The sequence below is a fragment of the Thalassococcus profundi genome, assembly GCF_003344785.1.
In the GTDB taxonomy this organism is placed as follows: domain Bacteria; phylum Pseudomonadota; class Alphaproteobacteria; order Rhodobacterales; family Rhodobacteraceae; genus Puniceibacterium; species Puniceibacterium profundi.
This window is the reverse complement of record NZ_QPMK01000010.1, coordinates 1-115,343: the sequence shown is the minus strand read 5'-3', so window position 1 is coordinate 115,343 and position 115,343 is coordinate 1. Positions and strand designations below refer to the sequence as shown.

Sequence of the window (115,343 nt, the reverse complement as noted above, 5' to 3'; positions counted from 1 at the left end):
CGGCGAGGTTTTCGTAGGCGGCGGCGATCACCGACCGGTGCGTGTCTTCCAGCCGGTCGAGCCGCGCCTCGAGCCGGTCCATCGCGATGCCGCGCAGGTCGACGATATTGCCGCCCATGGAGCGTTCGTTCGCCGCGATGAGCGCGCGCATGAGGTCCTGGTCTTCGAGGATCACATCGGGACGCGAGATGATGGTCTCGCGCAGGTCGTCGTCGATTCTGGGATTGCCGGTCATGCGGGCCTCTGGCTGGTTTTACGGACCCTAGCAAAGCCCGCGCCTCTTTTCGCCCTCGAATTGGGGCGTGCGACGCTCTCTTTGGCGGGGTGTGGCGAATGTGTCAATCGAGGATCGGCGCTCAAAGCCGGTACCGAAAGGCGAGGGATTCGCACGGGTTGCATGTGGTTCTTCACCTCATGCATGAAGAGTGCGGCGCCAACGGCGCCGCACCGGGGGATGTCTTACACGATCTTGATGCCGGCCTGGGCCGCGTCCTTGACGAACTGGTCGAGGCCCTTGTCGGTCAGGACGTGGCTGGCCATGGCCTTGATCACGGCGGGCGGAGCGGTGGCCACGTCGGCGCCGATCTTGGCCGCTTCGCTCATGTGATTGGCCGTGCGGATCGACGCGGCGAGGATCTGCGTCTCGAACCCGTAGTTGTCATAGATCTGGCGGATGTCGGCGATCAGCTCCATGCCGTCGACGTTCAGATCGTCCAGCCGCCCGATGAAGGGCGAGATGAAGGTCGCGCCCGCCTTGGCCGCCAGCAGCGCCTGGTTGGCGGAAAAGCACAGGGTCACGTTGACCATGCGGCCCTCGCTCGACAGCACCTTGCAGGCTTTGAGCCCGTCCCAGGTCAGCGGCACCTTGACCGCGATGTTTTCGGCGATCTCGGCGAGCTTGCGGCCCTCGGCGATCATGTCGTCGGCGTCGAGCGCGATGACTTCGGCCGAGACCGGGCCCGACACCATGTCGCAGATCTCTTTCGTGACCTCGAGGATGTCGCGGCCGGATTTCAGGATCAGCGACGGATTCGTGGTCACCCCGTCGACCATCCCGAGGGCGTTGAGTTCGGCAATCGCGTCGATATCGGCGGTGTCTACGAAGAATTTCATCAGCCTGTCCTTTGCGTCGCTTGGCAATTTGTCGCGGCTGTCATACCCCAGATGCACAGCCGCGGGAAGTGGGTTCCCGTTGGCGCTAACATCACCCATGGCAAAACGGGCAGGCATGGCCGCAGAGTTTTATCCCGAGGGCGCCCTGATCGCGGTCCTCACCACCCAGCCGCTGGACCGCACGCTGGATTACCGCGCGCCCGAAGGCGGTTGCTCCCTCGGTGCGTATGTAGAGGTGCCGCTGGGCCCCCGCAAGGTGCTGGGCGTGGTCTGGGGGCCGGGATCCGGCGACTTCGACATCTCCAAGGTGCGCCCGGCGTTCCGGGTGCTGGAGGCGGCGCCGATGCGGGACGAGTTGCGGACCTTCCTGGAAAAGGCCGCGGATTACACGCTGACCCCGCGCCCGGCGATGCTGCGGCTCTGCACCCGCGCGCCGGGGCTGGGCGATCCGCCGTCGATGCGCAAGATCTACCGGCTGGGAGAGGCGGAGCCGGAGCGGATGACCGACGCCCGCGCCCGCGTGCTCGAGGTGCTGCGGGACATCGGCGGGCTGTCGCTGACGCTGGGCGAACTGGCCGAGGCGGCGGGTGTCACCCCCAGCGTCGTCAAGGGGCTGGTCAAGCAGGGCGCCGTGCGCGAGGAGGAAAGCCCGCGCGACACCGCCTTTCCGCATCTCGATCCCGGCTTGGCCGGCAAGGCGCTGGCCCATGACCAGGCCGCGGGCGCGGACCGGCTCCGCGCCGGGCTGCGGGCGGGCGGCTACGGTACCACGCTGCTCCGCGGGGTCACCGGGTCGGGCAAGACCGAGGTCTACCTCGAAGCGGTGGCGGAATGCCTGGCGCAGGGGCGGCAGGCGCTGGTGCTGCTGCCGGAAATCGCGCTGACGGCGGAATTCCTGACGCGGGTCGAGGCACGTTTCGGCGCGCGTCCCGCCGAATGGCATTCCGGCGTGACCATGACCGAACGGCGCCGGGTCTGGCGGATGGTGGGCGAGGGGCGCGCGCAGCTGGTCGTGGGCGCGCGGTCGGCGCTGTTCCTGCCCTACCAGCGGCTTGGCCTCATCGTCGTCGACGAGGAACACGACACCTCTTACAAGCAAGAGGATGGCGTCCTTTACAATGCCCGCGACATGGCGGTGCTGCGCGCCTCGATCTGCGGCGCGCGGGTGGTGCTGGCCAGCGCCACGCCCTCGCTGGAAAGCTGGGCCAATGCCGAGGCGGGCAAGTACGACCGTATCGACCTGACCTCGCGCTTCGGCGCCTCGGTGATGCCCACGATGCGGGCCATCGACATGAGGGCCGAGGATCTGCCTGCCAGTCGCTGGGTCTCGCCCACCCTGCGCCGCGAGGTGATGGCGCGGCTCGAGCGCGGCGAACAGGCGATGCTGTTTCTCAACCGTCGAGGCTATGCGCCGGTGACGATCTGCCGGGCCTGCGGGCACCAGATCGGCTGCGACCATTGCGACGCACGGATGGTCGAGCACCGGTTCCTCAAGCGGCTGGTCTGCCATCAGTGCGGCGAGACCAAGCCGCTGCCCGAGGCCTGCCCGGCCTGCGAGGTCGAGGGCAAGCTCGCCGCCGTCGGGCCGGGGGTGGAGCGGCTGGGCGAAGAGGCGGCAGAGCTTTTTCCGGACGCGCGCATCGCTGTGCTTTCTTCGGACATGTACACCAGCGCCCGCGCGCTCAAGTCCGAGATCGAGAGCATCGCGCAGGGGGCCGCCGATATCATCATCGGCACGCAGCTGGTGGCCAAGGGACACAACTTTCCGCTGCTGACACTTGTCGGCGTGATCGACGCGGATCTGGGGCTTCAAGGCTCGGACCTGCGCGCCGCGGAACGCACGTTCCAGCTGATGCGCCAGGTGGCGGGCCGCGCCGGTCGGGCCGAGACATCCGGCGAGGCGCTGTTGCAGAGCTACCAGCCCGAACATCCGGTGATCCGCGCCATCCTCGGCGGCGAGGAAGAGGCGTTCTGGCGCGCCGAGGCCGCGGAGCGGCGGCAGGCGGGCGTGCCGCCCTACGGGCGCATGGCCGGGGTGATCCTGTCCTCGACGGATGTGCAGGAGGTGTTCGACCTGGGCAATGCCATGGCCCGCCAGGACGCGCCGCTGCGCCGGGTGGGCGCGCAGGTCTTCGGACCGGCGCCGGCGCCCATCGCCCGTGTCCGCGGGCGCCACCGGGTGCGGCTGCTCGTCAAGGCCGACAAGGGCGTGGCGCTGCAACCGGCGCTGGCGGAATGGGCCGGGCAGTTCCGCCTGCGCGGGCAGCTGCGCATGGCGATAGATATCGACCCGCAGAGTTTCTACTGAGCATGGTGAACGCGCGCAGGGCGCGCGTGCGGGGGCGCTGCCCCCGCACCCCCGAGGTATTTCTAAACCGAAGAAGGGGGCAGGGCGCGCGCCGCGGCGCGAGCGGTTCTTTGATGCCGGTGTCTTGTTTCATCCCGTCACTCAATCTACATGCGCTGACATGAAACGATTTATCCCCTTCGTGAAGAGCGGCCCATCGGTGTCCATCGTACGGCTGCAGGGCTCGATCGGCCTGGGCGGGCGCGGGTCGCTGAGCGATGCCGCGCTGCGGCCGCTGCTGGAGAAGGCATTCAAGCGCGGCAAGCCCGACGCCGTGGCGCTCGAGATCAATTCGCCGGGCGGATCGCCGGTGCAATCCTCGCTGATCGCGGCCCGCATCCGGCGGCTGGCGGACGAGAACAAGGTGCCGGTCCATGCCTTCGTCGAGGACGTGGCCGCGTCGGGCGGCTACTGGCTGGCCACGGCGGCGGACGAGATTCACGTCGACCAAAGCTCGATCCTCGGCTCCATCGGGGTGATCTCAGCAGGCTTCGGCGCGCATGTCTTTCTCACGCGGCAGGGGATCGAGCGCAGGGTGCATACGGCGGGCAAGTCGAAGTCGATGATGGACCCGTTCAAGCCCGAGACCGAAGAGGATGTGGCGCGGCTCGACCGGCTGCTGGGCCAGTTGCACGAGACCTTCATCGCGCAGGTGAAGGCGCGCCGCGGCGACAAACTCTCCAACGATCCAGAGCTTTTCACCGGCGAGGTGTGGCTGGGGCAGAATGCCGTCGACGTGGGCCTGGCCGACGGGATCGGGCATCTTGCCGCCGTCATGAAGGACCGGTTCGGCGACAAGGTGCAATTCCGCCGCTACGAGCAGCGCCGGCCGCTTTTGCAGCGCTTCGGCATGACACTGGCGCAGGACGCCATCACCGGCATCGAGGAACGCGCGGATTTCGCGCGATTCGGGCTCTGAGGTGATTTTCAAGATCGTCACCCTGTTCCTGGTCTTCATGGGGGTCGTCGCCATGTTCGGCAAGCTGACCCTGCCGGGAAAGAAGCGTCTGAGCCAGGCCAAGTGCCCGGACTGCGGCAGTTTCCGCATCGGCCGCGGGCCGTGCCCCTGCAAACGGAAAAGGGGCTGACATGGTCTGGCTGTACGTGGCGTTGGGTCTGGGGATCCTGCTTTTGGCGGGGGACGCGCTGGTCAAGGGCGCGGTCAACCTGAGCCTGCGGGTCGGTATTCCGGCCCTCATCGTCAGCCTGACTATCGTGGCCTTCGGCACCTCGGCGCCGGAGTTGCTGATTTCCGTCAAGGCGGCTCTCGAGGGGGTGCCGGGGATCGCGCTGGGCAACGTGGTGGGGTCCAACACCGCCAACGTGCTTCTGGTTCTGGGCATTCCCGCGCTGCTGGCGGTGATGCACACCGCCGAGCACGACACCCGCAAGAGCTATGTCATCATGGTCGCGGGGTCGGTGCTGTTCATCGGTCTCGCGTTCCGGGGTGTGTTCGACTGGATCGCGGGGGTTATCCTGCTGCTGGTGCTGGCGGTGATCCTGGGCGATGCGGTGCGCGAGAGCCTGGCGCACAAACGCGCGGGCGAAGCGGCGCCGGCCGAGGACGACCTCGAAGGTGTCGATCCGGACATGCCGTGGTGGAAGATCATTCTGTATCTCGTGCTGGGGCTCGTGGGGCTGCCGCTGGGCGCAGACCTGCTGGTCGACAGCGCCACGGTGATCGCGCAGCGTTTCGGCGTCAGCGATACGGTGATCGGGCTCACGCTGGTCGCCGTCGGCACCTCTTTGCCCGAACTGGCCACGACGGTGATGGCGGCGCTGCGGCGGCAGGCGGATGTGGCGCTTGGCAATGTCATCGGGTCGAACATGTTCAATCTTTTGGCGATCATCGGCATCGCGGCGCTGATCGCGCCGATGCCGGTCGATCCGGAGTTCCTGCGCTTCGACCTCTGGGTGATGCTGGCCGCGTCGCTGCTGCTGATCCCCTTCGTCTTTCTCAAGCAGAACATCGGCCGGGTCTGGGGCGTGATCTTGACGGTGCTCTACTTGGGCTATGTGGCCGTGGTACTGACCGCCTGAGACCATGGGGAGACCGAGATGCGCGCGCTGGTGACCGGAGCAGGGAAACGGCTGGGCCGTGCCATGGCCCTCTATCTGGCGGATCACGGCCACGATGTGGCGGTGCATTACGCCAGTTCCGCCGAGGCCGCGGAAGAGGTGGTGGCCGAAATCCGGGCCAGGGGCCGCCGCGCCGAGGCGGTGCAGGCCGACCTGCTGTCCGAGGCGGCCACGCAAGCGCTGGTGGGACGGGCGGCCGAGGTCCTGGGCGGGCCGCTGACCTGCCTCGTCAACAACGCCTCGATCTTCGAATACGACAACATCGAAACCGCGACCCGCGACAGCTGGGACCGGCACGTGGAAAGCAACCTGCGCGCGCCTTTCGTGCTGATCCAGAATTTCGCCGCCCAGGTGCCCGCGCCTTTGGCCGACGACCAAGACGAGCCTGTGGCGCAGGGGTTGGTGATCAACATGCTGGACCAGCGGGTGCGCAAGCTGACGCCGGAGTTCATGACCTACACCATCGCCAAGATGGGACTTTGGGCCCTGACCCAGACCGCGGCTCAGGCGTTGGCGCCGCGGGTGCGCGTCAATGCCATCGGTCCCGGGCCGACGCTCAGGGGCGGGCGGCAGTCGGAACAGCACTTCGCCCGGCAGCGCGCCGCGACGGTCCTCGGCCGCGGCTCCAACCCGGAGGATATCTGCGCGGCGCTGGGATATTTTCTGTCGTCTCCGGCCATCACCGGGCAGCTTTTGTGCGTCGACGGCGGGCAGCATCTGGGGTGGCAGACACCGGACGTTCTGGGGGTCGAATAAGCGACCTTAGGTAAGTTACGCACCGCTCTTGTTGCTGTTGGAAAACCGTTACAATTCTCCTAATAAAATCAGATGTTTGTAGTGGCATCAAAAAAATATGAAGCGAAATCAATGGGTTGGATTTGCGCTCAAAAATCAGGCAAATTGATGAACTATGCCAAAAGACAGGAAAATTTCCGGCTGCCCAAAAGATACCCGCACCTTTATCCACAGGACTCGTGGATGCCTTGGCGCTTGAACCCGACGCCGGTATTTTGCAGCCGCGGCACAGAATCATGTCCCGCAAGTGGAATGGACATAGGCAATGACAACCGGCCCTGACAGTTCGGCTGAAAACACCCCGACCGGGCATGCCTGCATCCAGTCCTACCTCAAGACTCTGGACAGCAGCCCGGGCGTGTACCGGATGCTGGATGCGCAAAGCCGGGTGCTTTACGTGGGCAAGGCGCGCAACCTCAAGGCGCGAGTCAGCAACTACGCGCGGCCGGCGGGCCATTCGGGCCGGATCGCGCGGATGATCCGGGAAACCGCGTCGATGATGTTTCTCACGACGCGCACGGAAACCGAGGCGCTGCTGCTCGAACAGAACCTGATCAAGCAACTCAAGCCGCGCTACAACGTGCTCTTGCGCGACGACAAGAGCTTTCCAAACATCCTGATCACCGGCCACGCCTTTCCGCAGATCGCCAAGCATCGCGGCGCCAAGAAGGACAAGGGCCAGTATTTCGGACCCTTCGCCAGCGCCGGCGCGGTGAACCGCACGCTGAACCAGCTGCAGAAGGTGTTCCTGCTGCGCAACTGCACGGATTCGATGTTCGACAGCCGCACGCGGCCCTGCCTGCTGCACCAGATCCGCCGCTGCAGCGCGCCTTGCGTCGGCAAGATTTCAAGCGAAGACTACAAGGCCAGCGTGCGTGACGCGGCGCAGTTCCTTCAGGGCAAGACCACCCATATACAAGAGAGCCTCGCCAGGCAGATGTCGGAGGCGTCCGAGGCGATGGAATTCGAACGCGCCGCCGCGCTGCGCGACCGGATCCGGGCGCTGACGCAGGTGCAGACCGCACAGGGCATCAACCCGCGCGGCGTGACCGAGGCGGACGTGATCGCGCTGCATCTCGACGGCGGGCAGGCCTGCGTGCAGGTGTTCTTCATCCGCGCCAACCAGAACTGGGGCAACCGCGATTTCTATCCGCGGGTCGGCGCGGAGGTGGACGAGGCCGAGGTGCTCGAGGCCTTCCTGGGGCAGTTCTACGACACCAAGGAACCGGCGCGGCTGGTGCTGCTCTCACACGCGATCGAGAACACCGACCTGATGGAAGAGGCGCTGACCGGCAAGCTGGGCCGCAAGGTCGAGATCGCGGTGCCCTTGCGCGGCGAAAAGGCCGAGCTGATCGAGGGCGCCGCGCGCAACGCCCGCGAGAGCCTCGCGCGCAAGATGGCCGAGACGGCGACGCAGGGAAAGCTGCTGCGCGGCCTGGCCGAAGCCTTCGCGCTGGACGCGCCGCCCGAGCGCATCGAGGTCTACGACAACAGCCACATCCAGGGCACCAACGCCGTGGGCGCGATGATCGTCGCGGGGCCGGATGGCTACATGAAGAACCAGTACCGCAAGTTCAACATCCGCGGTGAGGACCTCGTGCCCGGCGACGACTTCGGCATGATGAAGGAAGTGCTGGAGCGTCGCTTCAAACGCCTGCTGAAGGACGATCCGGACCGATCGAAGGGGCTCTGGCCCGACCTGCTGCTGATCGACGGCGGCGCCGGGCAGGTGTCGGCGGTGGCCGGGATTATGCGCGAGCACGGGGTCGAGGACATTCCGATGGTCGGTGTCGCCAAGGGCATCGACCGGGATGCGGGCAAGGAGGAATTCCACCGCCCCGGCCAGCGCCCCTTTGCGCTGCGCCACAACGATCCGGTGCTCTATTTCGTCCAGCGCCTGCGCGACGAAGCGCACCGTTTTGCCATCGGCACCCACCGCGCCAAGCGCGCCAAGGCTGTGTCGGCCAATCCGCTCGACGACGTGCCCGGCGTGGGCGCGGCGCGCAAAAGGGCTCTGCTGGCGCATTTCGGCTCTGCCAAGGCGGTGAGCCGTGCGAACCTGTCGGACCTGCAGGCCGTCGAGGGCGTCAGCGAGGCGCTGGCGGAACGGATTTACGGGTTCTTTCACGAGAAAGGCTGATCGCGGTTCCGGTTGGCCGGTGCCGGAGCCTCCGGCGGGAGTTTAGAGGCAAGATGAAGGCGGGTCCTTGCACGGTGCGGGCAGCGTCGCGCGTCGGCTCACTGGATCGACAGGTCGAGGTTGAACGCGTTGGTCTGGCCGCTGTCGGCGGCGTTGCCCATCTGGTAGACGCGGATCGTGTAGGTGCCGGTTTCGGGCAAGGTGACGGTGGCGGTCGGGCCATCGATCGACCCGATGTAGATCGCCTGGCCGTCGCTGCCGGGCGGCAGGATGTTGAAGTTGACCGACGCGCTGTCTGAGGTCAGTTCGGCGAACATCTCCTGTCCCTCTTGTGCGCCCAGGGTGTAGTCCATGTAGGCCTTGCCGGTGATGCTGCCGGTGACCATGGTGCCGAAGTTGCCGGGCGCGAACCTGACCTCTTCGCTTTGCTGCGCGGCAAGGCCCGTGACGGAAAGCAGAAGCACCAGGGCGCTGGCGGCAAATGTCGTGTGCATGGGTCTGTCCTTTCGCGGCGGATGCGCAACCCTAGCACGAAACGCAGTGCCGAGTTGTCAAATTTCGATCCGTGCCAGCAGTCCACGGATATCCTCGGGCAGCGGCGCGGGGCGCCCCGAGCCATCCACGTTCACCTGCGCAAAGAATCCGGTGGCGCAGGCGCTGTCCTCGTCGTTGCGGAAGAGACCCAGTTCATAGCGGAAGGACGACCGGCCCAGGTGCCCGATCCGCAGACCGGCATGGATGAGGTCGGGAAACCCGGCTTCGGCAAAATAGGTGCAGCCGTTCTCGACCACCAGGAACCGGTTCGCCTTCGGCCCGCGAATCTCGATCCCCTGGTCGATCTGCCAGAGGCTGACGGCGGTGTCGAAAAGCGAGAAATACGTGGCGTTGTTCATGTGCCCGTATTCGTCGTTGTCCATCCAGCGCGTCGGCAGGACGCGGAAGGCGGCATAACCCGCGCGGGTCGGGGGCAGGGGGCGGGCCATCAGCCGTCCCTCAGATAGCGCGCGGCGGCAGAGGCGCTCCAGCCCGCGGCGATGGCCAGCGCGACGGACAAGAGGCCGTAGACCAGCGGCTGCTCGCGCGAGAGGTTGTAGAGCCAACGTTCCAGCCCGACCTTGCGCACGTCGATGACGGTTTCGTAGCGCGAAATCACTGTGCCGCCGCGCGTCAGGAAGATCCTTGTCGGGTAGGCGCCTTCTGTCAGGCTGGCGGGCATGGCGATGGAGGTGTCGAAGAGCGTCTGTTCCCGCAGCGACACGGTCTCTTCGCGCAACTGGTACAGGCCGTTGTCGCGGCGGATGCGGATCACCGCCTCGGAAAACGCCTGGCTGTCGTTGATGCTCATCGGCGCACCGACCGAGCGGATGGCGCGGGGGATCGACACGCTGTGGCGCAGGTCTTCCACCGCCGAAATGGTCTGTTCGAAGGGCGCGGAGGTGGCGACCGCGTAGAAGGACGGCGCGGCATCGACCTCGACCGCGTCGGTGTTGACCCAGATGCCGAAACGACGCGCCTTTCGGCGGACAACCAGCTCCTGCTGCGGTCCTGCCACGGTGATCAGCACCTCGAGAGGATCCTCGGGGATCGGCGTCTCGCGCTTGATCGCGCCGAAGATCAGGATCTCGGAGCCGTCGAAATTGGCGGTGATCGACACCTGGTTCTGGCTCAGGCCCAGCACGACCTCTTCGTCCTGCGCGGCGGCGGGCAGGGCCAGGCAGATCAGCAGGGCGAACAGTCGGCGCATCAGCCCACCCCCGGCGCGTCGATGAGGTAAAGCTCGGACGGGGTGAGCAGCAGTTCCAGCGCCAGCTTGCCGCAGACGCCCAGCACCAAAAGTGCCAGCAAGATGCGCAGCTGCTCGGCGCGCAGCTTGGCCCCGATCACCGCGCCCAGCTGCGCGCCGACGACGCCGCCGACGATCAACGCCAGCGCCAGCACCATGTCGACGGTGTACATCGTCGTGGCATGCAGCAGCGTGGTGAAGGCGGTGACAAAGATGATCTGAAAGAGCGACGTGCCGATCACGACCTTGGTGGGCATGCCCAGCAGGTAGATCATCGCCGGCACCATGATGAAGCCGCCGCCGACCCCCATGATCGCCGCCAAGAGGCCCACCGACACCCCCACCATCAGCGGCGGGATCGCCGAGATATAGAGCCCAGAGGTGCGGAAGCGCATCTTGAACGGCAGTCCGTGCACCCAGCCGTGATGGCGGCGCCTGGGCGGGGCGCCGCGTTTGGATTGCATGAGGGCGCGCAGGGATTCGACGAACATCAGCGCCCCGATGACGCCCAGGAACACCACGTAGCAGAGCCGCACCAGAAGATCGACCTGGCCCATCTCGCGCAGCAGGTTGAAGACGTAGACGCCAAGGCCCGCGCCGATCAGCCCGCCGATCAGCAGCACCGTGCCCATGCGCAGGTCTACCGTCCGGCGCTTGAGATGCGCCAGCACCGCCGAGATCGACGAGGCGACGATCTGGTTCGCCCCGGTGGCGACCGCCACGGCAGGCGGGATTCCCATGAAGAAGAGCAGCGGCGTGATCAGGAACCCGCCGCCGACGCCGAACATGCCAGACAGCATGCCAACAAGCGTTCCCAGCCCCAGAAGCAGGTAAAGATTGACCGCAACTTCGGCGATGGGAAGGTAGAGCTGCATGGGCGTACTCTGCGCCCGGGCGTGCCCGATTGGCAACCTGCCTCGATGCCGCTCGCGCGCTTTCCGCGCGGCGATGCGGCGCGGCCACGGAAGATTGCTGTCGAAGCTGGCGGCGATCCGCGCTACAGGGGCGCAATGGACACCACAGCCCCCTTCGAGATCTTCCTCGTCGCCCTGCCCGGGCTCGAAGACGCGCTTCTGGACGAGGTGCGCGCCGCCGGTTTCGCCGGCGCCGACTCCGTCCCCGGCGGCGTCGCGTTGCAGGGCGGGTGGCCCGAGGTCTGGCGCGCCAATATCGAATTGCGCGGCGCCAGCCGGGTGCTGGCGCGGATCGGCAGTTTTCGCGCGTTCCACCTGGCGCAACTGGACAAACGGGCACGGAAATTTCCCTGGCACGAGGTGCTGCGCACCGATGTGCCGGTGAAGGTCGAGGTGAGCTGCCGCGCGTCGAAGATCTACCACGCCGGGGCCGCCGCGCAGCGGATCGAGACGGCGCTGCGCGAGGAACTGGGGGTCGAGGTCACGGCCGAGGCGCCGTTGGTGCTCAAGGTCCGGATTGACGACAACCTGGTGATCCTGAGCGTCGACACCAGCGGCGAGGGCCTGCACAAGCGCGGCCACAAGGTGGCCGTCGGCAAGGCGCCGATGCGCGAAACCCTGGCGGCGCTGTTCCTGCGGCAATGCGGTTACGACGGGGTTGAGCCGGTGCTCGACCCGATGTGCGGCTCGGGCACCTTCCCGATCGAGGCGGCCGAGATCGCGTCAGGGCTCTTGCCCGGGCGCAGCCGGCGCTTTGCCTTCGAGGATCTGGCCACGGTCGATGCGGCCGCGGTGCAGGCGCTGCGCGAACGGGCGTCAGGCGCCGTGCCGGACCTGCGATTTTACGGCTACGACCGCGACGCCGGTGCCATCCGCATGGCGACCGAGAACGCCGTCCGCGCCGGAGTTGGCGATCAGACGACCTTTACCGTGCAGCCCGTCAGCGACCTCGCGCGTCCCGACGGGCCGCCGGGGCTGGTGATGGTCAACCCGCCCTACGGCGCGCGGATCGGCAACAAGAAGCTGCTCTACGGCGTCTATGCAGGCCTCGGCGCGCGGCTGAGCGAGGGCTTTTCCGGCTGGCGCGTCGGGCTGGTGACGTCAGAGCCGTCGCTGGCCAAGGCGACCGGCCTGCCGTTCAAGCCCGCCGGCCCGCCGGTGCCGCATGGCGGGCTGAAGATCCGGCTTTACCAGACCGGGCCTCTGCGCTGAACGAGAGGACCGGAGCGAGGGGCCAGCCCCTCGCGCTCCCCGGAGGTTTATTGGCAAGATGAAGAAGGATCCGGGTCCCCGGCTTCATCTTGCCTCTAAACTCCCGCCGGAGGCATCAAAGCTCTTCTTGATGCAAGCTCAGCGTTCCTTGACATAGGGCTCGCCCCCGGCGCGCGGCGGGATCGCCTTGCCGACGAAGCCCGCGAGGATCACCACCGTCAGGATGTAGGGCAGGGCGTCCATGAACTGCACGGGGATGACGATGCCGCCGAGGTCGATGTTCTGGTAGCGCAGCGCCACCGCCTGCAGCAGGCCGAAGAGCAGGCAGGCCCAAAGCGCGTACCAGGGCCGCCACTTGGCGAAGATCAGCGCCGCCAGAGCGATGTAGCCGCGGCCGGCGGTCATGTCCTTGACGAAACCCGCCTGCAGACCGGTGGCGAGGTAGGCGCCGGCAAGCCCGCAGAGCAGCCCGCAGATGCCGACGGCGGCAAAGCGCAGACCGATCACCGACACGCCGGCGGTGTCCACCGCCTCGGGCGCTTCGCCCACCGCGCGCAGGCGCAGGCCGAAACGGGTGCGGAACAGGACCCACCATGTCGCGGGCACGCAGAGGAAGGCCACATAGACCAGGATCGAATGGCCGGAGATCAGCTCGGCATAGATCGGGCCGATGATCGGCACCGGTGCGAGCGTCCCGGCCAGCGGAAGGGTGATATCCTCGAACCGGCCGCCGCTCATCAGCGACGGGGTGCGGCCGCCCTGGGCGAACCAGTCCTGCGCGATCAGCACGGTCATGCCCGCCGCGAGGAAATTGATCGCCACGCCTGAGATCAGCTGGTTGCCGCGGAAGGTGATCGAGGCCAGCCCGTGGATCGCCGACAGCACCATCGACGACGCGATCCCGGCCAGAAGGCCCAGCCAGACCGACCCGGTGAGCGCAGCCGTGGCGGCGGCGAAGAAGGCGGAGGCAAGCATCTTGCCCTCGAGCCCGATGTCGAAGATGCCCGCGCGTTCGGAAAAGAGCCCGGCGAGACAGGCCAGCAGCAGCGGTGTGGCGAGCCGCACGGTGCTGTCGAGCACCTGGAGAAGGGTCAGGAAGTCCATCATGCCCTCCGTTTGCGGCCCGCGAGGAACGCCCGTTCCAGCGGCATCCGCACCATGTTGTCGAGCGCGCCGGTGAACAGGATCACCAGCGCCTGGATCACAACGATCAGTTCGCGCGGGATGTTGGTCCAGAGCGCCAGTTCGGCGCCGCCCTGGTAGAGAAACCCGAAGAGGATCGCCGCCAGAAGCACGCCGATGGGATGATTGCGGCCCATCAGGGCCACCGCGATGCCGATGAAGCCCGCACCCTCCGTGGCGTTCATCACCAGCCGCTCGGCCTCGCCCATGGTGGTGTTCACGGCCATCATGCCCGCAAGCCCGCCCGAGATCAGCATGGTCACCACGGTGATGCGCACCGGCGAGATGCCGGCGTAACGCGCGGCGGAGTCCGAATGGCCGAAGGCCCGGATCTCGTAGCCCAGCCGGGTGCGCCAGATCAGCAGCCAGACCAGCCCGCAGGCCAGCAGCGCAAGGAAAAAGCTGACATTCGCCGGTGCGCCGCGGAAGAGCGGCGTCGCTGCGGTCGAGAACATGTCCTGGAAAGTGGGCAGGTGCACCGCGTCGGGAAAGCGCGCCGTGGCCGGGTCCATGGCGCCGACGGGACGCAGCAGGTTCACCAGCACGTAGTTCAGCAGCGCCGCGGCGATGAAGTTGAACATGATCGTGGTGATGACGATATGGCTGCCGCGTTTGGCTTGCAGGTAGGCCGGCACCAGCGCCCAGAGCGCACCGAAGAGGGCGGCCCCCACGGCACCGGCGACGATTGCCAGCGACCAGTGCGGCCAGGGGATGTAGAGGCACACCAGCGCCACGCCGAGCCCGCCCAGCATCGCCTGCCCCTCGCCGCCGATGTTGAAGAGGCGGGCGTGAAAGGCGACCGACACGGCAAGGCCGGTGAAGATGAAGTTGGTGGCATAGTAGAGCGTGTAACCCCAGCCCGCTGAGCGCATCAGCGCGCCCTCGACCATCAGCGAAAAGGCATCGACCGGGCTTTCCCCGATGGCGAGGATCACCCCCGCCGACAGGATCGCGGCCAGCAGCAGCGAGATCAGCGGGACGAGCACCGCATCGGCCCAGTTCGGCATTCTATCCATGGCAGGTCTTCCGGATCGGGGCGGGCGCGTCAGCCATGGCCGGCCTCCCGCGCTTCCTTGGCGTCGAGCTTGGCATCGACCGCGTCGATCAGCGGGCGGTCGGGTTTTTCGGTGATCCCGGCCATCAGCAGGCCAAGTTCGGTCTGGTCGGTCTCGGCGGGGTCGCGGACGCCCATGATGCGGCCGTCGAACATCACCGCGATCCTGTCCGACAGCGAAAAGATCTCGTCCAGTTCGACGGACACCAGCAGGATCGCCTTGCCCGCGTCGCGCAGGCGCACGATCTGCTGGTGGATGAACTCGATGGCGCCGATGTCGACGCCGCGGGTGGGCTGGCCGACCAGCAGGATATCGGGATTGCGTTCGATCTCGCGCGCCAGCACGATCTTCTGCTGGTTGCCGCCGGAAAAGTTGCGCGCCGCGAGGGTCGGGTCGGGCGGGCGGACGTCGAAGCGGTCCATCTTGGCCGCCGCATCGGCACGGATCGCGGCATTGTCCATCAGCAGGCCCTTTTGCAGGGCCGGGTCGCGGTGGTAGCCGAAGGCGGTATTCTCCCACGCGGTGTAGGGCATGATCAGCCCCTCGTGCTGGCGGTCCTCGGGGACGTGGGCGATGCCGCAGGCACGGCGGCTCTGGCCGTCCGATCCGGGACCCGAAAGCGGCATTGCTGCGCCGTTGACGCGGACCGTGCCGGTGGCTGTGGCATAGCCGCCCAGCACCTCGAGCAATTCCGACTGGCCATTGCCCGCCACCCCGGCGATGCCGAGAATCTCGCCGGCTCGGACCTCGAGGTCGATGCCGCGAAGGCGCTCGACGCCCTTGTCGTCGACAAGGCGCAGGTTCTCGACCTCCAGCACTTTTGCGCCGGGTTTCGCGGGCGTCTTGTCGACGCGCAGCAGCACCTTGCGGCCCACCATCAGCTCGGCCAGCTGTTCGGGGCTGGTCTCGGCGGTCTTGACGGTCGCGGTCATCTCGCCGCGGCGCATCACCGACACGGTGTCGGTGATCTCCATGATCTCGCGCAGCTTGTGGGTGATGAGGATGATCGTCTTGCCCTCGGCCCGCAGGTTGTCGAGGATGCGGAACAGGTGATCGGCCTCGGCCGGAGTGAGAACGCCGGTGGGTTCGTCGAGGATCAGGATATCCGCCTCGCGGTAGAGCGCCTTGAGGATCTCGACTCGCTGCTGGTGGCCGACGCTGAGGTGCTGCACCTGCGTGTCCGGATCGACCGACAGCTCGTATTCCGCGGCAAGCTGTTTGAGCACGCCGCGCGCCTTTGCGAGGCTCGGGCGCAGCAGCCCGCCGTCCTCGGCGCCGAGGATGACGTTTTCCAGCACGGTGAAATTCTGCACCAGCTTGAAATGCTGGAAGACCATGCCGATGCCGGCGCGGATCGCGGCCTGGCTGTCGGGAATCTCGGTCTTTTTGCCGGAGATGAAGACCTCGCCCGCATCGGCCTTGTAAAAGCCGTAGAGGATCGACATCAGCGTCGACTTGCCCGCGCCGTTCTCACCGATGATGCCGTGGATCGTGCCCGGCATCACCCGCATTGAAATGTCCTTGTTCGCCTGCACCGGGCCAAAGGCCTTGGAAATGCCCTTGAGTTCGATGGCCGGTGCGTCGGCGGGGGAATGGGGGGACATGGCGTGCTCCGTCAGGCCGTTTTGATGGGGCCGGATGTGACAAGGGCCGCACCGCCGTGGCGCGGCCCTTGCGAAGGGGCGATGCCGGTCTCAGTTCACCGGGCAGCTGTTGTCGGACATGTAGTCGTGCACGGTCAGGTCGCCGCTGGCGATCTGTTCGGCGGCCTGGTCCACGGCATTCTGCATGTCGTTGGTGACCAGCTGCGCGTTGTGCTCGTCCAGCGCATAGCCGACGCCGCCGTTGCCGACGCCCATGACGTTGATGCCGGTTTCAAGGTCGGGCCCGGCGGCCATGGCGTCGTAGACGGCGTTGTCGACGCGCTTGAGCATCGAGGTCAGGACCTGGCCCGGATGCATGTAATTCTGGTTGCTGTCGACGCCGATCGACAGGATGTCCTCGTCGGCGGCGGTCTGCAGCACGCCCACGCCGGTGCCGCCGGCGGCGGCATAGACCACGTCGGCGCCCTGGCTGATCTGCGCCTTGGTCAGCTCCGACCCTTTCACCGGGTCGTTCCAGGCGGCGGGGGTGGTGCCGGTCATGTTCTGGATCACCGTGGCATCGGGGTTCACCGCCTTGACGCCCTGCGCATAGCCGCAGGCGAACTTGCGGATCAACGGGATGTCCATGCCGCCGATGAAGCCGACGGTGCCGGTCTCGGACGCCATCGCCGCAAGCATGCCGACAAGGTAGCTGCCTTCGTGTTCATTGAAAACGACCGAGCGGACATTGGGCGCATCGACCACCATGTCGATGATCGCGAACTTGGTGTCGGGATAGTCGGGGGCCACTTCGCCCAGCACGTTGCCGAAGGCAAAGCCGGTCATGACGATCGGGTTGTTGCCGTTTTCGGCAAAGCGGCGCAGGGCCTGTTCGCGCTGCGCTTCGGACTGCAGCTCGATCTCGCGGAAAGACGTGCCGTTTTCCTGCGACCAGCGCTGCGCGCCGTTGAAGGCCGCTTCGTTGAAGGACTTGTCGAACTTGCCGCCAAGATCGAAGATCAGCGCAGGTTCGGCCAGCGCCGCGCCCGCCGACAGGGCCAGAGTGGCGGCCGCGCCGAGGAATTTCTGCATGAGGGTCATCATAGGCTCCCAGGTGTTGGATGGGCGACGGCGCCGCGCGCCTGCCGCTCTTTGGCTGATCGTCTCGGATCAGGTGCAATTAAGGCCGCAGGTGGCATGAAGGGTCAACCGGTTTTTCGGCGCTGCGGCGCGGGTTTGCCGGGGGCTTCAAGCTAACCTCAGGTCACCGCACGGGACATGAGCAGCGCATCCGTGGCCGGGCCCGCGTCCTGACGGTAGTAGCCGCGGCGGCGGCCGGTCACGGCAAAACCGTGGGCTGCGTAAAAGCCGCGGGCCGGGGCGTTGGTTTCAGCGACATCGAGGAACACGCGGGTGACGCCGAGCCGGACGGCGGCGTGCAGGAACTGCGTCAGGACGGCGCTGGCATGACCCTGCCGCTGGTGCGCGGGATCGGCGGCAAGCGCCAGGATCTCGGCTTCGTCGACCACCACCTGGCCCAGGCAGAAGGCCTGCGGCACGGCGCAAAGCAGCGTCGTGGGGCGGGCCAGCAGCTCTGCGAAGTCCCGCGCATTCCAGGGTTCCATGTGGGTATAGGCGCGGGCCTGCAGCGCCGCGAGGGCCTCAGGCGTCATCGAGCAGGACCGGCGGCGCATCGCGGGAGGGCGCGGCGTCGGCGGGCTTGATGTAAAGCGGCGCGGGCGCCGGGCCGGGACCGGCGGTCGCGGCGATCTGCGCCATCGCGGTGACGAGCGCTGTCGGAGACGGGGGCAGCACCGGGGGGGCGGTCAGGGTATCGCGGTGGCGGTAGTCCGGTGCACCGCCCGCGCGCCTGACGTAAAGGTGATCGCGGGGCGCTGGGACGGCTGCCAGGGCGTCCGGGTGCAGATGGTGGATCGCGTCGAAGGTGCTGACGCCGATGGCGGGAATCTCCAGCGCCAAGGCCAGTCCGCGGGCGGCGGAGACGGCGATGCGGATGCCGGTGAAATTGCCGGGACCGGTGCCGACGCCGATGCGGGTCACGGCCGGCCAGCCGGCGCCGTGGTCGGCCAGCAGAGCCTCAAGCATGGGCATTAGCGCCTCGGCCTGGCCCTTCGTCATGGCCTCGGCGCGCGCATCGAGAAGAGCGCCATCGCGCCAGAGGGCTGCGGCGCAATGCGGGCCGGATGTGTCGAAGGCAAGGATCAGGAACATGTGGCGGGCGCCGGCGATGCGAGGACGCCCGTCAGGGCGGAGGAGCAGCTCCTCGGTCCCTTGCGGGCCCTCCTCGCCGCAAACTTCAGACCGCGACCGGTCGGACTTCGGTCACTTCGGGAATGTAGTGCCGAAGCAGGTTCTCGATCCCCATCTTCAGCGTCAGGGTCGAGGACGGGCAGCCCGCGCAGGCCCCCTGCATGTGCAGGTAGACCACGCCGCGTTCGAAGCCGTGGAAAGTGATGTCGCCGCCATCCTGCGCCACCGCCGGCCGCACGCGGCTGTCGAGCAGCTGCTTGATCTGGCCCACGATCTCGGCGTCCTCGCCGGAATGTTCGGCATGGCCGTCACCGCCCTGCGCATCGTCCTTCATCACCGGCTGGCCGGACTGGAAATGCTCCATGATGGCGCCCAGGATCGCTGGCTTCACGTGATCCCAGTCGATCTCGTCGCCCTTGGTCACGGTGACGAAGTCGGTGCCGAAGAAGACGCCCTTCACGCCGTCCACGGTAAACAGCCGCGTCGCCAGCGGCGAGGCATCGGCGCCTTCGGCCGAGGGGAAATCGGCGGTGCCCATCTCGAGCACGGTCTGGCCCGGCAGAAACTTGAGCGTTGCCGGGTTCGGGGTGGATTCGGTCTGAATGAACATCTGCGCCGGTCCTTTCTCTGGTTGCCCAACATATGCGCGCAGCGGCCCGGCGCGTCAAGGTTTGGAACCGTTCTAAACTGGCGCGTCCCCCGTCAGCCAGTGAAAAGATCCGCGAACCTGTCGCGCAGCACGTTCTTTTGCACCTTGCCCATGGTGTTGCGCGGCAACTCGTCCAGCACCACGATCTTGCGCGGGTGCTTGTAGCGCGCCAGCGTCGCCGTGATCCGCTCAGAAATCGCATCCACGTCGGGTCCTTCGCCGTCCTTCGGCACGAGAACCCCCACCACGGTTTCCCCGAAATCCGGATGCGGCACGCCGATCACCGCCGATTCCAGCACTCCGGGCTGGTCGTCCAGCAGCACCTCTATTTCCTTGGGGTAGATGTTGTAGCCGCCCGAGATGATCAGGTCCTTGTTGCGCCCAACAATGCTGACGTAGCCGTCCGCGTCGATCAGCCCGAGGTCGCCGGTGATGAAGAAGCCATCCTCGCGCAGTTCTTCGGCGGTCTTTTCCGGCATCTGCCAGTAGCCCTTGAAAACGTTGGGTCCGCGCACCTCGATCTGGCCGATCTCGCCCTGCGGCAGGGCGTCGCCACTGGCCGGGTCGGTGATCTTGAGTTCGACCCCTGGCAGCGGAAAGCCCACGGTGCCCGCCCGACGCTCGCCGTCGTAGGGATTCGAGGTGTTCATGTTGGTTTCGGTCATGCCGTAGCGTTCGAGGATCTTGTGGCCCGTGCGCTCTTCGAACGCCACGTGGGTCTCGGCCAGCAGCGGCGCGGAGCCCGACACGAACAGACGCATGTGCCGGGTCAGGTCGGCGGTGAAGCGGTCGTCCGACAGCAGCCGCGTGTAGAAGGTCGGCACGCCCATCAGCGCCGTTGCACGGGGCATCTCGGCGATCATCCGGTCGAGCTCGAACTTCGGCATGAAGATAAGCGCGCCGCCCGCCACCAGCGTCACGTTGGTCGCGACGAAGAGCCCATGGGTGTGAAAGATCGGCAGCGCGTGCAGCAGCGTGTCCGCATCGGTGAATTGCCAATAGTCCGCCAAAGTCTCGGCATTCGACAGCAGGTTGCGCTGGGTGAGCATCGCGCCTTTCGACCGGCCCGTGGTGCCGGAGGTATAGAGGAAGGCCGCAAGGTCGTCGGCCTCGCGCGTGACCGTCGCGAACTCTTCCGACAGATCCGCGGCGCCACGGCTGAAGCTGCCCGAGCCGTCGGCGTTCAGCGTCCCGATCTGTGCACCGCACTTTGCCGCGACCGGGGCCAGCGCCTCTTCGCGGGCGCCGTCACAGATCAGCAGGCGGGCGCCGGAGTTCTCCACGAAATAGGCGATCTCGTCGCCGGTGTAGCCGGTGTTGAGCGGCAGGAACACCACGCCCGCCTGCGCGCAGGCGGCGTAGACCGCCAGCGCCTCGGGCGATTTCTCGACCTGCAGCGCCAGCCGGTCGCCGGGGGCGAGGCCAAGGCCAGTCAGCCGGTGCGCGAAGCGCGCGGTCATGCGCAGAAAGGCGTCGTGCGTCAGCGTGCTGCCGTCCGGCAGGTGCAGGAACGGCGTGTCGCGGCCGGCGTGGCGGCCGAACAGCGTGTCGTAAAGCGGGTTGGCCATGGGCGGCTCCTCAGGCGTCTTCGAGCGCGATGGCGGCCAGGCTGCGCACCTCGGAGGAGGCGGCAATGGTTCCGTCAGCGGCGAATTTCTCGTGGTTCTGGGTGATGCGTGCGCGGTCGTAGAGGTAGTTCACCATCACCCCGCCGGACTGGCGGCGTCCGTTCTCGGAGGTGTCCGCATCGGCATGGACATTGTGCACCTCGGCGCCGTTGCCGAGGTGGAACCGCGCCACCGGATCGACGGGGCGGCCATCGGGACGCTTGGCCTGGATCAGGTAATGCGCCGCAAGCGCCCGGGCGCGGGCGGCGTCGGCGCCGTCGAGGCTGCGGTCGTTGGCCGCCAGCCAGCGCGTGAGTCCCGGGATCGGCGACAGGGTGACGAAGGTCGAAAGCTTCGGCAGGGCGCGCGACAGGTCCGCCACCACCTGCTTGATCAGCGAATTGCCGAAGGAAATTCCCGCAAGCCCCGACTGGCAGTTGGAGATCGAGTAGAAGGTCGCTGTGTCGGCCTTCTCGGCCTCCAGCACGTCGCGACCCTTGGCCAGCAGCGCCTGTACCGATCCGGGCACGCCGCGGGTCAGCGCCACTTCGACGAAGATCAGCGGCTCGTTGGGCATCGCCGGATGGAAGAAGGCGAAACAGCGTCGGTCCTCGGGCTGTACCCGGCGGCGCAGGTCGTCCCAGCTGTCTATCGCGTGCACCGCCTCGTAGGCGATGATCTTTTCAAGGATCTCCGCCGGCGTTTCCCAGTTGATCGGACGCAGCACCAGAAAACCGCGGTTGAACCAAGACGCGAAGAGGTGCCGGAAATCGAGGTCGAGCATGGCGAATTCGGGGTTCTCGGGCAGCATCGCCAGCAGGTCGGCGCGCATTTCCACCAGCCGTTCCGTGGCGCCCGGCACTTGGTTCAGCCGCCGCGCCAACTCCTGCCGGTCGGGCTCGCAGGCGGCCATCAGCGCGCGGTAGCTGGCCTTGTCCGGCGCGGCCTCGAAGCTGTCGAGTGCGGCCCGCACCGTGGCGACGTCGATGCCCTGCGATCCGGTGAGAAAGGCGAAGAAGGCGCGTTTGTCTTCCCAGTCGAGGCTGGCGTAGCGGTCGAGGATCAGCCGCGCCAGCACCCCGCCCGACACCTCGCCGGAATTGCCCAGCAAATCGGTGCAAAGCTCTTCGATGGGCCGGTCGTCCCGCGCCGAGGAGCGGCGGTAGCGCCGTTCGAAGACGGTTGACATGAGTTCGGCCAGAAAACTCATAGCGCGGCTCCCATTACCATATCGGGCAGCCAGGTGGCGATGCCCGGGAACAGGCAAAGCAGCACGATGGCCAGAAGCATGCAGGCCACGTAGGGCAGGGATCCGGTCAGGATCGTGCGCAGGGAAATGTCCGGCGCGATGCCGTTGATGACGTAAAGATTCAGACCCACCGGCGGCGAGATCAGGCCGATCTCCATGTTGATGGTCAGCACCACGGCGAACCAGATCGGGTCGAAGCCTGCGGTGGTGATGATCGGCAGCAGGATCGGCGCAGCCATCAGGATCACCGCCACGGGCGGCAGGAAGAAGCCCGCGATGATCAGGAAGACGTTGATCGCCCCCATCAGCACCCAGCGGTTCACGTCAAGTGTGCCGATCCATTCCGCGATGCTTTGCGTGATGAAGAGCGAGCTGAGCATGTAGCTGAAGACGCCCGCCGCGGCGATGATGAAGAGGATCATCACCGATTCCCGCGTGCTGTCGCGCAGCACCACCCAGAGCGCGCGCGGATGCCACATGCGATAGATGACAATGGCGATCAGCAGGCAGAGCAGGGCACCGACGGCGGCGGTCTCGGACGGCGTGGCGATGCCGCCGTACATGGCATAGAGCACGCCGAGGATGATGAAGAAGAACGGCAGCACCCGCGGCAGGATCTCGAATTTCTGCCGCCAGGAGTAGTCGGTCGGTGTCAGGACAGCCGCATCTCCGGCCCGCCAGGTGGCGTAGATCGACCAGGCCATGAACAGCGCCACGAGCATCAGTCCCGGAAACACACCCGCGAGGAACAGCCGTCCGATCGAGGTTTCGGTGGCGATGCCGTAGACGATCATCGTGACCGAGGGCGGAATGAGGATGCCCAGCGTGCCGCCGGCGGCGATAGAGCCTGCGGCCACGCCGTCGGGATAGCCGCGCTTGCGCATCTCGGGGATGCCCATCTTGCCGATGGCGGCGCAGGTCGCGGGGCTCGATCCGGACATCGCCGAAAAGAGCGCGCAGGCGCCGAGGTTCGACACCACAAGCCCGCCCGGCACCCGGGTCAGCCAGCGTTCGAGCGCCTCGTAAAGGTCGGCGCCCGCCCGGGTCGAGGCGATGGACGACCCCATGATGATGAACATCGGGATCGACAGAAGCGCGAAATTGTCGAGCTTGCCGAACAGGATTTCCGGCATCAGTTCGAGCGACCGCATCCCGTCGAAGACGATCAGGAAACCGGCCGAGACGATCAGCAGGCCGATGGCCACGGACACGCCTGAAAAGAGCACGAGAATGGTGGTGACGGCGACCAGGGCGCCAAGAACGAGCGGGTCCATCAGAGGTCTCCGGTGGCGCGGGCGGTGAGGCCCTCGGCCTCGATCCCGAAGGGTTTGTCGATATCGGCGATCACCGCGTAAAGGTCGGCCAGCAACTGTAGCAGCAGAAGCGCCAGGCCGATGGGCAGAGACAGGTAGGGCTTCCAGAGCATGACGCCCCAGACCGTGTCCGAGCGCCAGCCGCGTGCCCAGGCGAAGTGCCAGAATTCATAGGCATAAAAGAGCATGGTCGCGATGATCAGCGCCGACAGGCCGAGGGTGAAGATACACAGCACCTTGCGCGCCTTCATCGGCAGCGCCAGCGGCACGAGGTCCACGTTCACGTGACCGCGCAGGCGCTGCACATACGGCAGCCCGATCAGCGTTGCGGCGATCATCAGGTAGATCACCGCCTCGGTCTGCCAGACGGTGGAGCCGTTCAGCACGAAGCGCACAAAGATCATCTGGCACACGATGCAGACCGCGATGACGATCATCGCGGCGGACACCCAGCCCGCCAGGGTCGAGATCGCGGCGACGGCTTTCAGGAACGGGTTATCACCGGTGCGCGCGGCACCTTGAGGGCTTGGGCCGGACATCTGGCCTCCTGTCGGGACTGTGGGTAAGGGCAGGGTGGGGCGCGCCTTGCGCGGCGCGCCCGCAGCGGGATCACTCGACGGACAGCGCCATGTCGAGCAGTTCCTGGCCGTTCGGCGTTTCCTCGACGAAGGCCTTGTAGGACGTCTCGGCAGCGATGTCCTGCCAGGCGGCGAATTCCTCGGCGGTCATGTCGTCGATCTCCACGCCGTTGTCGGCAAAGACCGTGCGGCTTTCGGCATCTTCCTTCTTGGCCTCTTCGAGATAGAAGGCCTGCGCTTTTTCCGAGGCGGCCATCAGCGCCGCCTGCTGCTCTTCGGTCAGGCCGTCGAAGGTGCTCTTGTTCATCAAGAGCGGCTGGTACATGAACCACAGCGCGTAATCGCCCGGCGGGGTGTAGCAGGCCACCTGCTCGTAGATGCGGTAGCTGACGAAGCTCGAGGACGAGGTGTTGGCCGCGTCCAGAACGCCGGTCTGCATGGCGTTGTAGATCTCGGCCGAGGACATCGACGCGATCGAGGCGCCGGCGCCCGCGAGCATCTGCTCGAACGCCTTGCCGGCGGCGCGGGTCTGCTTGCCCTGCACGTCGTCGGGCGCGGTGATGCAGCCCTCCTTGCCGGCGAAACCGCCCGCCAGGTATCCGTGCACCAGCACCATCACGTCATCGCCGGCCATGATCTCTTCGAGCGAGTCCATGAACGGGCTTTCGACCAGCCGCGCGGCGTGGTCGTGGTTCTTCACCAGGCCGGGCATCAGCGTGAGGTTGTAGGCGGGCTGCTGTCCGCCGGCATAGCTCAGCGGCAGCACGGTCATGTCGAGTTGCCCGCGGCTGAGCGGCGTGTACTGCTCGCGCGCCTTGAACAGCGACTGCGAGCCGAAGATGCGGATGTCGAGGTCGACATCGGCGGCGGCGACTTCGTCGGCGACGATCTGCGCGACCTGGTGGCGCACGTCCGAATTCGACCACTGGTGCGACAGGCGCAGTTCCGCGGATTGTGCGGCGGATGCCAGGCTCGCCGCGGTCAATGCAGCGATGGCGGTGGTTGCTAGGTACTTCATTCTTTCTCTCCTCCCGGATTTGACCCCGACCTCCTCCGACGGGGCTTGGCCGAAGCCTGACTCATTGCGCATGCGGAGTCAAACATCTTGTATACAAGAAATTCCATCTTGCCGACAAACATCTGTCTAACGTAGACTATCGCCATGGACAGACCGCACCCGATCGAGATTGCCGATGCCCTGGAAGAGCTGGTCTTTTCCGGCGAATACGGCGACGGCGACCGTCTGGACGAGATCACCCTCGCGCAGCGATTCGGGGTGTCGAGAACTCCGATTCGCGAGGCTTTACAAAGGCTTGTGGCCTCGGGGCTGGCCGAGCAGCGGCCAAGGCGCGGGGTCTTCATCCGCCAGCCCGGCCCGGTCGAGCTGATGCAGATGTTCGAAGCCATGGCCGAGTTCGAAGCCTCCTGCGCGCGGCTTGCGGCATCGCGTATCTCGGACGCGGCCTTGGACGACCTCGAAGAAGCGAACCGCCGTTGCAAGGCCGCGGTGGCGGCCGGCGACGCCGATGGCTACTACCATGCCAACGAGGTTTTTCATCACGTGATCTACCGGCAATCGGGCAACGCGGTGCTCGAGGCCGAGGCGCTGCGCCTGCACCGTCGCCTCAAGCCCTTCCGCCGGGTGCAGCTGCGCTGGCGCGGGCGCATGGCGCAGTCCATGGCCGAACACGAAACCGTCGTCGCCGCCCTGCGCTCGGGCGATGCCGCGATCGCCGCCGATACCCTGCGCGACCACGTGGCGGTGCAGGGCGAGAAGTTCCACCAGTTGATGGCGAGCCTGCGCACCGCGGCGCAGTAGGTGCGGCGCAGTTCGGCACGTGAACGCGACGTCACGGCGCAAGCTGCCGAAAAGAAAAAGGCGGCCCGGAGACCGGACCGCCCGCATTTTCCGTGAAGCCGGATCAGCCGAACAGGAAGTCGCTGTCGTCGAACGAATTGGCGTTTTCGCCAAGCACGATAACCGTGTGATCGGCATAGCTCATCGTGACTGATTGCTGTCCGTCGAACGTCGTGTTCGTGATGTTCAGGCGTTCGATATCGCGGTCCGTGCTGCGCAGGCCGACAAAGCGCAGCATGTCGGCGCCTTGCTCGAAGTCCTCCACCACCGTGGTGCCGTCGCCGAAGAGCGAATTGAAGAAGAATTCGTCGGCACCAGAGCCGCCAATGACGGTGTCATTGCCGAAGCCACCGTTCAGCGTGTCGTTCCCGGCGTCGCCGTGCAACAGGTCATTGCCTTCGCCGCCGTTGATCAGATCGTTGCCGTTGCCGCCAAAGATGGTGTCGTTGAAGCCGCCGCCGCCGAACTGGTCGTCGCCGTCTTCGCCATAGAGCAGATCGAAGCCTTCGCCACCGCCGATCGTATCGTTGCCGGTGCCACCAAAGATCGTGTCGTTGTTGAAACTGCCGCCCGAGCGGTCGTCGCCCGCACCCTGGTCGATATAATCGTTGCCGATGCCGCTGTTGAAGACGTCGTTTCCGTCACCGGCATAGATCGTATCGTCGCCCGGCCCGGCGCCGCCGCTGTCGTTGCCAAGGCCGCCGATCATCAGGTCATTGCCGGGTCCGCCGCCCAGGCGGTCGTTGCCGGCATTGCCGATGATCGTGTCGTTGCCGCCTTCGCCGGGCAGCCGGTCGTCGCCCGGACCGCCGACCAGCAGGTCGTCGTCGTTCCCGCCTTTCAGCCCGTCGTTGCCGTCGCCGCCGTTGATGGTGTCGTTGCCATCGCCGCCTTCGATCCTGTCGTCTTCAGTGCCGCCGGTCAGGATGTCGTCGCCTTCGCTCTCCTCGGTGCTGAAGGGCCCGCCCAGGATTGCGGTGGCGGTTACCACGGTGCCGTTCAGATCGAAGAGTTCGACATTGGTGTAGGTATCCGTGCCCTGCGCCGAAACGATGGTGATCGACCCGTCGTTGTTCTGCGTCACGGTGCCGACCTGGTCCAGATTGACGTTCAAGAGGGCCGTGTCCGTGCCGTCGCCGCCATCAATCGTATCGTTGCCGGTGCCGCCGTCGATCGTATCATCGCCGCCTGCGCCGTCCACGTCGTCGTTGCCGGCCAAAGCGTCGATGAACTCCGCATCGTCGGTGCCGAGGATATCGTCATCGCCGTTGCTGGGACCGGCCGGCGGCGGGACGTTACCCGCGACTGCATCGATCAGCTGCTGCTGGGTGTATGTGGTGCTCCCGACCCGGAATTGTTCGATGCCGAAGTAGGAGCTGATGCCCGTGCTGGCAAAGATAACCAGAGCGTTGTTGCCGTCGATCTCTGTCTTGCTGATGTTGTCGAGGGTGCTTGCAACGATGGCAAGATCGGTCCCGCTGTCGCCGAGATCCTCGATGATGTCGTCGCCACCGTTGCCGTTGATCGTGTCGCTGCCATCGAAAGTGCGCAGCCGGTTGCCGCCTGTGCTTCCGACGATGCTGTCATTCCCAACCCGCGAGCCGCGGATGTATTCGATGTTGCCGAGCTCGTCGGAAAAGGCCTGGCCGTCCCAGGTGCCGATCGCCGTCCCCGCTTCGAGATCGACCTCGAGAGCGGTGACGCCGTTGCGGTCATAGCGCACAAGGTCGAAGCCGCCCGCGCCGTCGATCGTGTCGTTGCCGCGACGGGGGTTGAAGATGTTATCGAGACTGTTGCCGATCAGCGTGTCATCGTTGTTGGAGCCGCGCACTTCGGGGATCACGCCGATGATCGTGTCGGTGAACACGCCTCTCTGCACGGTGCCGGCGTCCAGGTCGACCTGCACCGCGTCCGCAGAGTCGCGGTAATCGAGCCGGATGTAGCCTTCGTTCGCGGCCCCTACTTCGATGGTGTCATCGCCCTCGCCGGGCCGGATGGCGAGGAAATCGTCCCCGCCGATGACGGCAAAGAAACTGTCGCCTGTGGAGGTGCCGTGGATGCCCATCCCCTCGAGGCTCAGTTCGTCCCGCACGTTGATCAGCGTGGTGGTCCCTTGCGCGAACTTGTTGATCGTGGCGGTGTTGGTCCGGCCGTTGATCGAAGCTAAAATGCCGCTGTTCAGGTCGGAATGGTCGATGACAAGGTAGGAGTCGTCACCGCCGACACGCGTCAGATCAACGGTGTCGTTGCCGGTGCCGGGATTGATGACGTCTTCGCCCTGTCCGGGAATGATCGTATCGTCGCCACCTTCGGCTATGATCGTGTCATTGCCGATGCCGCCGTTCAGGACTTCGCCGTCGTCGAAGCCGATGATGAGATCGTTGTTGGTCACGGAAACCGTCGGGATGGCATTCAAGTCGATTGGGGACCCTGGCGAGAACGGGCCGCTCAATGGGTTGGAGATTCCGGTGACCTTGCTATTGAACTCATCGAATGCAGCGGCCGAAACAAGCTGAGGGTTGTCGCCGCCGAGGAAAACGACATGATTCCCGCCATTTTCGTCTTCGATGAGAATGATGAAAGTGGATTTATTGACGCCGCCGTCGTTCCAGTCGACCTTTGCCACCGTCACGAACTCATCGCGGTCAACCTGCCCGTCGATCAGCAATGTGTAGATTTCATTCGCATTGACCGGTGCGATGTTGCGCAGGCCGTCTTCGTTGGTTTCGGAGCCGAATGAGTAGTCCAGTGCGGATATGATCGGCGCGGTAACGAGCGATACGCTGGAGGACGAAAAGTCCTCGACAAGATCGTCATTGCCGAACGTGAAAAATATGGAATCGTAAGTGTATGTGGTCATGGGCTTCTCTTTGGTTCGAAACCACTTTCAGGACGTGGACCGCATTTCTGGCTGATCGCAAGCCAGTTCTGAAACGGATGTCGTGAAAATGGCATTAAGGCAAATTGACGGTCCAGCTTGATGGATTTGACGCGTTTCGCGCCCGAACAACTTTTCAAATGCTCAATGTTTGGTCAATCCCGCAATTCACAAAATTTGGTAGGTTTACGGGTGTTGATCGAGTCTGCGCACCTATTGGTTGATCGGTCGATCTCTCGACGCGACTGCTCAACCTTCGGGCGAAAATGGCGTTGCTGAATTGCAACCACTATGTCTTGGGACACATGGCGGGACAGGCCTTGGGTGCCGTCAGGCTTTTCACAACACGCCCCGTCTGTTAAATCTGACTCAATTATAAAAAGACAAGAGCAGGCATACAGGTATCATGGGAACGGGCTTTCGAGGCACGTTCGTCATCTCCTGGTCGCAAACGGACATAGACGGTCTCAAGGCCGCTCCGGTGTCATCCCTTGCAGTGGGGGCGGCATGGTCATGGAAGGGAGACGCGGTCCGGGTCGACGGGCCGACATCCTTGCTGCGACTGGATCAGGCGGATGGCGAGGCGGATATTCGCAGACGCGCCGCGCGGATGGTGCGCCGGCTGGTCGGCGCCGCCGTTGCGGACACACGCAGACCGGGCGACATCGAGGTGTCGCATCCGCTGGCGGACAGTTCCTTTGTCGTCACCGACGGCGCGCAAAGCTACACCGTCACGTTGATCGAGGTGGCGCCGGACACGGCCCCGCTGCTGATGTTCGTCGACGAACTGCCGCCGCGGAGCTGCGATCTCTGGATCGTGCACCACACGCTGGAGCCGCGGCTGATGCAGGCGGAAAGCGCCGAACAGGGCGGCGGGGTAATCTGTTTCACGCCTGGAACGCGACTGACCACCCCCGATGGGTTTGTCCGGGTCGAGGACCTGCGCGAAGGCGATTGGGTGCAGACCAAGGACAGCGGCGCGCAGCAGGTGCAGTGGATCGGCAGCCGCCGCATGTCGGGCGCCCGGCTTTTCGCGATGCCGCGTCTGCGGCCGATCCGAATCCGCGCCGGCGCCTTCGGGATCGAACGTCCCGACGAGGAATTTCTGGTGTCGCCGGAGCATCGCATGGTCGTGCGCGGCGCTGTGGCGCAGTCGCTGTTCAACACCTCCGAAGTGCTGGTCGCCGCGCGTGACCTGATCAACGGCAGTACCGTGGTTCTGGACAGCCAGGCGCGCGAAGTGACCTATGTGCACCTGCTGCTGCCGCGCCACGAGGTGCTTTTCGCCAACGGGGTCGAGACCGAGAGCTTCCATCCCGCCAGCACCGCGCTCACGACGCTGGCCGAAGGTGACCGCCTTCGCCTGCAGCGCCATCTGCCCGGCGTTTCCGAAAATCCGAATGTTTACGGTGGATATGCCCGTCGCAACCTGACGCCGTCCGAGGCGGCAATCCTGATGCACGAAGCGGCCTGAAACGGCGGCGCGCCGGCCGCGGCGGCACCCGGGTCAGTTCTGCAGATCGGCGGCGGTCACGCCCCAAAGCGCACTGCGGCGCGCCCAGCCGTCATAGCCGCCGGCCTGCAACTCGCACCAGTCCTGCGCGCATTCGCCCAGATAGGCGATGACGCCCGCGCGCAGCCGCGCCTCGACCGGCGCGGCAACATCGGGGCGGCTGCGGATGTCCAGCATATCCTCTTCGACGATGACCGTGCGCACGCCCGAGAGCAGCGAATAGTGTACCCATCCGCCGGCGCCTTCGCGGTCGCGCACCCGGCGCCAGTGCCCGTATTCGGCGGTGATCTCCAGCGGCATGTCGCGGCGCGTGTAGACCCAGTCGATACGGTGGGTCAGCGACGGGCCGCGGCGCACGTTGCCCTCTCCGGCCTTCATCGACACGAACCGCGGCAGCGGCAGGTTCGTGACCGGCCCGCGTTCTTCGGCGGCCTGCGCCAGAGACGCCCCGCACAGCAGGGCCAGACACAGCCCCAGTCCCCAAAGTTTCCTGATCATTCCCGATCCTGCCCAGAGATTTTCCGGCGGAGTTCTTGTGCCCCGTCCTGACTTCGGACACTGTGCCAAGACGGGGCGACAAGGGAAAGAGCGAGGAGCCGGGGCATGCCATCAAAACGTCTGAGTGTTGTCGTTACGCGACGCTTGCCGGAAGCGGTCGAAACCCGGTTGACCGAGCTTTTCGACGTGCGCCTGCGCGACGACGACACGCCGATGACCCGGGCCGAACTGGCTGCCGCCATGCAGGACACGGACGTACTGGTGCCCACCGTGACCGATACGATCGACGCGGGCCTCATCGGCCAGGCCGGAGAGCGGCTGCGCCTGATCGCGAGCTTTGGCGCCGGGGTCGACCACATCGACGTGGCCACCGCCCGCAGCCGCGGGATCCTGGTGTCGAACACCCCCGGCGTGGTGACCGAGGACACCGCCGACATGACCCTGGCGCTGATGCTGTCGGTGACCCGCCGCATCCCCGAGGGCCTGTCGACCATGCAGGCCGGGGACTGGACCGGCTGGGCGCCCACGGCCTTCCTCGGCGGCCGGCTGGGCGGGCGGCGGCTCGGCATCCTCGGCATGGGCCGGATCGGCACTGCGGTGGCGCGCCGCGCCCGCGCCTTCGGCATGCAGATCCACTACCACAACCGCCGCCGCCTGCGCCCCGAAGCCGAGGCAGCGGTCGAGGCGACCTACTGGGACAGCCTCGACCAGATGGTGGCGCGCATGGACATACTGTCGGTCAACTGTCCGCATACGCCCTCGACCTTCCACTTGCTCAACGCCCGGCGGCTCAAGCTGATGAAACCCAGCGCCGTGATCGTGAACACCAGCCGCGGAGAGGTGATCGACGAAAACGCCCTGGCGCGGATGCTGAAATCGGGCGAACTGGCCGGCGCGGGGCTCGATGTCTACGAACACGGCACCGACGTGAATCCGGACCTGCGCGCGCTGCCCAATGTCGTGCTGCTGCCGCACATGGGTTCGGCCACGCTGGAGGGCCGGATCGAGATGGGCGAGAAGGTGCTGCTGAACGTCAAGACCTTCGCCGACGGCCACCGGCCGCCGGACCAGGTCGTGCCGTCGATGCTGTAGCCAATCCGCGCCAGAATGACCGCCCTTTGTCCTCAACCGCCTGTGGAAACCGTGTTAACCTTTTCGCGTGGTGGGATTTCGGAGGGGTCGTGTTGATTCGTATAGCTTTGATTTCAGGCGCTTTCCTCGCTCTGACCGGGCCGCTTTGGGCGCAGGAGGCGGCCGATGCCGTGGCGCCCGAAAGCGCCACGTCCATCGACGCAGGCGCCTTCGAAGCCATCTCGGAACCCGTGGCCGACGCGCTGCGGGCCAAGGCCGAGGGCCGGCCGTTCGAAGCGCGGGACTGGATGATCGCCGCGGCCAACCCGCACGCCGTATCCGCCGGGGCGCGGGTGCTGCGCGATGGCGGCACCGCTGCGGACGCCATGGTCGCAGTACAGGCGGTGCTGGGGCTGGTCGAACCGCAATCCTCGGGACTGGGCGGCGGGGCCTTTCTGGTCTGGCACGACGGCGCCAGCGGCGAGATCACCACGCTCGACGGGCGCGAGACCGCCCCCCTGGCCGCGACGCCGCGGCTCTTCCAGGACGAGGCGGGCATGCCGCTCGATTTCTTCGACGCGGTGGTCGGCGGACGGTCGGTCGGCGTGCCGGGCACCCCGGCACTGATGCAGTCGGCGCATGACCGCTGGGGCACGGCGGAGTGGTCGGGCCTCTTCAACGAGGCCATCACGCTGGCCGAGGACGGCTTTGCCGTGTCACCGCGGCTGGCGTCGCTGGTGGCCGAGGATGCCGAGCGTCTGGCCCGCTTTCCCGACACCGCCGCCTATTTCCTGCCCGAGGGCGCGCCGATTGAGGCCGGACAGACCCTGACGAATGCCGCCTATGCGGAGGTGCTGCGCCGGATCGCGACCGAGGGCGCGGATGTCTTCTATACCTCCGACATCGCCACGGCCATCGTCGATCGCGTGCGCGGCGCCGAGGGCAACCCGGGCGTGCTGGCCCCCGCCGACTTCGCCATCTACGAGGTCAAGGAACGCCCCGCGGTCTGCGTGCCCTACCGCGGATACGAGGCCTGCGGCATGGGCCCGCCATCCTCTGGCGCGCTGACCGTGGGGCAGATCCTCGGTATGCTCGACCGGTTCGAGATGCCGGGCGTGGCCGATGCCGAAGCCTGGCGGCTCATCGGCGATGCCTCGCGATTGGCCTTTGCCGACCGGGGCCGCTACATGGCCGACAGCGATTTCGTTCCCGTTCCGGTCACCGGGCTGGTGGCCGAAGGCTACCTTGCGCAGCGGGCGGAGCTTTTGCAGGGCGACGATGCGCTGCCCGAAGTCAGCGCCGGCGATCCCGAATTCGACCACGCGATGAACTGGGCCGAGGACGAGAGCATCGAGTTCCCCTCGACCTCGCATATCTCCATCGTCGACAGCTTCGGCAACGCGCTGTCGATGACGACCACGATCGAGAACGCTTTCGGTTCGCGGCTGATGGTGAGCGGCTTCCTGCTGAACAACGAACTGACGGATTTCTCCTTCCGCAGCCATGCGGACGGCGTGCCCATCGCCAACCGGGTGGAGCCGGGCAAGCGCCCGCGCTCCTCCATGGCGCCGACGATCCTGCGCCGCGACGGGGCGCCCGTGCTGGTCGTGGGCAGCCCTGGCGGCAGCCGCATCATCGGCTACGTGACCAAGGCGATCATCTCCTACGTCGACTGGGGCCTCGATGTGCAGCAGGCGGTGAGCATCGGCCACGCGGTCAACCGCTTCGGCGCCTTCGACCTGGAAATGGGCACGCCTCTGGAAACGCTCGCCCCGGATCTCGAGGCGCTGGGCTACGAAGTGAACCTGCGCGACCTCAACTCCGGCCTGCACGCCATTGCAGTGACACCGGACGGCCTGCGCGGCGGCGCCGACCCGCGGCGCGAGGGGATCGCGCTGGGCGAATAGCTGGATCTTCCCGAAAGGGCGGGGCTGTCGCTGCCGCATCGAGACGTCGGGCCGCCTGTCGCATATGACCGGAACCGCGCGGGCCTGCGGTCATCACCAAATCTTCACGGTTCTGTCGTCCCGGCGACCACAGGTTGTTACCATCCCTGCAGAAGCTCCCCGGCGAAACAGCCATTAGGGAGTTCCACATGCCGCGCATTTCCTTTTCCCGCCGTCAGACTCTGCTGGGGGGTGCCGCGCTGGGCGCCGCGCTTTGCGTCCCGGCGCTCAGCCGCGCGCAATCGCGCCCGCTGATCACCCACGGCGTGATGTCGGGCGATGTCGCCCATGACGGCGCGGTCATCTGGGCGCGCGCCGACCGCGAGGCGCGCATGAAGGTGGAATGGTCCACCACCGAGAGCCTGTCCGACCCGCGCACAGTGCCGGGCCTTGCCGTGGGCACGCCGACCGATTTCACCGGCAAGCTGGCGTTGACCGGCCTGCCCAGCGATCAGGACGTCTTCTACCGCGTGACCATGAGCGATCTTGCCGACAACACCCTGTCAGAGCCGGTCCTGGGCAAGTTCAGGACCGCTCCTATGGGTAACCGGGACGTGAGCTTTGTCTGGTCGGGGGACACCGCGGGGCAGGGCTGGGGCATCGACGAGGATCGCGGCGGCATGACCACCTATGCCACGATGCTGAGCCACCGCCCGGACTTCTTCCTGCATTCGGGCGATACGGTCTATGCCGACGGCCCGCTCAAGGAAGAGGTCGAACTGGCGGACGGGACGATCTGGAAAAACCTCGTGACCCCGGCCAAGACCAAGGTGGCCGAGACGCTGGACGAATTTCGCGGCCAACACCTCTACAACTACACGGACCGCAACGTGCAGGCCTTCAATGCCGCTGTGCCGATGATCTCGCAGTGGGACGACCACGAGGTGACGAACAACTGGTACCCCAACGAGGTGCTGGCCGCCGACGACCGCTACACGGTGAAGTCGATGCAGACCCTGTCGGCCCGGGCCGCGCGGGCGTTTCACGAGATGATGCCGACGCGCCAGACCCTGGCCGAGCCGATGCGGGTCTATCGCAAGGTCTCCTACGGACCGCTTCTGGATATCTTCGTGATCGACATGCGCAGCTATCGCGGCGACAACACCGCCAATACCGAAGAAGGCGGCACGCCGTTCCTCGGGCCCGACCAGCTGGCCTGGCTCAAGCGCGAGATGATCGCCTCGACCGCAACGTGGAAGGTCATCGCCTCCGACATGCCCATCGGGATGATGGTGCGCGACGGCGACGCGGCGATGGAGAACGGCGCCAACGGCGACGGCCCGGTGCTGGGGCGCGAGCAGGACATCGCGGCCGTTCTGTCGTTCATCAAGGCGGCCGGCATCGCCAACACGGTGTGGCTGACGGCGGATGTGCATTATACCGCGGCGCATCACTACTCCCCCGACCGTGCGGTGTTCCAGGAGTTCGAACCGTTCTGGGAATTCGTCTCGGGCCCGTTGCACGCCGGGACGTTCGGCCCGTCGGACTATGACAACACTTTCGGCCCCGAGGTGCGCTTTGCCAAGCATCCCGAGGCGGGACAGGCCAATCTGCCGCCGAGCGACGGGCTGCAATTCTTCGGCAAGGTCGACATTGCCGCCGATACCGGCGTGATGACGGTGCGGCTGATGGACAGCGCCGATGTGGAGCTTTGGTCGGTGGAGCTGGAGCCGAAGACGGTCTGACCGGAGGCACGAAGCGCCTGACGGCGGGGCAACCCTGTCCACCGGTGCCGCCGCGGATACTCTGGCGGCGCTTGGACAACGATGCGGGCCGGTGAGGAAAACCCGGACCTGCGACATGTCACGGGCGGGTCAGGCTGCCGGCCTGACGCCGGAGCGATGTCGCGAAACGAACCGGCCCGCAGCATGCGGCGGGCCGGTCGATCCGTCTCAGCTGACATCCTTGTAGCTGATTTCCTTGACGTCCTTGCCGACCTTGTCGCGGCGGACCAGCAGGCGGTTGAGCGCGTTGACGTAGGCCTTGGCCGAGGCCACCACCGTGTCGGTGTCCGCCGACTGGCCGGTGGCAATCATGCCGTCCTCTTCGAGCCGGACCGAGACCGTGGCCTGGGCGTCCGTGCCCTCGGTCACGGCGTTGACCTGGTAGAGCTGCAGGCGCGCGGCGTTGGGATGCAGTTCGCGCACCGCCTTGAAGCTGGCGTCCACAGGGCCGTCGCCCTGCGCACTGGCCGAGACTTCCTTGCCGTCGATCTCCATCTCGAGCTGCGCCTCGGCGGGGCCGCCGGTGCCGCAGACAACGCGCAGGTTGACGATCTGCAGCCGGTCGGCCGCGCCCTCGGTCGTCGCGGTCACCAGGGCGAGGATGTCGTCGTCATAGACCTCTTTCTTGCGGTCGGCGAGTTCCTTGAACCGCACGAAGATGTCCTTGAGCTGGTTGTCCCCCACCTCGACACCCATCTGGCGCAGCTTGTCGCGCAGGGCGGCGCGGCCCGAATGCTTGCCCATGACGAGGTTGGTCGCCGAAAGGCCCACGTCCTCGGGACGCATGATCTCGAAGGTCTCGGCGTTCTTGAGCATGCCATCCTGGTGGATGCCACTCTCGTGCGCGAAGGCGTTCTTGCCGACGATGGCCTTGTTGAACTGCACGGCGAAGCCCGAGACGGTCGCGACGCGGCGCGAGATGTGCATGATCTTCTTGGTGTCCACCCGCGTGTGCCAGGGCATGATGTCCGACCTGACCTTGAGCGCCATCACCACCTCTTCGAGCGCGGTGTTGCCGGCGCGTTCGCCAAGGCCGTTGATCGTGCATTCGATCTGCCGCGCGCCGCCCGCCACGGCGGCGAGGCTGTTGGCCGTCGCCATGCCCAGATCGTTGTGGCAATGGGTGGCGAAGATCACCTCGTCGGCGCCCGGCACCTCGGCGATGAGCCTGCGGATCAGGTCGGCGCTTTCCACCGGCGCGGTGTAGCCCACGGTGTCGGGAATGTTGATCGTGGTGGCCCCGGCCTTGATCGCGATCTCGACGACGCGGGCGAGGTAGTCCCACTCGGTCCGCGTCGCGTCCATCGGCGACCACTGCACATTGTCGCAGAGGTTGCGGGCGTGGGTGACCGTGTCGTGGATGCGCTCGGCCATTTCGTCCTGGGTGAGGTTCGGAATCGCGCGGTGCAGCGGCGAGGTGCCGATGAAGGTGTGGATGCGCGGCTGTTTCGCGTGTTTCACCGCCTCCCAGCAGCGGTCGATATCGGCGTATTGCGCGCGGGCGAGCCCGCAGATCACCGAGTCCTTGGAGCGTTGCGCGATCTCGCTGACGGCGCGGAAGTCGCCTTCGGAGGCGATGGGAAAGCCGGCCTCGATGATGTCGACGCCCATGTCGTCCAGCAGCTCTGCGATCTCGAGCTTTTCGGCATGGGTCATGGTGGCGCCGGGGGATTGTTCGCCGTCGCGCAAGGTGGTGTCGAAAATCACCACACGGTCATTCGCGGGGGATGTGTCGGATACGGTCATGTCTGATATTCTCTCTCGATCTTCTCCTGGTGGTCCGGCGCGGACGAAGCCTCCTCTGAGCGGTCGCGCCGTGACGGCACGCTCAGAGGCGGATTAGGAGAAGCAGGCCACGCAGCAGCGCCGCGCCGGGGGCGCGGTTTGCAAATGCGATATGGGCCGGTGTCATCATGTGGCGCAGTTTAGGGAGGCTGCGGGCAAATGAAAAGCGGGAATTGCGGTAGATGGAGGCGGCGTTGCGGGATGCGCGTGCCGCGCATATGGAGGCTCTGCCTCCAAACCTCCGAGGTATTTTCGAAACCGAAGAAGGGAGGACCTAGGCGCCTGGTGAGGGCGGCGGAACAGGGCGCTTGAACCGGGAGGGGCGGCGGCTAGGTCCGGGGCATGGACAGGGCATTGATCATCGGCCGCAGCGGCGGCATCGGATCCGCGGTTGCGGAGGCACTGGAGGCGCGGGGCGTCTTTGTCACGGGGCTGTCTCGGTCGGGCGACGGTCTGGACGTGACCGACGAGGCTTCTGTCGAGCGGCACCTGGGTGCGCTCGAGGGGCCGTTCGACCTGGTCTTCGTGGCCACGGGCGCGCTGGTCATCGAGGGCGCGCAGCCGGAAAAAGCGCTGAAGGCGCTGACGGCGAAGGCCATGGTCGACCAGTTTATGCTCAATGCCGTGGGGCCGGCGCTGGTGCTGAAACACAGCGTGCGGCTGTTGCCGCGGCGGGAGCCCGCGGTCTTTGCGGCGCTGTCGGCGCGGGTCGGCAGCATTGGCGACAACCGGCTGGGCGGATGGTATTCCTACCGCACCGCCAAGGCGGCAGTGAACCAGGTGCTGCATGGCGCCGCGGTCGAGCTGGGGCGCACACACCGGCAGCTTTGCGTGGCGGCGCTGCATCCCGGCACGGTGGAGACGCGGTTCACCGAAGGCTACCAGGATCACAACCCGACGGTCACTGCGGCGGAGGCGGCGGAGAACCTGTTGCGGGTGATCGATGGGCTGGGGCCGGAAGACACCGGGAAATTCTTCGACTGGCAGGGCGAGGAGGTGCCTTGGTGACCCGTTTGGTTCTGGTGCTGGGCGACCAGCTGTCCGAGGATCTGTCGGCGCTCAAGGCGGCCGACAGGGACGGCGATATCGTGGTCATGGCCGAAGTCATGACCGAGGCAGAATATGTCGAGCATCACCCCAAGAAGATCGCGCTGATCTTTGCCGCCATGCGGAAATTCGCGGCGCGGATGCGCGACGACGGCTGGGACGTGCGCTATAGCGAACTCGACGACACCGAAAACGCCGGGTCGATCCCCGGAGAGTTGTTGCGGCGGGCCGAGGAGACCGGCGCAGAGGAGGTGCTGGTCACGCGGCCCGGCGAATGGCGGCTGATCGCGGCGCTTGAGGACATGCCGCTCAGGCTGCGGATGCTCGGCGACGACCGGTTCATCGCGTCTCTGGAGGAATTCGAGGACTGGGCAAAAGGCCGAAAGGCGCTGCGGATGGAGTATTTCTATCGCGAGATGCGGCGCAAGACCGGCTTTCTGATGGATGGCGACAAGCCCGAAGGCGGGCAGTGGAATTTCGACCACGACAACCGCAAGCCGGCGCCGGACGAGGTCGATTTCGGCGGGCCGATGCAGTTCACCCCCGACGAGACCGTCGAGGCGGTGCTGGACCTCGTGGAGGCGCGGTTCGGCGACAGTTTCGGCACGCTGCGCCCGTTTCACTTTGCCACCGACCAGGGCCAGGCGCGGCGGGCGCTGGCGCATTTCATCAAACATGCGCTGCCCAAGTTCGGGGATCTCCAGGATGCGATGCTGCGCGACAACCGCTTTCTGTATCATGCGCTGATCTCGCCCTATCTCAACATCGGGCTGCTGTCGCCGATGGAGGTCTGCGAGGCTGCCGAGGCGGCCTATCGCGACGGGCATGCGCCGATCAACGCGGTCGAAGGCTTCATCCGCCAGATCATCGGCTGGCGAGAATACGTGCGCGGCATCTATTTCCACGAAGGGCCGGACTATCCGCGGCGCAACGGACTCAACCATCAGCGCAAGCTGCCCTGGCTCTACTGGGGCGGCGAAACGCACATGCTTTGCCTGTCGAAGGCGGTGGAGCAGACCCGGGACGAGGCCTATGCCCATCATATTCAGCGGCTGATGATCACCGGCAATTTCGCGCTGCTCGCAGGGGTGAACCCCGCCGAGGTGCACGACTGGTACCTGCGCGTCTATGTCGATGCCTTCGAATGGGTCGAGGCGCCCAACACCGTGGGCATGAGCCAGTTCGCCGATGGCGGCGTGATCGCGTCGAAACCCTACGTGTCGAGCGGCGCCTACATCAACCGCATGTCGGATTACTGCAAATCCTGTCACTACTCTGTGACGAAGAAAACAGGGGAGGGGGCCTGCCCGTTCAACCTGCTCTACTGGGATTTCCTGACGCGGCATCGCGAGAGGTTCGAGAACAATCCACGCATGGCGCAGATGTACCGCACCTGGGACCGGATGGACGAGGATCGTCGAAAAACGGTTCTGAAAGAGGCGGACGCCTTCCTCGATCGGTTGAGCGCGGGCGAGGTCGTCTGACTCCGTGACCTGCCGGAAAATTTCTGATCGTTAATAAAGGTAAAATTTTCGAAAAGAACTTTTGCGCGCGTAAAGTGCGCGCTAGTCTGCGCGCCAAACGCACTGACCCGGACCCCGGACGATGAAACAACCGAAATTCCGCAACATGGAAGAGTTCGCCGCCGCCAGCGGCATCTCGCGTCCGACGGTGTCGAAATACTTCAACGATCCCGACAGCGTGCGGCCCAGTACCCGAAACCGGATCGAGGCGGCGCTGGAGAAATACGATTACCGGCCGAACATGTTCGCGATGAACCAGAATCGCAAACTGACCAAGAATATCGGCATCGTGGTGCCCTACCTCGCCGACCCGTTCTTTGCCGAGATCGCGCGCAACCTGCAGGAGAGGTGCATTCTCGCGGGGTTTCAGCCAACGCTGTTCAGCGCGCATGGCAAGCAGGCCTTCGAAAACGACATCCTCGATTCGCTGCGGTCGCTGAAGCCGGCCGGGGTGCTGATGGCGCCGCTCGGGCGGCGCAATTCCGACCGCTCGGAGATCGAGAAATTCTGCAAGGACGTGCCGACGATCCTTTTCGACAGCAATATCGACGGGGTGGGCGAGGCCTTTGTCGGCTCGGACAACGTGAGTTTCGTCTCGCAGACGGTGGATTACCTGACCCGCACCGGCGAATCGCCCTGCTTCTTCGAGATGACCGAGCCGGCCAACCCCAACGCCTTCAAGCGGCACGATGCCTACCTTGCCAAGATGGAGCAGCTGGGGTTGGAGCCGCACCTGATCCGGGTCGAAGGGCAGGGCTGGGATTTCGAGCGGGTGGGGTACCTCGGAGGGCTGTCGGTGCTCGACAAAGGGCTGCTGCCGACGCGCACTGTGCTGTGCTCCAACGACCGCCTGGCCATCGGCTTTCTCGCGGCCTGCTACGAGCGCGGTGTGCGCGTCGGGCACGGGGTGGAGAACGGCCTGCGGGTCGCGTCGCATGACGATCATCCTTACGCGCGCTACACCTGTCCGGCGCTGACCACGGCGGCCCATGACTACGAGGTGGTGTCGCGACGCGCGGTCGAATCGCTTTTCGAACTGATCGAATCGGGGGGCAGTCTTGGACAGCGGAAAGAGACGCTCGTGACCCCGCGTCTGGTGCTGCGGGCGTCGGCCTGACATTCAAAAATTATCGCGCGTAAAAATTTTATTGACGGCGCGTCACCTTTCTGCGATCACTGACTCGTACAACTCAGGGAGGAGACCGGATGTACCCCAAGAACGCACTTCGTGCGGCGACGGCGCTTGCGCTGCTGACCGCCACCGGCGCGATGGCCGAGACCATCACAATCGCCACCGTCAACAACGGCGACATGATCCGCATGCAGGGCCTGGCCGAGGATTTCACCTCGCAGAACCCCGATATCCAGCTTGAATGGGTCACGCTGGAAGAGAACGTCCTGCGCCAGCGCGTCACCCAGGACATCGCCGCCAACGGCGGTCAGTTCGACGTCATGACCATCGGCATGTACGAAACCCCGATCTGGGCCGCACAGGGCTGGCTCGAGCCGCTCGACAACCTGGGCGACGACTACGATACCGACGACATTCTTCCCGCCATGCGCGCCGGTCTGAGCTACGAGGACCAGTTGTATGCCGCGCCGTTCTACGGTGAATCTTCGATGGTCATGTACCGCACAGACCTGATGGAACAGGCCGGGCTGGAGATGCCCGAGGCGCCGACCTGGGAATTCATCGCTGAAGCTGCGGAAGCGATGACCGACAAGGACAACGAGATCTACGGCGTCTGTCTGCGCGGCAAGGCCGGGTGGGGCGAGAACATGGCCTTCATCACCACCGTCGCCAACTCCTTCGGCGCGCGCTGGTTCAACGAGGATTGGGAACCGCAACTCGACAGCCCGGAATGGGCCGAGGCGGTCACCTTCTACAACGACCTGATCCAGAACTATGGCCCGCCGGGTGCGTCCAACAACGGCTTCAACGAGAACCTGGCGCTGTTCCAGCAAGGCAAGTGCGGCATGTGGATCGACGCCACCGTGGCGGCGTCCTTCGTGACCAACCCCAACGATTCCACCGTGGCCGACAGCGTCGGCTTTGCGCTGGCGCCGGATGCGGGCAAGGGCAAGCGCGCGAACTGGCTCTGGGCCTGGGCGCTGGCCGTGCCGGCGGGCTCTGACGCGACCGACGCGGCCAAGACCTTTATCGCCTGGGCGACGTCCAAGGACTACCTCGCGCTGGTGGCCGAGAACGAAGGCTGGGCCAACGTCCCGCCGGGCAGCCGCACCTCGCTCTACGAGAACGAGACCTACCTCGAAGAGGCGCCCTTTGCGCAGATGACGCTGGACTCGATCCAGGCGGCGGACCCCAACCAGCCGACCGTCGATCCGGTGCCCTATGTGGGCGTGCAGTATGTCGCGATCCCGGAATGGGCGGGCATCGGCACTTCTGCGGGTCAGGAATTCTCGGCCATGGTCGCAGGTCAGCAGACGCCCGAAGAGGCGCTGTCCAAGGCACAGGCGCTTGTCGCCGACGAGATGGAAGCCGCAGGCTACTAAATCTCTCCTCCCGGGGCCCGGGGGCGGGCAGGTTCTGCCCCCGGACCTTGTGATCCGCTTTTCCCACTGACATGCCGCGCGGGCCAGGCCTCGCGCCCGTGAAGGAGCGTCGACAATGGCCACTCAGCATTCCCGATCCGCCGCCCGCATCATGATGGCGCCTGCAGTGATCCTGCTTTTGGGCTGGATGCTGGTGCCGCTGGCGATGACCCTTCTGTTCTCTTTCAAGCAATACCTGCCGCTGCGCGGCGGCGACTTGGGATGGGTCGGCTTCGAGAATTACGTCCGCTTCGTCAGCTCTTCGGCCTTCTGGCCCAGCGTTCAGGCGACGCTGGTGATCGTCGGCGGGGTGCTGGCCATCACCATCTGCTTCGGCGTCCTGCTGGCGATGCTGCTGGATCAGCCGTTCTGGGGGCAGGGGATCGTCCGGATCCTCGTCATCGCACCCTTCTTCGTCATGCCGACCGTGTCGGCGCTGGTGTGGAAGAACATGTTCATGGACCCGGTGAACGGCCTCTTCGCCCACCTGTGGAAATTTTTCGGTGCCGACCCGGTGGTCTGGCTGTCCGAGGCGCCGCTCTTCTCGATCGTGCTGATCGTGTCCTGGCAGTGGCTGCCCTTTGCCACGCTGATCCTGCTGACCGCGATCCAGTCGCTGGACAGCGAACAGCTCGAGGCCTCCGAAATGGACGGTGCGCCGCCGTTGAAACGCTTCTGGTTCATCATCCTGCCGCACCTGAGCCGCGCGATCACCGTCGTGCTGCTGATCCAGACGATCTTTCTTCTGTCGATCTTCGCCGAAATCTTCGTGACCACTCAAGGGTCCTTCGGCACCCGCACGCTGACCTATCTGATCTTCCAGCGCGTGCTGGAAAGCCAGAACGTCGGGCTCGGCTCCGCCGGTGGCGTCTATGCCATCATCCTCGCCAACATCGTCGCGATCTTCCTGATGCGGATCGTCGGCAAGAACCTCGACGCCTGAGGAGGGATCATCATGGCCCGTGCTGCCTCACCCCGCCGCAAAGCGATCACCACCCTGGCTGCCTGGAGCGTCGGTCTGCTGATCTTCTTCCCGATCCTCTGGACGATGCTCACCAGCTTCAAGACCGAGGCCACCGCCATCGCCGATCCGCCGGTGTTCCTGTTCTTCGACTGGACGCTGGAGAACTACTCCGTGGTGCAGGAACGCTCGGACTACATGCGCTTCCTGTGGAACTCGATCATCATCGCCGGCGGGTCGACCATCCTCGGCATCATCGTCGCGGTGCCCGCGGCCTGGGCCATGGCCTTCGTGCCCGGGCGCCGGACCAAGGACATCCTGCTCTGGATGCTCTCGACCAAGATGCTGCCGGCGGTGGGTGTGCTCTACCCGATGTACCTGATCTTCATCCAGATGGGGCTGCTCGACACGCGCATCGGCCTGACCATCGTGCTGATGCTGGTCAACCTGCCGATCATCGTCTGGATGCTCTATACCTACTTCAAGGAAATCCCCGGCGAGATCCTCGAAGCGGCGCGGATGGACGGGGCCACGCTCAAGGAAGAGATCCTTTACGTGCTGACGCCGATGGCCATTCCCGGCATCGCCTCGACGCTGCTCTTGAACGTTATCCTGGCCTGGAACGAGGCGTTCTGGACACTGAACCTGACCGCCGCAAAGGCCGCGCCGCTGACGGCCTTCATCGCCAGCTACTCCAGCCCCGAAGGCCTGTTCTACGCCAAGCTCAGCGCCGCCTCGACCATGGCCATCGCGCCGATCCTGATCCTCGGCTGGTTCAGCCAGAAGCAACTCGTCCGCGGCCTGACCTTCGGCGCCGTGAAGTGAACAGTGCCCGCCGCCCCGGCGGCGGGACATCCGAAGACCGCCCGCAAATGGCACCGACACAGACCGCCCTCAAGCAGCGAACGCGATAGGGCATCGACAGAGACCGCCCGTCAGCCGCGCTAGCGCCAGGGCATCGACAAGGAGACTCCAATGGGACGCATCACGCTCGACAAGGTGGTCAAACGCTTCGGCGATGTCGAAGTCATCCCGCCGCTGGACCTGACCATCGAGGACGGAGAGTTCACTGTCTTCGTGGGCCCCTCGGGCTGCGGCAAGTCCACGCTGCTGCGGCTGATTGCCGGGCTCGAGGACGTGACCGACGGCCAGATCCGCATCGACGGCAACGACGCCACCGACATCCCGCCCGCCAAGCGTGGCCTGGCGATGGTGTTCCAGTCCTACGCGCTTTATCCGCATATGTCGGTGCGCAAGAACATCGCATTTCCCATGCGTATGGCGGGCATCCCCGAGGACGAGCAGAAGCGCCGCATCGATGCCGCCGCCAAGGCGCTGAACCTCACCGACTACCTCGAACGGCGTCCTGGGCAGCTCTCCGGCGGTCAGCGCCAGCGCGTCGCCATCGGCCGCGCCATCGTCCGCGAACCGGCGGCCTTTCTCTTCGACGAACCGCTGTCGAACCTCGACGCGGCGCTGCGGGTGGGCATGCGGATGGAGATCTCGGAACTGCACGCGAAGCTCAAGACCACCATGATCTACGTGACCCACGACCAGGTCGAGGCGATGACCATGGCCGACAAGATCGTGGTGCTGCGCGCAGGCTATGTCGAACAGGTGGGCAGCCCGCTGGAGCTCTATCGCGCGCCGCGCAACGTCTTCGTCGCGGGCTTCATCGGCTCGCCCAAGATGAACCTCATCGACGGGGCAGAGGCGGCCAAGCACGACTGCAAGACCATCGGCGTGCGCCCCGAGCACATCGCCATTTCCGACAGCGACGGCCAGTGGACCGGTCGGGTGGGCGTGTCCGAGCACTTGGGATCCGACACCTTCTTCCATATCCACGACACCGGGCTGGCCGAGACGATCACCGTCCGGGCCGATGGCGAGGTGGGCTTCCGCCACGGCGACACCGTGTACCTGACGCCGCGCGAGGATTCGATCCACCGCTTCGACGAACAGGGTCTACGAATCGCATGAGACGACTGAACGGCAAGACCGCGCTGATCACCGGCGCGGCGCGCGGCATCGGCCGCGCCTTTGCAGAGGCCTATGTCGCCGAGGGCGCGCGCGTCGCGATCGGTGATATCGACATGGACCGCGCCCGCTCCACAGCCGACGAAATCGGCGCGCTGGCGGTGCAGATGGATGTGACCGACCAGGCCAGCATCGACGCCGCGGTGGACACCGTGGCGGCAGAGTTCGGCCAGATCGACATCCTGGTGAACAACGCCGCGCTTTTCACCGCGGCCCCCATCGTCGAGATCACCCGTGCAGATTATTCCCGCGTCATGGACATCAACGTCGGCGGCACGCTCTTCACGATGCAGGCTGTGGCAAGGCACATGATCGACAAGGGCGTGAAGGGCCGGATCATCAACATGGCCAGCCAGGCCGGTCGGCGCGGCGAGTCTCTGGTGGCGGTCTACTGCGCCACCAAGGCCGCGGTAATCAGCCTGACGCAATCGGCGGGGCTGAACCTGATCCGGCATGGCATCAACGTGAACGCCATCGCGCCCGGCGTGGTCGACGGCGAACACTGGGACGGGGTCGACGCCTTCTTTGCCAAGTATGAAGGCAAGGCGCCGGGCCAGAAGAAACGCGAAGTGGGCGAGGCCGTGCCCTTCGGGCGCATGGGCGTGGCCGAGGATCTGACCGGCATGGCGATCTTCCTCGCCACCGACGAGGCCCGCTACATCGTCGCGCAAACCTACAACGTCGACGGCGGCCAGTGGATGAGCTGACGGCGCCGGGCGCCAATACAGAAAGGCTGGGGCGATGAAACTCAACAACGCCGCTCTGACGAACCTGCCCGAGGGCATCGAGGGTCCGCGCTACGACCGCGCGGCGCTCACTGCCGGGATCGTGCATATCGGGCTGGGCAATTTCCACCGCGCGCACCAGGCGTGGTATCTGCACCGGCTGATGCAGCAGGGGCGGGCGTTGGACTGGGCGATCATCGGCGCCGGGGTGCGTGCACCGGATGCGGCGATGCGCGACAAGCTGCTGGCGCAGGATTGCCTGACCACGCTGATCGAGCTTGATCCGAAGGGCATCAGCGCCGAGGTGACGGGGCCGATGATCGACTTTCTGCCGATCGAGCCCGACAACGCGGCGCTGATCCGGGCCATGGCCGACCCGGCGATCCGCATCGTCGGCCTGACCGTGACCGAAGGCGGCTATTACCGCGACCCTTCGGACGGCAGCTTTGCCGCGGGCCATCCGGACATTCGTGCCGATGCTGCCAGCCCGGACGCGCCCGGCACGGCCTTCGGCGCCATCGTCGCGGCGCTGCGCCTGCGTCGGGACGCGGGCACCGGCCCGTTCACCGTGCTGAGCTGCGACAACCTGCAGGGCAACGGGCATATCGTCCGGTCGACCGTGGTCGAACTGGCGCGGCTGTCGGATGCGGAGCTCGCCGACTGGATCGACAGCAACGTGAGCTTTCCCAACTCCATGGTCGATTGCATTGTCCCCGCCACCGGCCCGTCCGAGATCGCCCGCGCACAGGCGCTGGGGGTCGACGATGCGGCGCCCGTCACCCACGAGAATTTCCGCCAATGGGTGATCGAGGACGCGTTCTGCGCCGATCGTCCACCCTGGGAAGAGGCGGGCGTCACGCTCACCGACGACGTGCATACCTACGAATCCATGAAGCTGAGGCTTCTGAACGCCGGCCATCAGGTGCTGGCCAATGTGGGCGAGGTTCTGTCGGTCGAGACCATCCACGGCTGCATGGCGCATCCGCAGATCGGGCCGTTCTTCCGCAAGGTGCTGGGCACCGAGGTGGCGCCGCATGTGACGCCGGTGCCGGGGATGACGCCGCAGGATTACATCGCGCTGATTTCCGACCGGTTCGCCAATCCCGAGATCCGCGACACCACGCGGCGGGTCGCCTTCGACGGGTCCTCCCGGCATCCGGGGTTCGTGTTGCCCACGGTGCGCGAGGCGGTGGCCGCGGGCACGCCGGTCGCGGGGCTGGCGCTGGTCGAGGCGTTCTGGGCGCGCATGTGCGCGGGCACCCGCGAAGACGGCAGCACCATCGCGCCGAACGATCCCTACTGGGACAGCCTGCAAGAGGCCGCGCTGGCGGCGCGTGCGGCGCCGTTGGTCTGGCTTGGGCAGGCGCAGTATTACGGTGCGCTGGCCGAGAACGCGGCCTTTGCCGATGCCTTTTCCGCGGCGCTGACGGCGATCTGGGACAAGGGCTGCGTCGCGGTTCTAGAGGACTACCTCGCGAATTAATGGCCTCCGAACATGATAAAGATAGACGTCTATCATTATTTTGATTGACGTCTATCAAAATTGCTGTACCCCTCGTGGCAAAGGGGGAGGCGATGGACCGTCCGTTACCGACATTGTCAGACGTGGCGCAGCGCGCCGGGGTCAGCTATGCGACCGCCGACCGCGTGGTGAACGCGCGGGGCGGGGTGGCCGAGAAATCCGCGAGCCGGGTGCGCGCGGCCATCGAAGAGCTGGGATATGTCCGCAACCTCGCCGCCGCGAACCTGTCGCAGCAGCGGCACTACCGTTTCGTCGCTGTGCTGCCGGGCGGCGACAATGCCTTCTTCAAGCGGATGCGCGCGCTTCTGGAAGAGGCTTCGGACCGGCTGCGCACTGATCGCGTAACGCTGACCATTGACACGGTCGAGGCGTTCGATGCGCCCGCCCTGTGCGCGCGATTGCAGGCGCTGGGCACCGAGGGTGTCGATGGGCTGGCTTTGGTGGGCAGCGACGACGCGCGTGTCCTGAGCGCCATCGCCGACCTGCGCGCCCGCGGCATTCCGGTCCTTGCGCTGGTGTCGGATGTGCCGGGCGCCGACCGCAACGGCTATGTCGGTATCGACAACAGCGTCGCCGGGCGCACGGCGGGGCGTCTGGTGGTGCTGGCCCACGGCGGGCGGGCGGGCCGGGTGCTGCCGGTGGTCGGCGCGCTCAGCGCCCGCGACCATGCCGACCGGCTGGCGGGGTTCGGCGCGGTGGTCAGGCCGCAACTGGATCTCGCGCCCGTGATCGAAGGCCGCGACCGCAAGGGCCGGGTGGCCAAGCGCGTCGCAGCCGCCTTGCAGGCCGACCCCGGCATCACCGCGATCTACAGCGCCGGCGCCGGCAACGCGGGCCTCATCAAGGTGTTGGAAAGCCTGCCCAGGGACCGCCCGCGACCCATCGTCGTTCTGCACGAACTGGTGCCGCATTCCCGCCGCGCGCTCGAACGCGGGCTGATCGACATCGTCATCGACCAACGCCCCGAAGACGCGGTGGCGCGGGTCGTCGAAGGGCTGCGCCTTCTGGCCGACAAGCGCGAGCTGGCCCGCACCGATCCGATCCTTCCGACCATCTACCTCGCGGACAACCTGCCCGCGTCCGACACATCCCAGAAAGGAGAGACTTCCCCATGAGCGACTTTTTCAAGGGCATCGACCCGCTGCGTTTCGACCCCGACGCCGAAGGCCTGGCCTTTCGCCACTACGACCCGGACGAAGAGGTCATGGGCAAGCGGCTGGAGGATCACCTGCGCTTTGCCGTGGCCTACTGGCACAGCTTCGCCTGGCCCGGCGGCGACCCGTTCGGCGGCCAGACCTTCGACCGCCCGTGGTTCGGCGACGACATGGCGGCGGCGCGGCTCAAGGCCGAGGTCGCCTTCGAGATGTTCGAGATTCTCAACGTGCCGTTCTTCTGCTGGCACGACCATGACATCCGTCCCGAAGGTGCCAGCTTTGCCGAGAGCAAGCGGAATTTTGACGAGATCATCGACCTCTTCGAGCAGAAGATGGAGACGTCGAAGACCCGGCTGCTCTGGGGCACCGCGAACCTCTTTTCGCACCGCCGCTTCATGTCGGGTGCCTCGACCAACCCCGACCCGGACGTGTTCGCCTGGTCGGCGGCGACGATCAAGACCTGCCTTGACGCCACCCACCGGCTGAACGGCGAGAACTACGTGCTCTGGGGCGGGCGCGAAGGTTACGAGACGCTGCTCAACACCGATCTGGGCCGCGAGATGGAGCAGATGGGCCGGATGCTGTCGATGGTCGTGGACTACAAGCACAAGATCGGCTTCAAGGGCCAGATCCTGATCGAACCCAAGCCGCAGGAGCCCACAAAGCACCAGTACGACTACGATGTCGCCACGGTCTACGGCTTCCTGCAGCGCTTCGGACTCGAGAAGGAGGTGAAGGTGAACATCGAGCAGGGGCACGCAATTCTTGCCGGGCACAGCTTTGAACACGAGCTGGCGCTGGCGCGCGAGCTGGGCATCCTCGGCTCCATCGACATGAACCGCAACGACTACCAGTCGGGCTGGGACACAGACCAGTTCCCGAACAACGTGCCCGAAGTGGCGCTGGCCTATTACGAGGTGCTGAAAGCCGGCGGCTTCGAAACCGGCGGCACCAACTTCGACGCCAAGCTGCGGCGCCAGTCGCTGGACCCCGAGGACCTGATCGCCGCCCATGCCGGGGCCATGGACATCTGTGCCCGTGGGCTCAAGGCCGCCGCGGCGATGCTCAAGGACGGCGGGCTGGAGCGGGCGCGGGCCGAGCGCTATGCCGGTTGGGACACGCCCGAGGCCCAGGCGCTGCTGACCAGCGATCTCGCCAGCATCGCCGCCAGGGTCGAGAAGGGCGGCATCGACCCGCAGCCGCGCTCGGGTCGGCAGGAGCGGCTCGAGAACCTCGTGAACCGGTTCGTCTGAGCTGAAAAAGACCGGCCCCGCCGCAGGTTCTGCGGACGGGGCCGGTTAGCTTTTCTTTTAAGTTGAGGCGCTTGGTCTTCGCCTCGTCGTCACTCCGCCGCTTCGACCGGTGTGTCGTCGGTGACCGGCAGCGCCGGGTCGCCGTGATCGCCGGTCTCAAGCGCCCGGCGCACGCCCGCCTCGTAATCGGGATGCACGCGCTTGAGCACCGCCAGCCAGCGTTCTTTCACAGGCTCCGAGACCGGCGCCATGCCGCCCGCCATGTTCTTGTGCAGCCGGTCGCGCTCGTCCTCCGACAGCACCTCGGCATAGAGCGCCCGCGGCTGATCGTAATCCGCGTCGCCCTGATCCTGATCGAAGCGCGCGGCGACGGCCTCGGGGTCGATCCGCAGCGGCGGTTCCTGGGTGCTCTCGTCTGCCACCGGCCCGTCGTACTGGTTCGGCTCGTAATAGGCGTTGGGATTGCCGAAATCGTTGGTGAAGAAGCGCATCGCGCCGTCCTTGTGGTAGTGCTGGACATTCGCGGCCTTGGGCGCGTTGGCGGGCAGCGCCTCGTAATGCGTGCCAAGGCGGTAGCGGTGCGCGTCGGGATAGGAAAAGATGCGCGCCTGCAGCATCTTGTCGGGGCTGAAGCCGATGCCCGGCACGACGTTGCTGGGGTTGAAGGCGGCATTCTCGACCATCTGGAAATAGTTTTCCGGGATGGTGTCCATCACCAGTTCGCCCACCTCGATCAGCGGGTAGTCGCCGTGCGGCCAGACCTTGGTCAGGTCGAAGGGATTGTAGGGCACCTGTTCCGCCTCGGCTTCGGGCATGACCTGGATTTTCAGCGTCCACTTCGGCGGATTGCCGTTGGTCACCATGTGCCACAGGTCTTCCTGATAGCTTTCGCGGGTGTTGCCGATGATCTGCATCGCCTCGTCGTCGGAATAGGTCTCGTGCCCCTGCTGGGTGATGAAGTGGAACTTGACCCAGAACCGCTCTCCATCGTCGTTCCACATCGAAAACGTGTGGCTACCATAGCCGTTCATATGAGCGGGGTTCTTGGGAATGCCGCGGTCGGACATCAGGATCGTCACCTGATGAACGGATTCCGGCTGCCCGGCCCAGAAGTCGAACATCGCCTCGGGCGAGCGCAGGTTCGTCTTTGGGTGGCGTTTCTGGGTGCGGATGAAATCCGGAAACTTGAAGGCGTCACGGACAAAGAAGATGGGGGTATTATTGCCCACCATGTCCCAGTTGCCTTCCTCGGTGTAGAACTTCAGCGAAAAGCCCCGCACGTCGCGTTCGGCATCCGCGGCACCGCGCTCGCCTGCGACCGTGGACCAGCGCGACAGCACCTCGGTGCGCTTGCCGACCTCGGAAAAGAGCTTGGCGCGGGTGTATTTCGTGATGTCGTGGGTCACGGTGAAATGTCCTTGCAGGCCCCAGCCCTTGGCATGGACCACGCGCTCGGGGATGCGTTCGCGGTTCTGGTGCGCCAGCTTTTCCAGCAGCTGGTGATCCTCCATCAGCAACGGACCGCGGGTTCCGGCGGTTTTGGAATGGGCGTTGCTTGGGTAGGGCGCACCAGAAGTGGATGTGAGTTTCGGTTTGTCGGACATGACGTGTCTCCTTGATTCAGTCGGTTTCCGGCAGATGCGGAAAGATCTTGTCGGGGGTGGCCGGGAAATCCCGGACGCGGACGCCGCAAGCGTTGTAGATGGCGTTGCCGATGGCCCCGGCGGCGCCGGCGATGCCCAGCTCTCCGATCCCCTTGGCCTGGATCGGGTTGGCCTCGTCGTCGCGGGTGTCTTCCAGCAGCACGACGTCCAGATCCGGCACGTCGAGGCTGACGGGCAGGTGATATTCGGCAAGGTTGTGGTTGACGATCCGCCCATCCGAAGGGTCGTGCATGATCTCTTCGGTCAGGGCAGAGCCGATCCCCCAGATCATGCCACCATGGCACTGGCTGCTGGCGGTCTTTTCGTTCAGCACACGGCCGATGGAAAAGACGCCGAGCATCCGGCGCACCCTCACCTCGCCGGTGTCGCGGTGCACGCCGACCTCGGCGAAATGCGCGCCGTAGCCCGCGATGGAAAACGCATCGGCGGTGTCGCCCGGATTGAGCGTGCCTTCGCAGGTCAGCGGCGAGTCGATCAGGTCGGCAAAGCCGTGCTGCACGTTGCCGGACGTCACGGTGCCGTCTTTCAGGGTCAGATCGTCCGCGGCAACGCCCAGCTTTTCCGCCAATGCCTTGCGGATGCCCTGGGCCGCGAGGAACACGGCCGAGCCGCAGGACTGCGCGCCCCAGGATCCGCCCGAGCCCGAGGATTTCGGCAGGTCGCTGTCGCCCAGCCGCACCTCGATTTGGCTCGCGTCGAGTCCCAGCATCTCGCCCACGATCTGAGTCAGGATCGCGTAACTGCCGGTACCGATGTCGGTCATGTCGGTTTCGCAAAGCGCCGTCCCGTCGGGGTTCAGCGTGACCCGAGCGGTGGAATTCATCAGCGCATTGACTCGCACGGCAGAGGCCACGCCCATGCCGACCCACCAGTCGCCTTCCAACCGTGTGCCGGCAGGCTTGCGGGTGTCCCAGCCGAACTTGGCGGCACCGTCGCGCAAGCAGTCCCCAAGCCCGCGCTCGGAATAGGGCAGGCCGTTTTCCGGGTGCGTCTCGGGCAGGTTGCGCAGGCGCAGGTCGATGGGGTCGATGCCAGTGGCCTCGGCCAGTTCGTCCATGGCGCATTCCAGCGCGATCATGCCCACTGCCTCACCCGGCGCGCGGACCGATCCGGCACAGGGGCGGTGCACGCGGGCCAGCGTCTGCGCGAAGTAGCGGTTGTCGCCGCCATAGAGGAAATGCGTGCCCTGAGCGGTGGGTTCGGCAAAGGCTTCGCCCGGCAGGTTCGATACCCAATCTTCGTGACCAAGCGCCGTCAGACGCCCCTCGGCGTCGGAGCCAAGGCGCAGGCGTTGTGTGGTCTCGGATCGCCGCATTGTCATCTCGAAGACCTGCGGGCGGGTCAGGACGACCGAGACGGGACGCCCCAGCTCGCGCGCCGCATGGGCCGCCGCCACCGCTTCGGGCGCGATGCCCAGCTTGGCCCCGAACCCGCCGCCGACGTAGGGCGAATGGATGCGCACATCGGCCTCGTCGACCCCCAGCGCATCGGCCAGTTCGGCGACGTTGTGGCGCAGCATCTGGTAGGAACCGTGAAGCTCCAGCCGCCCGTCGGTCCAACTGGCAACCGAGGCATGCGGCTCCATCGCGGCGGAACTGTGCGGCGGGGTGGTGTAGCGAGTGTCGACGGCGAAGGCCGCCTCCTTCATCGCCGTGTCGATGTCGCCTTGCGACAGCACATCGTCCTCGGGCGTCTCGGTGTCCGACGCGGTGGCCGGGTCGACATCCGCGCCGTCCGCGCGGTCATAGGTGACGGTCAGCGCCTGCGCTGCATGGCGTGCCTGTTCAAAGCTCTCGGCGACCACGAGCGCCACCGGCTGTCCCACGTAGAACACCTCCGGCAGGCTCTGCGCGGGTGCCTCGTGGGCGGTGCCCTGCGCCGGGTTCCGCACCAGCGGCCCGCCGGTCATGACCGCAATTACGCCGTCCATGGACTGCACCTTTTCGGTGTCGATCCCCGTGACCCGGCCCCTGGTGATCGTCGAACGCACCAGCATGCCGTGCACGAGACCCTCGCGCCGATATTCTGCCGCGTAGGGTGCGGTGCCGGTGACTTTCATCCGCCCTTCGGGCCGGTCCATGGCGGTGCCCAGAAGGCCCTGAGCCATGCGGTCCAGAACGCGCGGCTGCGCCTCGTCCATGGTGAATTTCACGGAAAAGTCTTTCGATTGCGGCTGTCCATCCATCACGACGTGGCCTCCGTGAGTTCGCGCAGGGCGCGTTTGAGTGTCCGCCGTGCCAGCGGGATCTTGAAATCGTTGCCGCCGTGGCCCTTCGCATCCGCGAGAAGCACGTCGGCGGCCGCCTCTGCGGCGGCGGGACCGGCCGGTTGGCCGATCAGGGCCGCTTCGACCTCGGGGTCGCGCCAGGGTTTCGGGGCCAGCCCGCCGAAGGCGAGGGCGGCTTCGGTGATGCGACCGTCCTCGATCGCGACGATCCCGGCGACCGAGACCAGCGCGAAGGCGTAGGACGCACGGTCGCGGATCTTGACGTAGGCTTGGCGTCCCGGCGGCGCGGGGGGCAGGATCACCGATGTGATGACCTCGCCCGGCTGGAGGACGGTTTCGACCTCGGGCGTGTCGCCGGGCAGAACGTGCAGATCGGCCAGAGCGATCTCGCGCGTGCCCTCCGGACTTTCCAGCGCCACCCGAGCGCGAAGCGCCCGCATCGCGACGGCCATGTCGGAGGGGTGGGTGGCGATGCAGTGGTCCGACCCGCCCAGCACCGCGAGTATACGATTGCAGCCTGTCATTGCGGCGCAGCCCGATCCCGGATCGCGTTTGTTGCAGGCAGCACCCGTGTCATAGAAATACGGGCAACGGGTGCGTTGCAGAAGGTTGCCGCCGGTCGTCGCCTTGTTTCGCAGCTGCACGGTGGCACCGGACAGCAAGGCGCGGCTGAGAACCGGATACTGCGTGCGCACCGTCCTGTCGTTGGCAAGATCGGTATTGGTCACCAACGCCCCGATCCGCAGGCCGCCGTCCTCGGTCGGCGTGATCCCGGTCAGGTCCAGCCGCGAAATGTCCACCACCGCCTCGGGCGCCATGACCTCGAGCTTCATCAGGTCCAGAAGGTTGGTGCCGCCCGCGAGGATCGTGGCCCCTTGGGCGGCCTTGGCAGCGGCATCGGGTGCGCCATCGGCGCGTGAATAATCGAAAGGTCTCATTCCGCGGCCTCCGTGCGGCTGGCGCGGGCGTCGCGCACGGCGCCGATCGCCTGGCGGATGCGGGGATAGGCCGAACAGCGGCAGAGGTTGCCCGACATGCGCTCGGCCATTTCCTCGTCCGTCAGCGTCGGGTCGTCGTCGAGCGCGCGGGTCACGTAGGAGGGCCAGCCCTCGGCGACCTCGGCCAGCATCGCCTCGGCCGACATGATCTGGCCCGGCGTGCAATAGCCGCACTGGTAACCGTCATGCTGGACGAATGCCGCCTGCAAATCCGACATCGCCTCCGGCTTGCCCAGACCCTCGATCGTGGTGATCTCGTCGCCGTCATGGCTCGCGGCCAGGGCCAGGCAGGAATTGATGCGCCGTCCGTTGACGAGCAGGGTGCAGGCGCCGCACTGGCCGTGATCGCAGCCCTTCTTGGTGCCCGTCAGCGCAAGGTGATGCCGCAGCGCGTCCAGCAACGTGGTGCGGGGATCGAGGTCCAGCTCTGTCCGGCGTCCGTTGACCGTGAGCGTGATGATCATGCGATTTCTCCGATAAGCCTTCTCGGGGCAATGCGCCCCCGCGCCGGGAAGTTCCTGCGGCCTTTCCTTCGCAGGCGCGTCGCAGCGGTGAAATCGGGTCGGAGAACAGGGCGATCCCGACAGCGGGCGGCGGTCGTTTCGCGGTTTTATCCCAAGCAGGCGGGGTGGTCGGAATGCCTGCGGCCGCCGTGGCGCGCAAAGGTAGAAAGGCGTGCGCGGCCAGTGCTTTGGTGGCCCCGCCGGCCGCCGTTGCACCCTTGTGGTCAAGGTCCGGCCCGGTGCGCGCGATGTGTCGTTCGCGGGTGCCGGACCGCGGTCCGCGCCGCCGGTGCGTGCCGATGCGAAAAAAACCTTGCAGATGGGCGCAGTGTCAGCTGCGTGTCCTTTCGTCAGAGCGGCGCATGTGCGGAACCACCCGTCTGGCGGTGCACGCTGCGTCCGCCGCTCCGGGAACCTCGCCCGTTGCCGCTGCGTTAAAAGCCATGTGTGCCCACTTTGAACGGCCCTCGCCATGACAGCCACGACAGCGCTGCTGGCGCGTCCGAATGCCGTCCTGCAAGCTCTGGCGCAGCAGTCTCCGGTCTTCCTGGCCGTCGTGGTGCCGCCATGCTTCGTTGCCTTCGCGACAGGCGAGCACGCTTTGGGTCTGTCTTTCGTGGCGCAGATTGCGGCCTTGGTGGTCCTGATGATCTATCATCGCAACAGCGATTTCCCAGACGATTTGCGGCAGATCGAGGCGCTCGTCACCTTTGCGCTGATCTTCCTCGCCGCGAGCCTGCTTGTCACGCCCCCCTTCGTCATGCTTGGCATGACGCCCCTCCATGCGCTGTTCGAAGCGGTGTCGGGGATCACGTCGACCGGGCTCAGCGTGGCCGAGGATACCGAGAATTGGCCGGTCGCGGGGCATTTGCTGCGCGGCTGGATCCAGTGGTGCGGCGGCTTTGCCATCGCCTTTGCCGGGCTTGCGATCTTTGCCGGATCGCCCGGCGCGTCGCTGGCCATTGGCGGCAGCAGCTTTGCAGAACGGGACAACAATGTGTCGTTGCGGGCACAGGCGCGCCTAGTGCTCCGGGTCTACGCGGCGCTAAGCCTTCTCGCGGTGATTGCCTGCCTCCTGGTCCTGCCGAACTGGTGGGAAGCCGTGAGCGTTGCGCTGTCGGCGGTGTCGACCGGCGGGTTCACCCCGCGCGGCGACAGCCTGTCCAGCTATTCGCCGCTGGCGCAAGGGGTCGTGCTCGGGATCTGTGTGCTCGCCGCCGTGTCGCTCATGGCTTACGTCCAGATCCCGCGCGACGGGCTGCGCGGAGCGCTGGCGAAGAGCCATCTGCGCGCCACCCTCGGGCTGATGGTTGGCGCCACGCTGCTCTTTGCCGCGATCGACTACGGCCTCAACCAGTCGGATGCCGGAGAGATCTACCGCGGCGCCCTGAACTTTCTGAGCGCCTTTTCCACCGCGGGATTTTCGACCAACGAGGTGTCGAGCCACGTCGGGCTTTTGCCGCTGATCTTGGTCGCCATGTTCATCGGTGCCGACATCGGTTCCACCGGCGGCGGCATCAAGGTCGGGCGGCTGGTGATCATGATGCAAATCGTGCGGCTGAGTTTCGTGCGCCTGTCGGTGCCGCCCAGCGCCGTCACGTACCTGCGCGACGGCGGCGAACGGGTGGCCGCGGACCGCGTGATCGCCGTCGGCACGCTGATCGCGCTTTATCTCGTGGCGCAGATGATCGGCTGGGTCGTCTTTCTGGCCTCAGGAGCGCCGGCTCTGCCTGCGCTCTTCGAGGTGACATCGGCGCTGTCGACCGTGGGCCTGAGCCAGGGGCTGACCGGTCCCGACATGGCCGCCCATCTGAAGGGGACGCTGATCGTGCTGATGCTGTTGGGGCGGCTGGAATTCATCGCCCTGATCATGCTGTTCCTGCCCGGAACCTGGTGGAAAAGGAGTTAAACCATGCGGATCGTGATCGTCGGCGCCTCGGGCTTGGGCCTCGCGCTTGCCAGGGAAATGCTGGAGAATCAGCACGACGTTGTGCTGGTGGACCAGTCCCGCGAAAAGCTCGACAGCGTGTCGGAGCGGCTTGACTGCGGTTTCATCGAAGGTGACGGGACTTTGCCGCAGATCCTGCGCGACGCCTATGGCGACAGCGCCGATGCGCTGATCCTCCTGACGAACCACGACGATGTGAACATCCTCGCGGCGGTTGTCGGGCGGTCCATCGGCTATGAACGGGTGATCCTGCAGATCGGACGGTCGGAACTGATGGACGTCTGCGAGGAACTGGGCTTCGACGAGATCGTGACGCCGCATGCTACGGTCGCGCGGTCGATTTCCCGTTCGATCAAGAGCCATTCCCGCGTCTGGGCGCAGATCGAAAGCGCCGAGGGGCTGGAGTTCGGCAGTTATATCGTGCCCGAAGACTGCGACGGGGAAACGCTTGGCGGCATTGATCTGCCCAGGGGCGCCCGCGCCGTGGCCCGCCTGCGCGACGACGAAACCGCGCAGACCGGCGCAGAGACGACACTCGCCCATGGCGACAGGCTGCTGGTCGCCGCGATCCCGGATGTCCGCGCCAAGCTGGACAAGATGTTCGGAGCCGACGCGTGATCCGCCGACATCCCATCGCCGTCAGAGGAAATAGACAATGACACCGCCGGCAATTGCCAGAAGAGACAGGCCGAGGATTGCGAACAGGCCGTCTTTGGTGAGAAGCGAAATCGACAGGAGCGCCACGACACCGCCCATCAGCGAGCCGGTGAAGGGCAGCAGTTCGAGAAACGGCATGGTCAGTCCGCACATGAGGCAGACAAGCTTGATCACCGTCCTGCCGGGTTGACGCACGAAGACGGGCCACCGTCTGTGCGTGTGCCGGTCCAGAAAACGGATCGCGCCATCGGATTTGTCCAGAGCGTCCCGCAGGTTGTCCGCATCGACGTGGCGGCGCAGGATCCATTGCGGCAACCACAGCTTGGTTCGGCCGAAGACCATCTGCCCCGCGATGATCGCGATCATCAGCCCACAGACAGAGGTGAGCCCCGGTATGCCGCTCAGCGGTGTCGCGGCGATAAGCGCGGGTAACAGCATGAGCCCGGCCTGGGACACTTGGCCGAGGTTGGTCACCACCGACCCGACGCTGACCTCGTCGCGATCCTGCGAGATGTTGCGCACGTCCTGCACGACGTCCGAGATAATGTGATGCTGATTGTCGCTCATCCGCTGTCCCTTTGATCTGTCTAGCCAACAAACTGCGACGACGGGCGGTTCCCGTTTCCGTCGCGACGGCGTGTGCAGTGCATGCCCGACGGCACCATTTTTGCGCCGGGTGCCTGCGCCGGGCGCCCGAAACCCGTCAGCCTGCCGCCGCGATCACCGCGATACTCGGAACCGCTTCGGCGCGGCCGGCGTTTTGAGAATGAACCAGACAGCCTTTAAACAGGCAGAAAGGAGTTCAATCATGAACCGCGATCAGCTCGAAGGTCAATGGAAGCAGATCAGGGGTGAAGCAAAGCGCCAATGGGGCAAGCTCACCGATGACGATATCAACGAAATCGACGGCAGCCACGACCGGCTTGTCGGCAAGATTCAGGAAAAATACGGCCGGACCCGCGAAGAAGCGGAGCGCGAAGTGTCGCACTGGGGCACTGCCGAAGCCTAAGGAGCGGTTCCGCCGCCTACCGGGCTCAAACGGCCCACCTAACTTGGTGCGCGCCGTCTGTAGTAGGACGGCGCGCATCCGTCGCAGGAATCGCAGCGAAGTGTCGGGAAATCTCCTTCACACGCGCGCTACCTTTCGTCCCTGAACAAACTCCCAGCCGCTCAGCGGCGGACTTTTTCGATTTGCACCGCTCGAGGATACTTTTATGGCCGACACCTACGAGGACACCGCCCAGCGTTCCGAAGTCACGGACCCGGCGACAAATCAAGGTTCCTTCGAAGCGGGGCGCACTGCAATGCGCAACCGCTGGGTTTTGCGGATCGTCGGTATCATCACCCTCGTCGCAGGCCTCGCGGCGCTGGTCATGCCGTTCCTGGGCTCCCTGTCCGCCGCCATCGTGGTCGGCTGGGTGCTGGTCGTGAGCGGGGTCGTCGGGCTTGTGACGGCCTTCAAACGTCACCAGGCTTGGGAGATGGCGGCCGCTTTCGCAATGGCTGTCCTGTCGATTTTCGCGGGCGTGATGATGTTGCTTCAACCTGTGGTCGGGCTTCTTGCGCTGACGACTTTGATCATCGCCTACCTCGGAGCCTCGGGCGCTCTGCGCATCTACTACGGCGCCCGGCTGTGGAGCGACGGCGGAGGCTGGATGGTCGCCGTCGGCGCCTTGTCGGTGCTGTTGGCCGTGCTGCTGTTTCTCGGCCTGCCCGGCAACGCCGCGATCGTGCCCGGGCTGGTGTTGGGTGTCGATCTCGTGTTGTGGGGCGTGATCCTGCTGTCGGCCGCGATCCGCGTGGGGCGTCGGCCTGACACCTTGATGCGCGGTTCCGCACCGCGCGACCGGGTCGAGGGATGAGCGGGATGTCCGGCACCTGCCATCGTCTCGCGGCGGGGATGTCCGCATGACGGACACTCCGCAGGAGGAAAACCGGCAAGACCCCGTGGGCAAGCCCGGAAATGGCAACGACAGCCAGCGGAAATCCGAGGAAGAGACCGTCAGCAGCGTCACGCGCATGAGCGCGCGGCTGATCTACGAGGCCATCCGTCGCGATGGCGAGGAAGAACTCGACCGGCCGAACGTGTCGCTGATCTATTCGGGCCTCGCCGCGGGTCTTCTGATCAGCCTGTCGATCCTGGGCGAAGCCATTCTGCGGTCGCATCTGGACCTCGGCGAGGGGTCCACCTTCCTGATCGAGAATCTTGGCTACTCCTTCGGGTTTCTCGTTGTGATCCTTGGCAGGATGCAGCTGTTTACCGAAAACACGATCACCACGGTTCTGCCGGTCGTGTCGCGCCAGTCGCTGAGCTGTCTCTGGGCGATGGTGCGGCTCTGGGCCATCGTGCTCGCCGCCAACACAGTGGGCGCAATCCTTGCTGCGGGCTTTCTTGCGAAAACCGGCGTGCTGAGCGCCGATCTTTTCGAGGCGTTCACGTCGCTGTCGCATCACGCTGTCGGCATGGGGCCGTGGACGAGCTTCATCAAGGCGATACCGGCCGGCGTGCTGGTCGCGGGAATCGTGTGGATGATGCCTTCGGCGCAAAGCAACGCGTTCATGGTGATCGTCGTCTTCACCTGGCTGATCGCCGCCGGAGATTTCCCGCATATCGTCGCGGGTTCGGTGGAAATGGGCTTTTTGCTCTGGCTCGGCGAACTTGGCCCCATTGCGGCGATTTTCGAGTTCTTCCTGCCGGTTCTGATGGGCAATATCATTGGCGGCACGGCCATCTTTACCCTGCTGGCCTGGGGTCAGGTCAAATACGAGGTCGCGAAGGGCGACAGGGTCTGATGTACCGGATCGGCCCGTCCGTCTGGCGACGCGCGCGCGTTGCGAGCCGTTCGGCATGCGTCCGGTCCGGCACGGCGACACAGCCGTTGATTGTCTAGGGAAATGGTAACTGTTTTGGGAAATGGTGCTCCTGATCGGAAAGAACTGGAACCAAATGCTCTCATCGCTCCTGCGGAGCGACTGCCGCATACAAAGGTTGCGAGAGTTTCGGCATCTTCCTTCGGAAGAGCCAGTGGTGCCCCCACACGGACTCGAACCGCGGACCTACTGATTACAAATCAGTTGCTCTACCAGCTGAGCTATAGGGGCACTGCGCGGGTGAATACTGGCCCGCGCATCTGCGCGCAAGGGAAATTCAGCGGTTGGCGCGGGCCAGGAGCCCGACCGCGCAGAGGCCCACGAGGATGATCAGCAGGGCCGCCGGTGTGGCGCCCGCGATGTTCTCCAGGCTGGCCTGCGAATGCACTCTTGTGGCCAGCGTATCGTAATTGAACGGACGCAAGAGCAGCGTGGCGGGCAGTTCCTTCACGCAGTCGACGAACACCAGCAGCAGGGCCGAGGCGATCGAGGCGCGGATCAGCGGATAGTAGACCGCGCCCAGGGTCTGCCCCTGGTTGCGTCCCAGCGACCGGGCCGCCAGCGCGAGGTTCGGCGACACCCGGCCCATCGCCGCGTCCGCGGCCCCTTGCGCGATGGCGAAGAAGCGCACGCAATAGGCGAGCACCAGCGCGAAGGCCGATCCGGTCATCAGCAGGCCGATGTCGACGCCGAAGGCCCGCTCGACCGTGTCGGCCAGCGCATGGTCCGCGGCGGCCAGCGGGATCAGGATGCCGACGCCCAGCACCGCGCCCGGCGCCGCATAGCCGATGGTCGTCACGGGCAGCAGAAGCCGCGGCAGGGCGCGCCCCGACAGCCGAACGCCGTAGACCAGGAACACACCGCCCAGCACTGTCGCCACGGCCGCGATGCCGCCCACGGTCAGGGTGTTCTGCATCGCCCGCAGCAGCGCCGGATCGGCCCAGCGGGCACCGCTGTCGAAGGCATGGCTCGACAGCACCGCCACCGGCAGGACGAAGCCCGCCGCAAAGGGCAGGGCGCAGAGCGCGCCGGCCAGAAGGCTCGCGGCGCCGGTCAGCGGCTTGCGCGTCACCGGGCGGTGCCGCGAGGACAGGTTGAAGAAGCGCATCTTCCGGCGGCTGGTCTTTTCCAGCATCACCAGCACGATCACCAGCATCAGCACCACCGACGCGATCTGCGCCGCGCCTCCGGCGTTCCCGGCCTGCAGCCAGACCGAGAAGATGCCCGTGGTGAGCGTCTGGACGGCGAAGTAATCCACGGTGCCGAAATCGTTGACCGACTCCATCATCACGATAGCCACTCCGGCGGCAATGGCGGGCCGCGCCAGCGGCAGGCCGACGCGCCAGAACCGCCCCAGCGCGCTCGCGCCCAGCGACTGGGCCACCTCTTCGGCGCTGCCCGACTGTTCGCGGAAGGCCGCGCGCGCCAGCAGGTAGACGTAAGGATAAAGCGCCGCCGCCAGCACCAGCACCGCCGCGCCCATCGACCGGATCTCGGGAAACCGGTAGTCGCGCGCGGACTGCCAGCCGAAGGTGGCGCGCAGAAAGGTCTGCACCGGCCCCGCGTATTCGAGGAAATCCACCAGCGCATAGGCGCCGAGGTAGGCCGGGATCGCCAGCGGCAGCAGCAACAGCCATTCCAGCCAGCGCCGCCCGATGAAGTCGTAACGCGCCACCATCCAGGCGCAGCTTGTTCCGATCACCGCAGCCAGTAGGCCGACCGCGCCCATCAGCACGCCCGTGTTGATCAGGTAGCGCGGCAAGGTGGTCGAGATCAGGTGCGGCCAGATGTTGTCCGACGGGAACAGCGCCAGCCACAGCACCGACAGGATCGGCGCAACGACCAGCGCCGCGATCACCGCCGCCCCCAGCGACCAGGGGCTGGGCAGGATGGGGCGGCGTCGGCCTTGGGCGCCGGGGCTGTCGATTGCGGTCATGGCGGGCCTCTCGGAAACCGGTTTCGCTGCGCGCAAAAGGGCTTATAGTGCGCAGTCGAGGCAACCAAAAGACCCCCAATGCAGGTCATTCTTCACACCGGTGTGCATTGCACGGACGACGACAGGCTTCTCAAGGGCCTGCTGCGCAATGCCGACGCCTTCCGCAAGGACGGCGTGGCGATCCCCGGACCGGGACGCTACCGCAATCTCTTGTCCGAACTGATCAACACGCTGGGCAACAACGCCCCCGCCGACGATGCGCGCGAGATCCTGCTCGACGCGATTCTGTCGGTCGATCCGCACGAGGTCGACAGGCTGGTGCTGAGCCACGAGAACCTGTTTTCCGTGCCCAAGCTGACGCTGGCCGGCGGACGGCTCTACCGAAAGGCCGAACAGCGGATCTGGGCGATGAAGAAGCTCTTTGCCGGCGACGGGATCGAGCTTTTCATGGGGCTGCGCAACCCGGCGACCTTTCTTCCGGCGGTCTATGCCGCCACGCCGCATGCCAGTTTCGACGAGTTCATGTGCGGGATCGACCCGATGCACCTGCGCTGGTCCGACCTCATCCGCCGGTTGCGCGGAGAACATCCCGACATGCCGCTGACGCTTTGGTGCAACGAGGACACGCCGCTGATCTGGGGCCAGATCATGCGCGAGATGGCGGGGATCGAGCTCAATCGCAAGATCGTGGGGTCCTTCGACCTGTTGCAGGAGATCATGGAACCCGAGGGGATGAAACGCTTCCGCACCTACCTCAAGGAGCATCCTCACATCAACGAGATGCAGAAGCGCCGGGTGATGGTGGCCTTCCTCGACAAGTATGCCCGCGAGGACCTGATCGAGGAAGAACTCGACCTGCCGGGCTGGGACGAGACCTATGTCGACATGCTGAGCGAGCTCTACGAGGAAGACATCTACGAGATCGGCCGCATGCCGGGGGTCACGGTTATCGCGCCCTGAGGCGGGTCGGGCGGGCGATCCGCTCCTCCGGCATCGGCACGAGGCTGGCGTCTATCGAGAGAATCGCGTGATCAGACGCGTCTATTCCCCCTTGGGGCTTAATGGGTGTCCGATCTTGAACGCCCGGAACCAGCCCGGACAATCGTCGAGGTTGCCTCCACCCTCCGCACAGCGACAGTTCGGTCCTCCGGCAGAAACTCCGCATCACCGCTCCTGCGCGCCCTTGCCCGACAGTATCTTCTCCCGGAATTTCGCGATGCGCGCGATCCGCGTTTCCGGCTTCCTCGCGCCCGCCAGATTGATGACGTAACTTCTCTGGCGCCCGGGCGTGAGGGCGTGGAACGCCTCGGCCAGTTCGACATCGGCCTCCAGGGCTTCGACGAGTTCGTCGGGCAGATCCGGTGCGGCGGTGGTCCTGGGCGGCCTCTCGCCCTTTTCGGCATAGGTCATCGCCTCACGCAGATACGCAGCGACCGTCGCTTCCCGCGCGGCGACCTGGCCGGTCGCGGTAAAGCGGATGGTGTTGGCGTGTTGCGTGTTGGGTCCAGGTTTCTCCAGCACGCTCTGCGGATCCTTCATCAGCGCGGCGTTGAAGAAACCCAGGACGAAACTGCTCCTTTGGGCGCTCAGAATGGCGATATTCCGTCCTGCGTGCACGTAGCAAGCCTGACCCCATTTGACGGTCTCCTGCAAGCCGACCGACAGGCAGATCGCGCGCAGCTGTCGCAGCCCGTCGCCCCATTGCCGCGCGGAGCACTGCGGCGTGTCGAACCTGGCGCACCGTCCGCATCCCTTGGCGAAGAAGTCTTCGACAACCGTGATCATGATTCGACATTCGCCGTGGTGCCGTGCGATTGCAACGGCGGTGCGCTAAGGCGCCCGCATCCCGACCCCGCGCTTCGCCTCGACCGCTGCCCGCGCCAGCAGCGCCGACGCCGCGACGCCGTCGATCAGCGGCACCCGCGTCCGCGCCTCCAGCGCCGGTTTCAGAGGCGCCATGCCCGCGCAGCCCAGCACCGCGCAGGCCGCACCGTCCTCGCCTGCCGTGGCGTCGATGGTGGCGGCAATCCGGTCCAGCGTCTCGGGCGCGCCCGCGTCGATGGTCAGCACCGGCAGACCGCTCGCCCGGATGGAGGCGCAGTTCTGCGCGAACCCTTGCCGCGAGATGTTCTCCTCGATCACCGGGATCGACACCGGCAGCGAGGTCACGACCGAGAACCGCATCCCCAGCAGCGCCGCCATGACAAAGGACGCCTGGCCGATCCCCAGCACCGGGCAGGCGGCGCGGGCCTGTGCCTCCGCAAGGCCGGTGTCGTCGAAACAGGCGATCACCACCGCATCCGCGCCCGCCGCCTGCGCCGCCTCGAGCCGCGTCAGCATCCCCGGCACCGCCGCGTCACCATCCGCCGCGCCCTCGATGGCCGCAGGGCCGTCCGCGTTGGTCATCCCGGTGATCTCCGCCCCGGGCAGGGCCGCGCGGGCGGTGGCGACGATCCCGTCGGTCATCGCCCGTGTGGCGTTGGGGTTGATGTAGACGATCTTCATTACGCTTTGCCCGCGTCCGACCCCAGCCGCGCGCGCCGCTTGCCCATGATCCAGAGGCCCAGCAGGAAGGCCGCGATGATGGCGAAGGAGAATAGCGTCGTCAGCGTGCCGAGCGCATAGATCACCGGCGTGGTGACATTGGTGGTCATCCCGAAGATCTCCAGCGGCAGCGTGTTGTAGCTGCCCGCGGTCAGCAGCGTTCGGGCGAATTCGTCGTAGCTCAGCGTGAAGCCGAAAAGCGCGACCCCGATCAGCGACGGCGCGATGATCGGCAGCACCACATGGCGGATCGTCTGCCAGGACGTCGCGCCCTGGTCGCGCGCGGCTTCCTCGTAGCTCTTGTCGAACCGGTTGAAGACCGCGAACATGATCAGCAGGCCGAAGGGCAGGGTCCAGGTCAGCTGCGATCCGAAGCCCGATGTCGCCCAGTGGATCTTGAGCCCCAGCTGGTTGAAGATCAGCCCGACGCCCAGCGAGATCAGGATCGACGGGATCACCAGCGACGTGATCGCGGCGTAGAACAGCAGCGCCGACCCGGCAAAGCGCTTGCGGAACGCCAGCCCCGCCATCACCGACACCACGACCGTGGTGACCATGACCATCAGCCCCAACGCCAGGCTGCGGCGGAAGGCGCCCCAGATGTCGCCAACCGCCTGCTGCTCGAAGAGGTCGCGGAACCAGTGCAGCGACACGCCGTTCATCGGAAAGGTCAGACCGCCCTGCGGCCCCTGGAAGCTCAGGATGCCGATGGTCAGGATCGGGCCGTAAAGGAACAGCACGAACAGGCCGAAGAAGGCAGCGAGCACGTAGAAACTGCGTGGGCGTCGTTCCATGTCAGGCTCCTTCGGGGGCGACGGGCTGCGGGATGGTTCGGGCAGGGTTCGGGCGCATCGCTCACAGCTCCTTGCGGATGTTGACGAAGCGCAGGAGGATCGCGATCACGATCATCACCGTGGCCAGCAGCACCACCGCCGTGGCCGCCGCCGAAGGGTATTGCAGCAAGGCGATGTCGTTGGAGATGAGGCGCCCGACATTGGCGCTCTGGCTTCCGGACATGAAACGCACGGTGATGAAATCGCCCATCACCAGCGTCACCACGAAGATCGTCCCGATCATGATGCCGGGCTTGGTCAGCGGCAGGATCACGTGCACCAGCGTCTGGAACCCGCTTGCGCCATTGTCCCGCGCCGCCTCGAGCAGCGCCTTGTCGATCCGCATCATGGTGTTGAAGATCGGCACCACCATGAACAGCGTGTAAAGATGTACGAAGGCCAGCAGCACCGAGAAATCGGAATAGAGCAGCCATTCCAGCGGTTCGTCGATCACCCCCCAGGAGATCAGCGTCTGGTTGGCGATGCCGTTGCGCCCCAGGAACGGGATCCAGGAAATCATCCGGATGATGTTCGAGGTCCAGAACGGGATCGTGCAGACGAGGAACAGCGCCACCTGCATCCCGAGGCTGCGCACATGGAAGGCCAGGAAATAGGCCGCCGTGAACCCGATGACGAGCGTCAGCGCCCAGGTGATGAAGGCGTATTTCAGCGTCGCCCAGAACACCCGATAGGTCACCGGCGAACCGAAAAGGAATTCGTAATTGTCGAACTGGAAGGCCGGGTAGATCGAGAACTCGGTGGCGCCCCAGAAGCTCACGATGACGATCATCACGATGGGGGCGATCAGGAAGGCCAGCAGCACGAGCGCCAGCGGCGCCGCCTCGAGCCATCCCAGCACATGCCGGTTCTTCAGCCGCATTCCGTCACCTCTGTGCTGGCCGGTCCCGCCCGGCCCCTGTCTTCATCTTGCCAATAAACTCTCGGGGGGGTCCGGGGGGCGGAACGCCCCCCGGCCGGTCGCCGCGCGTCACGCGCGGCGACACGGATCAGGCCGCGATGAACTCGTTCCACTTGCGGACCATGTACTGGTTCTCGTCCATCACCGCGTTCCAGCAGGCCACGGCGCCCATGCGCTCTTCGAACGACCCTCCGTCGCGCACCTCGCCGGCCTGGGCCAGCACGTCGCCGGTGGGGCTGGTGATCTCGCCCGTGGCTTCCTTGCCCTCGAACCAGTAGCCCCATTCGTTCTCGGACATGAACTCCTTCGAGGTCTCGGGCACGGCCGAGTAATAGCCCTGCCGCATCAGGTAGCCGCCGACCCAGCCCGAGAGGTACCAGTTGATGTAGTCGTAGGCCGCATCGAGCTCCATGCCCGACAGCGACTGCGACAGGCCGATGCCGCCGCCCCAGGAGCGGTAGCCTTCCTTGAGCGGCTGGTAGACGCAGGGAATGCCGCGCGACTTGACCGCGGTGATGGCGGGCGACCACATCGACTGGATCACCACCTCGCCCGAGGCCATGAGGTTCACGCTCTCGTCGAAGGTCTTCCAGAAGGCGCGGAACTGGCCGTTCTGCTTGGCCTCGGTGAAGATCGCCATCGTCGCGTCGATCTCCTCACGGGTCATGTTGCCCTTGTCGCCGTACTGGATCTCGCCCATGGCCTCGCAGACCATGGCCATGTCCATGATGCCGATGGACGAGATATCGAGGATCGACGCCTTGCCCTGGAATTCGGGGTTCAGAAGCTCGGCCCAGGACTCGATGGGGCGGTTGATCAGATCCGGGCGGATGCCCAGCGTGTCGGCGTTGTAGATCGTCGGGATCAGCGTCATCCAGTTGGTCTGTTCGTCGGCGAAGGTCGTGGCGCCGGGTTCGGGGATGAAGCCCACGGTGTGCGGCGCCGTTCCTTGCGCGATCTCGCTGTCCTCGTTCAGCTTGCCGGATTTGAAGATGCCGACGATCTTGTCGTAGTTGGCGATCCGGCTCACATCCATCGCCTGAAGGTTGCCGGTGGGCCAGACTTTCTTGCAGATCCAGTATTCGATATCGGCGATGTCGAAGCTGTCGGGCTGGGTCGCCGCGCGCTGGGTCACGCTGTCGGAATCGAGCGCCGTCATCTCGAGCGTGAAGCCCAGGTCTTCCTTCACCTTGTTGGCCACGTCGTTGAGGTTGCTGACGCCGGTGCCGAACTGTCGCAGCACGATGTCCTTCGTCTCCTGCGCCCAGAGCATCGGAGCGGGCAGGGCGGAAGCGGCGACGGCGGCGCCACCGGCCTTGAGCAGTGAACGGCGGGAATAGCCGACCTTGGGTTTTGCCATGATCTAAGTCCTCTCTGTCATGTGGTTTTTCTTGGTTTGCGGATGGCCCGGTCAGGCCGTGAGGCGGTGCAGCCGCCCTTCGTCCCAGCTCAGCCGGACGGCGTCGCCGGGGGATTTCGGGGACCCGAAGAACGCGGCCTCGGGGATCAGCGCCAGGATCTCTTCGCCGCTCTCGGTCGTGGCGGTCACTGCGACCGAGGCGCCCTGGTATTCCACCGCCGTCACCGTGGCGGGGGTGCCCGCGTCCGAAAGCGTCACCGCGTCGGCGCGTACCGTCGCCTTGCCCGAGGGCAGGGCGATCACGTTGTGCCCGCCGATGAACCGCGCCACGAACTCGGTACGGGGGGCCGCCCAGACGTCGCGCGCCGGGCCCGCCTGTTCGATCACCGCGTCGTTCATCACCACGATCTCGTCCGCCAGCGCAAGCGCCTCGTCCTGGCCGTGGGTGACGTGCAGGAAGGTGATGCCCAGTTCGCGCTGCAGTTTCTTCAACTCGGACCGCATGCGGATGCGCAGGAACGGATCGAGCGCCGACAGCGGCTCGTCCAGCAGCAGCACCTTGGGTTGCGTGACCAGCGCCCGCGCCAGCGCCACCCGCTGCTGCTGCCCGCCCGAGAGCTGCGCCGGCAGCCGGTCGGCGAGGTGGGTCATGTCCACCAGTTCCAGCAGTTCGTTGGCGCGGGCATGGCGCTTGGTCTTGTCCTCGCCTTTCATCCGCAGCGAAAACGCCACGTTGTCGCGCACCGACAGGTGCGGGAACAGCGCGTAGTTCTGGAACATCATCGCGGTACCGCGTTGCGCTGGGGGCAGGGTCGACACGTCCTGCCCGTCGAGCACGATCGACCCTTCGCTGACGTCCTCGTGCCCGGCGATCATCCGCAGGGTCGAGGATTTGCCGCAGCCCGACGGCCCCAGCAGGCAGACATAGCTGCCCGGTGTGAAGACGTGGTTGAGGTCGCGCACCGCCACCGTGTCGCCGTAGCGCTTGGTCAGGTGCACCAGTTCCAGATCGTATCCCGTGCGCATTTCGCCCCCGCATCGCGTTTGATCGAGAGCCTGCGGTTCCATCCGGCTTCAGGGGCAGAGATTTCGCGCGGCGCGCTTGCGGGAAACACGCATCGCCTCAATTTTCAGCCTTTCCAGCCTCGGTGTGCGCAATTTTCGGCACAAAATTGTATACAATAATGCTGCGGAAAACACCGGGCAGGTGGCGCTTGTGCCTTTCCAATAGAATCGGAAAGACAGATAGTCAGGCGTCCTTGGGATCGGTGCGGTTGGCATGAGCGAGTTTGAATTGAAGTCCTGGACCAGCGAAAGCGTGACCGCGGATCTCGAACGCGCGATCCACGAACACCGGCTGCCGCCGGGCACCAAGCTGGGCGAGGACGAACTGGGCGAAGCCTATGGCATCAGCCGTACCCTCGTGCGCGCGGCGCTTCTGGCGCTGTCGCATCGCCACCTCGTCACGCTGCGGCGCAACCGGGGCGCCTTTGTCGCGCAGCCCTCGGTTCGCGAGGCGCGCGAGGTCTTCGAGGCGCGCGCGCTGCTTGAACCGCGCACGGCGAAATCCGCGGCGGAGCGCATGACCGATGCGGACCTCGCGCTGCTGCACACCAATATCGCCGACGAACACGTGGCCCTCGACGCGGGCGACAACGGGCGGGCACTGTTCCTGTCCGGCCGCTTCCATGTAGAGATTGCGCGGATCGCGGATCAGAGCACCGTGGAAGCGTTCATCTCCGAGCTGATCTCCCGCTCCTCCCTCATCATCGCGCTTTACTGGCGGCGGCGGGCGGCGCTCTGCGAGACGCAGGCGCATCACGCGCTGATGGACGCGTTCGCCGATCGCGACGGGCCGCTGGCCGAGCAGTTGATGAAAAGCCACCTGCTCGATCTTGTCGCCTCGCTCGATCTTCAGAACACCGCGCAACCGCCGGCATCGCTGCGCGAGGCGCTGAACCGATGACGGCGGCCAGCTTTCGGACCGCGACCCTGCCGGAACTGTCGCGGATCCTCGACTGGGCGGCGGACGAGGGCTGGAACCCGGGGATCGAGGATGCGGAGGCGTTCTTTGCCGCCGATCCCGGTGGGTTCTTCGTGGCCGACCATGATGGCACGCCCGTCGCGGCGATTTCCGTCGTGAACCATTCCGACAGCTTCGCCTTTCTCGGGCTCTACATCTGCCACCCCGACTGGCGCGGGACCGGCCTTGGCTTTGCGCTCTGGACCCATGCCATCGCCCATGCCGGGGGGCGCACCATCGGGCTCGACGGCGTGCCCGCGCAGCAGGACAACTATGCGCGCTCGGGGTTTGAACTGGCCGGTCGAACCCGGCGGTTGAGCGGATCGCTGTCGCGCGAGCCGCGCCGACTGGCGCTGGCGCAGGAGCGGGACCTTGAGACCGTCCGCGCGCTCGACCGCGCGGCCAATGGGTTCGACCGGGCGGCTTTTCTGGCGGCGTGGGTGGCCGAGCATCCGACCCGCAAGACGGTTCTGTTGGAGACCGCGGGCCGGGTAACCGGTTTTGCCACCGCGCGCCTGTGCCGCGAGGTCTGCAAGATCGGCCCCATCGTGGCGCCCTCCGACACCGACGCAATGACCTTAGCGGGTCAGGCCTCGGCGGCGCTGGGCCAGACCGACATCAGCATCGACGTACCTATGGGCCAGCCGGACTTTGCCCGGATGCTCGAAGCGCGCGGGTTCCAAGAGGGCTTTGCCACGGCCCGCATGTATCGCGGTCCGGCGCCGGCAGTCGATGCGACGCTCAAGGCCATCGCCACAATGGAACTGGGGTAGAGGTCCACACGGGCGGATCGACGGTTTGGGGTGTCATTGCGGTGGCGGGCGGCGCCGCCATCGCAAGCATTATTCCGCCGGGGTCGGTGCGGCGCCGTCCACGCGATCCTTCGATCTTTCGGGCTCGCGGTCCCGTTGCAGCAGGTCATAGAGCACCGGCGTCAGGAACAGCGTCAGCACCGAGGCCGCCATGAACCCGCCGATGATCACAAGACCGATGGAGAACCGGCTTTCGGCTCCGGCACCGCTCGACAGCACCAGCGGCACGGCGCCCAGCACCGTCGACAGCACCGTCATCAGGATCGGCCGCAGGCGCACGGTTGCCGCTTCGATCACCGCCTCGCGCAGGGGCTGGCCCTGGTCGCGCAGCTGGTTGGCGAACTCCACGATCAGGATGCCGTTCTTGGCCATCAGCCCGATCAGCATGACCATGCCGACCTGGGTGTAGATGTTCACCGCCTCGCCCAGCACGAAGAGCGTCAGCAGGGCGCCGGCCACGGCCAAAGGCACCGACAGCAGGATCACCACCGGCTGCACGAAGCTTTCGAATTGCGCGGCAAGGACCAGGAACACCACCAGCAGCGCCAGGGCAAAGGTCGTGACGATCCCGCCCGAGGTTTCCTGGAAACTTTCGGCCTGACCGGAATAGAAGATCTGCATCTGCGGCGGCAGGTCTTCTGCCAGCCGTTCGACCGTGGCGATGGCCGACCCGAGGTCGACGCCGCTGGCGAGCGAAGCCGAAATCTCGACCGAAGGCTGCCGGTTGAAACGGTTGTAGGCGGCGACCGAGGCGCGGCGTTCCAGCGTCACCAGCCCGTCCAGCGGCACCAGTTCGCCATTTTCGGCGCGCACGTTGATGCCGCGCAGGTCTTCGGCGGCGGCTCGGCGTTCGTCGGGCGCTTGCAGGATCACCGGGTACTGGCGGTCCTGCGAGATGAACTCGGTGACTTCCGCCGAGGCAAAGAAGGTTCGCACCGCGTCCGAGATCGCGCGCGCGTCGACGCCGATCTCGCGCGCCATGGCGCGGTTGACCTTGATGTCGTAGCCCGGCGTGTTTACGTCATAGGCGCGGCGCACACCGACGATGTCGCCGTTTTCACGCAGTGCCTGTTCGAGCTGTTCGGAATACTCGGCCGCCTGATCGAAGCTGGGCGCGGTCACGATCACTTCGAGCCCCGATCCGCCACCCGCGTCCAGCCCCGAAGGCGCAAAGCTGCGCACGCTGGCCAGGGTGATCCCGGCGAATTGCGGACGCAACTCTTCCAGCACGTCCCGCGGGCCCATGTCCCGCTCGCCCCAGGGTGCCATGGTGGCGACGAGGAAGGCCCGCCCGGTCTCGCCGTATTGCCCGACGATGCCGATCACATCCTCGACGATGCCGTCCTCCTGATAGGGCGCGATCATTTCCTCGACCTGCTTCACGGCCACGTCCGTCAGCCCCAGTGCCGACCCTGCGGGGGCCTGCACGGAAACGAAGAAGATGCCGCGATCCTCGTTCGGAGTGAGCTGCGACGGCAGCTGCTGGTACAGCGTCCAGGACATGCCCGTCAGGCCGGCCGCGATGCCGAGCACCAGCAGCGGCGCGCGGATCGCCCGCGTCAGCAGCGCACGGTAGCCGCGTGACATGCGTTCGTTGATCGAATGCACGATCCGGGCAAAGCGGCTCTTGTTCATGCCCTTCTTGAGCACCAGCCCCGCGATCACCGGGCAGAGCGACAGCGCCACGAAGGTCGACAGCGCCACGGCGATGGCGAGCGTGATGCCGAACTCCTGGAAGAGCTTGCCGATCTCGCCTTCGAGAAAGGACAACGGCACGAAGACCGAGATCAGCACCGCCGAGGTCGACACCACGGCGAAGAACACCTGATTGGCGCCGGTGCGCGCGGCCTCTTTCGGGTCCTCGCCGTCCTCGACCTTGCGCTCGATGTTCTCGAGCACGACGATGGCGTCATCGACCACCAGACCAATGGCGAGGATCAGCGCGAAGAGCGTCAGGATGTTGATCGAAAAGCCCACAAGCGCGATCCCGGCGCAGGCCCCCAGCAGCGCGATGGGGATGGTGACCGCGGGCACGATGGTGGCGCGCACCGAGGTCAGGAAGACGAAGATCACAGCCACCACGATGGCGACCGAGATGGCGAGCGTCGTGAGCACCTGGAAGATGGAATTGCGGATGAAATCAGCGTCGTCCGATGTGATCTCGAGCGACGTGCCGCCGGGCAGGTCGGTCTGGATATCGGCCAACTCTTCCTTCACGGCGGCAGAGATGTTGAGCGTGTTGGACGAGGACTGGCGCAGGATGCCGATGCCGATGGCCGTTTCGCCGTTGGCGCGGAACAGGCTGTCGTCGGATTCGGTGCCGATCTCGACCCGTGCCACGTCGCCCAGGGTGATGCGCCCGGCTTCGGTGTTGGTGACGATGAGGTTCCGAAAATCCTCGACGCTCGACAGCCGGGTTTCGGTGCGCAGCAGGTAGGTGCGCGAGTCGCTTTCGATCTGGCCCGCTGGCAGTTCGAGGTTATTGCCGCGCAGCGCTTCGGCGACTTCGGTGGTGGTGACGCCGCGCGCCGCCATCTCTTCGGGTTGCAGCCAGACGCGCATTGCATAGGGCCGGTCGCCGTAGATCTGCGCCGCGGCCACGCCGCTCAGGGTTTCCAGCCGGTCGACCACGAAGCGGTCGGCATAGTCGGTGAGTTCAGGCGCCGACATGTTGGACGAGGTCATGGTCATCCAGATGATCGGATCGCCCTGGCTGTCGTTCTTCTCCACCTGCGGCTCATCCGCCTCTTCGGGCAGGTCGCCGGTCACCGCCTGCACGGCGGCGCGCACGTCCGACGCGGCCTGGTCGACGTCGCGCCCCTGCTGGAAGGTGATGACTGTGCGCAGGCCGCCCAGCTCGGATTCCGTCGATACCCGGTCGATACCGGCAACGGTGGAAATGGCGCCTTCGATCACGCTGGCCAGTTCGCTGTCGACCACGCCCGGCCCCGCGCCGGTGTAGCCGACGCTGACCGTGACCTGCGCGGTCGAGGTGTTGGGCAGTTCCCGCACCGGCATCCGCGTCAGCGCCGCGATGCCCAGCACAACGATCAGGATCGACATCACGGTCGCGAGCACCGGGCGGCGGGTGCAGAGATCGGGAAGCGTCATTGTAGCGCCTCCGTGGCCACGTCATCTTCCACCTCGACCGGGGCGCCGTCGCGCAGCTGGTCCCAACCGCTGACGACGACCTGCATGTCGCCGTCGAGCCCCTCGCGCACTTCGGTCAGCGGTCCGAGCGAACTGCCCGTGACGATATCGCGGCGGGACGCGGTGCCATCGGCGACGGTGTAGACATAGGTGGTGAGCCCCTCGCTGATGATCGCGTCGTCGGGGATCGCCAGACCTTCGTAGGTGTCGAGCACAAGCCGCGAATTAGCGAACATGCCGCCCACCAGCCGGCCGTCGTCATTGGCGATCTCGGCGCGGATCTCGAAACTGCGGGTGCCAAGGTCGATTTCCGGCGCGCGGAAGGTCACGGCGCCTTCGAACCGGGTGTCGGGATAGGCGGGCAAGGTGATCTCGACCCTCTGGCCGGCCTCGACACGCTGGAAATAGCGCTCTGGCAGGGTGACCGACACCTCGACCGCCGTGAGGTCGGACAGGCGCGTCACCGGATCGCTGCCGTTCAGGACCGCGCCCGGTTCGGTGTCGATCACGCCCAGCGTGCCGGCGAAGGGGGCGGTCACGCTGCGGTCCTCGAGATCGGCACGGGCCATCATGATCGCCGCTTCGGCCCGGCGGAACGCGCCGCGCGCCTCTTCCAGCTGTGCCTCGGCGGCGGCGTTGCTGTCCTCGAGCTGCTGGAAGCGGCGGTACTCTTGCTCGGTCTCGGCCAGCGTCGCCTCGGCTTCGGCCAGCGCGGCGCGCGCCGCGCGGTCGTCGAGCTGGATCAGCAGATCGCCCTCGGCCACTGCCGCGCCGGACTCCACCGGCACCTGCGTGACGCGGCCTCCGGATTCCGGCACGATCTCGACCGACCGGATCGGGCGCAGCGTGCCGACGGCTGAGATCGCTTCTTCGACCGTTTTGGTCTGCGGCGATGTCACCCCGACCCGCGTCGGCTGTTGTTCGCCCCCTTCTTCGCCGGAACCGCCGTCGTCGCGCGCGACCAGAGCCGCCGTGCCGAAGACGCCAATCATGGCAAAAACCGCCACGACAACGAGACCGAGAATGATTTTTAAGACCCTGCTCACGGCGCACCTTATCTTATTGCACCCGGAAAAGGTAGCCGCACCGCGGGTTTATCAACTTTTCAATCGGGTCGAAGATTGCCCAGCCAAATTGGAGGGAAATCAAGGTGTTGTTTTCAATGGAATTACGCGCGTCAATTCCGCCGGATCAGATTTTCGTCAGAACTGTTTCCCGCCGCCAATTCCCGGGAAATGACCTCAGCGGTGACCGACCCAGCCACGGTCGTCGGTAAATGCCCGTGCGGGGCTGACCGAAACGGGCCCATACCCGGCAGGCAAATCCCCGAGCGGCGCCAGCGGCCTGTCGGAGGCCGCCATCAGGATGTTGGCCCGGCCGCGCGAACTGACCGGGCCCTGCACGGTCTCAACATGCGGGTAAAGCTGGGTGAGGATGGCATGAATCCCGCGGGCCAGCGGCCCGTCGGGCGTGTCGATCAGGTTCACGTAGACCGGCCCGTCGACGATCTCGCGCAGGCGCGTGTAGGTCTCCATCGTCGCCAGGTGCGCGGGCACCGAGCCCGAGGAAAACGCATCCATCACCGCCGCGTCGAAACGGCGACCGGTTTCGTTGAGAAAAACACGCCCGTCCGCATGCACGATGCCAAGCCTGTTTTCGGGGTCCGGAGCGCCCGGTCCCGCGACCTCGGCGGCAAAGCCGGTCGTGTCGATCATCTCCGCGGCCCGCGGCAGGTTTTCCCGCACGACGCGGGTGATCAGCGGGTCGATCTCGACCGCGATGGCTCGCGCCGTGGGCCGCGACTGTAAAAGCTGGGTGGGCAGGGTGTAGCCGCCGCCGCCGATGAACAGCACCTCGGGCGACGGACCCAGGTCGCGGTCCATCCGCGACCAGATCCAGCGCGTGTAAGGCATGATCGGCAGTTGCGACGTCTGATCGGTTCCGGCGGCGGGGACGCGGCGCTCGGCTGCCTGCTGGGTGCCGTCGGAATAAAGATAGACGGCGCTGCCCTGCCGCGCGACGTCGATGCACGAGAGTCCGGATTCGTAGCGGCAGACCGATCCGCTCGCCAGACAGACTACAACCGCCACGGCCCCCACGCCCATCGAGGATTTGAATTCTGGACTCGTGTCCCGCAGCTCTGCGCGGCCGTCCGGTCCCGCCCGTACGCCGAAGACGCAGATCAATGCCGCCGCGCCACATCCGGCGAAGGTCGCGACCGATCCGACCAGCGGCAGGGTGACGAAGCCGGCGAGGATCGCGCCGAAGATCGCCCCGAGCGACCCCGCCGCCAGCACCAGGCCAAGCGACGAGCCCTCGCGCCCCGGTCGCGCCTCCACCGCCAGCTTGGCGAGGAACGGCGAGGGGAAGCTGACCAGCACCGAGGCCGGGAAGAATGCCACGAACACCGCCAGAAGCATCCCGCCCGTGCCCCGGGCGCCCATCGAATAGATCATCGCAAGCACCGACGGCGACAGCGCCATCAGGATCGCCGTGGCCACCAGCGCCTTTCGCACGGTCGCGGCGGCGGCGCGGCGCTCCTTTTCGGCGGTCAGCCCGCCCAGGGCGCTGCCCAGGGAGAACCCGGCGAGGATCGTCGCGATCACCGCGGTCCAGGTCAGCAGCGAGGTGCCGAAGAACGGCGCCAGCACCCGGCCCGCGGCGATCTCGTAGGTCAGCCCGAGAGCCGACAGGACGGTGATCAAGGCGATCAGGACCCAGAACCGCATGTAACTTTCTCCGGCCTTGCAGGTGACGTGCCGCGCCTGCCTGCCACGAATGGCGCGCCGATGCCATGGCCCGGGCCTCCGCCGGCGATCCTTCGCGCGGCCTTACGGCACCGCCTTTGGCAAACCGGCGGAAAAACGTCGGTTGGGGAAGACCCTAGTTGCCGACCGCAAGGTCGAGAAAACAGCTTTGCCCCGCAAGGATCGCGCCGTCCGGGTTGGCCAGGTCAAGCCTGACGCCGAAGGTGCCCGTGGCCGCGTCGAGCACCGGGTCGATCACCCGCACGACCGCTTCGTGTGTGCCGCCGGTTTCAAGCGTCACGGTGGCGGTCTGACCGACGGCCAGTTCGGCGCGGCGGGAGGCGGGCAGATAGGCGTCGACGTGCAGCGGGTCGATGCGGGCCACGGTGACGATTGTGCCCTGTTCATTGTAAAGCTCGCCCGCAGAGATCGCGCGATCCGTCACCACGCCGTCGAAGGGTGCGCGCACCCGCTTGCGCTCCCGTGCCGCAAGGGCGGCCTGCAATTGCACCTCGGCCACTTCCATCTGGTAGAGCGCATCCTCTTCCTCGAGTCGCGCGGACCGCGCTTCGAGAGCCGCGGCCTCCTGTTCCGATTTCGGCACGAGCTTGCGTTGGACCAGCGTCGTCAGGCGCTCGGCGTTCAGCTCGGCGGTTTCTGCGCGCGCGCGCGCGAGGCGCACGGCCACGTCCGATCCGACGCGCAGACGCGCCAGATCGACTTGCATGTCTTCCTCGGACGCTTCGAGTTCCACCAGCACCTGGTCGCGCGTCACGCGGTCGGCGCGGTCGACATGGACCTGCGCCACCACGCCCCGCCCGGCGGCGCCGACCTGGGCGACCTCGCTCGCCTGTACGAGGCATTCGGAGACCTCCTGAGATGCAACCAAAGCGGGTATCGAAATGGCAATTCCCGCCAAAGCTGTGCGAAAATGATGGAGAGTCAGGGGCATTGTGTAATTTCGGTCCATTATGTCGCAAAACATTGCCCGAACCTTAGCAACGATGCTAGCTTGACCAAAGAATTAAAGACGTAGGGTGGAATCGGTTTCCAGCAAGCATTTTGAGTCCGGAATTATTGGGCGTTGCGCGAACCGGTTTCGGGTTTGAAATCGTGGGGATAATATGCGCGGACGCGTAATTTCCTTTGGCGCCTGTTTCGGGCGTCCTCCCGACAGGTGACGGGTTTGTTCCCCCGCCGGGTTCACGAAGCTCCGGACACGGTCCGAAGCCAGTCCGCTACGCGACCGGCGGCCGTCCTGCCGACCCATCTGAAATCTTCCGTTTCTCGCCGCGTTCTGATGGAAACCTTCGAGCCGCGGCTGCTGCTGTCGGCGGATCTCTTTCCCATTGCCGGCACGATTTCCGCTCCGGGCGAAGAAGACAGCTACCAGATCACCTTTTCCGAACCCGCGCGGGTCAGCTTCGATTCGCTGACACCGTCCGAACTGGAATGGCGGCTGCAAGGTCCGGGCGGGATCAATATCGGCGGCCCCCTGGATCGGGCCGACGGCGCCAACCGCAGCGTTCCGCCATTTGCCGATCTGGCCCGCGGCACCTACACCCTGACCATCGGCGGCGCGGCGTCGCAGACCGGCGACTACGAATTCCGGATCAACGACCTTGATGACGATCCGGCGCTGGCGATCGGCGTGGCCACGCCGGTCAGCATGCCGCGTGGCACCGAAAGTTACGCCTACACCTTCGACGCAAGTGCCGGGCAATACGTGAATTTCAGCCTGACCGATGTGTCGAACGCCTTTGACGGCACGCTGTCGCTGGTGTCGCCCACCGGCGATGTGCTGACCACGCGGAGCATCAGCAATTTCGGCCTGAGGCTGGCGCAGACCGGCACCTTCACGCTGCTGGCAGATGGCCGGCTCGACCGCCCCGATCCCTTGTCCTTCACGGTCACCGCGTCGCTGAGCACGCAGGAGGATCGCACCTACGTTCCCGGCACGACCGCAAACGACACGTTCGACACGGCGGGGGATGTGCATGTGCACGCCTTCAGCCTTGCGACCGATACGCAGGTCACGCTGACCGGCAGCGGCCTCTTCGGCACGCCGGAATGGGAATTGCGCAACGCCTCGGGTCGGGTCGCCGGGAACACGCGCCTGCCCGCGTCCGACGCGCCCCTGACATTCGATCTCGAAGCGGGCGACTACTGGTTCGTTGCGAAAAGCCGCGACGGCGGCACCGGTGATTACAGCTTCAACATCCGGGCCAGCGGCGCCTTTGCCGGAACGCCTGCCGCCGTCACCGATTTCACCGCCGATGTGGGTGACGAGATCAGCGGCACCTTCACCGCCGAAGGTCAGGTGCACCGGCACAAGATCGCGCCTGCCGCCGACCTGTCGGTGATGTTCGAGATGCTGTCGCGCAACAGCGACATCGAGGTCGGACTCGAAACGCCGTCCGGGCAGCTTTTCTTCATCAATATCTTCTCCTATTCGGCCTTTCAGCGCAACGTTGCGGCGCTGACCGGCGGCGGCGATCACTGGCTCGTGGTGCGGGCGCAGACCGCAAGTGCCGGCACATACCGAATGCGCCTGAGCGACACGGCCGACGCCCCGGCGGTCGCCCCGGCCACGTCCTTTTCCGTGTCGCTTGGCGAAGACGATGCCGTGGTCGCGCGCAGCATCGACCTGACCGCCGGCGAACGGATCTTCTTCGACATGACGGACGTGGCTGCCAGTGTCGGCGGGCTGTTCGGCCTGCGGGTTGTGCTCTATGGGCCGGATGGGCGGCTGATCGAGGACCTGACGGACTCGCCCTCCAGCGGAGAGGCGCTCTACGTGCCGGTCGACGGCACCTACCGAATCGAATTCCGGCGCGACGACAATGCACGGCTGGAGACGATCACCGCCACGATCTACCGCGGCACGGTCACTGAAACGGTGCAGGCCCTGAACACCGTCTTTCCGGTCGCGGTGACGACGCCCGGACAATTGACCGACTATGCCATCGACGTGACGGCGCCCGGACGCGTCAGCTTCGACGTGGTCGAGGCGACAGACAACATCAACAACATGCGCGCCGAGCTGATTGCCGAAGACGGCACTACGGTCTTTGCGCAGTATCTCGGCCAGGACCTGCGGTTCTTCCGCGGCGAGGTGATGCCGGGCCGCTACACGCTGCGGTTCTACGGCTACGAGGACGAAACCGGCAGCGCCCGGATCGCGCTCCGCACCGATGCATCGGCCACGCCGCTCACGCGCGATGTGGAGGTCGCGGGCACGCTCGATACGCCGCAGGCGCTCAAGCTCTGGTCGCTGGATGCGGTGGCGGGCGACCGGGTGACGCTCGATTTCGACGCGTTCGAGGGCCGGACGGTCGGGTCGCTGAGCCTGCGCGTCTTCGCTCCGGACGGCACGCAGATGCAGAGCATCGGCTTTACCGGTCAGGACGTGTTCTTCGATCCGCCGCGCGACGGCAGATACATCATCACGCTCGACGCGCCGCCGGGGCAGGCGGACCCCATCACCTACCGCTTTACCGCCCGCACCGCGCCGCTGACCGAAATCGCCCTGACGCTGGGCGCGCGCGTCGACGGGTCGTTCACCGTGCCGTTCTCGCGCAACGTTCACACCTTCAGCCTGGCTGAAGAGACGACGCTCTATTTCAACGCGCTCACCTCCTCTCCGGCGCAGCTGAGCCTGTTCACCGCGACTGGCGAAGCTCCGGCGCAGGGACCCATTTCCGATTTCGACCGCTTCTACAACGGCGGGCGGACCTTCACCCTGCCGCCCGGCGACTACCGCCTGCAGGTCACCCCGGACGGGGCCGGCATCTTCGATTATGCCTTCATCCTGCGCGACCTTGGCAGCGGCGGTTCGACGGTGACGCTGGGCGAGGAGGTCACCCAGGTCATCGGCAACGAGGCCACAGTCCACTATATCGACGTGTCCGCGCCGGGGCGGGTAACGGTCGACCGCACCGCCCATACCGGCGACGGGTATTGGGTGGTCATCGACCCCTATGGCCGCGAGGTCGCGGGCAGCGCGAGTATCGGCAACGATCTGGGCTTCGACGCGACCCTTCCGGGACGCTACACGCTGGTGATCGAGGAGAGGGTCGACCGGGCCGACGGCGGCGAGGTGACCTTCCGCGTGACCCAGCCGCGCCGCGTGTCCGAGCCGATGGTGCCGGGAACGAATGTCACCGGGACCATCGAAAACCCCGGCGACCGGGTCCGCCACACCTTCACGCTCGAGGCCGCCGGCCGTTTCCTCTTCGACACGCATGCGAACGTCCCGGACTTCCACTGGTGGGTCGAACGTGACGGCCGCGCGATCAGCCCGCCGCTCGACATGCACAGCCATTCCGCGGAATCGGCGCATTTTGACCTTGTCCCCGGTGACTATGCCATCGTGATCGAAGGGCAGGGCACACGGCTGGGCGATTACGGCTTTGCTCTGGCACCTTTCGCCGATGCGATCCCGCTGGCCGACAACGTGGCCACCGGCGTGATAGAGGTGACGCCGGCGAATGCGTTGCGGGTGTTCTCCTGGGAGGGCGAGGCGGGCGATATCGTCGAGTTCGACGCGCTTCTGTCCGACACGAATTTTGCACTTGCTCTCATGGACCAGGACGGCGGTCGGGTGTTCCAGGTCAACAGCTTCCGCGACGTGAGCGGGATCGAGCTGCGCCGGACCGGCACATATTACCTGTTCGTCGACGGCTACACGACGAATACGGCGGCCACCGGCGAATTCGCCTTCGCCATGCGCAAGACCGGCGACATCGCGCCCGTCGCGCCGACCGGCACGCCGATCGACCTTGGCGAGGTGGTCACCGGCACGCTGCCCGACAATGCCACGACGGTTAGCTACCTCTTGACCCTCGACAGCCAGACCAGGCTCGTGATGGACGGGCAGACGAACCTGTCCACCGTAACGGTTGCGCTGCGCGATGCCCTGGGCGGCATCCTGAACCCGCGCCGCATCTATGAATCGCACTTCACACCCTATGACCGGGCCGACCGGCTGACCGATACCGCGGTGCTCGACCTGCCGCCGGGGCAGTACCAGATCGACGTGAGTACCTCGGTGGCGGGCGGCAATCCCTATGCATTCCAGTTCCTCGACGCGGGGTCGGGCACCGACCTGCCGCTGGACGAGACGAAAACGGTTCTGACAACCCCCGCCAACAGCATGAACCTGTTCCGGTTCGACGCGACAGAGGGCGACGCGGTCGCGCTCGACATGATCAACGCGGGCGACGACAAGCGCTGGTATCTCGTCGCCCCCGACGGGACCAACATCGCGCAGTCCGATTTTACCCGCGGCTATGCCTTCACGGCGACGCAGACCGGGCGCTACCTGCTGATCTTCGACGGCCACGCCAACGAAACCGTGCCCAGCAACCTGACCGTGACGCGCCGCGACAACGCGCCGGACCCGCTGACGCTCGGGTCCTTCACCACGGTCGACCTGCCCAGCACAAACATGAGCGACGCCTTCACCTTCAGCCTCGCCGACACCAAGACCCTGCTGTTCGATACCCGCTTCACGCCCAATTTCTACACCTGGTCGGTCACCGACGCAGAGGGCAGAGAGGTGGCCGGCGCGGCCCCGAGCAACGTGGCGGCGCGTCTTTTCCGCCTACCCGCGGGCGACTACACGCTGAATTTCTACAGCAACCGGGTGGTCGATGCCTTCGATATGCGGCTCCTGGACGTGAGCGCCGGCGCCACGATCGGGCTGGGCGACACGATCGAAGTGTCGGAACCGGTGGCGAGCGACCGACGCGCCTTCCGGTTCGAGGGCACGGCCGGGCAGCGGGTGATCTTCGACCTGCTCGACATCACGCAAAGCACCTTTGGCGCGACCTATCAGCTGGTGGCGCCGGACGGCAGCGTCTACGCGGCCCGCAACATCACCGATGTCGCGCCGATGCGGCTGAGCCAGACCGGCACCTGGCAGCTGATCGTCCTGCCCTTTACCGAGCGGACTGGCACCATCGACTACAGTTTCCGCTTCATCGAGTTCGCCGATACGGTCTCGCCGCTCGCCTTCGGGGAACGCCGCCGCGACACCCTTCCCGAAGTCGGCGGGCGGCTGAGCTATACCTTTGCGATGGCCACCGCGGGCGAGGTCTATTTCGACGGCAACCTGAGCGATTTCTCGGCACGCTGGACGATCCGCGATGCCTCCGGGGCCGTGGTGAGAAGCGGTGCGTTCAGCAGCGATACCGGCCCGAATTCGCGGGCGTTCCTGCCGGCGGGCGATTACCGGCTGGAACTGACCCGCACCGACGATGCGGTGACCGAACTGCCGTTTGCGCTGCTCCGGCTCGACACGGTGCCCGAGATCGTCCTGGGCGCGCCGCTGCGCACGACTCTCGATCCGGGCAACGTCACCCAGGCCTTCCGGTTCAACGCCACGGCCGGGCAGCGGGTGTCGGTGTCGGTGGGGAGTGCCGCCACGTTCCAGGCGGACCTGCGGGTCATCGGACCGGACGGGCGCGAAATCCTGGTGTCTGGCCAGGTCCGCGACGAGGGGCTGCGCATCGACGTGCCGCTCACCGGCGCCTACACGCTTCTGATCGAAGGCGATGCGGGCCGGTCCGAGGCGCAGCAGATCGCGTTGACCCTGATCGACACGCCTCGCCGCGCCCCGGTTCCCGCCAGCAGCGCCGCGCGCACGGCGCCCGATCTGGTGCCATCGGCCCTGGCGGTAAGCGCCACGGGCCCCGTTCAGGCGGGCGGGCAGGTCTCGGTCCGCTGGACCGCCACCAATTCCGGCGACGCCGCGGCAGGCTCCACCCGCGACCGGGTGCTGATCCGCCGTGCCGATACAGGCGAGATCATCGCCGTTCAGGTGACCCCGCCGCAGGCCGGGCTGGCCATCGGCGCCTCCGCCGCGCGCCAAGCGGTGCTGAGCCTGCCGTCGGGCGCGGTTGGCGCCGGGGACCTGGTGGCCGAGGTCGAACTCGACATCACCAACGCCGCCAACGAGTCCGATGCCGGGCTGGCGGGCGAGCAGAACAACATCGGCACGATCGCGTTCACCGCGCTCAACGACCGGCTTCCCGATCTCGTGGTCGAGAACATCCGCACCGAACCTGCGGGCGGCGGATATGCGGCAGGCCAAAGCGTGACGGTACGCTGGACCCTGCGCAATGCCGGAGAGGTGCTCATCGACACTGCCTTCTCCGACCAGTTGCGTCTGCGCAATCTGTCCCGGTTCGGCAATACCACGCAGGAGCTGCTGACCGTCCCCTACGATCCCGCCGCCGACGGGGCCATCGCGGCCGGCGGCACCGTGGAGCGGGTCGCCGTGCTGACGTGGCCCTCGGGTCTGGACGGCACCGGCGAAATGGGCGTCGAGGTCACGACCGATGTCGGCGGCACGATCACCGAGGACAATGCCGACGACACCGGCGAGGACAACAACACCACGCTGCTGACCGTCATCAACGCACCGGACCTGGTGGCCGAGGGCTTTGCCATCGACAACGCCGATCCGCAGGCGGGCGACACGGTGACCCTGACATGGACCGTGCGCAACGACGGCAATGCCGATCTTCTGGTGCCCTTCCGCACCCTCGTGCAACTGGCCAACACCACCGAGAACCGGCTTTTCTTCAACGAACGCATCGACTTCGCCGAAGCGGGCGGCGTTCTTCTGCCCGCCGGCGCCAGCCGCGACCGCAGCCTGACGCTGCAGCTTCCCGAGGGGGCTGTCGGCACCGGTACGATCCGCCTGCGGCTTTATCTCGACAACGGCTCAAGCCCGGCGGTGATCGAGGCCAATGCTGACGGCGATGCCGAGAACAACAACTTCTACGAGTTCACCTTCACCTCCCGCGAACGCACCTATCCCGATCTGACCGTGTCGGCGCCCGCCGTCACCGGCACGCCTGTCGCGGGCCGGACGGTGCGGGTCGACTGGACCGTGACCAACGAAGGCCCCGACCCCGCGGGCGCGCGCACCGACCGCCTGATCCTGTCGGCGGATGACACGCTGGGCAACGCCGACGACATCGTGCTGCAGGACGTGACGCGCGCCGCCCTGGCCGCGGGCGGCAGCGATGCCGTGTCGCTCAATGTCCGGCTGCCGAGCGACCGGATCGGAGACTTCAACCTCTTCGTCGTGACCGATGCCGACGGCGAGGTGGTCGAAGGCGATGGCGAGGCCAACAACAGCGCCGGACCGGTGGCCCTGGCCATCCGTCCCGGAGCGGCGCCCGACCTCGTGGTCGAGGCGGTGGCGGGTCCGACCGCCTCGACCTGGGGCGCCACGGTGCCGGTCACCTGGCGGGTCGGCAACGACGGCAACGAAGCGACCGACACCGGCTGGACCGACCGGGTCTACCTCAGCCGCGACGGCGTGGTCGACGACGGCGATATCCTGCTGGCCGAAGTGGCGGCGCCCACGGGGGCGCTCAACGCCGGGCAAAGCTATACACGCACCGCGAACGTGCAGATTCCCAACGGGCTGACCGGCGCGTGGCGGCTCATCGTCGTGACCGATGCCGAGGACGACCAGGACGAGGGCCTGTCCGAGGACAACAACGCCGGTCTGGCGCTCGAGCCGCTGGCGATCTCGGCGGTGCCTGCCGCGGACCTCGAGGTGCGCGACGTGACCGGGCCGGCCGACGGATCGCCGGGCGATGCGATCACCGTCACCTGGCGGATCGAGAACACCGGCGAGGCGGTGGCCCGCGCGCCTTTCGTCGACCGTGTCTACCTGACCTCGACCGGGACAACCGCCGGGGCGCGCTACCTTGGCCAGTATGCGCATACCGGCAACATCGCGCCGGGCGAAGGCGTCGACGTGTCCTTCGACACCACTTTGCCGTCGCTGCCGCCGGGAAGCTGGCGGTTCCTGGTCCTGACCGACTTCAACAACGCCGTGTTCGAGGCGGGCCGTGACGACGACAATGCCGGGCTCGCGGACAGGCCGCTGGGCCTGGCGGTGCCGGATTTCCAGGTCACCAACCTGTCGGCCCCCGACCGCGCCACGTCCGACGACATCGTGACCGTGTCCTGGACCGTGACCAATGCCGGCGCGGGCAATGCCGTGGGCGGGCGCGTCGACCGCATCCTGCTGTCGCGGGACGGCATCGCCGACGGCAGCGACATCGTCCTGCACGAAACCGCCGCGCGCGGCGATCTCGCGGCGGGCGCGTCCGATCCGCAAAGCATCGACCTGCGGCTGCCCATCGATGCGCGGGGCGACTGGAAGATTCTGGTGGTCGCCGATGCCCGCGACGTCAACGAGGAGCAGGCGTTCGAGGACAACAACGCCGCCGAGCGCGACCTGTTCATCGACCTCATCAGCCATGCCGACCTCGCGGTGACCGAGGTCACGGCCCCGCCGCTCACCGTCGACGATCCCGCGACGATCACCGTCGGCTGGCGGGTGTCGAACGTCGGCACCGGGCAGGGCGCCGAAACCGGCTGGACGGACCAGGTCTGGGCCTCGACCGACAGCATCCTGGGCGACGGCGACGATTTCCTGCTCGGCAGCTTCCTGCGCGACGGGGCGCTGGCGCCGGGCGAAAGCTATGTCCGCAGCGAGGCGATCTCGCTGGCAGGGGGTCTCAGCGAGCGGCTCAAGGTCTACGTGGTGGCCGATGCGGCGAGGCTGGTCTTCGAGGACGGCAAGACCGACAACAATCGTGGCTTGGTTCCCGGCAATGTCGATGTCGCGCCCAAGCCCTATGCCGACCTCAAGGTCGTGGGCATCGAGGCCGCACCGGCGGGGGTGAGCGGTACCGACCTTGCGGTGCAGTGGACGGTGCGCAACGACGGCATCGGCGTGACCGACCGCACCTCCTGGGACGACAGGATCTACCTGTCGCGCAACCCCGACGGCTCGGGCCGCGTCGCGCAGGTCACCTACCAGCATCTCGGCACGCTGGCGGTCGGCGACAGCTACGTGCGGTCCGCGGTGATCCGTGTGCCGGACGGCATCAGCGGCCGGCTCTATGCGACGGTCGAGACGGCGACGGGACGCGGGCCCTACGAGTTCGTCTTCGAGGGCAACAACACCTCTGCGGCGGCGCGTACCAGGATCACCCTGGCGCCCACGCCGGACCTGCAGGTCAGCGACATCGCCACGGTGCCGACCGCCGCCGAGGGCGAATTCATCGACGTCGCCTGGCGGGTGAGCAACGCCGGTGCGGCCCCTCTCGATGGATCCTGGAGCGACCGGCTCATCCTGGTGCCCGCCGACACGTCGAAGCCGTCGATCACCGTCGGCACCTTCACCAACACCCGTGCGCTGGGGATCGGTGAAAGCTACCAGCGCACCGAACGGTTCCGCCTGCCCGAACGGATCGAGGGCGCTTATGTCCTGACAGTGGTGACCAACGTCAACCGCGGCATTTACGAAGAGGGCGCCGCCGCCGACAACAACACCCAGGCCGACGACCGGCCGCTCGAGGTCACGCTCAACCCGCGGCCGAACCTGCAGGTGGCGTCGGTCACGGTGTCGCCTTCGGTCAGCGCCGGCGGATCGCAGCAGGCCACGTTCGAGATCATCAACCAGGGCAGCGTCGCCGCTACCGGCAACTGGCTCGACAGCGTGTACCTGTCTCTGGACGACGTTCTGTCCTCGGACGACATCCTGATCTCGCGCACCGGCAACCCGATCAGCCTCGAGCCAGGCGAAAGCTACACCATGGTGTCGGACGTGGGCACGGTGCCGCTGCGCTGGTCCGGCGACGCATATGTCATCGTCTCCACCGACAGCAGCGCGCAGCTTGACGAATACCCGCTCGAGGACGACAACCGCAGATCGGCGGCCTTCGATGTGTCGGCCCTCCCGCGGCCGGACCTCGTGACCGGCAGCGTGGTGGCTCCGGCGCAGGCGGTCTACGGCTCCGAGATCGAACTGCGCTATACCGTCACCAACCGCGGGGCGGGCGCCACCCTGGAAGACCGCTGGCGCGACACGATCTGGATCGCGCGCGATCCGCGGCGGCCCAACACGGCGGCCTTCGCCGACGTGGACGGCGCGGATTTCCTCAAGGGCAACTCGGCGCGGCTGCTGGCCACGGTGACCCATGTCGGCACGCTCGAGGTCGACGAAAGCTACGAGATGACGGTGCGGGTCACGATCCCCGCCGACCTGCCGTCAGGGCAGTATTTCATCACTCCCTGGTCCGACAGCTACGACGTGGTGGCCGAGGACACGCTGGCGGTCAACGTCAACGCCGACGATCCCAACGAGCTGGACAACAACAACTACAAGGGCCGGGCGATCGACATCCTGGGCTACACCCCGGTCCGGCCCGACCTCGAAATCTCCGATGTCACGACCGACGGCGCCGTGGCCGCCGGCACCGATCAGCTGACGGTCAACTGGCGCGTGACCAACACCGGTTTGACCGGGACGCCCGACAGCTGGATCGACCGCGTCTACCTGAGCGACAGCCCGGAATTGGGCGCTCCGGGCGAAACGCTCTGGACGCTGGGCGACGTGCGGCGCGACGGCGCGCTCGAGGTCGGCGACAGCTACCTCGGTACCGCGACCTTCGACCTGCCGCCCTCGGCCACGGGCCGTTACGTGCATGTGGTGACCGACGCCTCGGTGCGCGGCCGGGCGTCTGTCGCGGAAGAGGACGAAACCAACAACCTCGCCAGCGGCGACGCCGATGCGACCGCCGCAGCCGCGGACCTGCGGGTGATCGCGGTCGCCGCCGCCCCGGGCGCCACGTCCGGAGAGCCGCTCGACGTGACCTGGACCGTGCGCAACGACGGTGCTGCGGCGGTGTGGGAGGGGACGCAATACTGGCGCGACGCGGTCTGGCTGTCCCGCGACCCGGTGTTCGACCGCAGCCGCGCGACGCTGCTGACCAGCGTGATCCACCAGAACGAAGACGGCCTTGCCGCCGGCGGCAGCTATACCGAAACCGCGCGGGTGATCCTGCCGCCGGGGACCGACGGCGACTACTTCCTGCACGTCGCGACCGACGTCGGCCCGTTCATCCCGGTGCCACGCGGCGAACAGCTGAGCGGAAGCGCCCCCGACGCGCGCGGTTACTACGCCACATCGGTCTTCGAGACGACCGAGGACCCCACCGGCAATTTCGGGCGCGGCAGCCTGGACATCGCCTATGCCGAACCGGACCTGCGCGTCACCGCCTTCGAGGTGCCGGAGGACGGCACCAGCGGCGGGCCGATCACGGTGACCTACAGGGTCACCAACGAGGGCACCCGCGCGACACGGGAATCCCGCTGGGCCGACCGGTTCTTCCTGTCGGTCGACGGATCGCTCGATCCGCAGGATTACATGCTGGGCGAAGTCATCCGGCGCGCACCGCTGGGGATCGGCGAAAGCTACACCGAGACGGTAACGCTCGATCTGCCGCTCGGAATCGCCGGCAGCTACACCATCCTGATGGAGACCGATGCCACCTCGGCGGAGGGCGGCAGCTATACGCAATCGACGGTGCGCACCGGGTTGCGCGGGCTCAGCCTGCGGCCCGACGAGGTGCCCGAGTTCGCGGGCGAGGGCAACAACCGGGCCAGCGCCGGGATCACCGTCGAGGCGGCAGAGACCGCGGACCTCACCGTCAGCGCGATCACCCTGCCGCAACGCGCGATCACCGGCCAGCCGCTCACCGTCAGCTATGCGGTCACCAACAGCGGCGTGCGCGCGACCGGCGGCGGCTGGCGCGACCTGGTCTATCTCAGCCGCGATGAATCGCTGGATCCGCGCACCGATTTCTTCCTCGGCTTTCACGACCACCTGACCGGGCTCGGCGCCGGAGAGCTGCGCGAGGTGGACCTGGTCACGAAGCTGCCCAAGGGCCTGTCCGGCAGCTATTTCGTCTTCGTCCTCAGCGATCCGGTCACGCCGCAGCGCCCCACCGGAGCCGTGTTCGAGGACGGGCAGGAGACGAACCTGCGTGCCGCGGCGCAACCGCTGCTGATCGACGACGTGCCGCCCGCCGACCTGGTGGCCGAGAACGTCTCCATCGCCGGCGGCAGCGCGCCGGGCGACAGCGTCACCGTCACCTGGGACGTGACCAACCAGGCCGATGCCGCGGCCGCGGGCCGGTGGAGCGATGCGGTCTACCTGTCGCGCGATGGCGACTGGGACATCGGCGACATCTTCCTCGGGCGTTTCAACCATGACGGCGGCCTTGCGGCGGGGGCGTCCTATGCGGGCAGCCTCACCGCCGACCTGCCGGTTCTGGGGGACGGCGCCTGGCGGGTGATCGTGCGCACCGACGCGCGCGACGAGGTGAACGAGGGCGCTTTCGAGGTCAACAACGACACCACCGGCCAGTCGCCCTTCACCGTCGAAAGCCCGCTCATTCCGCTGGGCATCGCCCGCGCCGTGACGCTCAGCGGCGATACCGAACGGCTCTTCCGCGTCGAGGTGGGCGCCGGAGAGACGCTGCGCGTGCGCCTTTCGGGGGGTGATGCGCTGTCGCCGAACGAAATCTTCGTCAAGGCCGGCCGGCCGCCCAGCCAGTCGGATTTCGACGCGAGCCACAAGACCGTGTTCGGCACAGTGCAGGACGCGGTGATCTCATCGACCGAGGCGGGCAGCTACTACATCCTGGTGCGGGGATTCGGCGGCGACGCCACTGCCGAAGACATGACCCTGCGGGCCGAGGTGCTGCCGTTCCAGATCACCGGCGTGTCGCCGGACCAGGGCGGTTCCGCGCGCTTCGTGACCATGACCATCGACGGGGCGGGCATCCTGCCGGGTGCCGTCGCCAAGCTCAGCCGTCCCGGAGTGGCGGAATACCTTCCGGTCTCGGTCAAGCGGGTGGATGCGACGCGGATCATCGCGACCTTCGACCTCGAAGGCGCGCCGCACGGGCTTTACGACGTCGTCGTCACCAATGCCGACGGGCAGGAGGCGATCCTGCCCTACCGCTACCTGGTGGAGCGGCGGATCGAACGCGACGTGACCGTGGGCCTCGGCGGGCCGCGGGTGGTGCCGGCGGGCGAGGCGGGGACCTATTCGGTGGTGGTCGACAGCCTGACCAACGTCGACACGCCCTATGTGCATTTCACCTTCGGCGCGCCCGAGCTCGGCACCAACGATTTCGCCTACACGCTGCCCTATCTGCAATTCGCCACCAACCTCGGCGACGGGTCCGACACCCCGGCAGAGGGGCTGAGCGGCGCGCAATCGACGGTGAACCGGGGCGGCCAGCTTCTGGCGCCGGGCTATGCCTTCGACCTGCATGCAGAGGGCCGCGCCGAGAGCACTTTTGCCGTGCAGACATACCCGGGCCTCAAGGCGCTGATCGACCGCGACTTCGAGGGCATCAAGACCTACCTCTACGACCGGTTCCCGGACCTCGCCGAGGAGGACGCGCTGGCGGGCGGCGTCGATGCGCTCGAGGCCATCGACCCGCTGTTTTACGAGATCTTCACCGACCCGGCCTACGAGGTCGTCTACGACGATCTGCCCTGGTACCTGCCGTTCCAGTTCAACGTGGTGGCCGCCGCCACGCCGATGACGCGGGCCGAATTCGTGGCCGCGCAGCTGGAAGAGGCCGAACGCCTGCGCCAGGCGGTGATCGCCGACGCAACCGCCACGCCTGCGCTACAGACCCTGGCCGCCGATGCCGCGGCCTGGAACGACGGCTTCCTCGCCGCGCTGGAACAGGCCGGGCTGCTGCGCGACGAAGACGACGCGCCGCCGGTCTTCGAAAAGCCGCGCGTCACCTCCCTGATCGCGCAGCTTTCGCAGGGCCTGCTGCTGGGCCCCGCCGGCGACGAGATCCGCAGCGACGGCGACCTCGTGGACTTCTATGCCAAGGTCCGCGAATGGTATGGCTCGACCCCGGGCCAGATGGCGCCGATCGCGCGTTACGATCTCCGACTGCCGCCGAACGGGCTGCCCTTCGACGTGCCGGTGGCGGAGTTGCCCGCGCTTTCGGAATTCGACCGCGCCCTGACGCGGCCCACGACCTTCACCGCCTTCAACGTCTATTCGCCCTGGCTTGGCCTCGGCGCCGTCGACCTGCCGGACTTCGGCTCGGACGCCACCGATCCGGCGCTGCAGGCGCTCGACCTCGACAGGTTCCGCGAAATCGCCGGTGTGCCCGAAGGCGAGGGCACGTCCTACCTGCGCGGGCCGCTGGGGGCCGGGGACGACAACTGGGTGCCGGCGGACACGTCGCTGCCGCACGAGGTGGGCTTTGCCCTGGACGAGGCCGCGCCGCGCCCCGCGCGTGAGCTGCGGATCGTCACCACGCTGGACGAGGCGCTGGATGCCCGCAGCTTCCGGCTGGGCGGGCTGACCCTTGGCGATCTGAGTGTCGCGGTGCCCGACGGTCGGCTGGTCTACCAGACCGACATCGACCTCACCGGATCGCGCGGCTTCGTGCTGCGGGTTTCTGCCGGGATCGACCTCGACAGCCGCACCGCGACCTGGCTGGTGCAGGCCATCGACCCCGAAACGGGCGAACTGCTCGAAGGCAACGGCCCCGAGGGCCTGCTGCGGCCCGGAGAGGCCGGTGCCGTGCACTACACCGTCGACGCCGGTGCCGAGGCCGAGACCGGCACGCTTGTCAGTGCCGAGGCGCGCGTGATCCTCGACGTCGCCGCGCCCGAGGACACGGTGCCCTTCCGCTACCGTCTGGACCAGGGCGCGCCGGTCACGACCTACGACGCCCGCCGCATCCCCGGCACCGACGATTACCGTGTCACCTGGACGGCTGTCGACGACGCCGGCGGGTCCGGCGTGCGCGACGCCAACATCTACGTGTCGCTCGACGGCGGCGATTTCCGCATCGTCGACCGCGCCAACACGTCCGGCGAATTCGTCTACACCGCCCCCGCCGGTGCCACGGTCGACGTGCTGGTGCTGGCGCGCGACCTGGCGGGCAACCGCGACGCCGTGCCGCCGGGGCTGAGCGGGCAGGGCGACCTGAGCCAGGAGGCCGTCGACCTGGGCGGCGACGTGGTGACCGGGACCACCGAAGAGGCGCCGCTGCCGCCGGCCGAGGGCGTGGCCGAGACCCCGCAGAACGCGCTCTTCCTCGAGGCGCTCGAAGGCGTGCCGGCGACCATCTCTCCGCTGCGGCCGGGCGCCTATTCGGCGGCGGTCGCACCCTTCGCCTTCGAGGCATTCGTCGACAGCATCGCCGGCAGCCAGGGCGGCATCGGCGCACTGGCCGTGCTGGGTCTCGCAGACGGAACCGTGGTGTGGTCGGGCGGACCTGACCGCGCCTGGCTGTACCGTGCCGATGCGCAAGGCGCGGGCGGCGAAGCGCCCTTCGCGCGGCTCGACGTGCCGGTCTACGACTTGGCGCAGGGGCCCGACGGACGGGTCTGGGCGACCACGGGCGGCGGCGCGCTGATCGAGCTGGACCTCGACACCGGCGCCGTCCTGAATCGCGCCGCCGACGGCATCACCCAGTCGGTGACCGTGGCGGAGAACGGCACGATCTACGTCTCGACCGGCGACGGCATCGCCACCTTCGATCCCGAGACCGGCGCGCTCACCGCGTTTTCCGCGACCCGCGTCGACGACCTCGCCATCGCGCCCGACGGCAGTCTCTGGGGCACCAGCTGGCCCGATCGGGGCCGGGTGCTGCGCTTCGACGACCGCGGCCGGGCGTCGGTGGTGGCCGAAGTCGCGGCGCCGCTGGATTCGATCACCTTCGGGGCGGCGGGCAGCGAATTCGACGGCCTGGCCATCCTCACCAGCGTGCAGGAGGGCGGCGCCACGGGCGCGCTGTCGCGGCTCTTTGCGGTGGACGTGGCCAGCCACCAGATCGTCACCATCGCCGCCGCGCCGATCCGCGGCGAAGGCATCGCGGCGCTGGCGGACGGGCGGGTCATGGTCGCGCACGGGCAGGGCATCGACGTGCTGCGCCCGCTCTACGCACCGGCGGTCATCGCCAGTTCCCTGACCGACGGGCAGATCACCTCGGATCCGGTCGCGGGCTTCTCGGTGCGCTTCGACGACGACATGGCGACCACCGGGCCGGGGTCGGTTCTGGACCCCGCCAATTACGCCTTCGTCGACGGCAAGGGCGAGATCCTGCCGATCACCGCCATCGACTATGACAGCGCCACCCGCGAGGTGAGCCTGCGGTTCGCCAGCCTGCCGCGCGGGGTCTACGCCATGTCCCTGAGCGCCGACCTGCGCAGCGCCCGCGGCGTCGCCATGGGCGCGTCCTACACGGTGGAATTCACCCGGCTCGAGGATGTGACGGCGAACGTGTCGATCGAATACCGCGACACCCGCTTCGACCGCGCCACCGGGGCCGTCACCTACGAGGTCGTGGTCACCAACACCGGCAACCGCCCGATGCGCGCGCCGGTTCAGCTGACGCTCGACACCTCCGATCCGTCGGGCAGCGGCACGCCGCTCAACGGGGTGCGGTCGGGCGATATCTGGCTGATCGACCTGTCGGACGATCTGGGCGAGGACGGCATCCTCAGCCCCGGCGAAACCGCGACGGCGCAGGCGGTGTCGCTGATCCTGAGCGCCGGACAGCGCGCCGCCTTCGCGCACGGCGTCCGCATCCTGCCGGGCAGCAACACGGTGCCGCAGATCGCGAACGACTTCCCCACCGAGGCCGAAGTCGGCGTGACCTACACCCATACGCTGACCGCAGCGGATCTCGAAGGCGACGCCATCGGCTTCGTGCTGGTCAGCGGGCCCGAGGGCATGACGCTCGACCCCGAAACCGGGCTGATCGAATGGACGCCCGGACCCAACGCCCTGCCCGAGACGCCGGTGGTGGTGCGCGCCTACGACGACGCCGGCGGTTTCGGCGAAGAGACCTGGACCATCACCATCGCCGAGGGCCTGAACGCGGCGCCGGAGCTCGAGGCGCCCAATGCGCTCATCGAACTGGCCGAGGGCGAGGAATTCCGCCTGCCGATCCTCGCCTTCGATCCGGATTTCGACCTGCTGCTGCTCTTTGCCGACAATCTGCCGGAGGGCGCCTATCTCGACCAGGAGACACAGGAGCTGGTCTGGGTGCCGCAGGCCGGGCAGCGCGGCCTTTACCAGGGCGTCACCATCGGCGCCAGCGACGGCGCCGCGCACACGACCCACCGGTTCGACATCGTCGTGCGCCCCGGCAACGCGGCACCGGTGGTGTCGGCGCCGCGCCTGATCGAGGCGCGCGAGGGCGATCCGCTGCGCATCCCGCTTACCGCCACCGATCCCGAAGGCGCGGCGCTGCGCTTCCGCGCGCCGGTGCTGCCCGCGGGCGCGGTGCTCGATCCCGCCACCGGGCTGCTGTCCTGGACGCCCGGCTTTACCCAGGTGGGGCAGTACACGATCCCCGTGGACGTGACCGATGGCGTCAACATCACGCGCGTGATCCTGACAATCGACGTGGCCAATGCCAACGGTGCGCCGGTGCTGGGCGGGCTCGAAGACTGGCGCGTGACCGAAGGACAGGTGCTGCGGTTCCGCACCGACGCCTTCGATCCGGACAATCCCGATTTCGTCCCACCGGAGCGCGACGAGAACGGCGACCTGCTGTTTTACGAAGTCTCTCAGCGGCCATCGGTCGGCTACATGCTCTCGGGCCTGCCCGAGGGCGCCGAATACGATGCCGAGACGGGCGTGTTCCTCTGGGCCACCGACTTTGCCGATGCGGGCACCTACGTGATGCGGCTGACCGTCACCGACGACGGCGACGACACCGGCATCGCGGCCACCCGCAGTATCGACATCACGATCACCGTGGACGATCTCAACCGTCCGCCCGAACTGCCCGACCTGCCCAACCGCAGCGTCGCCGGCGGCGAGACGCTCGAGATCCCGCTGAGCTCGGTCGACCCGGACGGCAACGCGCTGCGCTTTACCGCGACCGCCACGCGCGCCGCGGGTGCCGACCAGATCGACATCGACCCGACGCCGATCCCGCTCGACGGCTCGTCGCCCTTCGGCGCGCTGGTCTTCGACGAGGACGGCGACCCTGTACTGCGGCTGTCGCCCGCAGAGATCGACCGCGGCGACTGGCGCATCGACATCGAGGTCGAGGATGACGGCAACGGCAGCGCCGCCGCTGCGCAAGGCGATGCGGGCAGCTTCATCCTGTCTGTCGAAGCGACCAACCTCGGCCCGGCCCTGTCGCCGGTCGCGGGCCTTGTCGCCGTGCCGGGGCAGGAGCTGGCCTATGAATTCACGGCCACCGACGCCGACCGCGATCCGCTGACCTTTTCCATCGACGGTCTGCCCACGGGAGCGGTGATCGCGCCCGGCTCGCAATACGGCCGCGCGGTGCTGCGCTGGACACCGGTCGCGGGTGATATCGGACCGCATACGCTGACGCTCTCCGTGACCGACACCGGCGCCGGCGATCCCTCGGCGGCGCAAAGCGACACGCTGGTGCTGCCGGTGACGGTGCGCGCCGCCAATGGCGGGCCGATCCTGCAACCGATCGGCGACGTCACCGTGGCCGAACTGGCCGCGCTCGACCTCGCCCCCTCGGCGGCCGATCCCGAAGGCGACCCGCTGACCTGGAGTGCCTCTGGCCTGCCGCAGGGCGCGCGCATCGACCCGATGACCGGCGTGGTCAGCTTCACGCCGCACAGTTTCCAGGCGGGCGTCTACGAAGACATCACCATCCGCGTCAGCGACGGCCACACCAGCGCCGAAGAGACGATTACCCTGACGGTGACCAACACCAACCGCGCGCCGGTCTTCGTGCAGACCCCGCCGCAGACCGGTCGCGAGGGCGCGGAATTCGGATTCCGCCTGCTGGCCGGGGACGTGGACGGCGACGGCGTCGTCTTCGAGCCGGTCGAGGCGCTGCCGCCCGGCGCCATGCTGGACCCGGTGAGCGGCGAATTCCGCTGGACGCCCGGTTTCGCCCAGGCGGGGACCTACACGATCCGCGTGCTCGCCCGCGACGTGGCCGGGGCCGAGACCGAGCAGGAGATCGACCTGACCGTGCTCAACCGCAACCGCGCGCCGGAGCTGCTTTTGCAGAACCGCGCCGTGGTGCTGGGCGAAACGCTCGAGATCACGCTGTCCGCCGACGATCCCGATGCCGACGACACGGTGGTCCTCGGCGTCGAGAACCTGCCCGACACCGCAAGCTTCGATCCGGCGACGGGCGTGCTGCGTTTCACCCCGGAGCCGGGCGATCTGGGCGACCGCGTGCTGCGGGTGACGGCGTTCGACGGCACCGACACAGAGGCGCGCACCATGGTGTTGCGCGTCACCCGCGAGGCGGTGCCGCCCATCGCGGTGATCGACGTGACCCCGCGCTTCCCGGCGGAACCGGGGCAGCTGGTGACCCTGTCGGTCGCGGGGTCGGGCTTTGTGCCGGTGACCGGCTACCGGCTGCTGATCGACGGCAAGGAGGTGTCGCTCGACGCGCTCAACCGCGCGCGGTTCACCCCCGATGCGCCGGGCCGGGTCACCGCCGTGCTCCAGGTCACCGATATCGACGGGCGCGTGGGGCGGACCGAGCGGGTGATCGCCGTGCGCGACGCCGCCGACCGGTCGGCGCCGGTCCTGTCGCTGGGCCTGGCCGACGGCGCGGTGCTGGCGCCGGGGACCGTGACCGGGGGCATCGCGGATGCCAGCCTGGCCTCTTGGCGGACGTTGCTGATCGCCGGCGACGGCGCGGTGACCGAGCTTGGCCGCGGCACGGCGCCGGTCGCACCGGGCGGCACGGTGGGCTCGCTGGGCGGAGCGGTGGTGCCGTCGGGCTTCTACACGCTGCGGATCGAGGCCGAGGACGTGGCCGGCCTCTCCTCGGTTCTGGAACGCCGGGTCGAGGTGCTGCCGGATCCGGCCACCACGCCGCTGCGCCGCACCGAGGTCGACGCGCAGGTCAGCCTGGGCGGCATCACCCTGGACCTCACCCGCAGCTACGACGCCCGCGAAGCCGGGCGCATGGGCGATTTCGGCCGCGGCTGGCGCGCCGGCTGGACCGATCTCGCGCTCGATGCCGGTCCCGCCGCCGATCCGGGCCGGGCGCTGCGCGACGGCGACCGGGTCCACCTGACCGCGCCGGACGGCACCCGCGTCGTCTTTACCGCGCGCATCGACACGCAGCGCATCGCCGGGCTCGACCGCGCCGTCGCGCGCTTCGACAGCAGCGTCGCAGGCTACATGCTGGACCTGCACGCGCCGTTGCTGGCCGAGGCCGAGGGCGGGCTTTATTCAGTGCTGACCGGTCTGCCCTACACGCCCTTCGGACGCGGCGGCGACATCTTCACGCTGACCGTGCCCGACGGCACCGAATGGCACACCGACGGGCAGGGCTCCGTCACCGGGATCGAACGCGACGGCGTGCGCCTGATCGTCGCCGACAGCGGCATCATCGCCCCCGACGGCAGTACGGTGCAGGTGGTCACGAACCCGATGGGCGGGATCGCCGGTCTGTCGCTGCCGGACGGATCGCGGCGCATCTACCTTTACGACGACACCGGGCGGCTGAGCTTTGCCGGCGGCGCGGGCAGCCGCATGACCTATGCCTACGAGGCGACAGGCGCCGGACGGCTGCTCGTCGCCAGCGGGGCGGGCGGCGCGCGCTATGTCTATGCCGCCGACGGCAGCGTTACCCGGGCGTCCGCGCGCCACGATTTCGGCGTGCTGGCCGAAGCCGCGCCGCACGAGGTCACGCTTGCGAACGGCGCGACGGAGACCGCGACCGTGGCGGTGCGCGCCTCCGAGCTTGCCTCGGCGGGCGGGCGGGTCCTGATCGCCGTGACGGTCGAGGGGCCGGCGCCCGCGGGCCTCACGCTGAGCGGCATGTCGGCCCTGAGCACGCAGCGCGCCGGAGGTGTGACCACGGCGATTTTCGCCGTCGAGACCGCCGGCCTCTTCGCCGTCGAAGTCACGGCGGGCGCGGCGGCCACCCACAGGATCGCTGTGTCGGCGGTCGGTGACCTCGATGGCGACGGCACGGTGAACGGCGCCGACCTTGCCGCGCAGGATGCCGCCGCACGCGATATCGACGGCGACGGCGACGCGGATGCCGCCGACCGGGCGCTGCTCCTGCAGAACTTCGGCCTGCTGGCCAACCAGGCGCCCGAGATCGCGCCGGTGCGGCAGAAGACCTACACCGACCTTGCCATCGTCATTCCGCTGGCGCCGATGGCCCGCGACGGCGAAGGCGATCCGGTCTTCTTCGACCTCGTGGGCGCGGTCGGCGGCACCGCGACGCTGACCGCCGACGGACGGTCGATCCGCTTTACTCCGGAGGCCGGGCGCACCGCACCGGGCCGTGTCATCGTCCGCGCCAGCGACGGCTACCGGCAGTCGGCGCGCACGGCGCTGGCCATCGACATCAGCGGCGCGGCGCTCGAATCGATCGATTTCTCGACCCGCGCGCCGTACCTCGCCGACGGGCAGCGGGTCGACTTCGACATCACCGGCACCTTTGCCGACGGCGGGACCGCGGCGCTGCCCGAAGGTTATGTGACCGTCGATTTCGCCGATCCGGCGGTCGCGGGTCTGCGCGGTGCACAGCTCGAGGGACGCGGCGACGGGTTCAGCCTGCTCACCGCCGCACGGGGCGCGGTGACGGCGGCGACGGTGGTGCGGGTCGGCAAGCTGTCGGACTACGACCAGGCGCTGGTGACCTACGGCGCCGACGTCTACCCGGACGCGGTCGTCGTGACGCCGGGGGCGGACCGGCAGCTGCTGCTCTTCGACGCCTTCGAGGAAAACGTGATCGCGACGCGCGGGTCCGAAGTCCTCAAATACGTGCTCAACGGCGACATCGTCGAGGTCACTCCGGACGGGCGCATCATCGGCAAGGCCGTGGGCGAGACGGTGGTGCAGGTGATCTACCGCGCGACCGAGCTGCTGGTGCCGGTGCAGGTGCGTGCGCCGGTCGTGGGCGACGCGGTGCCGGTGGGCCCCGCAGGCGGCGTCGTGCAGAACGCCGAGGGTTACCAGGTCGCGATTGCCGAAGACGCGCTGCCGCGCGATGTCGAGGTCACGATCGAGACGATCGGCGCCGACGACCTGGCCGTGCCGCCGCCGTCGGAAGAGGCGGGCTATACCTTCGGGGCGGCATTCCGGCTCGATACCGGCGACGCGCCGATGCGGATCCCCGCGCAGCTGGCAATTCCCACCGGCCTTTCCGAAGGGACGCGCGTCGCCTTCTACCGGGTGACGGACTTCGTGACGGAAACGGGCCTGGTCAAAGGGTATCAGGAGGTCGAAACCGGCGTCGTCGGCGCCGGCGGCATCGCGCGCACCACCTCGCCGCCCTGGGACGGGTTCCGCGCGGCCGGAGAATTTATGGTCGCGGGCCTCGACGACAACGTCCAGACCACTGGCTTCGGCGTTCAGGTCTCGGCCAAGTCGGCGGGCGACGCGGTGCAGGCGACGGCGCTGGTGCCGGGTCCGCTGGGCGGCACGATCATGGGAGCGATCAACGCCGGCGGCAACATGCTGGTCAGCCTGCCGCGCAGCGTCTCCAACCTGGTCACCACCGTCTTCAACGCCGACAACCTCAAGTTCATCGCCGACAAGGTGATCGAGCTGGCGTCGGATATCGGCGATTTCGTGGTCAAGATGATCGGCAGCGCCGCCGCGGCTGCGATTGCGGGAACGCAGCCGGTGATCACATCCACCAATGCCATCCTGGTCGGCGGCGAGGGATCGGGGGCGTTCGATCCGCGGCTCGAGGTGCGGGGCCTGCGGCTGGCGGCGCCCACGGACGGGGCCGATCCGCTGCCCAGCTGGGTGGTGTTCGGCGACTTCGACGAGGACGAGCTGCGCGCCAAGATGCTCGAGGCCGGCAACGCGGCGGCGGATACGGTGCTGCGCGCCTCCGTGCAGACCGGCATCGCGGTGCGGGCCGAGCAGCGGACCGAGGGCGGCGAGGATATCCTCACCGTGCGGGTGCCGCGCGACGTGGCGGTGCGCGACGTGCGCGTCGTGCGCCCCGATACCAAGTTCCAGTCCTTCGCCGCGGCGCCCAGCCCGACCAAACATGCGACCGGCTCGGCCGTCGGGGGCGGCTATAACGACGTCGACTGGAGGTTCTCGGACGCGGTGATCCTGCGCGGGCGCAGCACCGACACCTTCGTCGCCGTCGCCCAGGGCATCGAGCAGCCCGAAGGGGCAGAGATCGATCCCAACGGACGGCGCTTCGACCAGCTTGTCGTGCTGCGCGAAGAGGTCCTGGATCAGCCCGATCCGATCCCCGATCGCAACCGCCCGACGCTGGTCGCGCGCATCCCCATCGGCACGCTGGATGCGGATGGCGCGCCGGTCGAGGGCGCGCAAAGCACCTGGCCCGACAAGGTCGTGCTGTCCAGCGATGGCAGCCGCGCCTATGTGTCGCTGTCCGGCGTGGGCGGCATCGCCGTCGTGGACACGGTCCTCTACCGTCAGATCGACGTGCCCAAGCTGATCGACAAACCCGGCGGACAGCCGGGCGAAAAGATCGAAGACCCCAACATCAACTACATCGAGATCGAAGGCGCACGTATCGGCGAGGTGTTCATCGACCGGGCCGACAAGTTCCTCTATGCCACCGATACGGTGACCGGGACGATCTACGTCATCGGCATCGACCCGAACGATCCGTCCACCTATCACAAATGGGTCGCCTCGCGCGCCCTCGAAGTGCCGTGGGGGATCACCAGCGCGACGTTCACCCCTGATTTCAAACAGATCGTGGTGACCCAGGTCCGCAACGCGTCCGGCCGGAACGACGTGACGGGCCGGGTGGCGGTCTACGACCTTGCGGTCTTCACGGACCCCGAACGGGAGGTCAAGCCGGTCTTCACCGCCGGGGGCAGCATCGGCGGCAACACATCGCTGCGGCGGCCGGTCAGCGTGCAGACCCGCATCGCCACCGAGGACAACCAGACCAAGGCCGTCATCCTGGACAGCGGTGCGCAGCTGGGCACCGGCAACTACACCGGCAGCATCGTCGTGCTGGCCCGCGACGCGACGGGCAGCTGGCGGCTGGACAAGACCGTGCCCTTCCTGTTCCCGGCGGAAGACGACTTCGACGGCGAGCGCGACCCGTTCAACGTGGCCGATCCGACCGACATCGTGTTTTCGCAGGACGGCAGGACGGCCTTCGTCATCGGGCAACGCCGCTTCGACGTCCGGTTCCCGAGCCGCAACCCGAACCTCACCGACAACAGCAGTGTGGAGCGCTACCGCAACAACCAGGCCGGGACAAACGTCGCCATCCTCAAGAACCTGCTGTCCCCGGTGTCGGGCGAGCAGGGCACCGAGGCCGAGGCCCGCATCGTCGCCGCCACCCGCGGCATTCCGAAAAGCTGGGGCACCGACATCGGCCTGTCGCCGGATGGCAAGTACCTGATCATGTCGGGCGGCCGGCTGGGGCTGCTCTTTGCCTATGACGTCGATGCGATCGAAAACCTGTTCGATACGGCCGACGGCGACGCGGCCTTCTACGATCACCCGATCGACGACATGAACCAGAGCGGCGAGGCGCTCTATGGCGGCGGCCTCCGCGACGACTTCAACCGCGAGATCGACGCGCGCGGCGCCCACGGGTTCTTCCGCATCGGCGGGTTCGGCCCGTTCGGAGAGGACATCCTTGGCTCCTATCCCGGATTCCTGTCCTCCTATGCGCCGATCGTCACCGGCGGTTTCGCCAACGGCGTCGCCGAAAAACGGTCGGTCATCGACCTGGCCCCCACGGGCTTCGACGGGCCGCTCGACGTCACCGCCGGCACCGGGTCGATCCGGCTGCCGCGCTATAACGGGGCCGTCAACCCGCAGCCGACCTTCCATTTCAAGCTCGACAAGCTCGACCAGATTTCCGAGGTCGTCTTTACCGTCGCCGTCGCCGGGGCGCGCAACGGCCTGTTCGAAACCGACACGCCGCAGGATCACAAGGATGCGCTGAAGGCGCTGGGATACATCGAAAGCTCGATCCTGGCGCCTGACCTGCCGGATGTGGACGGCAACCGGAACCGCATCTACACCCGCACGTTCAGCAGGGCCGAGATCGAGGAGCGGATCGAGAACGGCATCATGTCCGTCACCCTGCCGGGCGACACCGTGCTGACCGCCGGGCAGCAGTATTTCTGGGGCGTCGAGACCGTGCTTCAGGCCTCGACCAACCACCATGAGACCGACAAGCAGAGCGCGAGCCTGGTCATCGACCCGCCGCTGCCGGTCGATGGCCAGGTCTATGCCGGCGTCACCGTGGTCACGCATGGTTTCTCGGTGCCGTACTTAGGCCCCGAGGCGGACGAGACCAGCATGTTCGACCTGGCGCGCAACATCGCGCAGCAGACCAGGGGCGCGCTGCTGCTCTATTCGCCCGGCAACGGCACCCTGGGAGATTTCGCGGTGCTGCGCGGCGACCCTGCGACCGATCCCACCGTCACCATCGTGATGGACTGGACCGATGCCAGCAGCGTCAACGACACCGGCTTTGCCGAAGCGGCGGCGGATGCGCTCTATGCCGAGCTGGTCAGGCTCGACAACAAGCACCTGAGCGGACTTCTGGCCTCGCCGCTGCATTTCATCGGCGCGGATCGCGGCGCGGTGGTGAACTCCGAGGTCCTGCAACGCCTTCTGGTCAATGAAGGCGAGGAGAAGCTGGGCGAGATCCACGTCACCACCATCGACCCCAACGCCGACCCGCAGCCGCAGATGAAAGTGCCGATAAACGACTTCCTCGGCGCGATCGAAAGCATGTCGAAACTCGTGGCGGTCGGCTTCTTCACTTACGGTGTGGTTAACGGGGCTGCCTCTGTCACGTCCCTCGGGACAAGCGCGCCGATCACCCTGCCGCAGACCGTGGCAGCCTTCCGCTATGCCAAGGCGGCCAGCGATTTCGCCGACAAGCTCGGCAAGGCGCAGAAGGTCACGTCCTTCCTCGGGTTCTCGACGCTCGATTTCACCGATTTCAAGGATCCCAAGCCCGTCAACTGGAAGGGCGTCGGCTTTGCAGACAACTATTTCCAGCAGGTCGTGGACAGCAAGCGCCCGTTCTCGTTCTCGTGGCGCGGCAATTTCCTGACCGACGCGGATGTGAACTTCAATCTCACCGGCCTGCCGGGGTTCTTCGAAGACGACAACGTGCCGGACGTGTCCTTTGGCGTCTTCAACGTGACCCAGCTGGGCACCGGGGTAGGGACGGTCAATGCACGCGCGGTAGGCTGGTACACCGGCACCGCGAACCTGCAGACCAACGTCTACCGCGGTGCCGGCGACACGCCCGACAACATCTGGCGGCAGCTCTCCGACCGGTTCGTCGAGACCAAGACCGCCTTCCCGCCGGCGAACGACAAGTGGACCTTCGGCAAGCTTGCCCGCTACTACAACGACCCCAAGGCGCCGACACCGCAGAACATCATCGACGCCAAGGGCGAAGGCTTCGACAAGAACCTCAAGTCCTGGTACATCGCGCGCGAATTCGAAGGCGGCGGACGGCGCACCAACGAGGCCGCCGCGATCTCCGACGCCGCCTGGGAGGGCGTCGGCACCGGCTGGTTCTATTCGTCGCTGGGCGGCGGGTCGGGCCTGCGCGACCGCATCTCGAAAAGCCCGCGCGATCAGAACGATCCGGCCAAGGTCCAGAACGCCCAGCAGGCGGGCCAGCGCGACATCATCGAGGACGTGTTCAACGGCGACTTCGAAAGCACGATCCGGCCGTTCTACGGCCGGGTGCCGGTGCTGTTCCGCTCGGCTTATGAAATCCCCGGCTGGTCCTTCCACGGCGGCGGCATCGGCGGCACCGGCGACAGAACGCCCGGACCCGAATTCGTCGATGCGGCCACGATGTTCCAGGGCATCCCCTTTGCCGGGCTCAACTCGCTCAAACCGGTGGTGACGGCCGCGTTGCTCGAACGCAAGATCAAGACGCTTCTGCCCAAGACGGATCCGCGGCTGGTGACGATCTCAGATGGCGGCATCGGCGGCACGGATACCGGTGTCGCGGTCGTCACCCAGCTGGCCCAGGGGCTGAATTTCCTGATCAACGAGACGCTCGCCTTCAACGAGGGCAAGGCGCTGTTCGACACCATCGCCAAGGGCAAGATCTCGGAAATCCCCGGCAAACTCAGCGACTTCGTCACGAAGTCCGGTGAAAAGGTGTTCGACTACGTCTTCGACGGCGGCATGGTGAAGCTGTTCCGCGATATCTGGCTGGCATCGGTCCAGAACCGCGCGGCGTTCCTGGTGACAAAGGACGGCGTCAATTACCTCGGCAACACGCTGGAACAGCGCGAAAGCGCAGAGATTCTCAAGCGGTGGCTGGCGGACGAGAACGGCAAGGTCAAGGAACTGGCGCCGGGCACCGGGTCGGTCGTCGGCGGGTTCGTCAAGGACGAATTGATCAAGCGCATCCCGCTGATGCTGAAGTTCATCCAGGAAAACCTGATCGAATGGGCCTTCGACCTGCAGCCGGGCCGGAGCCTGATACACAACACGATGAAATTCCCCGGCGACAAGGACCTGCTGGGCATCGACGTGCGATGGGATTTCGTGCCGGGCAGCCTGCTCGAAGCCGGGACCGGCAATTTCCGGACCGGCGGTGCGTCGCTCAAGGTCTATGCGGACATCAATGGCGTTCTGACCGAATTGCCGGCGGACACTCCGGGCGACAGCATCGTTGGCAACGGTGCCGCCGATCCCGGGCCGCAGCGCGTCATGTTCCGCGTGCCCGCCGAGATCCGCGGTGAGGTCGGGCGTCTGGTGATCCACAACACCACGAACGACCTGCAGCCCGACCTGCCGGAAACCTATAGCGCCGTACTGGACAACATCAGCTTCGACGGCGCCGTGGTGCTGACCGATACCGACAACGACAGCGGCGATCTGAACATCTTCTTCGACGACGAAGGCCAGGGGGTCGAAAACAGCGACGGCCGCGGCGCGCTCATCACCTCGGAAACCTCGGGCACCGGCACCGACCGGCACGAGATCCTGATCCAGAACCGCGGCGATCAGGAGGTGACGGTCAAGGTCACGATCCCGGCCACGGATTTCGTGCAATTGAGCCCTGTCGAAGGCACCTGGACCGGCCCGGCGGGCGCCGATCTGGATTTTGATCCGGTGAGCGGGCTGATCGACACGCGCATCCAGGGCCGCACCACGGTGCTCGAAGTCAAGGTCGCGGCGGGCGGACAGGCGCGGCTGGCGCTGTCGGCCGAAGCACGGGCCGACATGCTCGACGATCTGCTGGGCCCCGACGGCGTGGCGCTCCTGACGGCGCAGGCGACGATCGACTACGAACAAAGCTCCGGCGGCGCGGCGCGGCCCTTCAGCAAGACCGCGAATTTCTTCTACATGCTGGACGGCGGCGACGTGACGGCCAACGACCTCGACCTGGGCTTCGGCGACACGCAATCCGGCATGCAGCGCGAAATCGTCATCCCGGTGCGCGGCGTCTTTGCCGACTCCGCGGCGATCGCCGCCGGGCTGGTCAGCACCACCCGCGAGGGCTGGTTCCGCGTCACGGGCGCCGAGGGTCAGCCGATCACCGTCGGCTTTGCGCCGACGCGTGTGACGGCGGTCGACGGCCAGCAACCGATCCTCGATGCCGAGGGCGTGCTGCGGCTCAGCTTCCAGGGCAATCCGCTGGGCGACTGGACGCTGTCGGGCCGCGGCACCGCCAAGCAGGAGGTCAACCTCGACGCCGAGGCCCTGCGGGAGGCGCTGCGCACCCGCATTACCACGCTGCTGGAGCAGGAAGCCGAGGACGAGATCGCCGAGGAGGACAGCTTTGCCGCGCTCTTTGCCGACCTGACCGAGGCGGGCTGGGACGACCTTGTCAAAGCGGTCGAGGCGCAGGTGACGACCCTGCTCGGCGCCGCGGGCGAGGGCGCCTTCACGATCACCCGCGACGCCGAGGGCGGGCTCACGTACGTGTTCACGCAGGAGGGCGAGGGCAGCAGCCTGCCGGTCGAGCCGCCAGAAGCCGAAGAGGCCGCCGAGGACAGCCAGGAGTCGTTGGACGAGGCGCTCGACGAAGCCGCCGCGCGCGTGGACGAGCCGAAAAAGGACTTCGACGAGGCCGCCGACCTGCTTGCGGGCATCTTCACCGCCGATCCGGACGACCGCGCGCAGATCGAGGCGCTTCTGACCGAATTCGAGACCTCCAGCGCGAGTGCCACAACGACCGCCACGTCGCTGCGCGAGGACGCAGTGCGCGAGGGCGAGAGACTCGGTGCCATCTTGGGTGCGCTCGATGGAGATGTGACCGCGTTCTCTAGGATCGCTGAACCCGCGGCGCAGGGTTTCAGAATGATGAACGATGGCGCCGTCCAGCATGAGTTCACCCTGACCGACATGCTGGATGCGCATGTCGGTCTGATGGCGCGATTGTCTGAAATCGCGCAAACGCCCGCGCAGATTCAGGCCACAAACCGATTCATGAAGGCCTCGAGCGACGTGCGCGAAGCCGGAAATAGGGTATCGCAGGGGTTCAGTAACACCGGTTTCGGGCCAAATGCGCGAGTTGGCGGAGCGGGAACAATCAGTGGCCTGCCGCTCAGTCTCGTCGTCGATATCTCCAACGCGCTCTCTCGCCCCCCGAGTAGCGGGATCGGCGGCGCGCTTTCGGGGATCGCCAAGCAGTTTGCGGGCACGCAGGCCGGTGACGACGCTTATAACGGTTTGACCGGACTCCTCGGTGAACAAAGCGGTTCGTTAGAGCAGTTGCACACGAAACTCGGCGACGTGTTCGCGAGCGTGGGCGGCCTCACCGCCATCTTCGGCGACCTCCTGAACGGCGAAAACCGAACTGCCTTCGACAGCGCGCAGGCGGCCACCATGAGTACAATGAGTGTCGCAGAACAAAACGCGGCGCAGCTCGAATCGCTCACGGAGCATCTGATCGACGTATACGGGGTGACGACCAAGGCGTCCGGGGCGCTCGACGTGTTGAGCGCGCGTGCGTTCACTGCGGGCGACATCCTGCAAGGCAGGGCGGGTCTGCTGGAACAGGATCTGTCCGCGTTCGAGGCAACTCATGCGACGTTGTCGGGGTTCGCGAAAAAATCTCTCGATGAAAAGGGCGCGTCGTCCTTTTCGTCGGCGGCGCTGAAAGCAATCGAGGAAAGCCGCGGACAAGTGGAGGAGGTCAAGAAGGTTCCTAACCTCTTCACCGGGTCGGGTCAGATCCTGAAGCTCTTTGCCGATCTTCCCGAAGGCACGTTTGACAAGGAAATCGGCGGTGTGCTGAACGATGCCGGTCTTGGCGAAGACGGCGCATCCGCCAGCCCGCAATCGCTTGGGGAGATCTTCAATAACATCGGCGATCTGTTGTCGCCATTGACCTCATCGCTGGGGAATGCGAGCAAAACCCTGACCGATCAAGCCAAGATGGCCGCAGGCGATCCGTCGGGGCTCGGCGGCATTCTCAGCCAGGTGCAGGGTCTTTTGGGCAATGTCGGCCAGAGCCTTCTGCTGACCGACACCGCCGGCGGCGGCGGCATCATCACGGCAGAGTTCTCCAATGCGGTAAAAAAGGCGCTGGGTGGTGACAAGACACCCACCGGGGGTCTGTTGGGCGGTCTTCTGGGCAAGAGCGGGCATCTGCTCGGCAATATCGGCGAGTTGATCGAAAAGGCCGTCGGCGGCACACCCGACGCGACGAACCCGTTCTCCAAAGGCCTGTCGGAAATCCAGGGGATCACCGGCAAGCTGACCGTGGCGGTGGGCGATCTTCTCGGCAAGTTGCAGGGCGGAGAGGCACATGGGACGGGCGGCCTGCTGACAGCGGATTTCCTCGAGGCGCTCGGCGCCACAAAGACCGACGCCGAAGCGGGCCGCACATGGTTCTCGGACACCGCCGAAGTGATCGGCACACCGCTACAGACCACGGGCGGCGGCGGTGGCGGCGGTATTGGCGGCGCTCTGGGCGTGAACCTGAACACAATTCTGAAAGCCCTCTATCCCAAAGCCGACGGCGGCGCGCCCACTGCGCTTCAATCCGTCTCCGGCAAGATTTCCGAGCTGTTCGGCGAGTCGAAAACGCCGTTGGCCGGCCTGGGCGACATCTTCCGGGACATCAACACCGGCGGCGCCGGCATGCTCGATCGGCTGGCCGCGGGACGGGAGCCCGACCCGCGCGGCCTGCGCACCCTCTCGGGCAAGTTCGTCGCCGTCGATGCGGCCTGGGGCCGGTCAGAGGCGCAGCTCACGCTAAACGAACAGCGTCTCATGGGCGTGCGCGATGCTGCGGATGCCGCTGGTGCCGGGGCCGCCGGCGCGCTGTCGGCGCTGGACGGCATCCTGACCACCAATCTCGGAGAGCTGGCGGCGCAGGGCGAGGCGCTCTCGGGCCTGCTCGGAGACATGCGCGGGATCCTGGAGCGGATCGCGGCGCTGGAACCCGGCGACACGGCGGGTGCCGAAGCGCTCAAGGCCGAACTGGCGGACACCACCGCCCGCGCCGACGAAGCGGCCGCCATGACGCTGGAAAAAGTCGAAGAGGTCGAGGAGGACAGCGCAGAACAGCTCGAAGAGATCATCCGTGAAGTGGCCGAGATCACCGCCGGCACGCGGCCCGGTTTCGCCAGCTTCGATTTCGCCGGCTCCGGTGTCGAGGGGACGCCGTCGGCAGAGCTGCAGAAGCTGCTGGGCGACGATGTCGACATCCTGCTGACCGAAGCGCAGCAGCGATTCCGGCTCGACGCGCTCTTCAACACCACGCATCGTGGCGACCGGGTGGTCATCGACGTGCCGACCCTGTTCGAGACGCTGCGCGCGGGATCGCGCGGCGACGATTTCGACGCCGCAGCGGCCCTGGCCGAGGTGCTGTCCTGGACCTATGCGCACGAGATCGCCCACACGTTGGGCCTACCCGATCTCTACGACTTCGAGACCGGCGCGGCCCTGCCCGGCGCGGGTCTGATGGGCGAACGCAACGACTTCACCCTGACCGACGCGCTGAAGGGGGTGATCGCCTTCGCCTCGGACAACCCCGAAGCGACCCGCGCCGCGGATCTGTCCGCGATCTACGAGATGCTGCGCACCGCGCGGGCCGCGAATGTGCTGGGCGATGACGACGAGGGTGGCCGCGATTATCTCTTCGCGCCGCCGGTCGGCGCCCGGCCGCTGCTCGACACCGGCTGGCAGATCCTCGGGGATGTGCAGACCAGCGACGGCAACGGACTGAACTTCGTCGAAACCGGCGTCAGCCGCACCTCGGCCTACCGCGCCCTGCTGGTTCCGGCCAACGCATCCACACTGAGCTTTACCCTGCGTACCACGCTGCCGGTGACCGATTTCGCGCCGCCCGACGCCTTCGAGATGGCGCTGCTGGACGCCAACGGCGCCGCCCTGACCCGGATCGCCGGGCTGGCGGGCACCGATGCGGCGCTGAACCTGCAGCCCGACGGGCGGCTGCGCCTTGCGCCAGGTGTCACCGCCGGGCCGGTGACGATCGACGATGCGGGGCGGGCGACGCGGCTGATCACCGTCGACCTTGCGGCGATCGGCGATCCTGCGCGGCTGGCGCTGTCGCTCGACCTCGTCGGGTTCGGAGAGCAGCTGTCGTCGGTGCAGGTCACCGAGCTCAAGTTCGACGTGCCCTCGACCCTGAACAACACGCCGCCGGTGCTGACCGATGGCACGACGCTGACGCTGACCGAAGACACCTCGACCCTGGTCGATCTGCGCGGGCTGGTCAGCGATGCCGAAGGCGGGCCGCTGACCTACGAGATCGCGGTGCCGCCGCTGCACGGAACGCTGGTCGCGGTCGAACCGGGCGTGTGGCGCTACACGCCGGATGCGGAATTCTCGGGCACGGACGGGCTGCGCTTCACCGCCAGCGACGGCGTGTTCCGCCCGCAGCCGGTCGGGCTGACCCTCGTGGTGGAACCGGTCAACGATGCGCCGGTGCTCACCGGCGAAGCCTCCGTGACCCTGGACGCCAACACCTCGGCGCTGGTCGACCTGCGCGGTCTGGTGTCGGATGCCGAAGGCGACCCGCTGGATTTCGAGATCACCGTGCAGCCCGATCAGGGGACGCTGGTGGCGGTCGAGCCGGGGGTCTGGCGCTACACGCCGAATGCGGATTTCACGGGCAATGACCAGCTTCGCTTCACCGCCAGCGACGGCACCTCCCGTCCCGATCCGGTGACGCTGGACCTGATCGTGCGCCCCGTGACCGTGGAGCCGGTCAACACCGCGCCGGTCCTGACCAGCGGCGCATCGGTGACGCTCGACGAGGATACCTCGGCGCTGGTCGACCTGCGCGGGCTGGCCACCGATGCCGAAGGCGATCCGCTGGTCTACGAGATCACCGCCGAGCCGCAGCAGGGTACGCTCGTCGCGGTCGAACCGGGCGTCTGGCGCTATACGCCGGGGCCGGATTTCTCGGGCCGCGACTCCTTGCGCTTTACCGCCAGCGACGGCGACCTGCGGGCCCTGCCGGTGGAGCTCGCGCTGATCGTGACCCCGGTGAACGACGCGCCGGTGCTGGCCGCCACGGGCAGCGCAACGGTGCGCGAAGGCGACCGGCTGGTCCTGCAACTGACCGCGGTGGACCCCGAACGCGACCCGATCACCTGGAGCATCGAAAGCGGTGCCCCCGGCGCCACGATCGACAGCGACGGCTTGCTGCGCTGGACCGCCGCCGTGGACGGCCCGGTGGACCGCATCTTCCGCATCCTCGCCGAGGACGGGCAGGGCGGCACCGCGCGACAGACGCTGACCGTGCGTATCGAGAACGCCGCCCCGCGTCTGACCCTGGACGCGCCCGGCATCAACGTCGTCGAAACGCCGCTCGTCGTGAGCATTGCGGCGCTGGATCCCGGTGGCGACGCCGTCGGTCCCTTCTCCATTGACTGGGGCGACGGCACGCAGGAGCAGCTGGCGCCGGGCACGGCGACGGCGTCGCACAGCTACGACCGGCTGGGCCAGTTCTCGGTCTCGCTGCGCGCGACGGACAAGGATGGGGCCGAAGCGATCACCCGCAAACTGGTCGAGGTCGTCTCTCCGGGCCTGCGGGTGACGCAGGTCACCTCGGGCGACTGGGGCGTCAACGTGCGCTTCAACGTCCCGGTGGATACCGGCCTGCCGAACCCCTACCGGCTGGCGTCGCGTGCCGGCGAACCCGTGGACGTCATGCTGCTGGATGCAAAAGGCAAGCCGGTGCGCGGCTCGCTGGTGCCGGATGCGGACGGGCAGGGCTTCACCTTCCTGGTCAGCGCCGACGCCCTGCCGCCGGGCGAATACCGGCTGCGGCTGGTTTCGGACGACCTGGGATGGCGCAGCCGCTGGGACCTGCTCGAGGCCGGCCCGCAGGGCTACGAAGAGCGTGTGATTACCATTCAGGACGCGCCCGTCCGGCTGGCGCTTCAGGACGCGGTGCAGACCCCCGGCGAGGCGCTGGGGAACCGCGGCGACGGCCTTGCCATCGGCATGAACCAGTCCGGCGGGCTGCGCAGCCTGCGCGTGCAGGTGAGCTGGGACGCCGACATGATGTCGGTCACAGGCCTGCTGTCGTCGCTGCCGGGCGTCTCGGTCACGCGCACCGATCCGGGCCTGTTCCCGGGCCAGGCGACCTATCGCATCGCCTTTGCCACCCCGCCCGCCGCGGGCATGCTGGAACTGGGCCGGCTTATGGGGCAAATGCACGCCGACGCCGCCTATGGCAGCTCGGGCACGCCGCTGCGGGTGCAGGTGATCGAGATCAACGGCGTCGCGCAGGGGGTACAGCCCTTCGGCGCAGCGGACGGAAACATTGTCTCGGCAGGCCGCCTTGCCGCGGTCGGCTCGGTGGCCTTTTCCAGCGCCACCGCCGCGCCCGAGGCCCGCGGCCTGACGCTGGTGGCGCGCCGGGGCGATGCCGACGGCGATGGTGTCACGACGCAGTCGGATCTGGCGCGATTCGCCGAGATCCCGAGGACTGCGCTGATCGGCCTCGATGCCTGGTCCTTCATCGACCCCAACTTGCTGCGCCCCCTGCCGCCCGATCCCGCGCCGCCGGTTGGCGGTGAAGCGGGCGGCGGCGCGCGCCGGATCGGCGCGAGTGCCGAAGGCTTCGGTCAGGCCGCCTTCCGTGGCAGCGCCGTGATCGGCGGCCTTGGCGCGCGGTCGCTGATAGACGCCGCGCAGCCCATCGAGGACAGCGGCCGCAGCGACCGGCTTCTGTACCTGCATTACAGCACTCCCGTGCCGCTCTGCCTCGTGCCCGAGGGCGCCGCGGACGACCGGACGACCCTGACACAGGCGGCCCGCGCCGGGCTCTGCTTCGACGGGTTGCCCGCGGATCTCTCCGACCCCGATCAGCTCTGGCGCCTGAGCGGCATCGCCGCCGTCTCGCCCGCCGAGGCCGGCGAGACCGCGTCCGCGGAGGACGGCCCGGTCTGCGTCGACGGCGCGCTGCCGGACGGCGCGGAGGAAGGCGACATTTTCCGCATGACGCCGCTGCCCAAGGGGATCGAGGTCGAGGCCGCCGCCGCCGGCAATCTGCCGATGCAGCACCGGATGTGCTTCGAACCGGTCGAAGCGGACGCCTTCGACTCGCCGGAAGACGCCGCAACCGGCGCCCGCGAAAACGATGGTGCAGCTCTGCAGTTCGCGCCGGAGACCGGCCCGTCCATGTCGCCCTTCACGGCGCTGGCCCTGTTGAGCGCCGCCGTGCCCGCCCGTGCCGCCGACCGACGCGGCGGTACGGGATCGAAAGGCGCGCGCCGTGCTATCCTGCTGTCGGACATGACCGAATCGGGACAGGACTTCTGAATGACCGAAAAGAACGGACGCAGGAAAGCCGCGTCGCCCTTGGCAGAGCCGGCCACGCCCCCGCAGCAGGAACGGCGGGTCAAGCTCGACACCCGGCAGATGAAAAGCTCCTATTGCAACGTCTGCAACGCCACCAGCACGCGCGAGGAGGTGGTGATCAACTTCGGCCTCAACCAGAGCTGGGACCGCAGCGATGGCGACCTCGAGATCGAGATCCAGCACCGCGTGATCATGAGCCCCCATGCCGCCGCTAAGCTGCGCGAGGTGCTCGACGAGCTGATCGAAACCTACGAAGCGCGCCACGGCCCGCTGAAGGACTGATGCCGTTTGGACGGACGGACCACATCGCAGGACAGCACCGCGGCCGCGGATGAGCGGACGGAGACGCCGGCCGTCCGGACCACAGCCGATCCATGGCGTGCGTTTCTGGATCCCGATGACGGGTCGGCCTTCCTTGCCGGCTGGCTCGCCATCGCCGGGGACCGGATCGCCTCGGCGCAGGCCGGGGTGCTGTTCCTGCGCGGCGATGCCGGGCGGCTGGGGATCGCGGCGCTCTGGCATCTCGGCGCAGAGGACACCGACCGCTTCGTGACCCTGGCCGAGGCGGTGCTGCGCAATCCCGAACCCCTGCTCCAGCGCGGCGAAAGCGACACGCTGCTGGGCTATCCCATCGACAGCGGCGGGGCGGTGCAAGGCATCCTCGTGCTGTCCCTCGCGCGGCATCCCAACGGCCCGGCCATGCGCGGCATGATGCGCGAGTTGCACTGGTCCTGCGGCTGGATCGAGGCGCGGCTCAAGCAGGGCGAGGCGGCGCTGGGGCGCAAGCAGGCGGGCCGCGCGCAGCTGCTGACCGAACTGCTGGCGGCCTGCGAGGCGCACGAGCGGTTCGACGGCGCGGCGCTGGCGCTGGTGAACGCCATCCCCGACCTCACCGGCTTCGACATCGCCGCCATCGGCATGCTTCGCCGGGGCCGCGTCCGGCTGGAGGCGCTGAGCCGGGTCGCGGCCTTTGGCGGCAAGACCGAACGCGTCGGCGCCTACGAGGCGGCGATGGACGAGGCGCTGGCCCAGGGCGACACGGTTGCCTGGCCTGCGCGGCCCGACGGGCGCCAGATGATCGACGCGGCCCACCGCAGCCTTGCACAGGAACTGGGGGCCGGGGCGCTGGTGTCGACGCCGCTGCTTGTGCGCGGCAGGCCCGAAGGCGTGCTGCTGCTGGAGCGGGCGCGCAGCGGCGATGCGGGGGTGACGCTGGCCGCCGACACGCTGGACGACCTGCGGCTGATCGCGGCCGCCCTGGCGCCACTGCTCAAGGCCAAGCACGACGCGCGCCGCCTGGTGTCGGGGCGGCTGCGCGACTGGACCGGCCGCGGGCTGACCGCCGTTTTCGGCCGCCGCCCGGCCATCGCCCTCGGCGCTCTGGCCCTTGCCGTCGCGCTGGCGCTGCCCTTCGTCATTCCCACCGACCTGCGCGTGCGGGCCGACGCCACGGTCGAGGGCGCCTTGCAGCAGGCCGCCGTCGCCCCGGTCGACGGCTTCCTTGCCGAGGCCCCGGCGCGCGCCGGGCAGGAGGTCACCGCGGGCGAGCTGCTGGCCCGGCTCGACAGCGCCGACCTGGAGCTCGAAGCCGCCGCCGCCGAGGCCCGCATCGCCGAGGCGCGCCAG

72 protein-coding genes and 1 tRNA gene (1 of these 73 running past the window's edge) are annotated in these 115,343 nt (G+C 66.9%); 35 read left to right on the top strand and 38 right to left on the bottom strand.

The features are described 5' to 3' along the window. Nucleotides 1-235, bottom strand: the beginning of a protein-coding gene (locus tag DU478_RS13685; RefSeq protein WP_114511531.1) for a DUF484 family protein. The gene continues 473 nt to the left of window position 1, outside the view; only the first 235 of its 708 coding nucleotides appear in the window; the start codon lies at nt 233-235; the stop codon falls past the left edge of the window. Between the two features lie 224 nt (nt 236-459). Next, the gene (fsa, locus tag DU478_RS13680; protein ID WP_114511530.1) at nt 460-1,113 is read right to left on the bottom strand and encodes a fructose-6-phosphate aldolase; all 654 of its coding nucleotides are present in this window, start codon (nt 1,111-1,113) and stop codon (nt 460-462) included. Between the two features lie 115 nt (nt 1,114-1,228). On the opposite strand from fsa, the gene DU478_RS13675 reads away from it, so the two are divergent. The 6 genes from DU478_RS13675 to uvrC all read left to right on the top strand — a co-directional run bounded on the left by DU478_RS13675 (nt 1,229) and on the right by uvrC (nt 8,474). Next, nucleotides 1,229-3,421, top strand: a complete 2,193-nt coding sequence (locus DU478_RS13675) for a primosomal protein N' (protein ID WP_114511529.1) — start codon at nt 1,229-1,231, stop codon at nt 3,419-3,421. Nucleotides 3,422-3,581: 160 nt separating this feature from the next. Further along, the gene (locus DU478_RS13670) at nt 3,582-4,379 is read left to right on the top strand and encodes a S49 family peptidase (protein ID WP_114511528.1); all 798 of its coding nucleotides are present in this window, start codon (nt 3,582-3,584) and stop codon (nt 4,377-4,379) included. A 1-nt stretch (nt 4,380) separates the two neighbouring features. Beyond that, a complete protein-coding gene (locus DU478_RS23145) occupies nt 4,381-4,548 on the top strand; it encodes a hypothetical protein (RefSeq protein ID WP_199488343.1) in 168 nt (55 codons plus the stop codon). A gap of 1 nt (nt 4,549) precedes the next feature. Continuing rightward, on the top strand, nt 4,550-5,500 hold the full coding sequence (locus DU478_RS13665; RefSeq protein WP_114511527.1) for a calcium/sodium antiporter: 951 nt from the start codon (nt 4,550-4,552) through the stop codon (nt 5,498-5,500). Between the two features lie 18 nt (nt 5,501-5,518). Further along, complete coding sequence (locus DU478_RS13660; RefSeq protein ID WP_114511526.1) at nt 5,519-6,295, top strand: SDR family oxidoreductase; 777 nt, start codon at nt 5,519-5,521, stop codon at nt 6,293-6,295. 304 nt (nt 6,296-6,599) lie between these two features. Continuing rightward, nucleotides 6,600-8,474 (top strand): excinuclease ABC subunit UvrC, encoded by a 1,875-nt coding sequence (gene uvrC / locus DU478_RS13655; protein ID WP_114511525.1) that lies wholly within the window; start codon nt 6,600-6,602, stop codon nt 8,472-8,474. Between the two features lie 98 nt (nt 8,475-8,572). Here uvrC and DU478_RS13650 read toward each other — a convergent pair whose 3' ends face one another. The 4 genes from DU478_RS13650 to DU478_RS13635 are packed head-to-tail and all read right to left on the bottom strand — an operon-like array spanning nt 8,573 to nt 11,132. Next, nucleotides 8,573-8,968: a hypothetical protein gene (locus tag DU478_RS13650; protein WP_114511524.1), complete on the bottom strand. Its 396-nt coding sequence runs from the start codon at nt 8,966-8,968 to the stop codon at nt 8,573-8,575. A gap of 57 nt (nt 8,969-9,025) precedes the next feature. Beyond that, nucleotides 9,026-9,457 (bottom strand): acyl-CoA thioesterase, encoded by a 432-nt coding sequence (locus DU478_RS13645; protein WP_114511523.1) that lies wholly within the window; start codon nt 9,455-9,457, stop codon nt 9,026-9,028. After that, nucleotides 9,457-10,218, bottom strand: a complete 762-nt coding sequence (locus DU478_RS13640; RefSeq protein ID WP_114511522.1) for a TIGR02186 family protein — start codon at nt 10,216-10,218, stop codon at nt 9,457-9,459. Before DU478_RS13640 ends, DU478_RS13645 begins: the two co-directional genes overlap by 1 nt. Continuing rightward, nucleotides 10,218-11,132, bottom strand: coding sequence for a sulfite exporter TauE/SafE family protein (locus tag DU478_RS13635; protein WP_114511521.1), 915 nt, complete (start codon nt 11,130-11,132; stop codon nt 10,218-10,220). The genes DU478_RS13640 and DU478_RS13635 overlap by 1 nt, the downstream gene beginning before the upstream one ends. A gap of 135 nt (nt 11,133-11,267) precedes the next feature. Here DU478_RS13635 and DU478_RS13630 point away from each other — a divergent pair, with 135 nt between their 5' ends. Further along, entirely contained in the window at nt 11,268-12,383 is a 1,116-nt protein-coding gene (locus tag DU478_RS13630; protein ID WP_114511520.1) for a THUMP domain-containing class I SAM-dependent RNA methyltransferase, read from the top strand. A 138-nt stretch (nt 12,384-12,521) separates the two neighbouring features. Here the strand turns inward: DU478_RS13630 and DU478_RS13625 are convergent, their stop codons facing one another. The 12 genes from DU478_RS13625 to dctP form a co-directional block, all read right to left on the bottom strand. Next, on the bottom strand, nt 12,522-13,487 hold the full coding sequence (locus DU478_RS13625; protein WP_114511519.1) for an ABC transporter permease: 966 nt from the start codon (nt 13,485-13,487) through the stop codon (nt 12,522-12,524). Next, complete coding sequence (locus DU478_RS13620; protein WP_114511518.1) at nt 13,487-14,581, bottom strand: ABC transporter permease; 1,095 nt, start codon at nt 14,579-14,581, stop codon at nt 13,487-13,489. Before DU478_RS13620 ends, DU478_RS13625 begins: the two co-directional genes overlap by 1 nt. Nucleotides 14,582-14,610: 29 nt before the next feature. Beyond that, a complete protein-coding gene (locus DU478_RS13615; protein ID WP_114511517.1) occupies nt 14,611-16,224 on the bottom strand; it encodes an ABC transporter ATP-binding protein in 1,614 nt (537 codons plus the stop codon). 90 nt (nt 16,225-16,314) lie between these two features. Further along, nucleotides 16,315-17,304 carry a BMP family lipoprotein gene (locus DU478_RS13610; RefSeq protein WP_114511560.1) on the bottom strand — a complete coding sequence of 330 codons (990 nt, stop codon included), beginning with the start codon at nt 17,302-17,304 and terminating at the stop codon, nt 16,315-16,317. A gap of 158 nt (nt 17,305-17,462) precedes the next feature. Continuing rightward, nucleotides 17,463-17,876, bottom strand: coding sequence for a GNAT family N-acetyltransferase (locus tag DU478_RS13605; protein ID WP_114511559.1), 414 nt, complete (start codon nt 17,874-17,876; stop codon nt 17,463-17,465). Continuing rightward, entirely contained in the window at nt 17,866-18,435 is a 570-nt protein-coding gene (gene tsaB / locus DU478_RS13600; RefSeq protein ID WP_114511516.1) for a tRNA (adenosine(37)-N6)-threonylcarbamoyltransferase complex dimerization subunit type 1 TsaB, read from the bottom strand. The genes DU478_RS13605 and tsaB overlap by 11 nt, the downstream gene beginning before the upstream one ends. Nucleotides 18,436-18,520: 85 nt before the next feature. Further along, on the bottom strand, nt 18,521-19,084 hold the full coding sequence (locus DU478_RS13595) for a NifU family protein (RefSeq protein WP_114511515.1): 564 nt from the start codon (nt 19,082-19,084) through the stop codon (nt 18,521-18,523). Between the two features lie 92 nt (nt 19,085-19,176). Further along, complete coding sequence (locus DU478_RS13590) at nt 19,177-20,691, bottom strand: malonate--CoA ligase (RefSeq protein WP_114511514.1); 1,515 nt, start codon at nt 20,689-20,691, stop codon at nt 19,177-19,179. Between the two features lie 10 nt (nt 20,692-20,701). Then, nucleotides 20,702-21,940, bottom strand: coding sequence for a malonyl-CoA decarboxylase (locus DU478_RS13585; RefSeq protein ID WP_114511513.1), 1,239 nt, complete (start codon nt 21,938-21,940; stop codon nt 20,702-20,704). Next, on the bottom strand, nt 21,937-23,253 hold the full coding sequence (locus tag DU478_RS13580; RefSeq protein WP_114511512.1) for a TRAP transporter large permease: 1,317 nt from the start codon (nt 23,251-23,253) through the stop codon (nt 21,937-21,939). Before DU478_RS13580 ends, DU478_RS13585 begins: the two co-directional genes overlap by 4 nt. After that, nucleotides 23,253-23,831, bottom strand: a complete 579-nt coding sequence (locus tag DU478_RS13575) for a TRAP transporter small permease (RefSeq protein ID WP_114511511.1) — start codon at nt 23,829-23,831, stop codon at nt 23,253-23,255. Before DU478_RS13575 ends, DU478_RS13580 begins: the two co-directional genes overlap by 1 nt. 70 nt (nt 23,832-23,901) lie before the next feature. Further along, a complete protein-coding gene (gene dctP / locus DU478_RS13570; RefSeq protein ID WP_114511510.1) occupies nt 23,902-24,888 on the bottom strand; it encodes a TRAP transporter substrate-binding protein DctP in 987 nt (328 codons plus the stop codon). A gap of 144 nt (nt 24,889-25,032) precedes the next feature. Here dctP and DU478_RS13565 point away from each other — a divergent pair, with 144 nt between their 5' ends. Next, nucleotides 25,033-25,689 carry a GntR family transcriptional regulator gene (locus DU478_RS13565; protein ID WP_114511509.1) on the top strand — a complete coding sequence of 219 codons (657 nt, stop codon included), beginning with the start codon at nt 25,033-25,035 and terminating at the stop codon, nt 25,687-25,689. A 103-nt stretch (nt 25,690-25,792) separates the two neighbouring features. On the opposite strand, the gene DU478_RS13560 is transcribed toward DU478_RS13565, so the two are convergent. Next, the gene (locus tag DU478_RS13560) at nt 25,793-28,588 is read right to left on the bottom strand and encodes a calcium-binding protein (RefSeq protein WP_114511508.1); all 2,796 of its coding nucleotides are present in this window, start codon (nt 28,586-28,588) and stop codon (nt 25,793-25,795) included. Nucleotides 28,589-29,012: 424 nt separating this feature from the next. On the opposite strand from DU478_RS13560, the gene DU478_RS13555 reads away from it, so the two are divergent. After that, a complete protein-coding gene (locus tag DU478_RS13555; RefSeq protein WP_199488342.1) occupies nt 29,013-30,080 on the top strand; it encodes a Hint domain-containing protein in 1,068 nt (355 codons plus the stop codon). Nucleotides 30,081-30,113: 33 nt separating this feature from the next. Here the strand turns inward: DU478_RS13555 and DU478_RS13550 are convergent, their stop codons facing one another. Further along, nucleotides 30,114-30,617, bottom strand: a complete 504-nt coding sequence (locus DU478_RS13550) for an SH3 domain-containing protein (RefSeq protein WP_114511506.1) — start codon at nt 30,615-30,617, stop codon at nt 30,114-30,116. Between the two features lie 105 nt (nt 30,618-30,722). Between DU478_RS13550 and DU478_RS13545 the strand changes: the two genes are divergently transcribed. The 3 genes from DU478_RS13545 (at nt 30,723) to DU478_RS13535 (ending at nt 35,319) form a co-directional block, all read left to right on the top strand. Further along, complete coding sequence (locus DU478_RS13545; protein WP_114511505.1) at nt 30,723-31,709, top strand: 2-hydroxyacid dehydrogenase; 987 nt, start codon at nt 30,723-30,725, stop codon at nt 31,707-31,709. Between the two features lie 95 nt (nt 31,710-31,804). Continuing rightward, a complete protein-coding gene (ggt, locus tag DU478_RS13540) occupies nt 31,805-33,595 on the top strand; it encodes a gamma-glutamyltransferase (protein ID WP_114511558.1) in 1,791 nt (596 codons plus the stop codon). A 188-nt stretch (nt 33,596-33,783) separates the two neighbouring features. Next, nucleotides 33,784-35,319: an alkaline phosphatase D family protein gene (locus DU478_RS13535; RefSeq protein ID WP_114511504.1), complete on the top strand. Its 1,536-nt coding sequence runs from the start codon at nt 33,784-33,786 to the stop codon at nt 35,317-35,319. Nucleotides 35,320-35,526: 207 nt separating this feature from the next. On the opposite strand, the gene DU478_RS13530 is transcribed toward DU478_RS13535, so the two are convergent. Next, entirely contained in the window at nt 35,527-37,104 is a 1,578-nt protein-coding gene (locus DU478_RS13530; protein ID WP_114511503.1) for a 2-isopropylmalate synthase, read from the bottom strand. A gap of 381 nt (nt 37,105-37,485) precedes the next feature. Here DU478_RS13530 and DU478_RS13525 point away from each other — a divergent pair, with 381 nt between their 5' ends. The 11 genes from DU478_RS13525 (at nt 37,486) to xylA (ending at nt 49,918) form a co-directional block, all read left to right on the top strand. Then, entirely contained in the window at nt 37,486-38,151 is a 666-nt protein-coding gene (locus DU478_RS13525) for an SDR family NAD(P)-dependent oxidoreductase (protein WP_114511502.1), read from the top strand. Next, nucleotides 38,148-39,674: a cryptochrome/photolyase family protein gene (locus DU478_RS13520; RefSeq protein WP_233501260.1), complete on the top strand. Its 1,527-nt coding sequence runs from the start codon at nt 38,148-38,150 to the stop codon at nt 39,672-39,674. Before DU478_RS13525 ends, DU478_RS13520 begins: the two co-directional genes overlap by 4 nt. A 121-nt stretch (nt 39,675-39,795) precedes the next feature. Continuing rightward, a complete protein-coding gene (locus DU478_RS13515) occupies nt 39,796-40,830 on the top strand; it encodes a LacI family DNA-binding transcriptional regulator (protein WP_114511500.1) in 1,035 nt (344 codons plus the stop codon). Nucleotides 40,831-40,919: 89 nt separating this feature from the next. Beyond that, the gene (locus DU478_RS13510) at nt 40,920-42,227 is read left to right on the top strand and encodes an ABC transporter substrate-binding protein (protein WP_114511499.1); all 1,308 of its coding nucleotides are present in this window, start codon (nt 40,920-40,922) and stop codon (nt 42,225-42,227) included. 115 nt (nt 42,228-42,342) lie between these two features. Then, nucleotides 42,343-43,209 carry a carbohydrate ABC transporter permease gene (locus tag DU478_RS13505; RefSeq protein WP_114511498.1) on the top strand — a complete coding sequence of 289 codons (867 nt, stop codon included), beginning with the start codon at nt 42,343-42,345 and terminating at the stop codon, nt 43,207-43,209. A gap of 12 nt (nt 43,210-43,221) precedes the next feature. Then, the gene (locus DU478_RS13500) at nt 43,222-44,052 is read left to right on the top strand and encodes a carbohydrate ABC transporter permease (protein WP_114511497.1); all 831 of its coding nucleotides are present in this window, start codon (nt 43,222-43,224) and stop codon (nt 44,050-44,052) included. Between the two features lie 150 nt (nt 44,053-44,202). Then, nucleotides 44,203-45,207 carry an ABC transporter ATP-binding protein gene (locus DU478_RS13495; protein ID WP_114511496.1) on the top strand — a complete coding sequence of 335 codons (1,005 nt, stop codon included), beginning with the start codon at nt 44,203-44,205 and terminating at the stop codon, nt 45,205-45,207. Continuing rightward, entirely contained in the window at nt 45,204-45,971 is a 768-nt protein-coding gene (locus tag DU478_RS13490) for an L-iditol 2-dehydrogenase (RefSeq protein ID WP_114511495.1), read from the top strand. Before DU478_RS13495 ends, DU478_RS13490 begins: the two co-directional genes overlap by 4 nt. A gap of 34 nt (nt 45,972-46,005) precedes the next feature. Beyond that, nucleotides 46,006-47,472, top strand: a complete 1,467-nt coding sequence (locus tag DU478_RS13485) for a mannitol dehydrogenase family protein (RefSeq protein WP_114511494.1) — start codon at nt 46,006-46,008, stop codon at nt 47,470-47,472. A 92-nt stretch (nt 47,473-47,564) separates the two neighbouring features. Next, complete coding sequence (locus tag DU478_RS13480; RefSeq protein ID WP_114511493.1) at nt 47,565-48,626, top strand: LacI family DNA-binding transcriptional regulator; 1,062 nt, start codon at nt 47,565-47,567, stop codon at nt 48,624-48,626. Next, nucleotides 48,623-49,918, top strand: a complete 1,296-nt coding sequence (gene xylA, locus DU478_RS13475) for a xylose isomerase (protein ID WP_114511492.1) — start codon at nt 48,623-48,625, stop codon at nt 49,916-49,918. The genes DU478_RS13480 and xylA overlap by 4 nt, the downstream gene beginning before the upstream one ends. A gap of 89 nt (nt 49,919-50,007) precedes the next feature. Here the strand turns inward: xylA and DU478_RS13470 are convergent, their stop codons facing one another. Genes DU478_RS13470 through DU478_RS13455 form a run of 4 tightly spaced genes read right to left on the bottom strand, consistent with a single transcriptional unit; the run spans nt 50,008 to nt 55,271 of the window. Beyond that, nucleotides 50,008-51,522, bottom strand: a complete 1,515-nt coding sequence (locus tag DU478_RS13470) for a catalase (protein WP_114511491.1) — start codon at nt 51,520-51,522, stop codon at nt 50,008-50,010. 16 nt (nt 51,523-51,538) lie between these two features. After that, entirely contained in the window at nt 51,539-53,722 is a 2,184-nt protein-coding gene (locus DU478_RS13465; protein WP_114511557.1) for a xanthine dehydrogenase family protein molybdopterin-binding subunit, read from the bottom strand. A 44-nt stretch (nt 53,723-53,766) separates the two neighbouring features. Further along, nucleotides 53,767-54,747 carry an FAD binding domain-containing protein gene (locus tag DU478_RS13460; RefSeq protein ID WP_114511490.1) on the bottom strand — a complete coding sequence of 327 codons (981 nt, stop codon included), beginning with the start codon at nt 54,745-54,747 and terminating at the stop codon, nt 53,767-53,769. After that, entirely contained in the window at nt 54,744-55,271 is a 528-nt protein-coding gene (locus DU478_RS13455) for a 2Fe-2S iron-sulfur cluster-binding protein (protein WP_114511489.1), read from the bottom strand. Before DU478_RS13455 ends, DU478_RS13460 begins: the two co-directional genes overlap by 4 nt. A gap of 511 nt (nt 55,272-55,782) precedes the next feature. Between DU478_RS13455 and DU478_RS13450 the strand changes: the two genes are divergently transcribed. Next, a complete protein-coding gene (locus tag DU478_RS13450) occupies nt 55,783-57,219 on the top strand; it encodes a TrkH family potassium uptake protein (protein WP_114511488.1) in 1,437 nt (478 codons plus the stop codon). 3 nt (nt 57,220-57,222) lie between these two features. Then, nucleotides 57,223-57,876 (top strand): potassium channel family protein, encoded by a 654-nt coding sequence (locus DU478_RS13445; protein WP_114511487.1) that lies wholly within the window; start codon nt 57,223-57,225, stop codon nt 57,874-57,876. A gap of 21 nt (nt 57,877-57,897) precedes the next feature. Here the strand turns inward: DU478_RS13445 and DU478_RS13440 are convergent, their stop codons facing one another. Beyond that, nucleotides 57,898-58,482, bottom strand: a complete 585-nt coding sequence (locus DU478_RS13440; RefSeq protein WP_114511486.1) for an exopolysaccharide biosynthesis protein — start codon at nt 58,480-58,482, stop codon at nt 57,898-57,900. A 241-nt stretch (nt 58,483-58,723) separates the two neighbouring features. Between DU478_RS13440 and DU478_RS13435 the strand changes: the two genes are divergently transcribed. The 3 genes from DU478_RS13435 (at nt 58,724) to DU478_RS13425 (ending at nt 60,708) form a co-directional block, all read left to right on the top strand. Continuing rightward, nucleotides 58,724-58,924, top strand: coding sequence for a CsbD family protein (locus tag DU478_RS13435; protein WP_114511485.1), 201 nt, complete (start codon nt 58,724-58,726; stop codon nt 58,922-58,924). A gap of 205 nt (nt 58,925-59,129) precedes the next feature. Next, a complete protein-coding gene (locus DU478_RS13430; protein WP_114511484.1) occupies nt 59,130-59,777 on the top strand; it encodes an HdeD family acid-resistance protein in 648 nt (215 codons plus the stop codon). 46 nt (nt 59,778-59,823) lie between these two features. Continuing rightward, entirely contained in the window at nt 59,824-60,708 is an 885-nt protein-coding gene (locus tag DU478_RS13425) for a formate/nitrite transporter family protein (protein WP_114511483.1), read from the top strand. A 233-nt stretch (nt 60,709-60,941) separates the two neighbouring features. On the opposite strand, the gene DU478_RS13420 is transcribed toward DU478_RS13425, so the two are convergent. Continuing rightward, nucleotides 60,942-61,017, bottom strand: a tRNA-Thr gene (locus DU478_RS13420). A gap of 46 nt (nt 61,018-61,063) precedes the next feature. After that, entirely contained in the window at nt 61,064-62,722 is a 1,659-nt protein-coding gene (locus DU478_RS13415; RefSeq protein WP_114511482.1) for an ABC transporter permease, read from the bottom strand. Between the two features lie 78 nt (nt 62,723-62,800). On the opposite strand from DU478_RS13415, the gene DU478_RS13410 reads away from it, so the two are divergent. After that, nucleotides 62,801-63,682: a hypothetical protein gene (locus DU478_RS13410; protein WP_114511481.1), complete on the top strand. Its 882-nt coding sequence runs from the start codon at nt 62,801-62,803 to the stop codon at nt 63,680-63,682. Nucleotides 63,683-63,886: 204 nt separating this feature from the next. Here DU478_RS13410 and DU478_RS13405 read toward each other — a convergent pair whose 3' ends face one another. The 6 genes from DU478_RS13405 to DU478_RS13380 all read right to left on the bottom strand — a co-directional run bounded on the left by DU478_RS13405 (nt 63,887) and on the right by DU478_RS13380 (nt 69,404). Continuing rightward, nucleotides 63,887-64,507 (bottom strand): YdeI/OmpD-associated family protein, encoded by a 621-nt coding sequence (locus tag DU478_RS13405; RefSeq protein WP_114511480.1) that lies wholly within the window; start codon nt 64,505-64,507, stop codon nt 63,887-63,889. A 45-nt stretch (nt 64,508-64,552) separates the two neighbouring features. Further along, nucleotides 64,553-65,227 (bottom strand): aspartate/glutamate racemase family protein, encoded by a 675-nt coding sequence (locus DU478_RS13400; protein WP_114511479.1) that lies wholly within the window; start codon nt 65,225-65,227, stop codon nt 64,553-64,555. Next, the gene (locus DU478_RS13395) at nt 65,227-66,060 is read right to left on the bottom strand and encodes an ABC transporter permease (protein WP_114511478.1); all 834 of its coding nucleotides are present in this window, start codon (nt 66,058-66,060) and stop codon (nt 65,227-65,229) included. Before DU478_RS13395 ends, DU478_RS13400 begins: the two co-directional genes overlap by 1 nt. Nucleotides 66,061-66,121: 61 nt before the next feature. After that, nucleotides 66,122-66,979, bottom strand: a complete 858-nt coding sequence (locus tag DU478_RS13390) for an ABC transporter permease (protein WP_114511477.1) — start codon at nt 66,977-66,979, stop codon at nt 66,122-66,124. Between the two features lie 127 nt (nt 66,980-67,106). Beyond that, complete coding sequence (locus DU478_RS13385) at nt 67,107-68,378, bottom strand: ABC transporter substrate-binding protein (protein ID WP_114511476.1); 1,272 nt, start codon at nt 68,376-68,378, stop codon at nt 67,107-67,109. A 51-nt stretch (nt 68,379-68,429) separates the two neighbouring features. Next, nucleotides 68,430-69,404 carry an ABC transporter ATP-binding protein gene (locus DU478_RS13380; protein WP_114511556.1) on the bottom strand — a complete coding sequence of 325 codons (975 nt, stop codon included), beginning with the start codon at nt 69,402-69,404 and terminating at the stop codon, nt 68,430-68,432. A 253-nt stretch (nt 69,405-69,657) separates the two neighbouring features. On the opposite strand from DU478_RS13380, the gene DU478_RS13375 reads away from it, so the two are divergent. Then, nucleotides 69,658-70,344 (top strand): GntR family transcriptional regulator, encoded by a 687-nt coding sequence (locus DU478_RS13375; protein ID WP_114511475.1) that lies wholly within the window; start codon nt 69,658-69,660, stop codon nt 70,342-70,344. Continuing rightward, entirely contained in the window at nt 70,341-71,174 is an 834-nt protein-coding gene (locus DU478_RS13370; RefSeq protein ID WP_114511474.1) for a GNAT family N-acetyltransferase, read from the top strand. The genes DU478_RS13375 and DU478_RS13370 overlap by 4 nt, the downstream gene beginning before the upstream one ends. Nucleotides 71,175-71,243: 69 nt before the next feature. On the opposite strand, the gene DU478_RS13365 is transcribed toward DU478_RS13370, so the two are convergent. Both DU478_RS13365 and DU478_RS13360 read right to left on the bottom strand, forming a co-directional pair. Then, on the bottom strand, nt 71,244-74,324 hold the full coding sequence (locus DU478_RS13365) for an efflux RND transporter permease subunit (protein ID WP_114511473.1): 3,081 nt from the start codon (nt 74,322-74,324) through the stop codon (nt 71,244-71,246). Continuing rightward, nucleotides 74,321-75,355, bottom strand: coding sequence for an efflux RND transporter periplasmic adaptor subunit (locus DU478_RS13360; protein WP_147276345.1), 1,035 nt, complete (start codon nt 75,353-75,355; stop codon nt 74,321-74,323). Before DU478_RS13360 ends, DU478_RS13365 begins: the two co-directional genes overlap by 4 nt. A 31-nt stretch (nt 75,356-75,386) precedes the next feature. On the opposite strand from DU478_RS13360, the gene DU478_RS22690 reads away from it, so the two are divergent. Continuing rightward, nucleotides 75,387-75,602, top strand: coding sequence for a hypothetical protein (locus tag DU478_RS22690; RefSeq protein WP_147276344.1), 216 nt, complete (start codon nt 75,387-75,389; stop codon nt 75,600-75,602). Nucleotides 75,603-75,604: 2 nt separating this feature from the next. On the opposite strand, the gene DU478_RS13355 is transcribed toward DU478_RS22690, so the two are convergent. Both DU478_RS13355 and DU478_RS13350 read right to left on the bottom strand, forming a co-directional pair. Next, nucleotides 75,605-77,092, bottom strand: coding sequence for a fused MFS/spermidine synthase (locus tag DU478_RS13355; RefSeq protein ID WP_114511471.1), 1,488 nt, complete (start codon nt 77,090-77,092; stop codon nt 75,605-75,607). Nucleotides 77,093-77,246: 154 nt separating this feature from the next. After that, entirely contained in the window at nt 77,247-77,999 is a 753-nt protein-coding gene (locus DU478_RS13350) for an efflux RND transporter periplasmic adaptor subunit (protein ID WP_158545781.1), read from the bottom strand. Nucleotides 78,000-78,410: 411 nt separating this feature from the next. On the opposite strand from DU478_RS13350, the gene DU478_RS13345 reads away from it, so the two are divergent. The 3 genes from DU478_RS13345 to DU478_RS13335 all read left to right on the top strand — a co-directional run. Continuing rightward, nucleotides 78,411-113,678 carry a CARDB domain-containing protein gene (locus DU478_RS13345; RefSeq protein WP_114511469.1) on the top strand — a complete coding sequence of 11,756 codons (35,268 nt, stop codon included), beginning with the start codon at nt 78,411-78,413 and terminating at the stop codon, nt 113,676-113,678. Next, nucleotides 113,679-113,999: a DUF3467 domain-containing protein gene (locus DU478_RS13340; protein WP_114511468.1), complete on the top strand. Its 321-nt coding sequence runs from the start codon at nt 113,679-113,681 to the stop codon at nt 113,997-113,999. Nucleotides 114,000-114,005: 6 nt separating this feature from the next. Next, nucleotides 114,006-115,343, top strand: a 1,338-nt coding sequence (locus tag DU478_RS13335; protein ID WP_114511467.1) for a GAF domain-containing protein, incomplete at its 3' end; no start/stop codon positions are given.

Bases quoted from the DNA above. Each gene is read 5' to 3' on its own strand.
- fsa (WP_114511530.1), bottom strand. From the start codon at position 1,113: ATGAAATTCTTCGTAGACACCGCCGATATCGACGCGATTGCCGAACTC.
- DU478_RS13675 (WP_114511529.1), top strand. From the start codon at position 1,229: ATGGCCGCAGAGTTTTATCCCGAGGGCGCCCTGATCGCGGTCCTCACC.
- DU478_RS13670 (WP_114511528.1), top strand. From the start codon at position 3,582: ATGAAACGATTTATCCCCTTCGTGAAGAGCGGCCCATCGGTGTCCATC.
- DU478_RS13665 (WP_114511527.1), top strand. From the start codon at position 4,550: ATGGTCTGGCTGTACGTGGCGTTGGGTCTGGGGATCCTGCTTTTGGCG.
- DU478_RS13660 (WP_114511526.1), top strand. From the start codon at position 5,519: ATGCGCGCGCTGGTGACCGGAGCAGGGAAACGGCTGGGCCGTGCCATG.
- uvrC (WP_114511525.1), top strand. From the start codon at position 6,600: ATGACAACCGGCCCTGACAGTTCGGCTGAAAACACCCCGACCGGGCAT.
- DU478_RS13650 (WP_114511524.1), bottom strand. From the start codon at position 8,968: ATGCACACGACATTTGCCGCCAGCGCCCTGGTGCTTCTGCTTTCCGTC.
- DU478_RS13645 (WP_114511523.1), bottom strand. From the start codon at position 9,457: ATGGCCCGCCCCCTGCCCCCGACCCGCGCGGGTTATGCCGCCTTCCGC.
- DU478_RS13640 (WP_114511522.1), bottom strand. From the start codon at position 10,218: ATGCGCCGACTGTTCGCCCTGCTGATCTGCCTGGCCCTGCCCGCCGCC.
- DU478_RS13635 (WP_114511521.1), bottom strand. From the start codon at position 11,132: ATGCAGCTCTACCTTCCCATCGCCGAAGTTGCGGTCAATCTTTACCTG.
- DU478_RS13630 (WP_114511520.1), top strand. From the start codon at position 11,268: ATGGACACCACAGCCCCCTTCGAGATCTTCCTCGTCGCCCTGCCCGGG.
- DU478_RS13625 (WP_114511519.1), bottom strand. From the start codon at position 13,487: ATGGACTTCCTGACCCTTCTCCAGGTGCTCGACAGCACCGTGCGGCTC.
- DU478_RS13620 (WP_114511518.1), bottom strand. From the start codon at position 14,581: ATGGATAGAATGCCGAACTGGGCCGATGCGGTGCTCGTCCCGCTGATC.
- DU478_RS13615 (WP_114511517.1), bottom strand. From the start codon at position 16,224: ATGTCCCCCCATTCCCCCGCCGACGCACCGGCCATCGAACTCAAGGGC.
- DU478_RS13610 (WP_114511560.1), bottom strand. From the start codon at position 17,304: ATGACCCTCATGCAGAAATTCCTCGGCGCGGCCGCCACTCTGGCCCTG.
- DU478_RS13605 (WP_114511559.1), bottom strand. From the start codon at position 17,876: ATGACGCCTGAGGCCCTCGCGGCGCTGCAGGCCCGCGCCTATACCCAC.
- tsaB (WP_114511516.1), bottom strand. From the start codon at position 18,435: ATGTTCCTGATCCTTGCCTTCGACACATCCGGCCCGCATTGCGCCGCA.
- DU478_RS13595 (WP_114511515.1), bottom strand. From the start codon at position 19,084: ATGTTCATTCAGACCGAATCCACCCCGAACCCGGCAACGCTCAAGTTT.
- DU478_RS13590 (WP_114511514.1), bottom strand. From the start codon at position 20,691: ATGGCCAACCCGCTTTACGACACGCTGTTCGGCCGCCACGCCGGCCGC.
- DU478_RS13585 (WP_114511513.1), bottom strand. From the start codon at position 21,940: ATGAGTTTTCTGGCCGAACTCATGTCAACCGTCTTCGAACGGCGCTAC.
- DU478_RS13580 (WP_114511512.1), bottom strand. From the start codon at position 23,253: ATGGACCCGCTCGTTCTTGGCGCCCTGGTCGCCGTCACCACCATTCTC.
- DU478_RS13575 (WP_114511511.1), bottom strand. From the start codon at position 23,831: ATGTCCGGCCCAAGCCCTCAAGGTGCCGCGCGCACCGGTGATAACCCG.
- dctP (WP_114511510.1), bottom strand. From the start codon at position 24,888: ATGAAGTACCTAGCAACCACCGCCATCGCTGCATTGACCGCGGCGAGC.
- DU478_RS13565 (WP_114511509.1), top strand. From the start codon at position 25,033: ATGGACAGACCGCACCCGATCGAGATTGCCGATGCCCTGGAAGAGCTG.
- DU478_RS13560 (WP_114511508.1), bottom strand. From the start codon at position 28,588: ATGACCACATACACTTACGATTCCATATTTTTCACGTTCGGCAATGAC.
- DU478_RS13555 (WP_199488342.1), top strand. From the start codon at position 29,013: ATGGGAACGGGCTTTCGAGGCACGTTCGTCATCTCCTGGTCGCAAACG.
- DU478_RS13550 (WP_114511506.1), bottom strand. From the start codon at position 30,617: ATGATCAGGAAACTTTGGGGACTGGGGCTGTGTCTGGCCCTGCTGTGC.
- DU478_RS13545 (WP_114511505.1), top strand. From the start codon at position 30,723: ATGCCATCAAAACGTCTGAGTGTTGTCGTTACGCGACGCTTGCCGGAA.
- DU478_RS13535 (WP_114511504.1), top strand. From the start codon at position 33,784: ATGCCGCGCATTTCCTTTTCCCGCCGTCAGACTCTGCTGGGGGGTGCC.
- DU478_RS13530 (WP_114511503.1), bottom strand. From the start codon at position 37,104: ATGACCGTATCCGACACATCCCCCGCGAATGACCGTGTGGTGATTTTC.
- DU478_RS13525 (WP_114511502.1), top strand. From the start codon at position 37,486: ATGGACAGGGCATTGATCATCGGCCGCAGCGGCGGCATCGGATCCGCG.
- DU478_RS13515 (WP_114511500.1), top strand. From the start codon at position 39,796: ATGAAACAACCGAAATTCCGCAACATGGAAGAGTTCGCCGCCGCCAGC.
- DU478_RS13510 (WP_114511499.1), top strand. From the start codon at position 40,920: ATGTACCCCAAGAACGCACTTCGTGCGGCGACGGCGCTTGCGCTGCTG.
- DU478_RS13505 (WP_114511498.1), top strand. From the start codon at position 42,343: ATGGCCACTCAGCATTCCCGATCCGCCGCCCGCATCATGATGGCGCCT.
- DU478_RS13500 (WP_114511497.1), top strand. From the start codon at position 43,222: ATGGCCCGTGCTGCCTCACCCCGCCGCAAAGCGATCACCACCCTGGCT.
- DU478_RS13495 (WP_114511496.1), top strand. From the start codon at position 44,203: ATGGGACGCATCACGCTCGACAAGGTGGTCAAACGCTTCGGCGATGTC.
- DU478_RS13490 (WP_114511495.1), top strand. From the start codon at position 45,204: ATGAGACGACTGAACGGCAAGACCGCGCTGATCACCGGCGCGGCGCGC.
- DU478_RS13485 (WP_114511494.1), top strand. From the start codon at position 46,006: ATGAAACTCAACAACGCCGCTCTGACGAACCTGCCCGAGGGCATCGAG.
- DU478_RS13480 (WP_114511493.1), top strand. From the start codon at position 47,565: ATGGACCGTCCGTTACCGACATTGTCAGACGTGGCGCAGCGCGCCGGG.
- xylA (WP_114511492.1), top strand. From the start codon at position 48,623: ATGAGCGACTTTTTCAAGGGCATCGACCCGCTGCGTTTCGACCCCGAC.
- DU478_RS13470 (WP_114511491.1), bottom strand. From the start codon at position 51,522: ATGTCCGACAAACCGAAACTCACATCCACTTCTGGTGCGCCCTACCCA.
- DU478_RS13465 (WP_114511557.1), bottom strand. From the start codon at position 53,722: ATGGACGAGGCGCAGCCGCGCGTTCTGGACCGCATGGCTCAGGGCCTT.
- DU478_RS13460 (WP_114511490.1), bottom strand. From the start codon at position 54,747: ATGAGACCTTTCGATTATTCACGCGCCGATGGCGCACCCGATGCCGCT.
- DU478_RS13455 (WP_114511489.1), bottom strand. From the start codon at position 55,271: ATGATCATCACGCTCACGGTCAACGGACGCCGGACAGAGCTGGACCTC.
- DU478_RS13450 (WP_114511488.1), top strand. From the start codon at position 55,783: ATGACAGCCACGACAGCGCTGCTGGCGCGTCCGAATGCCGTCCTGCAA.
- DU478_RS13445 (WP_114511487.1), top strand. From the start codon at position 57,223: ATGCGGATCGTGATCGTCGGCGCCTCGGGCTTGGGCCTCGCGCTTGCC.
- DU478_RS13440 (WP_114511486.1), bottom strand. From the start codon at position 58,482: ATGAGCGACAATCAGCATCACATTATCTCGGACGTCGTGCAGGACGTG.
- DU478_RS13435 (WP_114511485.1), top strand. From the start codon at position 58,724: ATGAACCGCGATCAGCTCGAAGGTCAATGGAAGCAGATCAGGGGTGAA.
- DU478_RS13430 (WP_114511484.1), top strand. From the start codon at position 59,130: ATGGCCGACACCTACGAGGACACCGCCCAGCGTTCCGAAGTCACGGAC.
- DU478_RS13425 (WP_114511483.1), top strand. From the start codon at position 59,824: ATGACGGACACTCCGCAGGAGGAAAACCGGCAAGACCCCGTGGGCAAG.
- DU478_RS13415 (WP_114511482.1), bottom strand. From the start codon at position 62,722: ATGACCGCAATCGACAGCCCCGGCGCCCAAGGCCGACGCCGCCCCATC.
- DU478_RS13410 (WP_114511481.1), top strand. From the start codon at position 62,801: ATGCAGGTCATTCTTCACACCGGTGTGCATTGCACGGACGACGACAGG.
- DU478_RS13405 (WP_114511480.1), bottom strand. From the start codon at position 64,507: ATGATCACGGTTGTCGAAGACTTCTTCGCCAAGGGATGCGGACGGTGC.
- DU478_RS13400 (WP_114511479.1), bottom strand. From the start codon at position 65,227: ATGAAGATCGTCTACATCAACCCCAACGCCACACGGGCGATGACCGAC.
- DU478_RS13395 (WP_114511478.1), bottom strand. From the start codon at position 66,060: ATGGAACGACGCCCACGCAGTTTCTACGTGCTCGCTGCCTTCTTCGGC.
- DU478_RS13390 (WP_114511477.1), bottom strand. From the start codon at position 66,979: ATGCGGCTGAAGAACCGGCATGTGCTGGGATGGCTCGAGGCGGCGCCG.
- DU478_RS13385 (WP_114511476.1), bottom strand. From the start codon at position 68,378: ATGGCAAAACCCAAGGTCGGCTATTCCCGCCGTTCACTGCTCAAGGCC.
- DU478_RS13380 (WP_114511556.1), bottom strand. From the start codon at position 69,404: ATGCGCACGGGATACGATCTGGAACTGGTGCACCTGACCAAGCGCTAC.
- DU478_RS13375 (WP_114511475.1), top strand. From the start codon at position 69,658: ATGAGCGAGTTTGAATTGAAGTCCTGGACCAGCGAAAGCGTGACCGCG.
- DU478_RS13370 (WP_114511474.1), top strand. From the start codon at position 70,341: ATGACGGCGGCCAGCTTTCGGACCGCGACCCTGCCGGAACTGTCGCGG.
- DU478_RS13365 (WP_114511473.1), bottom strand. From the start codon at position 74,324: ATGACGCTTCCCGATCTCTGCACCCGCCGCCCGGTGCTCGCGACCGTG.
- DU478_RS13360 (WP_147276345.1), bottom strand. From the start codon at position 75,355: ATGATTGGCGTCTTCGGCACGGCGGCTCTGGTCGCGCGCGACGACGGC.
- DU478_RS22690 (WP_147276344.1), top strand. From the start codon at position 75,387: ATGATTTTTAAGACCCTGCTCACGGCGCACCTTATCTTATTGCACCCG.
- DU478_RS13355 (WP_114511471.1), bottom strand. From the start codon at position 77,092: ATGCGGTTCTGGGTCCTGATCGCCTTGATCACCGTCCTGTCGGCTCTC.
- DU478_RS13345 (WP_114511469.1), top strand. From the start codon at position 78,411: ATGGAAACCTTCGAGCCGCGGCTGCTGCTGTCGGCGGATCTCTTTCCC.
- DU478_RS13340 (WP_114511468.1), top strand. From the start codon at position 113,679: ATGACCGAAAAGAACGGACGCAGGAAAGCCGCGTCGCCCTTGGCAGAG.